Annotated in this window: 103 protein-coding genes, 4 tRNA genes and 1 other RNA gene (2 of these 108 cut by a window edge); 38 read left to right on the forward strand and 70 right to left on the reverse strand. The window is 68.9% G+C overall.

Translation table 11 applies throughout. The features are described from left to right. The 3 genes in view from BKA02_RS13005 to dut are tightly spaced (each overlapping or abutting the next) and all read right to left on the reverse strand, a layout consistent with a single transcriptional unit that may run on beyond the window. Window positions 1–708 carry the 5' portion of a DUF3159 domain-containing protein gene (locus BKA02_RS13005; protein ID WP_370467882.1) on the reverse strand. It extends 48 nt beyond the left edge of the window, so the window shows 708 of its 756 coding nt (coding positions 1–708); its start codon is at window positions 706–708; the stop codon falls past the left edge of the window. After that, on the reverse strand, window positions 705–1,331 hold the full coding sequence (locus BKA02_RS13010) for a DUF3710 domain-containing protein (protein ID WP_179434643.1): 627 nt from the start codon (window positions 1,329–1,331) through the stop codon (window positions 705–707). Before BKA02_RS13010 ends, BKA02_RS13005 begins: the two co-directional genes overlap by 4 nt. Beyond that, a complete protein-coding gene (gene dut, locus BKA02_RS13015) occupies window positions 1,328–1,822 on the reverse strand; it encodes a dUTP diphosphatase (RefSeq protein ID WP_179434645.1) in 495 nt (164 codons plus the stop codon). Before dut ends, BKA02_RS13010 begins: the two co-directional genes overlap by 4 nt. Window positions 1,823–1,835: 13 nt before the next feature. Here dut and BKA02_RS13020 point away from each other — a divergent pair, with 13 nt between their 5' ends. Then, a complete protein-coding gene (locus BKA02_RS13020) occupies window positions 1,836–2,360 on the forward strand; it encodes a DUF3093 domain-containing protein (RefSeq protein ID WP_179434647.1) in 525 nt (174 codons plus the stop codon). A gap of 51 nt (window positions 2,361–2,411) precedes the next feature. Here BKA02_RS13020 and BKA02_RS13025 read toward each other — a convergent pair whose 3' ends face one another. Further along, a complete protein-coding gene (locus tag BKA02_RS13025) occupies window positions 2,412–2,708 on the reverse strand; it encodes a DUF4193 domain-containing protein (RefSeq protein WP_179434649.1) in 297 nt (98 codons plus the stop codon). Between the two features lie 217 nt (window positions 2,709–2,925). Here BKA02_RS13025 and sepH point away from each other — a divergent pair, with 217 nt between their 5' ends. After that, window positions 2,926–4,035, forward strand: coding sequence for a septation protein SepH (gene sepH, locus BKA02_RS13030; protein WP_179434651.1), 1,110 nt, complete (start codon window positions 2,926–2,928; stop codon window positions 4,033–4,035). A 21-nt stretch (window positions 4,036–4,056) separates the two neighbouring features. Here sepH and BKA02_RS13035 read toward each other — a convergent pair whose 3' ends face one another. Next, window positions 4,057–5,187, reverse strand: a complete 1,131-nt coding sequence (locus BKA02_RS13035; RefSeq protein ID WP_179434653.1) for an alkaline phosphatase family protein — start codon at window positions 5,185–5,187, stop codon at window positions 4,057–4,059. Between the two features lie 96 nt (window positions 5,188–5,283). On the opposite strand from BKA02_RS13035, the gene BKA02_RS13040 reads away from it, so the two are divergent. Further along, window positions 5,284–7,731 (forward strand): DNA gyrase/topoisomerase IV subunit A, encoded by a 2,448-nt coding sequence (locus tag BKA02_RS13040; RefSeq protein ID WP_179434655.1) that lies wholly within the window; start codon window positions 5,284–5,286, stop codon window positions 7,729–7,731. Window positions 7,732–7,760: 29 nt separating this feature from the next. On the opposite strand, the gene BKA02_RS13045 is transcribed toward BKA02_RS13040, so the two are convergent. Then, complete coding sequence (locus BKA02_RS13045) at window positions 7,761–9,869, reverse strand: DNA gyrase subunit B (RefSeq protein WP_179434657.1); 2,109 nt, start codon at window positions 9,867–9,869, stop codon at window positions 7,761–7,763. 180 nt (window positions 9,870–10,049) lie between these two features. Here BKA02_RS13045 and BKA02_RS13050 point away from each other — a divergent pair, with 180 nt between their 5' ends. Next, window positions 10,050–10,268 (forward strand): DUF7455 domain-containing protein, encoded by a 219-nt coding sequence (locus tag BKA02_RS13050; protein WP_179434659.1) that lies wholly within the window; start codon window positions 10,050–10,052, stop codon window positions 10,266–10,268. Window positions 10,269–10,354: 86 nt separating this feature from the next. On the opposite strand, the gene BKA02_RS13055 is transcribed toward BKA02_RS13050, so the two are convergent. Together BKA02_RS13055 and BKA02_RS13060 are read right to left on the reverse strand one after the other, a co-directional pair. Next, the gene (locus tag BKA02_RS13055; protein WP_179434661.1) at window positions 10,355–11,371 is read right to left on the reverse strand and encodes an alanine racemase; all 1,017 of its coding nucleotides are present in this window, start codon (window positions 11,369–11,371) and stop codon (window positions 10,355–10,357) included. After that, on the reverse strand, window positions 11,371–12,075 hold the full coding sequence (locus BKA02_RS13060; RefSeq protein WP_343045419.1) for an alanine racemase: 705 nt from the start codon (window positions 12,073–12,075) through the stop codon (window positions 11,371–11,373). Before BKA02_RS13060 ends, BKA02_RS13055 begins: the two co-directional genes overlap by 1 nt. Before the next feature lie 148 nt (window positions 12,076–12,223). On the opposite strand from BKA02_RS13060, the gene BKA02_RS13065 reads away from it, so the two are divergent. Beyond that, window positions 12,224–13,246, forward strand: coding sequence for a sugar-transfer associated ATP-grasp domain-containing protein (locus BKA02_RS13065; RefSeq protein WP_179434662.1), 1,023 nt, complete (start codon window positions 12,224–12,226; stop codon window positions 13,244–13,246). Between the two features lie 81 nt (window positions 13,247–13,327). Here the strand turns inward: BKA02_RS13065 and BKA02_RS13070 are convergent, their stop codons facing one another. The 3 genes from BKA02_RS13070 to BKA02_RS13080 all read right to left on the reverse strand — a co-directional run bounded on the left by BKA02_RS13070 (window position 13,328) and on the right by BKA02_RS13080 (window position 16,482). After that, window positions 13,328–14,035: a coenzyme F420-0:L-glutamate ligase gene (locus tag BKA02_RS13070; protein ID WP_179434663.1), complete on the reverse strand. Its 708-nt coding sequence runs from the start codon at window positions 14,033–14,035 to the stop codon at window positions 13,328–13,330. Next, window positions 14,035–15,372 carry an RNA polymerase sigma factor gene (locus BKA02_RS13075; protein WP_343045420.1) on the reverse strand — a complete coding sequence of 446 codons (1,338 nt, stop codon included), beginning with the start codon at window positions 15,370–15,372 and terminating at the stop codon, window positions 14,035–14,037. Before BKA02_RS13075 ends, BKA02_RS13070 begins: the two co-directional genes overlap by 1 nt. 180 nt (window positions 15,373–15,552) lie before the next feature. Further along, complete coding sequence (locus tag BKA02_RS13080; protein ID WP_179434664.1) at window positions 15,553–16,482, reverse strand: proteasome assembly chaperone family protein; 930 nt, start codon at window positions 16,480–16,482, stop codon at window positions 15,553–15,555. Window positions 16,483–16,593: 111 nt separating this feature from the next. Between BKA02_RS13080 and BKA02_RS13085 the strand changes: the two genes are divergently transcribed. The 3 genes from BKA02_RS13085 (at window position 16,594) to sucB (ending at window position 21,331) form a co-directional block, all read left to right on the forward strand. After that, complete coding sequence (locus BKA02_RS13085) at window positions 16,594–18,072, forward strand: leucyl aminopeptidase (RefSeq protein WP_179434665.1); 1,479 nt, start codon at window positions 16,594–16,596, stop codon at window positions 18,070–18,072. After that, window positions 18,069–19,442, forward strand: a complete 1,374-nt coding sequence (gene lpdA, locus BKA02_RS13090) for a dihydrolipoyl dehydrogenase (RefSeq protein ID WP_179434666.1) — start codon at window positions 18,069–18,071, stop codon at window positions 19,440–19,442. Before BKA02_RS13085 ends, lpdA begins: the two co-directional genes overlap by 4 nt. A 71-nt stretch (window positions 19,443–19,513) precedes the next feature. Beyond that, a complete protein-coding gene (gene sucB / locus BKA02_RS13095) occupies window positions 19,514–21,331 on the forward strand; it encodes a 2-oxoglutarate dehydrogenase, E2 component, dihydrolipoamide succinyltransferase (RefSeq protein ID WP_179434668.1) in 1,818 nt (605 codons plus the stop codon). On the opposite strand, the gene BKA02_RS13100 is transcribed toward sucB, so the two are convergent. Beyond that, window positions 21,316–22,803, reverse strand: coding sequence for a hypothetical protein (locus BKA02_RS13100; protein ID WP_179434670.1), 1,488 nt, complete (start codon window positions 22,801–22,803; stop codon window positions 21,316–21,318). The genes sucB and BKA02_RS13100 overlap by 16 nt on opposite strands. Before the next feature lie 131 nt (window positions 22,804–22,934). Between BKA02_RS13100 and BKA02_RS13105 the strand changes: the two genes are divergently transcribed. Beyond that, window positions 22,935–23,645, forward strand: coding sequence for a DUF4191 family protein (locus BKA02_RS13105; RefSeq protein ID WP_179434672.1), 711 nt, complete (start codon window positions 22,935–22,937; stop codon window positions 23,643–23,645). A 5-nt stretch (window positions 23,646–23,650) separates the two neighbouring features. On the opposite strand, the gene BKA02_RS13110 is transcribed toward BKA02_RS13105, so the two are convergent. Continuing rightward, window positions 23,651–24,853 (reverse strand): RimK family alpha-L-glutamate ligase, encoded by a 1,203-nt coding sequence (locus BKA02_RS13110; protein ID WP_179434674.1) that lies wholly within the window; start codon window positions 24,851–24,853, stop codon window positions 23,651–23,653. Between the two features lie 17 nt (window positions 24,854–24,870). On the opposite strand from BKA02_RS13110, the gene BKA02_RS13115 reads away from it, so the two are divergent. After that, complete coding sequence (locus tag BKA02_RS13115) at window positions 24,871–25,359, forward strand: ATP-dependent zinc protease family protein (RefSeq protein ID WP_179434676.1); 489 nt, start codon at window positions 24,871–24,873, stop codon at window positions 25,357–25,359. 17 nt (window positions 25,360–25,376) lie between these two features. On the opposite strand, the gene BKA02_RS13120 is transcribed toward BKA02_RS13115, so the two are convergent. Continuing rightward, window positions 25,377–25,805 (reverse strand): RDD family protein, encoded by a 429-nt coding sequence (locus BKA02_RS13120; RefSeq protein WP_179434678.1) that lies wholly within the window; start codon window positions 25,803–25,805, stop codon window positions 25,377–25,379. A gap of 176 nt (window positions 25,806–25,981) precedes the next feature. Here BKA02_RS13120 and glnA point away from each other — a divergent pair, with 176 nt between their 5' ends. Both glnA and BKA02_RS13130 read left to right on the forward strand, forming a co-directional pair. After that, window positions 25,982–27,406 carry a type I glutamate--ammonia ligase gene (gene glnA, locus BKA02_RS13125; RefSeq protein ID WP_179434680.1) on the forward strand — a complete coding sequence of 475 codons (1,425 nt, stop codon included), beginning with the start codon at window positions 25,982–25,984 and terminating at the stop codon, window positions 27,404–27,406. Window positions 27,407–27,557: 151 nt separating this feature from the next. Beyond that, window positions 27,558–27,968 carry a hypothetical protein gene (locus BKA02_RS13130; RefSeq protein WP_179434682.1) on the forward strand — a complete coding sequence of 137 codons (411 nt, stop codon included), beginning with the start codon at window positions 27,558–27,560 and terminating at the stop codon, window positions 27,966–27,968. Window positions 27,969–27,991: 23 nt separating this feature from the next. Here BKA02_RS13130 and BKA02_RS13135 read toward each other — a convergent pair whose 3' ends face one another. Genes BKA02_RS13135 through BKA02_RS14445 form a run of 3 tightly spaced genes read right to left on the reverse strand, consistent with a single transcriptional unit; the run spans window position 27,992 to window position 32,607 of the window. Further along, window positions 27,992–30,973, reverse strand: a complete 2,982-nt coding sequence (locus BKA02_RS13135) for a bifunctional [glutamine synthetase] adenylyltransferase/[glutamine synthetase]-adenylyl-L-tyrosine phosphorylase (protein WP_179434684.1) — start codon at window positions 30,971–30,973, stop codon at window positions 27,992–27,994. Between the two features lie 10 nt (window positions 30,974–30,983). Beyond that, the gene (locus BKA02_RS13140; protein ID WP_179434686.1) at window positions 30,984–32,321 is read right to left on the reverse strand and encodes a glutamine synthetase family protein; all 1,338 of its coding nucleotides are present in this window, start codon (window positions 32,319–32,321) and stop codon (window positions 30,984–30,986) included. Window positions 32,322–32,325: 4 nt separating this feature from the next. Further along, window positions 32,326–32,607 (reverse strand): SPOR domain-containing protein, encoded by a 282-nt coding sequence (locus tag BKA02_RS14445; RefSeq protein WP_246286031.1) that lies wholly within the window; start codon window positions 32,605–32,607, stop codon window positions 32,326–32,328. 40 nt (window positions 32,608–32,647) lie between these two features. Here BKA02_RS14445 and ppgK point away from each other — a divergent pair, with 40 nt between their 5' ends. Then, window positions 32,648–33,391 (forward strand): polyphosphate--glucose phosphotransferase, encoded by a 744-nt coding sequence (gene ppgK / locus BKA02_RS13150; protein WP_179434688.1) that lies wholly within the window; start codon window positions 32,648–32,650, stop codon window positions 33,389–33,391. 36 nt (window positions 33,392–33,427) lie between these two features. Here ppgK and rnpB read toward each other — a convergent pair. Both rnpB and BKA02_RS13160 read right to left on the reverse strand, forming a co-directional pair. Continuing rightward, window positions 33,428–33,798: RNase P RNA component class A (gene rnpB / locus BKA02_RS13155), an RNA gene on the reverse strand. 38 nt (window positions 33,799–33,836) lie between these two features. Then, window positions 33,837–35,537, reverse strand: a complete 1,701-nt coding sequence (locus BKA02_RS13160) for a bifunctional 3'-5' exonuclease/DNA polymerase (protein ID WP_343045421.1) — start codon at window positions 35,535–35,537, stop codon at window positions 33,837–33,839. Between the two features lie 122 nt (window positions 35,538–35,659). Between BKA02_RS13160 and BKA02_RS13165 the strand changes: the two genes are divergently transcribed. Then, on the forward strand, window positions 35,660–36,499 hold the full coding sequence (locus BKA02_RS13165; protein ID WP_179434690.1) for an aldo/keto reductase: 840 nt from the start codon (window positions 35,660–35,662) through the stop codon (window positions 36,497–36,499). A 22-nt stretch (window positions 36,500–36,521) separates the two neighbouring features. Here the strand turns inward: BKA02_RS13165 and BKA02_RS13170 are convergent, their stop codons facing one another. From BKA02_RS13170 to BKA02_RS13195, 6 genes are all read right to left on the reverse strand, one after another. Further along, window positions 36,522–37,253, reverse strand: coding sequence for a CT398-like coiled coil hairpin domain-containing protein (locus BKA02_RS13170; RefSeq protein WP_179434692.1), 732 nt, complete (start codon window positions 37,251–37,253; stop codon window positions 36,522–36,524). A gap of 65 nt (window positions 37,254–37,318) precedes the next feature. Continuing rightward, entirely contained in the window at window positions 37,319–38,449 is a 1,131-nt protein-coding gene (locus tag BKA02_RS13175) for a pyridoxal-phosphate-dependent aminotransferase family protein (protein ID WP_179434694.1), read from the reverse strand. Window positions 38,450–38,517: 68 nt separating this feature from the next. Further along, window positions 38,518–39,273, reverse strand: a complete 756-nt coding sequence (locus tag BKA02_RS13180; RefSeq protein ID WP_179434696.1) for an SDR family oxidoreductase — start codon at window positions 39,271–39,273, stop codon at window positions 38,518–38,520. A 15-nt stretch (window positions 39,274–39,288) separates the two neighbouring features. Further along, window positions 39,289–39,732, reverse strand: a complete 444-nt coding sequence (locus BKA02_RS13185; RefSeq protein WP_179434698.1) for a hypothetical protein — start codon at window positions 39,730–39,732, stop codon at window positions 39,289–39,291. A 116-nt stretch (window positions 39,733–39,848) separates the two neighbouring features. Beyond that, entirely contained in the window at window positions 39,849–40,673 is an 825-nt protein-coding gene (locus BKA02_RS13190; protein ID WP_179434700.1) for an NAD-dependent epimerase/dehydratase family protein, read from the reverse strand. A gap of 58 nt (window positions 40,674–40,731) precedes the next feature. After that, on the reverse strand, window positions 40,732–41,478 hold the full coding sequence (locus tag BKA02_RS13195; protein WP_179434702.1) for an SDR family oxidoreductase: 747 nt from the start codon (window positions 41,476–41,478) through the stop codon (window positions 40,732–40,734). A gap of 159 nt (window positions 41,479–41,637) precedes the next feature. Between BKA02_RS13195 and sigJ the strand changes: the two genes are divergently transcribed. Then, complete coding sequence (gene sigJ, locus BKA02_RS13200) at window positions 41,638–42,540, forward strand: RNA polymerase sigma factor SigJ (protein WP_179434704.1); 903 nt, start codon at window positions 41,638–41,640, stop codon at window positions 42,538–42,540. An 18-nt stretch (window positions 42,541–42,558) separates the two neighbouring features. Here the strand turns inward: sigJ and BKA02_RS13205 are convergent. After that, a tRNA-Val gene (locus tag BKA02_RS13205) sits at window positions 42,559–42,631 on the reverse strand. 190 nt (window positions 42,632–42,821) lie between these two features. On the opposite strand from BKA02_RS13205, the gene aceE reads away from it, so the two are divergent. The 6 genes from aceE to BKA02_RS13235 all read left to right on the forward strand — a co-directional run bounded on the left by aceE (window position 42,822) and on the right by BKA02_RS13235 (window position 50,481). After that, the gene (aceE, locus tag BKA02_RS13210) at window positions 42,822–45,548 is read left to right on the forward strand and encodes a pyruvate dehydrogenase (acetyl-transferring), homodimeric type (RefSeq protein ID WP_179434706.1); all 2,727 of its coding nucleotides are present in this window, start codon (window positions 42,822–42,824) and stop codon (window positions 45,546–45,548) included. Window positions 45,549–45,575: 27 nt separating this feature from the next. Beyond that, window positions 45,576–46,796: a PucR family transcriptional regulator gene (locus BKA02_RS13215; protein WP_179434708.1), complete on the forward strand. Its 1,221-nt coding sequence runs from the start codon at window positions 45,576–45,578 to the stop codon at window positions 46,794–46,796. 109 nt (window positions 46,797–46,905) lie between these two features. Further along, entirely contained in the window at window positions 46,906–47,826 is a 921-nt protein-coding gene (locus BKA02_RS13220; protein WP_343045422.1) for an ACP S-malonyltransferase, read from the forward strand. Next, window positions 47,823–48,824, forward strand: a complete 1,002-nt coding sequence (locus tag BKA02_RS13225) for a beta-ketoacyl-ACP synthase 3 (protein ID WP_179434712.1) — start codon at window positions 47,823–47,825, stop codon at window positions 48,822–48,824. The genes BKA02_RS13220 and BKA02_RS13225 overlap by 4 nt, the downstream gene beginning before the upstream one ends. 58 nt (window positions 48,825–48,882) lie before the next feature. After that, window positions 48,883–49,131, forward strand: coding sequence for an acyl carrier protein (locus tag BKA02_RS13230; RefSeq protein WP_179434714.1), 249 nt, complete (start codon window positions 48,883–48,885; stop codon window positions 49,129–49,131). A gap of 111 nt (window positions 49,132–49,242) precedes the next feature. Continuing rightward, window positions 49,243–50,481: a beta-ketoacyl-[acyl-carrier-protein] synthase family protein gene (locus tag BKA02_RS13235; protein ID WP_179434716.1), complete on the forward strand. Its 1,239-nt coding sequence runs from the start codon at window positions 49,243–49,245 to the stop codon at window positions 50,479–50,481. Between the two features lie 171 nt (window positions 50,482–50,652). Here BKA02_RS13235 and BKA02_RS13240 read toward each other — a convergent pair whose 3' ends face one another. Together BKA02_RS13240 and BKA02_RS13245 are read right to left on the reverse strand one after the other, a co-directional pair. After that, window positions 50,653–51,156, reverse strand: a complete 504-nt coding sequence (locus BKA02_RS13240; protein WP_179434718.1) for a DUF3145 domain-containing protein — start codon at window positions 51,154–51,156, stop codon at window positions 50,653–50,655. Between the two features lie 196 nt (window positions 51,157–51,352). After that, window positions 51,353–52,126: a hypothetical protein gene (locus BKA02_RS13245; RefSeq protein ID WP_179435504.1), complete on the reverse strand. Its 774-nt coding sequence runs from the start codon at window positions 52,124–52,126 to the stop codon at window positions 51,353–51,355. Between the two features lie 190 nt (window positions 52,127–52,316). Here BKA02_RS13245 and BKA02_RS13250 point away from each other — a divergent pair, with 190 nt between their 5' ends. Next, on the forward strand, window positions 52,317–54,314 hold the full coding sequence (locus BKA02_RS13250) for a DUF262 domain-containing protein (RefSeq protein WP_179434720.1): 1,998 nt from the start codon (window positions 52,317–52,319) through the stop codon (window positions 54,312–54,314). Window positions 54,315–54,316: 2 nt separating this feature from the next. Continuing rightward, on the forward strand, window positions 54,317–55,576 hold the full coding sequence (locus tag BKA02_RS13255) for an alpha/beta fold hydrolase (protein ID WP_179434722.1): 1,260 nt from the start codon (window positions 54,317–54,319) through the stop codon (window positions 55,574–55,576). A 7-nt stretch (window positions 55,577–55,583) separates the two neighbouring features. On the opposite strand, the gene BKA02_RS13260 is transcribed toward BKA02_RS13255, so the two are convergent. From BKA02_RS13260 to BKA02_RS13270, 3 genes are all read right to left on the reverse strand, one after another. After that, window positions 55,584–55,660: transfer RNA gene (locus tag BKA02_RS13260), tRNA-Ile, on the reverse strand. A gap of 30 nt (window positions 55,661–55,690) precedes the next feature. After that, window positions 55,691–56,221 carry a gamma carbonic anhydrase family protein gene (locus BKA02_RS13265; protein WP_179434724.1) on the reverse strand — a complete coding sequence of 177 codons (531 nt, stop codon included), beginning with the start codon at window positions 56,219–56,221 and terminating at the stop codon, window positions 55,691–55,693. 40 nt (window positions 56,222–56,261) lie between these two features. Beyond that, the gene (locus BKA02_RS13270; protein ID WP_343045423.1) at window positions 56,262–58,373 is read right to left on the reverse strand and encodes an acyltransferase family protein; all 2,112 of its coding nucleotides are present in this window, start codon (window positions 58,371–58,373) and stop codon (window positions 56,262–56,264) included. A 195-nt stretch (window positions 58,374–58,568) separates the two neighbouring features. Between BKA02_RS13270 and BKA02_RS13275 the strand changes: the two genes are divergently transcribed. Beyond that, entirely contained in the window at window positions 58,569–59,054 is a 486-nt protein-coding gene (locus tag BKA02_RS13275; RefSeq protein ID WP_179434726.1) for a Dps family protein, read from the forward strand. Window positions 59,055–59,198: 144 nt separating this feature from the next. Here the strand turns inward: BKA02_RS13275 and BKA02_RS13280 are convergent, their stop codons facing one another. The 5 genes from BKA02_RS13280 to BKA02_RS13300 form a co-directional block, all read right to left on the reverse strand. After that, on the reverse strand, window positions 59,199–60,689 hold the full coding sequence (locus tag BKA02_RS13280) for an amidohydrolase (RefSeq protein WP_179434728.1): 1,491 nt from the start codon (window positions 60,687–60,689) through the stop codon (window positions 59,199–59,201). Then, on the reverse strand, window positions 60,686–61,339 hold the full coding sequence (locus BKA02_RS13285; protein ID WP_179434730.1) for an FMN-binding negative transcriptional regulator: 654 nt from the start codon (window positions 61,337–61,339) through the stop codon (window positions 60,686–60,688). The genes BKA02_RS13280 and BKA02_RS13285 overlap by 4 nt, the downstream gene beginning before the upstream one ends. A gap of 62 nt (window positions 61,340–61,401) precedes the next feature. Beyond that, the gene (locus BKA02_RS13290) at window positions 61,402–62,412 is read right to left on the reverse strand and encodes an Fpg/Nei family DNA glycosylase (protein ID WP_179434732.1); all 1,011 of its coding nucleotides are present in this window, start codon (window positions 62,410–62,412) and stop codon (window positions 61,402–61,404) included. A 1-nt stretch (window position 62,413) separates the two neighbouring features. After that, entirely contained in the window at window positions 62,414–62,899 is a 486-nt protein-coding gene (locus BKA02_RS13295; protein WP_179434734.1) for a ribose-5-phosphate isomerase, read from the reverse strand. A 31-nt stretch (window positions 62,900–62,930) separates the two neighbouring features. Then, a complete protein-coding gene (locus BKA02_RS13300; protein ID WP_370467885.1) occupies window positions 62,931–64,145 on the reverse strand; it encodes a ferrochelatase in 1,215 nt (404 codons plus the stop codon). Between the two features lie 156 nt (window positions 64,146–64,301). On the opposite strand from BKA02_RS13300, the gene pepN reads away from it, so the two are divergent. The 4 genes from pepN (at window position 64,302) to BKA02_RS13320 (ending at window position 70,196) form a co-directional block, all read left to right on the forward strand. Next, window positions 64,302–66,875: an aminopeptidase N gene (gene pepN / locus BKA02_RS13305; protein ID WP_179434736.1), complete on the forward strand. Its 2,574-nt coding sequence runs from the start codon at window positions 64,302–64,304 to the stop codon at window positions 66,873–66,875. Window positions 66,876–66,967: 92 nt separating this feature from the next. Further along, window positions 66,968–68,080 carry a mechanosensitive ion channel family protein gene (locus tag BKA02_RS13310; protein WP_179434738.1) on the forward strand — a complete coding sequence of 371 codons (1,113 nt, stop codon included), beginning with the start codon at window positions 66,968–66,970 and terminating at the stop codon, window positions 68,078–68,080. Beyond that, window positions 68,077–68,535 carry a globin gene (locus BKA02_RS13315; RefSeq protein ID WP_179434740.1) on the forward strand — a complete coding sequence of 153 codons (459 nt, stop codon included), beginning with the start codon at window positions 68,077–68,079 and terminating at the stop codon, window positions 68,533–68,535. The genes BKA02_RS13310 and BKA02_RS13315 overlap by 4 nt, the downstream gene beginning before the upstream one ends. After that, window positions 68,532–70,196, forward strand: coding sequence for an FAD-binding dehydrogenase (locus BKA02_RS13320; protein ID WP_179434742.1), 1,665 nt, complete (start codon window positions 68,532–68,534; stop codon window positions 70,194–70,196). Before BKA02_RS13315 ends, BKA02_RS13320 begins: the two co-directional genes overlap by 4 nt. An 18-nt stretch (window positions 70,197–70,214) precedes the next feature. Here BKA02_RS13320 and BKA02_RS13325 read toward each other — a convergent pair whose 3' ends face one another. Next, window positions 70,215–70,874: a DUF8185 domain-containing protein gene (locus tag BKA02_RS13325; protein WP_179434744.1), complete on the reverse strand. Its 660-nt coding sequence runs from the start codon at window positions 70,872–70,874 to the stop codon at window positions 70,215–70,217. Between the two features lie 83 nt (window positions 70,875–70,957). On the opposite strand from BKA02_RS13325, the gene BKA02_RS13330 reads away from it, so the two are divergent. Next, window positions 70,958–71,848, forward strand: a complete 891-nt coding sequence (locus BKA02_RS13330; protein ID WP_179434746.1) for an acyl-CoA thioesterase — start codon at window positions 70,958–70,960, stop codon at window positions 71,846–71,848. A 77-nt stretch (window positions 71,849–71,925) separates the two neighbouring features. On the opposite strand, the gene BKA02_RS13335 is transcribed toward BKA02_RS13330, so the two are convergent. The 4 genes from BKA02_RS13335 to msrA form a co-directional block, all read right to left on the reverse strand. Further along, window positions 71,926–72,426 (reverse strand): thioesterase family protein, encoded by a 501-nt coding sequence (locus BKA02_RS13335; protein ID WP_179434748.1) that lies wholly within the window; start codon window positions 72,424–72,426, stop codon window positions 71,926–71,928. Then, entirely contained in the window at window positions 72,419–74,098 is a 1,680-nt protein-coding gene (gene ettA / locus BKA02_RS13340) for an energy-dependent translational throttle protein EttA (RefSeq protein ID WP_179434751.1), read from the reverse strand. The genes BKA02_RS13335 and ettA overlap by 8 nt, the downstream gene beginning before the upstream one ends. A 151-nt stretch (window positions 74,099–74,249) precedes the next feature. Further along, entirely contained in the window at window positions 74,250–74,744 is a 495-nt protein-coding gene (locus tag BKA02_RS14450) for a DUF6993 domain-containing protein (RefSeq protein WP_343045424.1), read from the reverse strand. A 37-nt stretch (window positions 74,745–74,781) separates the two neighbouring features. Next, window positions 74,782–75,306 carry a peptide-methionine (S)-S-oxide reductase MsrA gene (gene msrA / locus BKA02_RS13350; protein ID WP_179434753.1) on the reverse strand — a complete coding sequence of 175 codons (525 nt, stop codon included), beginning with the start codon at window positions 75,304–75,306 and terminating at the stop codon, window positions 74,782–74,784. A gap of 141 nt (window positions 75,307–75,447) precedes the next feature. Here msrA and BKA02_RS13355 point away from each other — a divergent pair, with 141 nt between their 5' ends. Beyond that, a complete protein-coding gene (locus tag BKA02_RS13355; protein ID WP_179434755.1) occupies window positions 75,448–75,726 on the forward strand; it encodes a hypothetical protein in 279 nt (92 codons plus the stop codon). An 18-nt stretch (window positions 75,727–75,744) separates the two neighbouring features. Here the strand turns inward: BKA02_RS13355 and proB are convergent, their stop codons facing one another. From proB to rplU, 4 genes are all read right to left on the reverse strand, one after another. Next, entirely contained in the window at window positions 75,745–76,548 is an 804-nt protein-coding gene (gene proB, locus BKA02_RS13360; RefSeq protein ID WP_179434757.1) for a glutamate 5-kinase, read from the reverse strand. Further along, entirely contained in the window at window positions 76,545–78,050 is a 1,506-nt protein-coding gene (obgE, locus tag BKA02_RS13365) for a GTPase ObgE (protein WP_179434759.1), read from the reverse strand. The genes proB and obgE overlap by 4 nt, the downstream gene beginning before the upstream one ends. 81 nt (window positions 78,051–78,131) lie before the next feature. Beyond that, window positions 78,132–78,389 (reverse strand): 50S ribosomal protein L27, encoded by a 258-nt coding sequence (gene rpmA / locus BKA02_RS13370; RefSeq protein WP_179434761.1) that lies wholly within the window; start codon window positions 78,387–78,389, stop codon window positions 78,132–78,134. Window positions 78,390–78,408: 19 nt separating this feature from the next. Continuing rightward, window positions 78,409–78,717: a 50S ribosomal protein L21 gene (gene rplU, locus BKA02_RS13375; protein WP_179434763.1), complete on the reverse strand. Its 309-nt coding sequence runs from the start codon at window positions 78,715–78,717 to the stop codon at window positions 78,409–78,411. Window positions 78,718–78,940: 223 nt separating this feature from the next. On the opposite strand from rplU, the gene BKA02_RS13380 reads away from it, so the two are divergent. After that, window positions 78,941–79,213: a DUF4031 domain-containing protein gene (locus BKA02_RS13380; protein WP_179434765.1), complete on the forward strand. Its 273-nt coding sequence runs from the start codon at window positions 78,941–78,943 to the stop codon at window positions 79,211–79,213. Here the strand turns inward: BKA02_RS13380 and BKA02_RS13385 are convergent. Further along, a complete protein-coding gene (locus BKA02_RS13385; protein ID WP_179434767.1) occupies window positions 79,172–81,604 on the reverse strand; it encodes an Rne/Rng family ribonuclease in 2,433 nt (810 codons plus the stop codon). The two genes, BKA02_RS13380 and BKA02_RS13385, sit on opposite strands and share 42 nt — an antisense overlap. A 274-nt stretch (window positions 81,605–81,878) precedes the next feature. On the opposite strand from BKA02_RS13385, the gene BKA02_RS13390 reads away from it, so the two are divergent. Further along, on the forward strand, window positions 81,879–82,490 hold the full coding sequence (locus BKA02_RS13390; RefSeq protein WP_179434769.1) for a vitamin K epoxide reductase family protein: 612 nt from the start codon (window positions 81,879–81,881) through the stop codon (window positions 82,488–82,490). Between the two features lie 41 nt (window positions 82,491–82,531). Here BKA02_RS13390 and ndk read toward each other — a convergent pair whose 3' ends face one another. The 6 genes from ndk to BKA02_RS13420 form a co-directional block, all read right to left on the reverse strand. Continuing rightward, a complete protein-coding gene (ndk, locus tag BKA02_RS13395; RefSeq protein ID WP_179434771.1) occupies window positions 82,532–82,948 on the reverse strand; it encodes a nucleoside-diphosphate kinase in 417 nt (138 codons plus the stop codon). A 5-nt stretch (window positions 82,949–82,953) separates the two neighbouring features. Next, entirely contained in the window at window positions 82,954–83,370 is a 417-nt protein-coding gene (locus BKA02_RS13400) for a DUF4233 domain-containing protein (protein ID WP_179434773.1), read from the reverse strand. Next, window positions 83,367–84,719 (reverse strand): bifunctional folylpolyglutamate synthase/dihydrofolate synthase, encoded by a 1,353-nt coding sequence (locus tag BKA02_RS13405; RefSeq protein WP_179434775.1) that lies wholly within the window; start codon window positions 84,717–84,719, stop codon window positions 83,367–83,369. The genes BKA02_RS13400 and BKA02_RS13405 overlap by 4 nt, the downstream gene beginning before the upstream one ends. Continuing rightward, entirely contained in the window at window positions 84,712–88,056 is a 3,345-nt protein-coding gene (ileS, locus tag BKA02_RS13410) for an isoleucine--tRNA ligase (RefSeq protein WP_179434777.1), read from the reverse strand. Before ileS ends, BKA02_RS13405 begins: the two co-directional genes overlap by 8 nt. Before the next feature lie 241 nt (window positions 88,057–88,297). Continuing rightward, window positions 88,298–88,990, reverse strand: coding sequence for a hypothetical protein (locus BKA02_RS13415; protein ID WP_179434779.1), 693 nt, complete (start codon window positions 88,988–88,990; stop codon window positions 88,298–88,300). Then, window positions 88,987–89,142, reverse strand: a complete 156-nt coding sequence (locus BKA02_RS13420) for a ribbon-helix-helix domain-containing protein (protein WP_179434781.1) — start codon at window positions 89,140–89,142, stop codon at window positions 88,987–88,989. Before BKA02_RS13420 ends, BKA02_RS13415 begins: the two co-directional genes overlap by 4 nt. Before the next feature lie 127 nt (window positions 89,143–89,269). Here BKA02_RS13420 and valS point away from each other — a divergent pair, with 127 nt between their 5' ends. Genes valS through BKA02_RS13440 form a run of 4 tightly spaced genes read left to right on the forward strand, consistent with a single transcriptional unit; the run spans window position 89,270 to window position 94,757 of the window. After that, on the forward strand, window positions 89,270–91,849 hold the full coding sequence (gene valS, locus BKA02_RS13425) for a valine--tRNA ligase (RefSeq protein ID WP_179434783.1): 2,580 nt from the start codon (window positions 89,270–89,272) through the stop codon (window positions 91,847–91,849). Further along, the gene (locus tag BKA02_RS13430) at window positions 91,849–92,064 is read left to right on the forward strand and encodes a hypothetical protein (RefSeq protein WP_179434785.1); all 216 of its coding nucleotides are present in this window, start codon (window positions 91,849–91,851) and stop codon (window positions 92,062–92,064) included. The genes valS and BKA02_RS13430 overlap by 1 nt, the downstream gene beginning before the upstream one ends. A gap of 32 nt (window positions 92,065–92,096) precedes the next feature. Beyond that, window positions 92,097–94,148 (forward strand): M3 family metallopeptidase, encoded by a 2,052-nt coding sequence (locus tag BKA02_RS13435; RefSeq protein WP_179434787.1) that lies wholly within the window; start codon window positions 92,097–92,099, stop codon window positions 94,146–94,148. A gap of 3 nt (window positions 94,149–94,151) precedes the next feature. Then, window positions 94,152–94,757, forward strand: coding sequence for a class I SAM-dependent methyltransferase (locus BKA02_RS13440; protein WP_179434789.1), 606 nt, complete (start codon window positions 94,152–94,154; stop codon window positions 94,755–94,757). A gap of 13 nt (window positions 94,758–94,770) precedes the next feature. Here the strand turns inward: BKA02_RS13440 and clpX are convergent, their stop codons facing one another. The 9 genes from clpX to BKA02_RS13485 all read right to left on the reverse strand — a co-directional run bounded on the left by clpX (window position 94,771) and on the right by BKA02_RS13485 (window position 103,696). Beyond that, window positions 94,771–96,039, reverse strand: coding sequence for an ATP-dependent Clp protease ATP-binding subunit ClpX (clpX, locus tag BKA02_RS13445; RefSeq protein ID WP_179434790.1), 1,269 nt, complete (start codon window positions 96,037–96,039; stop codon window positions 94,771–94,773). A 134-nt stretch (window positions 96,040–96,173) separates the two neighbouring features. After that, window positions 96,174–97,055 (reverse strand): aldehyde dehydrogenase family protein, encoded by an 882-nt coding sequence (locus tag BKA02_RS13450; RefSeq protein ID WP_179434792.1) that lies wholly within the window; start codon window positions 97,053–97,055, stop codon window positions 96,174–96,176. Continuing rightward, entirely contained in the window at window positions 97,052–98,494 is a 1,443-nt protein-coding gene (locus BKA02_RS13455) for an aldehyde dehydrogenase family protein (RefSeq protein WP_179434794.1), read from the reverse strand. The genes BKA02_RS13450 and BKA02_RS13455 overlap by 4 nt, the downstream gene beginning before the upstream one ends. Before the next feature lie 10 nt (window positions 98,495–98,504). After that, window positions 98,505–99,527 carry a deoxyribose-phosphate aldolase gene (gene deoC, locus BKA02_RS13460; protein WP_425487511.1) on the reverse strand — a complete coding sequence of 341 codons (1,023 nt, stop codon included), beginning with the start codon at window positions 99,525–99,527 and terminating at the stop codon, window positions 98,505–98,507. Beyond that, window positions 99,524–100,474, reverse strand: a complete 951-nt coding sequence (locus tag BKA02_RS13465; RefSeq protein WP_218844562.1) for a sugar-binding transcriptional regulator — start codon at window positions 100,472–100,474, stop codon at window positions 99,524–99,526. Before BKA02_RS13465 ends, deoC begins: the two co-directional genes overlap by 4 nt. A 158-nt stretch (window positions 100,475–100,632) precedes the next feature. Then, complete coding sequence (locus BKA02_RS13470) at window positions 100,633–101,283, reverse strand: ATP-dependent Clp protease proteolytic subunit (protein ID WP_179434796.1); 651 nt, start codon at window positions 101,281–101,283, stop codon at window positions 100,633–100,635. A gap of 17 nt (window positions 101,284–101,300) precedes the next feature. Next, window positions 101,301–101,891 carry an ATP-dependent Clp protease proteolytic subunit gene (locus BKA02_RS13475; RefSeq protein WP_179434798.1) on the reverse strand — a complete coding sequence of 197 codons (591 nt, stop codon included), beginning with the start codon at window positions 101,889–101,891 and terminating at the stop codon, window positions 101,301–101,303. A 165-nt stretch (window positions 101,892–102,056) separates the two neighbouring features. Then, on the reverse strand, window positions 102,057–103,532 hold the full coding sequence (gene tig, locus BKA02_RS13480; RefSeq protein ID WP_179434800.1) for a trigger factor: 1,476 nt from the start codon (window positions 103,530–103,532) through the stop codon (window positions 102,057–102,059). A 90-nt stretch (window positions 103,533–103,622) separates the two neighbouring features. Next, window positions 103,623–103,696, reverse strand: a tRNA-Pro gene (locus BKA02_RS13485). Between the two features lie 113 nt (window positions 103,697–103,809). Here BKA02_RS13485 and BKA02_RS13490 point away from each other — a divergent pair. Together BKA02_RS13490 and BKA02_RS13495 are read left to right on the forward strand one after the other, a co-directional pair. Beyond that, window positions 103,810–103,883: transfer RNA gene (locus tag BKA02_RS13490), tRNA-Gly, on the forward strand. A gap of 41 nt (window positions 103,884–103,924) precedes the next feature. Further along, the gene (locus tag BKA02_RS13495; protein WP_179434802.1) at window positions 103,925–105,157 is read left to right on the forward strand and encodes a hypothetical protein; all 1,233 of its coding nucleotides are present in this window, start codon (window positions 103,925–103,927) and stop codon (window positions 105,155–105,157) included. Between the two features lie 90 nt (window positions 105,158–105,247). Here the strand turns inward: BKA02_RS13495 and BKA02_RS13500 are convergent, their stop codons facing one another. From BKA02_RS13500 to uvrC, 9 genes are all read right to left on the reverse strand, one after another. Beyond that, complete coding sequence (locus BKA02_RS13500) at window positions 105,248–105,601, reverse strand: RNA polymerase-binding protein RbpA (RefSeq protein WP_179434804.1); 354 nt, start codon at window positions 105,599–105,601, stop codon at window positions 105,248–105,250. Beyond that, complete coding sequence (gene secG / locus BKA02_RS13505; protein WP_179434806.1) at window positions 105,601–105,849, reverse strand: preprotein translocase subunit SecG; 249 nt, start codon at window positions 105,847–105,849, stop codon at window positions 105,601–105,603. The genes BKA02_RS13500 and secG overlap by 1 nt, the downstream gene beginning before the upstream one ends. An 84-nt stretch (window positions 105,850–105,933) precedes the next feature. After that, window positions 105,934–106,728 (reverse strand): triose-phosphate isomerase, encoded by a 795-nt coding sequence (gene tpiA, locus BKA02_RS13510; RefSeq protein WP_179434808.1) that lies wholly within the window; start codon window positions 106,726–106,728, stop codon window positions 105,934–105,936. Next, the gene (locus BKA02_RS13515) at window positions 106,719–107,945 is read right to left on the reverse strand and encodes a phosphoglycerate kinase (protein WP_179434810.1); all 1,227 of its coding nucleotides are present in this window, start codon (window positions 107,943–107,945) and stop codon (window positions 106,719–106,721) included. Before BKA02_RS13515 ends, tpiA begins: the two co-directional genes overlap by 10 nt. A 9-nt stretch (window positions 107,946–107,954) precedes the next feature. After that, window positions 107,955–108,965, reverse strand: coding sequence for a type I glyceraldehyde-3-phosphate dehydrogenase (gene gap / locus BKA02_RS13520; protein ID WP_179434812.1), 1,011 nt, complete (start codon window positions 108,963–108,965; stop codon window positions 107,955–107,957). Window positions 108,966–109,069: 104 nt separating this feature from the next. Then, on the reverse strand, window positions 109,070–109,696 hold the full coding sequence (locus BKA02_RS13525; RefSeq protein ID WP_179434814.1) for a superoxide dismutase: 627 nt from the start codon (window positions 109,694–109,696) through the stop codon (window positions 109,070–109,072). A gap of 174 nt (window positions 109,697–109,870) precedes the next feature. Continuing rightward, window positions 109,871–110,848, reverse strand: a complete 978-nt coding sequence (gene whiA, locus BKA02_RS13530) for a DNA-binding protein WhiA (protein WP_179434816.1) — start codon at window positions 110,846–110,848, stop codon at window positions 109,871–109,873. A gap of 87 nt (window positions 110,849–110,935) precedes the next feature. Next, the gene (rapZ, locus tag BKA02_RS13535; protein WP_179434818.1) at window positions 110,936–111,808 is read right to left on the reverse strand and encodes an RNase adapter RapZ; all 873 of its coding nucleotides are present in this window, start codon (window positions 111,806–111,808) and stop codon (window positions 110,936–110,938) included. Between the two features lie 33 nt (window positions 111,809–111,841). Further along, window positions 111,842–113,649, reverse strand: partial view of an excinuclease ABC subunit UvrC gene (gene uvrC / locus BKA02_RS13540; RefSeq protein WP_179434820.1) — the 3' portion only. It continues 70 nt past the right edge of the window; only the last 1,808 of its 1,878 coding nucleotides appear in the window; its start codon lies off the right edge, out of view — the gene reads right to left on this strand; its stop codon occupies window positions 111,842–111,844.

Here is a 113,649-nt window from a genome sequence, read left to right on the forward strand (position 1 = left end):
CGTCGTGATCCAGGTGAGCGCGAGCAGCGCGGCGAAGAACGGAAGTCCCATGATGAGCTTCACCGTGCCGAGGGTCGCCACGTCTCCGGCGAAGTAGAACGGCAGCTGCACCGCGAGCCGGGTTAGGAACAGCGCTCCCCACGCGATGGAGAGCCAGAAGAACAGCCGCCGCTTTCGCGGGTCCCGCCTCCATGCGAGCCCTTCGCCCACCAGGAAGCCGACCACGACGCCGATGAGCGGCCAGCGCACGAGCGCCGAGACGACGAAGGCGCCGCCGTAGGCGATGTTGGTGATGAAGCCGACGACGAACTGATCCTCGGCCCGGCCGGTGAACAGCGGAAGGCCCGCCGCGACCACCGCGGCCACCAAGCCGGACAGCGCGGCCACCGGGGGCGACTTCATCACGAGCCGGATGACCGTGAAGATCGCTGCGAGTCCGACCGACAGGGCGAGCGCGGGCAGCAGCTCGCCGGTCACGCTGTAGGTGACGATGAACGCGAGCAGCGGCAGAACGCTCTCGGCGATGCCGCGCCAGCCGCCGATCACCGCCCACACCATCGACCCGGTGGACTTCTCGGCGTCGGGGTCGATACCCGCACGGCGCGCGGCGTCGCTCAGCGCCGATCCGAGGATCTCGGCCGCGCCGGGCTCGCGCTCCTCGTCCGAACCCAGGGGCGACGGCTCGGGAGTCGGGTCGATCCCGCTCACGCCGCGCCGGGGGTGGCGGGCATGCGCAGCGGGATGAGGTCGCGCGGAGGCATCGGTGAGCCGCCGCGCACCACGACGATCGAGCGGAAGAGGTCCTCGACGGCCGCCGCGGCCTCGGGATCCGACGCCCCCGCCCCGCCGATCACTCCGCGCAGGAACCATCGCGGCCCATCCACACCCACGAAGCGGGCCGTGCGGCGGCCGTTGCCCTCGCCCGCGGCGGGGATCTCGGCGAGGAGTTCGGCGCCCAGTGCGCCGTCGCGGTCCTGGACGCTGCCGCCCTGCTGGGTCACCTGATCTCGGATCTGCTCGCGGGTCTCGTCCCACAGACCGGAGGTGCGCGGCGCGGCGAACGGCTGCACCTGCAGCGTGGATCCGGCGTAGTCGAGCCCGACGGCGACGATGCGCTTGGACTGCTCCTCGACCTCCAGCCGCAGGTTCAGACCCTCGCGGGGAAGGATCTTGATGCCGCCCAGGTCGATGTAGGGGCGCACCGGATTCGCCTCGGACTCGTCGAAGGGGCCGTCCACGGCCCGGTCCCCGCTCAGCGCGGTCGAGTCGACGTCGACCTGTTCGAGCTCGACCTCTTCGATCTCGCCGTCGTTCTGATTGTCGTCGGTCATGCTCTCTCCTCCGCGCCGGCCTCGACGGCGGCGCTGTCTGCCTGAACGTCCGTTGCGGACTGGTAGCCGGTCGATCCGAAGCCGCCGTCGCCGCGCTCGCTGGTGTCGAGATCGTCGACGGGCACGAAGTTCGCCCGCACGACCGGCATGACGATCAGCTGGGCGATGCGGTCGCCCGCTGCGATGGCATAGCTCTCTCGCGCATCCGTGTTGAGCAGGGTGACCTTGATCTCCCCCCGATAGCCCGCGTCGACGGTGCCGGGAGAGTTCACCACGGTGATGCCGTGCTTGGCCGCCAGCCCGCTGCGCGGCACGACGAAGGCCGCGTATCCCTCGGGAAGCGCGATGCGCACGCCGGTGCCGAGCATCGCGCGCTCCCCCGCGTCCAGCACCACGGATTCCGTGGACACGAGGTCGGCCCCGGCGTCGCCGACATGGGCGTATGCGGGAACCGCGGGGGCGATAATGGGGATGTCCACGGTTTCGGTCACGAGAAAGAGGCTAATGCAGAACCTCGATGCCGACACTCGGTCTTCGTCCAGCCGAGGCGACGATCCTGCTGCGGCAGTGCTGTACCGGGAGCGCCTCACCCCCGGGTTGTGGCTCTTCCTCGGGGCGGCCGTGATCGGACCGATGATCGCGCTCACCGCGCTCCGGCTCGTCCCCGCGCTCGCTTTGGCCATCGGCGTCGCCTCGACCGCGGTCATCCTCGTGCTCATCGTCGTGCTCTCCCCGCGCCTGAAAGTGCAGGGGACGACGCTGCACGCGGGCCGAGCGCACATCGACGCACGCTGGCTGGGCGCACCGGAGATCCGCACCGGGGAGGCGGCACGAGCCGCCCGGGGGCCGGACCTCCCGGCACGCGGCTGGCACCTCATCCGCGGCGGTATCCCAGGGCTGGTGATCGTGCCGATCACCGACCCGGCCGATCCCGCCCCCCGCTGGACGATCTCCACCCGCACGCCCGATCGGCTCGCCGCCGCGATCGACGCTGCGCGCGCGACGGCCGCACGGGCAGACGCGGACTGACAGCAAGACGCGCCCGGAGCCGATCGGCCCGGGCGCGTGCGGTGCATCGGATCAGCCGGCGCACTCGGTGCAGATCGGCGCGCCCGCGCTGCTCTGCGGCGACAGCTGGGAACGGTGCTTCACGAGGAAGCAGCTCGTGCAGGTGAACTCGTCATCCTGGGGCGGGAGCACGACGACGTCGAGTTCCACGTCGGACAGGTCGGCGCCGGGCAGGTCGAAGCTGCTGGGGTTGTCGGAGTCCTCATCGCCGACCGATCCCGACAGCTTGTCGGGGACGCGCTCCTTGAGAGCCTCGATCGACTCGCTCTCGTCATCGCTCTTGCGGGGGGCGTCGTAGTCGGTTGCCATGCGGAAGATCTCCACTTTCGTCGTACCGGGGGCCGCGTTCGTCGTGGGCGCGGCTGCCTGCCGTCGGGAAGACGGCGGCGCAATTCTGCTAGACCGCGACGCATTTCGCAAATGGTCGCGATCCGCCCTGCCAAACTCGCGGCGCGCCCGCGGTATTCCCGCAGGGTTCCGAGGGTGCGTGACACCATGGGGACACACCCATCGGAGGGGCTCAGCCATGGAAAACGTCACCATCGTCGGCACCGAAGACAACCTCCTGATCCTCGCGACGGAGGCAGGAGCCCGCTTCGGCCTGCCCATCGACGAGGTTCTGCGTGCCGAGGTGCGCCGTTCGCGCGCGAACGGCGACGACAAGGCCGCCCCTCTGGCGGCCAGCCCGAGGGAGATCCAGGCGAAGATCCGCTCCGGCCTCTCGGCCGCCGAGGTCTCCGACCTGCTCGGCGTCGATCGCGAGGTCGTCGAAAGGTTCGAGTCGCCGGTGCTGGCCGAGCGCGAACACCTCGTGTCCCAGGCGCTCGCCGTGCCCGTGCTCATCGGCAGCGAGGTCGAGCCAGACGCCCAGCCCACCTTCGGCGTGGCGATCAGGAACAAGCTCGCCGAGGTCTCCGCCTCGGGCGAGCGCTGGGCCAGTTGGAAGGATGAGTCCGCCGGCTGGATCATCAAGCTCGAGTTCACGGCGAACGAGGTCGATCACGATGCGCGCTGGAGCTTCGATCCCCGCCGCAGCGCCCTCGCACCGCTCAACGCCGATGCGACACAGCTCTCCCGCCAGGGCTCGCTCCCCGAAGGACTCATCCCCCGCTTGCGCGCGCTCGACAAGGAACGCCCGTCGCCGTACAAGGATGACAGCCGGTTCGATTCCGGCGCCTTCGGTCCCCGCGTCCTCCCGCCCGTCGCTGATGCGGAGGAGACCCCCGCGGAGGACGCTGAGCCCGCCGGTCGGGAGCGTTCGGCGCCCTCCGCCCAGGAGGCGGCGACCAAGCGCGCCCCAGAGACGTCGCAGACCCCTTCCGGCACGGCCGACCTCCTCGAGGCGCTGCGGCGTCGTCGTGGGCAGCGCGAGCCGGTGCCCACCGACGACGCCCCCGACCAGGGTCAGGGGCCGATCGCTCTGTTCGACGCCCTCGAGCCGGGGTACGACGGCGGCATCGACGACGACGCGCCGTCTCGCTCATCCGCCGGCGGCGCATCCCCTGTCGCGCCCCCCTCCTCGACCCCGAGCGGTGCATCGACCGGCGGATCGGATGCCGAGGGCGGGCAACGTCGGCGCCGGCGCGAGATGCCGTCGTGGGACGAGATCGTCTTCGGCGCACGGACCGACGAGTGACGATCCGGGCCTCTCGTCCGCTCAGCGGGCAGCGAAAGCCCCCAGGCGCGTGTACGGCACTCGCAGCTCTTCCGGGGTGAGGGAGCCGTGCTGTCCGATCATCCCCTGCGACGTCTGATCCGCGTCCGTACCGTCGTACAGCGCCCAGGTGCCGCGCGCGGCGACGAGCAGATCGCCGATCCGCGATGACGCTTCGGGCGTCACGGACGTCCCGAACATCCCCGTCGCGATCGCCTCGTCGCGCGTGTGCACGTCGGCGGCGGCCCCCGTGCCCGCCCGCCAGACAGCGGTAGCCTCATCGGTGCGCGCGGCGGCGTCGAGATAGACGTGCAGCATGCGCGGCTCTCCCCCGATATGCGTGACGCCCGCCAGCATCGGATCGCCCTCCTCGATGATCAGGTGCCGATGCCGCGGCACATCGATCATGCCGTGATCGGCCGTGACGAGCATTCCGACGTCGGCCGGCAGCGCGACAGACAGCGCAGCATCGATCTCTTCCAGCGCCGCCACCCACTCACCCGAATCCACACCGTGCTTGTGGCCCGCTTTGTCGGCCTCCGGAAGGTAGCAGTACACCAGCGCGCCGTCGTTCTCGTCGGCCAGCTGAATCGCCCGTTCCACGCGCTCGGCGGCGCTTTTCTCCGACTCGAAGCGCGCGCCGCGCAATGTTGCGGAGGAGAATCCGCTGTGCGCGTAGGCGGCGAGTCCCACGGCGAAGGCAGGATGCCCCGCGGCCGTCGCCCGCTCGAAGATCGTGGGCTCGCGCTGCCACTGGGCCGCGTCGATCCGCTCGTGCTCCCAGCCGCTGAGCTGGTTCACCAGCCGCCTGCGCTCACGATCCAGCACCCGGTAGCCGACGAGGCCGTGCGTGCCCGGGGCCACCCCGGTCAGCAGGCTCGTGAGCGCGGCCGCCGTGGTCGACGGGAACACGGAGTACGCCACGTCGCCGCGCGCCGTCGCCGCCGCGAGGCAGCGCGCATGACCCGCGTGCGCCCGCAATTGGGCCATGCCGAGTCCGTCGACGACGACGAGGACGGCCGAACGGACCCGCGGCAGCGAAGAGCCCGTTCCTGTCACGGCACCGAGAAGGTCATCCGCCACCCCGGTGATGCTCCGGGCAGAGGGCGGCACGGCCGGTAGCATGGGCGTCATCCGAGCCAGTCTCCCACAGGGCTGCGCCCGGCAGCGGCGTCGAGGACCGCCTCCGCCGCACGACCGACCGACGCAGGAAGCCGACGCAGGAACCCCATGCCCCGCAGCACCACCCCGCCCGAGCCGATCGACGAGCGCATCCAGGACATCGATCTGTCGAGCGAGATGCAGGGCTCGTTCCTCGAATACGCGTACTCGGTGATCTACTCCCGCGCGCTGCCCGACGCCCGCGACGGCCTCAAGCCCGTGCAGCGACGCATCGTCTACCAGATGGCGGAGATGGGCTTGCGCCCCGACCGCGGCCACGTGAAGAGCGCCCGCGTCGTCGGCGAAGTGATGGGAAAGCTCCATCCGCACGGCGACTCGGCGATCTACGACGCCCTCGTCCGCCTGGCGCAGTCCTTCGCGCTACGCGTGCCGCTGGTGGACGGGCACGGCAACTTCGGCTCCCTGGATGACGGCCCTGCCGCAGCCCGCTACACCGAGGCGCGCCTGGCGGCACCGTCGCTCGCGCTCACCGAGAGCCTCGACGAAGACGCCGTCGACTTCGTCCCGAACTACGACGGCCAGTTCCAGCAGCCCTCCGTGCTGCCCGCAGCCTTCCCCAATCTCCTCGTCAACGGCGCGAGCGGCATCGCGGTCGGCATGGCCACGAACATGGCGCCCCACAACCTCAACGAGGTGGTGGCCGCCGCCGTGCACCTGCTGGAGCATCCGGACGCCACGGTCGAGGAGTTGATGGAGTACGTGCCCGGTCCCGACTTCCCCTCCGGCGGGATCCTCATGGGGCTGGACGGCGTGAAAGACGCCTATACGACGGGCCGCGGCGCCCTCAGGGTGCGCGGAAAGACCTCGATAGAGCCGCTCGGCCCGCGGCGCACCGGCATCATCGTCACCGAGCTGCCCTACATGGTCGGCCCGGAACGCCTCATCGAGAAGATCCGCGACGCCGTGCAGGCCAAGAAGCTGCAGGGCATCAGCGACGTCACAGACCTTTCCGACCGTCGTCACGGCATGCGCATCCAGATCGGCATCAAGACCGGGTTCGACGCGAACGCCGTGCTCGAGCACCTGTATCGGCTCACGCCGCTGGAGGACTCCTTCAGCATCAACAACGTCGCCCTCGTCGACGGCCAGCCCCGCACGCTGGGCCTGAAGGACATGCTGTCGGTCTACGTGCGCCACCGCCTCGAGGTGGTCACCCGCCGCAGCCGTTTCCGGCTCGCGCGCCGCGAGGAGCGCCTGCACCTCATCGAGGGCCTGCTGATCGCCATCCTCGACATCGACGAGGTCATCCAGGTCATCCGCACCTCTGAAGACGCCGAGCAGGCGCGCACCCGACTGCGCGACGTCTTCGACCTCTCCGAACTGCAGGCCGAGTACATCCTCGAACTGCGCCTGCGGCGTCTGACGAAGTTCTCGCGCATCGAGCTCGAGGCCGAGCGCGACAAGCTGCAGCAGGAGATCGCCGAGCTGAAGGAGCTGCTCGACGACGAGGCTCTGCTGCGCCGCCTCGTCGCGCAGGAACTGGATGCGGCCGCCGATGCCTACGGAACGCCGCGCCGCACGATGCTGCTCAACGCCGCGCCGCCCAAACCCCGCAGCACCAAGGGAACCCCCGATCTGCAGATCGCCGATGCGCCCACCGTGGTCGTGCTGTCCACGACCGGCCGCGCGGTGCGGGTGGACCTCGAGGGCGACCAGGAGCTGTCTCTCGCCACGCGCCGCAGCAAGCACGATGCGGTGCTGGCGACGCTGGCCACGTCGACCCGCGCGGAGATCGGTGCCGTCACCTCGGCAGGGCGCGTGCTGCGCTTCTCCCCCGTCGACCTGCCGTCGGTGCCCTCCAGCTCCGTGCACCTCGCCGCCGGTGTCCCGCTGCGCGACTACGTCGGTCTCCTCGATAAGAGCGAACGCGTCGTGGCGCTGCTGCGCTTCGACGACGACGCGCCGTTCGCCCTCGGCACGCGCACGGGCGTCGTCAAGCGCATCGTGCCATCCGGCCTTGCCGTGCGCCCGGAGCTGGAGATCATCGGCCTCAAGCCCGGTGACGCCGTCGTCGGCGCCGCCACCGCCCCCGACGCGACCGAGCTCGTGTTCGTCACCTCGGATGCCCGGCTGCTGCACTTCCCCGCCGCGGGCGTGCGTCCGCAGGGCGCGCCGGCCGGAGGCATGGCCGGCGTGAAGCTCGGCGCCGGCGCAGAAGTCGTCGCGTTCTCCGTCGTCGAGACTCCGGACGACGCCGTGGTCGTCACAGTATCCGGTGCCGATGGGATGCTCGCCGGCACCGACGCGGGACGCGCCAAGGTCTCGTCGTTCGCGGAGTTCCCCGGCAAGGGCCGCGCGACCGGCGGCGTACGTGCGCATGCCTTCCTCAAGGGCGAAGACCGTCTGAGCCTGGCCTGGGTCGGCCCCTCCTCCGCACTCGCCGTGGGCAACGACGGCTCGGCGCGCACACTCCCCGAAGGCGGTGCGAAACGCGACGGCTCCGGTCAACCGCTCGACGCCGTCATCGGCTCCGTCGGGCGCGCACTCGGCTCCTGATCGACCCGCCGCCGATCATCGACGCCTGATCAGGCGTCGATCGACTCGCGCGTGAGGCGATCGGAGGAGTCGATGATGAACTCCCGACGCGGGGCGACCTCGTTGCCCATGAGAAGCTCGAACACACGACCTGCCGCCTCGGCGTCCTGCATGCGCACCCGACGCAGCAGGCGGCCGGAGCGATCCATGGTGGTCGTCGCGAGCTGCTCGGCATCCATCTCGCCGAGTCCCTTGTAGCGCTGCACCGGCTCGTGCCAGCGCTTGTTCTGCTTGCGGAGCTTCGTCAGCAGCGCGTGCAGCTCCTGCTCACTGTAGGTGTAGATCGTCTCGTTCGGCTTCGAGCCCGGGTTCACCACGATCACGCGGTGCAGCGGCGGCACCGCCGCGAACACGCGCCCGTCCTCGATGAGCGGGCGCATGTAGCGGAAGAACAGGGTGAGCAGAAGGGTGCGGATGTGAGCGCCATCGACGTCGGCGTCGCTCATCAGGATGATCTTGCCGTAGCGGGCCGCCGACAGGTCGAAGGTGCGCCCGGACCCGGCGCCGATCACCTGGATGATGGAGGCGCACTCGACGTTGGAGAGCATGTCGCTGATCGAGGCCCGCTGCACGTTGAGGATCTTCCCGCGGATGGGCAACAGCGCCTGGAACTCGCTGTTGCGCGCATCCTTGGCAGTGCCGAGCGCCGAATCGCCCTCCACGATGAACAGCTCGGACTGCTCGACGTCCTTCGTGCGGCAGTCGACGAGCTTGGCGGGCAGGGTCGAGGACTCCAGCGCGTTCTTGCGGCGCTGGGTCTCCTTGTGGGCGCGGGCGGAGATGCGCGCCTTCATCTCGGAGACGACCTTGTCCAGCAGCATCGAGGCCTGGCTCTTGTCGTCGCGCTTGGTCGAGGAGAACCGCTCGCCCAGCGCCTGTCGGAGCACCTTGACGACCACGGTGCGCACGGCGGGGGTGCCGAGCACCTCCTTGGTCTGGCCCTCGAACTGCGGCTCGGGCACTTCGACGGTGAGCACGGCGGTGAGGCCCGCGAGCACATCGTCCTTCTCGAGCTTGTCCTTGCCGACCTTGAGACGGCGCGCGTTCTGCTCCACCTGGGCGCGGAGCACCTTCAGCAGCTCCTGCTCGAAGCCCTGCTGGTGCGTGCCGCCCTTGGGCGTGGCAATGATGTTGACGAACGAGCGGGTCACCGTGTCGTAGCCGGTTCCCCAGCGCATCGCGATGTCGACGCGGCATTCACGCTCGACCTCGGTGGAGGCCATGTGGCCGTCGGGCTGCAGCACCGGGACCGTCTCGGTGAAGCTGCCGGAGCCCTGGACGCGCCAGGTGTCGGTGATCGGCGCATCCATGGCCAGGTAGTCCACGAACTCGGAGATGCCGCCGTCGTAGCGGAACGACGTCTCCTTCGCCTCAGCGTCCTTCGCCTCAGCGTCGCCGTCGGTCTTCTCGCGCTCGTCGCGGATGACCAGTTCGAGACCGGGCACGAGGAAAGCGGTCTGGCGCGCCCGCGTCTCGAGCTCCTCGAGCTGGAAGGCGGCGTCCTTCGTGAAGATCTGCCGGTCAGCCCAGTAGCGCACCCGTGTTCCGGTGACTCCCTTGGGCGCCTTGCCGATGACGCGCAACTCGCTCTTCTGCTCGAAGGGTGAGAACGGTGCATCCGGACGGGGCTCGCCGGAGTCCGCGAAAACGCCCGGCTCGCCGCGGTGGAAGCTCATGGCGTAGGTCTTGCCGCCTCGGTCGACCTCGACGTCGAGGCGTTCGGAGAGCGCGTTGACGACCGACGCGCCCACGCCGTGCAGACCGCCGGATGCCGCGTACGAGCCGCCGCCGAACTTCCCGCCCGCGTGCAGCTTCGTGTAGACGACCTCGACGCCGGTGAGCCCGGTGCGCGGCTCCACATCGACGGGCACGCCGCGACCGCGATCGCGCACCTCGACGCTGCCGTCGTCGTGCAGCACGATATCGATGCGCGTGCCGGTGCCGGCCACCGCCTCGTCGACGGAGTTGTCGATGATCTCCCACAGACAGTGCATGAGGCCCGGAGAGCCGTTGGAGCCGATGTACATGCCCGGGCGCTTGCGGACCGCCTCCAGCCCCTCGAGGACCTGGAGATGATGGGCGGAGTACTCGGCTGTCACAGTGTTCCATCGTATGCGCGCCTGTCCCCCGCATCCGGACGACACTCCCGCTGATACCGTGCCGAGACCCGTCGCGTACGCGGTGAGCGAAACACGCCGTCGCGCGGGCATGACTCCCAGGTCTGCGTGGTTGTATTGAGCACGCTCCACCGCGTAACCCGAACACCGAGGAGGCACGAGATGAACGCGACGACCGAACGAGAAGCACCCACCGTCGAGTACCGTCTCACGGCCGCGGACCGTTGCGATTCCTGCGGCGCCCAGGCGTACATCGCCGCCGAGGTCAACGGCAGCGAACTGCTGTTCTGCGCGCACCACGGCCGCAAGTACGAAGAGAAGCTCCGCTCCGTCGCCACGTCGTGGCACGACGAGACGGCACGACTGGTCGACGCCGTCTGAGCCAGGGCAGTCCGAGCCGAAGCCGGTCCACACGGGGCGTCGGCAATGACGTCACTCAGAGACGCGCGGAGCACACGCTCCGCGCGTCACGTGTATATCCGGGGCACCAGCGGAGAGATGCGGGTGAGGATCTCCTCGCCGACGGTGTCGATGTGCTCGGCCAGGTCCGTGGCGCTCACGCCGCCGGGGCCGAACAGCGTGACGCTGTCGCCCGGCCGGAGCTCTTCGGAGGACGAGACCTCGGTCCAGGTGCGATCGACCCGCACGATCCGCGCTGACCGGTCTCCGATGGCCGCCCCGGCGAGGGTCGAGGGCAGTCCATCCAGGGCGCCGATGTCGATGCGAACGCCATCCGCCCCCGAATCGATGACGTCTGCGCGCAGCGCTGCGGCCGGTGCGACGCCGTCGAGGTCCGGCCCGTCGGCCGAGCGGATGCCGTAGCAGAACGCCCCGATCCGCCCGAGCGATCCCCGCAGCTCCGGTCGCGCCCAGGATGCCGCCGAGGCGGTGAGATGCCGATGCTCCGGCGTCCCCCCCGCAGCCCGAAGCGCGTCTCCTGCCGCGGTGAACACGGATCGGGCATCGTCGTCGTCGGCGTCGCTCGCCTCGCCGAGATGGCTCCATACTCCGGCGATGCGCACGAGGCCGGCATCCTCGGCACGGCGCGCCTCGGCGACGACGTCGTCCCAGTCCTCGGGCCGGATGCCGTTGCGATGCAGGCCGGTATCGATCTTGAGGTGGATCCGCGCAGGGCGGCACGCGCTCCGCGCTTCGGCGACCACGCGCCGCAGGTAGTCGTGCGCGCCGATGCCGAGGTCGACGTCGGCGCGGATGGCCGCCGCGACCTCCTCGCGCGACGATGTCGCCCAGGCGAAGATGCGCGCCTCGGGAGCAGCCGCGCGGATGCGCAGCGCCGCGGGCACCTCGTACGCGCCGAACCAGCGGACGCCGACCGCCAGTCCCTGCGCCGCCGCCCAGTTCAGGCCGTGTCCGTAGGCGTCGTCTTTCATGACGAGCATGAGCTCGCTCGGCGCGATGCGCTCGGCGACGGCCCGCACGTTTCCGCGGAAGGTCGCACTGCTGATCTCGAGCCGGGCGGGCATCAGTCCCCCTCGACTCTCGTCGCGTGAAGGCCTGCGGCGCAGACGAGCTCTTCAGGCGTGAATCCGGTCGCATCCGCCCATTCGCCGAGGAAGGCACGCGCCGGGCCGGATCCGCCGAAGTAGGTCACCTCGTCGCCCTCGTCCGCCACGGCATCGGACGATTGGAGGTCGACGACGCAGACGTCCATCGCCACCCGGCCCACGATCGGATGCACCTGCCCGCGCAGCTCGACGTGCGCACGGTTGCCGAGCGCTCGCACCACCGCCTGCGCGTAGCCGCCGGTGATGAGCGCCACCGTGGTGTCGCGCTCGGCGCGGTGAGTGTAGCCGTACGACACGGCCTCTCCGCGGCGCAGCGGCTTGGTCGACATGACGTGGCCCGTGAGCCGCATCGCCGGGCGTTTGACGCCGTCGGCATCCGGCCGCATCCCGTACAGGGCGACGGGATCGATGTCCGGCACGGCGGTCGCATTCGCCGTCAGCCCCTGGTCGCGCAGCATCGCCACCTGGTCGGGTCCGTCGACACGGATCTCCTCGACGCCCGCGGCCAGGACAGCGCGCGCAGCGACGAGAAGGCCGTGTCCGTAGGCATCACGACGCAGGTCGGCCACCCGGCCGCCGTCGGCTGCGCATGCCCGCGCGTGTGCGGTCAGCGCAGAGCGGGAGATCATGGCGCGGGTCGCCGTGCTGCGAGGAATGCCCACCCGACGAGTCTAGGTCAGGACATCGAGGCGCCCGATCCGCGCCGTCTTCCCGAGTGCCCTGGCCGGGATGCCCGAGGGCCATGCCTGCCAGGGTTCGGCGACCGCTCGCCGCCTAGAATGGTGTGTCCGCGACGAATCTGGAGAACGAATGCCTGCCAACGGCCTGGGCGTCATGCCCCGCCTGCGATACCTCGCCGAACGCGCCAGCCGCATCAACGTCGGATCGGTGTTGGCGCGCGCCCGCGAGGTACGCGATCAGCACGGCAAGGCGGTGCCGCTGGTCGTGGTCGACATGCTGCGCAGCGCGGCGTTCGACAACGTGGGCTTCCAGGACTACGTCGACTACGACTTCGCCATGCTGAGTGCCGCCGAACGCGCGACGTACATGACGCATCCCGTGTCGAATCAGCTCTCCGAGCGCTACGACGCCGAGCCCTACCGGCACCTGTTCCACGACAAGCTCGAGTTCAACCGCACCTTCGACGGGTTCCTCCGTCGCGAGTGGATGCTCGTCGAAGAGGGCAACGCGGCCGAGCTCGAAGACTTCGTGACCCGCCACGGCACGATCATCGCCAAGACCCGCCGCGGGCAGGCCGGCAGCGGCGTCAAGCGCTATCACGCCGCCGACGTCGACGATTGGGCCCGCTTCCACCGCGACCTGCTCACGCGCGACGAGGTGCTGATCGAGCAGCTCATCGTGCAGCACCAAGACCTGGCCGCCGTATGCCCCGGCACCGTCAACACCACGCGCGTGACGGCGTTCTTCGACGGTGAGACGACGCACATCCTCGCCGTCGCGCAGAAGTTCGGGCGCGGCGAGGTGAGCGATCAGATGTCGTTCGGCGGCTTCTACACGATGCTCGATGAGACCGGTCACGCACGCTCGGCGGGGTACGACTCGCACGGTCACGTGCATGTCGACCACCCGGACTCGGGTGTGCGCATTGCAGACTTCCAGTTGCCGCTGTACGAAGAGGTGGTCGCGTTCATCGACACCGTCGCCCGCGTGGTGCCGCAGATCCAGTACGTGGGATGGGACGTCGTGGTCGGCCCCGACGGGCCCGTGCTCGTCGAGGGCAACTGGGGCGCCGGCGTCTACGAGAACAAGCCGTCGGTCTCAGGCATCCGCACCGGCAACAAGCCGCGCTACCGCGCCGCGATCGGCTTCTGAGCAGCACAGCCGACCAGCAGAACGAGGAGGGCCTGCCACGGGTGTCGCCGGGCAGGCCCTCCTCGATGCGTCGGTGTCGCGTCAGACGGCGCGGATGATGCCCATCGGCGTCGACTGCGTGCCCTGGCCGAGCGGGTTGTCCTTGAGGATGCGCACCAGGCGCTCCTCGCCCGCACGATCCAGTGTGGAGCCGAGGATGTTGCCGCCGAGGTCGTTGATGTCGACCACGGCCACGTCGGCCGCGCCGCCGATCAGCGTCTGCAGGTGTGCGGCAACGGCTTTGGGCCTGTCGGGCCCGAGCACGACCGCCTGGTCGTACGGCGGGATCGTTCCCTCGGTCGGTCCGTCGATGGCGCGCGCCTTGTCGCCGGCGATGCGGTAGAAGTCGCCCTTGCGGCCGAATGCCTTGGTCACCGCTGCGACCGCGGCGGCGAACAGGATGCGCGGCGCACCGCACTCCCGCAGCGCCATCTCCATCGTCTCGGGCATCCCGAGGCCAATGCCGTACGGCGTGCGCGTGACGTACTTCGACAGGAACAGCGCGAGCTTTCGCGGCCGGATCTCATCGAGCCGGTAGGAGCGGCCTTGCGTGATCGCGACGATCTTCTCCGTCACGAACAGCACATCGCCCGGCTGCACGGCGTCGGCCGCGTATTCGGTGATCACGGCATCCAGATCGTCATCGGGCATGACGACCTTGGTCTTCAGCGGGATGCGCGCGTAGCTGGTTCCGTCGACGCTCGCCTCGAGCGCCTTGCCCTCGTTGGGCAGGCCGCTGTTCTCCGCCATCACTCGAGGTAATCCCGCAGCGACTGCGAACGGCTCGGGTGGCGCAGCTTGGCCATCGTCTTCGACTCGATCTGACGGATGCGCTCACGCGTGACGCCGAACGTGTCGCCGATCTGGTCGAGCGTCTTGGGCTGGCCGTCGCCGAGGCCGAAGCGCATGCGGATCACACCCGCCTCCCGCTCGGAGAGCGAGTCGAGCAGCTGCTCGAGCTGGCGCTGCAGCATCGTGAAGCCCACCGCGTCGGCCGGCACGACCGCCTCGGTGTCTTCGATGAGGTCGCCGAACTCGCTGTCGCCGTCTTCGCCCAGAGGCGTGTGCAGCGAGATGGGCTCACGCCCGTACTTCTGCACCTCGACGACCTTCTCGGGGGTCATGTCGAGCTCGCGGCTGAGCTCCTCAGGGGTGGGTTCGCGTCCGAGGTCCTGCAGCATCTGCCGCTGCACGCGGGCGAGCTTGTTGATGACCTCGACCATGTGCACGGGGATGCGGATCGTGCGGGCTTGGTCTGCCATAGCGCGCGTGATGGCCTGACGGATCCACCACGTGGCGTAGGTCGAGAACTTGAACCCCTTGGTGTAGTCGAACTTCTCCACCGCGCGGATGAGCCCCAGGTTGCCCTCCTGGATCAGATCCAGGAACTGCATGCCGCGACCCGTGTAGCGCTTGGCGAGCGAGACCACGAGGCGTAGGTTCGCGCCGAGCAGGTGGCTTTTCGCACGCTGACCGTCGCGCGCGACCCACTGCAGGTCCAGGCCCAGCTGCTTGCTCTTCTCGGCCGCCGACATGTTCGACAGCTTCTCCTCGGCGAACAGACCCGCCTCGATGCGCATCGCGAGCTCGACCTCTTCGGCCGCGTTCAGCAGCGCGACCTTTCCGATCTGCTTGAGGTAGTCCTTGACCGGGTCGGCGGTGGCGCCGGTGATCTGCGTCGAGTAGACGGGGACGTCGTCCTCATCCTTCGAGGTCAGGACGATGGCGCCGGTCGGCAGCGGCTCCGTGTAGGCGGGCTTCTTGTCCTCGTCGCCCTCGACGTCGGCGTTGTCGTCGCTGGTGTCGGCCACGGCCTCGGCGACCGGGTCGTCCTTCTTCTTGCGCGGGCTCTTCTCGGCCGCGGGTTTGGCCGCGGCCTTCTTGGCCGCCTCCGTCTTCGCCTCATCCTTCTTGGCGGGCGCCTTCTTCGCCGGGGCCTTCTTCGCCGCCGCCTTCTTCGCGGGAGTCTTCTCCGCAGCGGGCTCCGTCGCCGTCTGCGCAGCGGTCGCCTCGGCGGGCTTGTCCGCCTCGGGTGCGGTCTTCTTCTTGGGCGTCGTCCGGGTCTTCTTCGTCGTGGCAGTCGTCACGTTTCGCCTTTCACGGGGCGTGCGGGCGCCCCGGGCCATTTCGGACACTAGTAAGACCCTTGTCAAGTCCTGCATCGCGAACGATGACCGGTTGACAACGGGTCGATGCTCCAGTATCTCACATCCCGAGCGCGCCGGCGTCCGAAACGCGCAGGCCGCGCTCGTCACGCGCGCACGGGGTCAGGAGCGCCCGGGCTTGTCGTCGTCGCCCGAGGGGCGCGAGGCGAGAAAACGCTCGAGCTCCGCCGCGAGCTCATCGGCACTGGGCAGCGCACCCTCGTCGAAATCGGCGGGATCGGACTGCTCCATGCCCGACATGTAGGCGTCGTGCCGCTGCTCCAGCGTGACGAGCATCTGCGTGAGCTCGTCGTTGCCGCGCACCTGCTCCTCCACACGGGAGAGGTACTCGGCCTGCTCAGCGCGCAGTCCGTCGGTGTCGAGCACGAGCCCCGTTGCGGCCATGAGGCGATCGGCGAGCGTGAGCGCCGCACCCGGATGCTCGGTGTCGGCCAGGTAGTGCGGCACGAGCAGCACGAAGCCGACCGTGCGCGCGCCCTGCTGCGCGAAGCGGTACTCCAGCATGTGGCCGGCCGTCGCGGGCACCTGGGTGCGCGGCTTCCAGACCGAGTGCGCGGCGATGAGGTCGGCACGGTTCCCGCTCACCGTCGTCCCGAAGGGTCGCGTGTGCGGAACCGGCATCGCGATGGCGTGCGCCCAGCTCACCGACGACGTGCCGTACTCCTCGGCGAGTTCGATCACCGTGTCGCCGAAGGCGTTCCAGGCGAAGTCGGGCTCGTAGCCGGCAAGCAGGAGGAACGACTGCCCGAGCGCATCCTTGGCCAGCGAGAGCTCGAGCCGCGAGGGCCGGTACTCCGCGATGTGATCCTGATCGAAGTAGGCGATGGGGCGGCGGGCGCGGTAATCGAGCAGGGCGTCGTTGTCGAAGACTGCCAGCGGCTGCGGAGACGCGCTCTCACGCAGGTGGTCGATGAGACCCGACACTGCCGACCCGGCGTCCGTGAACCCGGTGAGCAGGATGAGGAGCGGGAGGCCGTCGGGGACGATCGGCGCGCCCACGACGCGGTCGAACAGTTCTCCGGAGTAGGGCATGACTCCATGCTACGAGTCGGCGGCGACGTCCGGCCCCGATGCGCGCTGAGAGCGAACACGCCTCCCTCGGCACCCGCCTGCGCGCAGCACCCCGAACCTAAGATGGAGATCATGACCACTCCTGCGCTCGAGCTCTCACAAGGAGCTCCGGCGGATGCGAATGCGGACGCGGTCGTCCTGCTCGTATCCGGCGATTCCGACTCCGCTTCGTCTCTCTCCCCCTTCGAGGCGGTCGCCGCCCCGCTCGGATCGATCGGCTTCACCTACACCGCCGGTTCGACGGCGCGCGTTCCCGCGCCCGAGGTGACCGACCTCCCAGTGCTGGTGGCCAGCACCGGCCCGGATCCCGACGCCTCGCTCGTGCGCGGAGCCGCCGGAGCCGCGCTGCGCACGCTGACCGGGTTCGACCGCGTCAGCGTGCTGCTGGCCGATGACATCCGTCCGTTCGCGGTCGCCGCGGCGGAGGGCGCGCTGCTGGGCGGCTACCGGTTCGACGACTACCGCTCCGGCGACGAGCCGGGGCGCGCGAAGACCGTCGTCCTGCACGCCGACCTGTCGGATGCGGCCGTCGCACGCGCCGTCATCCTCGCCGACGCCGTCGCCCTGACCAAGGACCTCGTCACCACCCCCGCCGAATGGCTCGGCCCCGATGACCTCGCCGAACGCGCCGTCGCAGCCGTCGATGGGCTCCCCATCGCAGTGGACGTGTGGGATGAGAGCCGGCTCGCCGACGAGGGATTCGGCGGAATCCTCGGCGTAGGACAAGGCTCGGAACGCCCACCCCGCCTGGTGAAGCTGGACTACTCCCCTGAGAACGCCGTCTCGCACATCGCGCTCGTCGGCAAGGGGATCACCTTCGACACCGGCGGCCTGTCGCTCAAGCCACCGGCCGGCATGGTCGGGATGAAGACCGACATGACCGGCGCCGCCAGCGTTCTCGCCGCGGTGCGCGCCGTCGCCGCGCTCGGACTGCTGGTGCGCATCACCTCCTGGCTGTGCATCGCCGACAACATGCCCTCCGGCCGCGCCATCCGCCCCGGCGACGTGCTGCGGATGCTCGGCGGGACCACGGTCGAGGTGCTGAACACCGACGCCGAGGGCCGGCTCGTGCTCGGCGACGGACTCGTCGCTGCGAGCCGTGAGCACCCCGATCTCATCGTCGACGTCGCCACCCTCACCGGTGCGATCGTCGTCTCGCTCGGCATGCGCCACACAGGCGTCTTCGGCGACGACGACAGCGTGCAGGAGGTGCTCGCCGCCGCCACCGTGGAAGGCGAGCTCGCCTGGCCGATGCCTCTGCCGGACTACATGGAAGACGACCTGAAGTCACCCATCGCCGACATGGTCAACGCCAAGATCGGCGACCGTGCGGGCGGTTCGCTGTTCGCCGGGCTGTTCCTGCGTCGTTTCGTCGGACGCACCTCCGACGACGCGGACGCCCCGCGCATCCCGTGGGCCCACCTCGACATCGCCGGCTCGTCCGAGCACAGCGGCTCGCCCTACGGCTTCACCGGCAAGGGCGCGACGGGCGCGATGGTCCGCACGCTCGTCGCCCTCGCCGAGACCCGAGCATCCGGAGCCGAGGCATGACCGGGGGCACCGCCGACGTCGTCGTGCTCGGCGGCGGCAGCGGCGGGTACGCCGCAGCACTGCGCGCCGCAGAATTGGGCAAGAGCGTCGTGCTCATCGAGAAGGACAAGGTCGGCGGCACCTGCCTGCATCGCGGCTGCATCCCCACGAAGGCCCTGCTGCACACGGCCGAGATCGCGCAGAACGTGCGCGACGCGGCATCCGTCGGCGTGAACGCCACCCTCGACGGCGTCGACCCCGCGGGCGCACGTGCCTTCCGCGAAGGGATCGTCGCCAAGAAGTACAAGGGGTTGCAGGGCCTCATCGCCGCCCGAAAGATCACCGTCGTGGAGGGTGAGGGGGTGCTGCAGCCCGATCGCTCGATCCGTGTCGGCGACGACTCCTGGACCGGCACCGACGTCGTGCTCGCCACCGGCTCGTACACCCGCACGCTGCCCGGGCTCGAGCTCGGCGGGCGCATCATCGCCAGCGAGCAGGCCCTCGCCCTGGACGAGCTGCCCTCCAAGGCGATCATCCTCGGCGGCGGCGTGATCGGCGTCGAGTTCGCCAGCGCGTGGCGCGCGCTGGGCGTCGAGGTGACCATCGTCGAAGCGCTGCCGCACCTCGTGCCCAACGAAGACATCACGCTGAGCAAGGGGCTGGAGCGGGCGTTCCGCCGTCGCGGCATCGCCTCGTCTCTCGGCGTGCGCTTCGAGAAGGCGGAGCAGAGCGACGACGCCGTCACCGTCACGCTCGAGGACGGCACAGTCCTCGAGGCCGATCTCCTGCTCGTGGCCGTCGGGCGCGGCCCCGCCACGGCCGGCCTCGGCTTCGAAGAGGCGGGCGTCACCATGGAGCGCGGCTTCGTGCAGACCGATGCCGACCTGCGCACCTCGGTCGAACGGGTCTGGGCCGTCGGCGACATCGTCCCCGGACTCCAGCTCGCGCATCGCGGGTTCCTGCAGGGGATCGCGGTCGCCGAGCGGATCGCGGGCCTCTCGCCCGCTCCTGTGCCCGAACAGCAGATCCCTCGGATCACGTACTCGCATCCCGAGGTCGCCTCGGTGGGCGTCACCGAGGAGGCCGCCATCGCCGAGCACGGCGCCGACGGGATCGTCGCGTACGAGTACAACCTCGCGGGCAACGGGCGCAGCGAGATCCTCGGCACGTCCGGCGTGGTCAAGGTCGTGCGCCGCAAGGACGGGCCCGTGATCGGTGTGCACCTGCTGGGCGATCGCGTCGGCGAGCTCATCACCGAAGGGCAACTCGCCGTGAGCTGGGAGGCGCACCCCGACGACCTCGCTCCCCTCATCCACGCGCATCCGACCCAGAGCGAAGCTCTCGGCGAGGCGTTCCTGGCCCTCGCGGGCAAGCCTCTCCACGGGTTGTAGGCAACGTGCGCGACAAGTCGCACAGGTCACTAAGCTTGAAAAGTCACGAACATCCTTAAGGAGACTCCGTCATGAGCACATCCGTGGTCCTCCCCGCTCTCGGAGAGAGCGTCACCGAGGGAACGGTCACCCGTTGGCTCAAGCAGGTCGGTGAGACCGTGCAGGCCGATGAGGGCCTTCTCGAGATCTCGACCGACAAGGTCGACACCGAGATCCCCTCGCCCGTCGCGGGCGTGCTGGAAGAGATCCTCGTCAACGAGGACGACACGGTAGAGATCGGCGCCGTCCTGGCGAAGATCGGCGACGGCAGCGGTGCGAGCTCATCTGACGACGCGCCCGCGGCCGAGCAGCCGTCGACCGAGCAGCCTGCTGAGGCGGAGCAGCCTGCTGAGGCGGAGCAGCCTGCTGAGGCGGAGCAGCCTGAGTCCGCGCCGGCTGCCGAGGCACCCACGACGGAGGCACCCGCCGCCGACGCTCCGGCACAGAGCTCCGATGCGAATGCCCCGTCGGGAGACGCGACCGATGTGCGCCTTCCTGAGCTGGGCGAGAGCGTGACCGAGGGCACAGTTACCCGCTGGCTCAAGGAGGTCGGCGATTCCGTCGAGGTCGACGAGCCGCTGCTGGAGATCTCCACCGACAAGGTCGACACCGAGATCCCCTCACCCGTCGCGGGCATCGTCCAGGAGATCGTGGCTGCAGAGGACGAGACCGTGGAGATCGGCGCCGTGCTGGCGCGGATCGGCAGCGGAGCCGCGCCGACTCCCACTGCGGAGCCCGCCCCTTCTCAGGACTCGGCTCCCGCCGAGCCCTCTGCGCAGAAGGAAGAGGCGCCCGCGGAGGAAGAAGAGGCCCCTGCTGCCGCTGCACCATCGGCTCCCGCCGAGGCTCCGGCTCCCGCCGCGGCGGCACCGTCGGCTCCCGCGGCGGCACCGTCGGCTCCCGCTGCTGCGCCGGCCGCTCCGGCGACGTCGGATGACTCCGGCGACAAGCTGTACGTCACCCCGCTCGTGCGTCGTCTGGCCGCCCAGCAGGGCATCGACCTCGCGACGGTCACCGGAACCGGTGTGGGCGGCCGCATCCGCAAGGAAGACGTGCTCAACGCCGCCAAGGATGCTCCGGCCGCTGCTGGCGCCGCCGCAGCCTCGGCAGCACCGGCCGAGCGCGAGATCTCCGAGCTTCGCGGCACGACGCAGAAGATGTCGCGCCTGCGGAAGATGGTCTCCGAGCGTGCCGTGGCGTCGCTGCAGCAGACCGCGCAGCTGACCACGGTGGTCGAGGTCGATGTCACGGCCCTCGCCGCGTACCGCGACAGCGTGAAGGCATCGTTCCAGGAGAAGACCGGCGACAAGCTGTCGTTCCTGCCGTTCTTCACGCTGGCCGCCGCCGAGGCGCTCCAGTCGTTCCCGATCATCAACGCGACGGTCGACGGTGACAGCATCGTCTACCCGCCGTCGGAGAACATCTCGATCGCCGTCGACACCGAGCGCGGACTGCTCACACCGGTCGTGCGCGACGCCGCGACGAAGAACCTCGCCGAGCTCGCGCACGAGATCGCCGATCTCGCGGCGCGTACGCGCGACAACAAGCTGAAGCCCGACGAGCTCTCCGGCGGCACCTTCACCGTGACCAACACGGGTTCGCGCGGGGCGCTGTTCGACACGCCGCTCGTGTTCCTGCCGCAGTCCGCGATCCTCGGCACCGGCGTCGTGTTCAAGCGCCCGGGTGTCGTGAAGGTCGACGGCGCGGAGGCGATCGCCGTGCGGTCGTACGTGTACCTCGCGATCTCGTACGACCACCGAATCATCGACGGGGCCGATGCCGCGCGCTTCCTCGGTGCGATCAAGCAGCGCCTCGAGGCGGCCGACTTCGCCGCTCAGCTCGGAGCCTGATCGCCGGCTGACTCTTCGGATGGCGGATCTGCGACCTCGTACACGTCGCGGATCCGCCATCCGTCGTCGGTGCGCAGGAGCACGACGATCTGGTGCGCATCGCCGCCGGCGATGCGCAGAGCGGCGAGATCTCCGTAGTCCTCGATCACGGTCGGCGCGGAGTCGGTTCCGACGGTGATCGGCCTCGGGCCCGTCGACTCGAGACGCTCCGACGCCCAGGCCCGCGCACAGGCGTCGTCGTCTCCGTCGGCGCACAGCTCCGCCTGGGACAACAGCGCGGGCAGCGCAGCGAGCGGGGTGTCACCGGAGTCCGGGCGCGCCGACGTCGTGTCGGCAGGGGCTCGCACGAGGGCCTCCCCCGCTGTCCGCGGCACGACGACCTCATCCGGTGCCTCCGTCTGTGGAGGATCGGAAGCTGCTGCCGCCGCCGGCACCGGCGGCGACGCCGGCACGGAGGCGTCGGCTGGCGGAGACGACGGCCACAGCGCACCGCCGACGGCGAGCACCGCGGCGATTCCCGCACCGACCAGCATCGGCTTCGTCCACCGACGGGGCGTGGACTCCTCTTCGACCGACTCGCCATACGGATCGCCCATAGCCCGGTCGGGGACACCATTCGTACGGCGCGCTTCCCGCGCACGACGCACGAACTCGGCGGCGCCCTCGATGCGTGCGCCGACCGCCGCGCGCCACGACTCGTCGCGCGGCTCCGTTCGGCGTCGCCGCGATCGCGGGGCATCCGCACGCAGGGGTCGGCGAGCGGGCACTGCCCTCATCGCGGCAGGTTCGACGAGAACGCTGCTGCGCGTGTCGAGTCGGCCGTCCTCCGTGTCCGCCGCTTCCCCGGTGCGCAGTGGCTTCGGGGCGGCGAGCTCGAACAGCTCGGTCTCCCAGTGATCTGCTTCGTGCGCCACGCGACGTGGTTCGGCCAGCGCCTCGACGATCCGGGCGAACAGGCGCTTGGTTGCCCGGTCAGCAGTACGAGGGGCGAGTAGGTCGAGCACCGCCGCCACGCTGCGCGGCAACGGCTCGCCGGAGCCGATCACGAAGACCGGTCGCCCGCTGCCCGTGAGCCACCAATCGCCCACGGGCTCCGCGGACGCCGTACCGCATCCCTCGATGACGCCGCGGAGCAGACTCGCCACGAGCGTGCTCCGTTCGCCTCCCGACAGCGGCTCGCCTCGCGCATCCCGGCGCGCCAAAAAGGTGAGCAGACGTTCCGGACACCACGGCAGCAGCGCGCGATGACCGTCGCGCACACGACACAGACTCGCGGGTGCGGCGATGTGCTGCGCACCGGCGTGCGCCCAGCCGCTCCATCCGGCCAGGGCGTCGGTGTCGACCGCGACGAAGGTCTCGTCCGCACCGGAGACCAGGGTGCCCTCGAACGGCCCTTCGCCGGCGCCGATGCGACGGATCGGCCGGTGGGCGTTCAACGGAAGCGTCTCCATCGCGGTGCTGTGCTCGCTCATCGCTCCATCACACCCGCTGCACGGGTGCACCGAAGCCGCGTCACCGGTATCCGTGCATAACCCGTGCAGACGAGGCCGCTGGGGAGGAGGAGCCGCGCAATGGCCCGCGTGCGGACGGTAGGCTGGTATCCATGGCACAACGTGGTTCGGCGCCCGAGAAGCGACCCGGATTCTTCTCGCAGATCAAGTCGCTCTTCAAGTTCACGCGCGAGGTGTACCCGTGGCTGCCGTGGCTGCAGATCGCGATCCTTGTCGCCGGCGTGCTCGTCGGAGTCATCCTCGGCTACCTCATCCCGCCGCTGCAGGTCTGGTCCATCATCCTGTGGGGCATCACCGGACTGATGCTCGGCGTGCTCGCCGCCATGATCCTCATGACGCAGCTGTCGACCAAGGCGATGTACAAGAAGATCGATGGGATGCCCGGTGCGGTCGGCCATGTGCTCAGCACGAGCCTCGGGCGCAGCTGGCAAGCCTCGGACACCCCGGTGGGCGTCAACCCGAAGTCGCAGGATGCCGTCTATCGGGCCGTCGGGCGCGGCGGCATCGTGGTGGTCGGCGAAGGCTCGCGCGGGCGCCTCACACGCCTGATCAAAGACGAGAAGACGCGCTCGCTGCGCGTGGCCCAGGGCGTTCCCGTAACTGTGCTGCACGTGGGGCATGGCGACGATGACACACCGATCGATCAGCTCGCCAAGACCATCAAGAAGCTGCCGAAGGCGATCGACAAGACCACGATGGCGGCGGTCATCAAGCGCATCGACTCCGTGTCGCAGTCGCTGTCGTCGCTGCCGATCCCCAAGGGCATCGACCCGCTGAAGGCTCGCGCCCCGCGCCCGCGCTGATCGGATCAGGCTCCAGCCGCGCGCTCGGGAAGCGGCTCCTTCGGGAGCTTGCGCACCTTCGCACGGCGCCGGGGCCGCTCGGGGATCATCGAGCGCATCTCCTCGAGTTTGCCGAAGCACAGCAACCGGTCCCCCGCCTCGAGCACGACGTGCTTGCGCGGATTCGGGATGACCGTGGCCCCTCGGTGCAGGGTGAGCACGGTGATGTCGCGATCCCACAGGCCCAGCTCGCCGAGCTTCTTGCCCACCTGCTCGGCGCCGGCGTGCATGTACAGCTCGGCCACCCCGTATCCGGTCGACACGCTCAGCCGCTGGCGCACGTCGATCTCGGGGAAGGCGACCTGGGCACCGATGTAGTCGATGATGGCGCCCGCGACATCCAGTCCGGTCGCCGTCTCCACGCCCTGCAGGCCCGGCGAAGAGTTGACCTCCATGACGAGCGGGCCGTCATCGCCCTCGAGCATGTCGACGCCGGCGACGCGAAGGCCCATGATCTGCGCGGCCCGCACCGCGGTCTGCTCGTACAGCGGATCCAGCGAAACGGCTTCGACAGTGCCGCCACGGTGCACATTGGAGCGGAACTCGTCTCCGTGGGCGACGCGCCGCATCGCCGCGACCACGCGATCGCCCACCACGAGCGCGCGGATGTCGCGCCCGCGGCTCTCGGCGATGAACTTCTGGATGAGCACGTTCTGCTTCGTGGAGTGCAGCGTCTCGATGATGGCCTCGGCGACCTTGACCTGAGGGGCGAGGATCACGCCAATCCCCTGCGTCCCCTCCAGGAGTTTGATGACCACGGGGGCGCCGCCCACGCGCTCGATGGCGGGGCGCACGTCGGCGCGGTTGCGCACGAACGCCGTCGGGGGCATAGCGATCCCGTGGCGGGACAGGATCTGGTTGGCGCGCAGCTTGTCGCGGGCGCTCGTGATGCCGTTGGCGGTGTTGGGTGTGTAGACATCCATCTGCTCGAACTGGCGCACCACAGCCGTGCCGAAGTAGGTGATCGAGTTGCCGATGCGCGGCAGGATCGCGTCGTAGTCGCTGAGGCGCTTGCCGCGGAAGTGCAGATCGGGCTCATCGCCGGTGAGGTCGATCGCGAACCTGAGTGTGTTCAGCACCTTGACGGTGTGGCCGCGCTGTTCGGCGGCGGCGCGGAGGCGCTGCGTCGAATACGACTGGGGTGCGCGCGAGAGTACGGCGAGCTTCACGGTGGGTTCCTGCCAAGATGGACGATGTGCAACAGCCCTCTCATTCAAGCACCCTCACGGGGTGGCGGGAGTGGGTCGCGCTCTCCGAGGTCGGCATTCCCTGGATCAAGGCGAAGATCGACACGGGGGCGCGCAGCTCGTCGCTGCACGCGACGAACGCGGAGGAGTTCGACCGCGGCGGCGCCCCCTGGGTGCGCTTCGACGTGCAACCCTGGCAGCGGTCCGAAGCGCTCGTGACCGTGGAGGCCCCGGTTCTCGATCGCCGCGAGGTGCGCAGTTCGTCGGGGCACGCGCAGAGCCGGCTCGTGGTGCTCCTCGAGGTCACACTCGTCGGTCGCGCGATCGAGGCGGAGGTCACGCTCAGCGACCGCACCGAGATGGGGTTCCGGATGCTCATCGGCCGCGAGGCGCTCCGTCGCGGCTTCCTCGTGGATCCTGCCCGGTCGTTCCTCGGCGGCAAGCCGCCCAAGTCCGCTCGGCGCGCGCCCCGCGCCCCGCAGACGTAAAAGCACCCGACGGGGCCTCAGCTGCGGACGAGAACCGTTCCGACGGCCTTGTCGTGCAGTCCGCGCTGATCGGCGTCCCAGATCACCGCGGGGATCACGACGACGATGAGGAGCGTGCGCACGATGGGGCGCCACAGCCCCACCCAACCGCCGTGCAGCATGATCACGCGCAGCCCCACGATGCGGTGTCCGGGGCTGCCGCCGATGGTGGGGATGAAGAGGATCTGCAGAACGGCGAAGATCATCAGCGGCATGAACTGCGTGATGCCCGCCTCCTGCGGCAGATCGAACTGACGGAAGCCGAAGAACGCGGTGGCGATGATGGTCGCCGCGGCGTAGTCGATGACGAGCGCGGCGATGCGCCGCCCGATGCGGCCGACGCTGCCGGAGCCCGTCTCGGGGAATCCGAGGCGCTCACCGGGATACTTCTGGACGACATCGGACATTGCTCCAGCCTATTCTCTGGATGTCACGGTGGCGGACGCCGCGCACGCATCGGCTCGGCCACACGCCGGGCCCGGATGTAACATGCCGGAAACATTGCAGACACCATGGAGTAATGGCCCGCCCATAATCTTCTGGCAGGTCGCACGACCCATCCCGTTCTCTCAGGAGTTGATGCATGTTCACCGATCCCGCCGACGTCATCGCGTACATCCGCGACAACGACGTCAAGTTCCTCGACATCCGCTTCACGGATCTGCCCGGTGTGCAGCAGCACTTCAACATCCCCGCATCGACGGTCGACGAGGAGTTCTTCGTCGACGGCCAGCTTTTCGACGGATCCTCCATCCGCGGGTTCGCGAGCATCCACGAGTCGGACATGCAGCTCATCCCCGACGTCACCACCGCGTACCTCGACCCGTATCGCGAGGAGAAGACCCTCATCATGGTCTTCGACATCTTCAACCCGCGCACCGGCGACGTCTACGCCAAGGATCCGCGCCAGGTCGCGAAGAAGGCCGAGAAATACCTCGCTTCCACCGGTATCGCCGACACCGCGTTCTTCGCCCCCGAGGCCGAGTTCTACATCTTCGACGACGTGCGCTACGAGGTCACGGCCGGGACGAGCTTCTACAAGGTCGACTCCAGCGAGGCCGCGTGGAACTCCGGCCGCAAGGAGGAGGGCGGCAACCTCGGCAACAAGACGCCGTTCAAGGGCGGATACTTCCCCGTCGCCCCCGTCGACAAGCACGCCGACATGCGCGACGACATCGTGCTGCAGCTCATGGCCGCCGGGCTCAAGGTCGAGCGCTCGCACCACGAGGTCGGCACCGCGGGCCAGGGCGAGATCAACTACAAGTTCGACACGATGGTGCGCGCCGCCGACGACATCCTCAAGTTCAAGTACATCGTCAAGAACACCGCCGAGCAGTGGGGCCGCACGGCCACGTTCATGCCGAAGCCCCTGTTCGGCGACAACGGTTCGGGAATGCACACGCACCAGTCGCTGTGGAGCGACGGCAAGCCGCTGTTCTACGACGAGAACGGCTACGCGCAGCTCAGCGACATCGCCCGCTGGTACATCGGCGGCCTGCTCAAGCACGCGGATGCCGTACTCGCCTTCACGAACCCGACGCTCAACAGCTACCACCGCCTGGTCAAGCACTTCGAGGCGCCGGTGAACCTCGCCTACTCGGCCGGCAACCGCTCGGCCGCCGTGCGCATCCCGCTGACCGGATCGAACCCGAAGGCCAAGCGCATCGAGTTCCGAGTGCCCGACGCCTCGGGCAACCCGTACCTGGCGTTCGCCGCCCAGCTCATGGCGGGTCTGGACGGGATCCGCAACCGCATCGAGCCGATGGAGCCCATCGACAAGGATCTCTACGAGCTTCCGCCCGAGGAGGCCAAGAACATCCCCCAGGTGCCCAACTCGCTGTTGGACTCGCTGGAGGCACTGCGCAAGGACCACGACTTCCTCCTCGAGGGCGGCGTGTTCACCGAAGATCTCATCGAGACGTGGATCGACTACAAGTACAACAACGAGATCCTGCCGATGGCACAGCGTCCTCACCCGTACGAGTACGAGCTGTACTTCGGCGTCTGAGACCGCGTCGTCCCGAGAGCCCGCTCCGCACATCGTGCGGGCGGGCTCTCCGCGTTCTCGCGCCCGGCGTGTCGTTCCCTCGTGGCAGGGGACAGTGCCACTCTGATCACTAGACGGGCTCACTCAGAGCCCCCGCGAAGGGGAGAAACCCATGCCCACTCCGACCACAGTGAAGGTCGCCTTCTGGATCCTGCTGCTCGGCCTGATCCTCGACGCCATCGCGGCGATCGTCACCCTCGTCGCGGCGATCGCGATGATGAACTCAGGCCAGTCGATCGACGTCGGCGGCACTCAGGCGAACGGTGGCGTCCTGCTCGCCACCGCGATCGGTCTGATCGTGCTCGTCGTGATCGAACTGTTCATCTTGTGGAAGATGAAGGCGGGGCGCAACTGGGCCCGCATCGTCATCACGATCCTCGAGATCCTTTCGCTCGGCAGCGCGTTCGCCGGCGTCAGCACGATCGGCATCATCGCGATCATCCTCTCGATCGTCGCCGTGGTGCTCATGTGGCTTCCCGCCTCGAACGAGTACTTCCGCTCCTCGCGCAACGCCCTCGCCTGAACGGAGACCGGCTCGAGCCGACCTCAGCCGTAGAAGAGGCGCTCGAACACGCGCCGTGCTCGGCGGGTGACGGCGAGATAATTCTCGTCGACGTCGCCCGCCGAGCGATCGGCGTATCCCAGGATCCGGCCCACACCATCCAGTTCTTGCAGATCCGACGTGAGCACATCTTTCGTCTGCCCGGTCAGCAGCGTCATCGCCGAGCGCAGTCTGCTCGACAGGATCCATGCTTCGCGCAGCAGCCGCGCATCCTCCGCGGCGATGAGCCCGGCATCCTCCGCCGCACGCATCGCCTGCAGCGTCGATGTCGTCCGCAACGCCGGCACGGCATGCGCGTGCTCGAGCTGGATGATCTGCACGAGCCATTCCACATCGCTGATGGTGCCGGGGCCCAGCTTGAGATGCCGCCGCGGCTCGGCGCCCTGCGGCAGGCGCTCCCCCTCCACACGCGCCTTGATCCGCTTGATCTCGCGCAGTGCGTCGCGGTCGATCTCGGCGGGATAGCGCAGGCCGTCAGTCAACTCGTCGAAGCGCGCGATGAGCTTCGCGCTGCCCGCCACGCCCCGCGCACGCAGCAAGGCCTGCGATTCCCACGACAACGACCACCGGCGATAGTACTCGGCGTAGGAGGTGATCGATCGCGCCAACGGCCCCTTCCGCCCCTCGGGGCGAAGATCCGCATCGAGTTCGAGCGGCACACGCGCGTCGGTGAGGTGCTCCCGCAGACCCGCGACGATCTTCAGCGCCAGTTGCTGGGCACGCTGCGGCTCGACGCCGTTCGCGTCGTACACGTAGAGCACGTCGGCATCAGAGCCGAACCCGAGCTCCGCACCCCCGAAGCGGCCCATGCCGATGACGGCGAAATCGAGCGCGTCGTCTTCAGGCGGAACCACTTCCCGGCGCACGGCACGGAGCCCCGCCTGAATGGTGAGGTCGGTGATGTCGGTGAGGGCTTCGGCGACCTCGTCGAGACCGAGAACATCGAGCACGGCGCCCATCGCGGTGCGCAGCAGCTCGCGACGGCGCAGGGCGCGCACGGCGCGGAGCGCATCAGCCGTGCGCTCATGGCGAGTCTGGATCGCCCGCGCCTCCTCGTTCAACGATGCGCGGGACCGCGGGCGCAGCAGGTCGGCGCCGTCGAGCCAGGCCACGGATTCGGGGATCCACTCCATGAGCTCGCCCACGTACCGCGACGACGACAGCAGAGTGGTGAGATTCTCTGCCGCACCCGTGGAATCACGCAGCACGCGCAGGAACCACGGGGTGTCCCCCAGCCGTTCGCTGATGCGACGGAACGCGAGCAGGCCGTAGTCGGGGTCGGCGCCGTCGGCGAACCAGCGCACCATGATCGGCATGAGATGGCGCTGGATCGTGGCCTTGCGGCTGATGCCGGAGGTGAGCGCCCCGATGTGCCGCAGCGCACCGGCAGGGTCGCGGAAGCCGATCGCCGCCAGCCGATCGCGCGCCTGCGCGGTCGACAGGGTGCGTTCGTCTTCCGGAAGCTCAGCCACCGCGCTGAGGAGCGGTCGGTAGAAGAGCCGGGTGTGCAGGTCGCGCACTTCTCTGCGCACCTCTTCCCAGCGCTTCCAGATGCCGCGGGCGGTGTCGGCCAGGCCCGTGCCGCGCGCGAGCACCCGCAGCCCGGCATCCGTGCGCGGCATGAGGTGCGTGCGCTGCAGGTCGCGCAGCTGCAACCGGTGCTCGAGCAGGCGCAGCACCCGGTAGTCGTCGGCGAAGGTCGCCGCCTCGGCGCGCCCGATGTATCCGCGCTCGACGAGCGCGTCGAGCGACTCGAGCGTGCCCCGCGTGCGGAGGGATTCGTCGGTCAGACCGTGCACGAGCTGCAGCAGCTGCACGGTGAACTCGATATCGCGCAGCCCGCCGGGGCCGAGCTTGATCTGGTAGGCGACGTCGTCAGCCGGGATGTGCGCGGTCACGCGCTCGCGCATCCGCTGCACGCTGCTCACGAAATCCTCACGGGCGGCGCTGGAGAACACCCGCGGCTGGAGGGCGTCGATGTAGTTCTGCCCGAGCTCGAGGTCTCCCGCCAGGGCCCGCGACTTCAGCTGCGCCTGGAACTCCCAGCTCTTGGCCCACCGGTCGTAATAGTTCAGGTGCGACGACAGCGATCGCACGAGCGCCCCGTGCTTGCCCTCGGGCCGCAGATTCGCATCCACCTCCCACAGGGGCGGCTCGGCCTCGATCCCCGAGATCACCCGCATCAGCTCACGCGCCAGGCGGGTGGCGAGGTCGATCGCCCGCGATTCGGGCAGTTCGTCGTCATCAGCCGTCCCACCGACGAAGATCACATCGACGTCGCTGATGTAGTTGAGCTCGCGCGCTCCCGTCTTTCCCATGCCGATCACGGCGAGACGGGTGAGCGCCAGCTCTCGAGACGCATCCTCGGACCCTTCGCCCACTGCTGCCCGCGCGACGGCGAGGGCGGCGTCGAGCGCGGCGGCGGCGGCATCGGCCAGCGCCGCCGACACCGGGCCGATGAGCGCGACCGGATCGTCCGCGCGCAGATCGACGGCGGCGATCTGCGCGACGCAGCGCCGGTAAGCCACGCGCAGAGCCACCCGGGCGTCTTCGTCACCGGATGTCGCGACACCGTCGACCGCATCCACGGCGTCGAACAGGCGCGCGCGGAGCTGCTCGGGTGTGGGCAGCACGTCGTGCGCTCCGGCCAGCGCCTCGAGCTCATCCGGTCTGCGTTCGAAGAATCCGGCGAGCCCGGGTGACGAGCCGAACACGCGCCACACCGTGCCCCGATCCGCCCGATCGCGCAGCACCGCGCGCACCTGATCGGGCGCGCGTCGAGCGACACGGAGCAGGCCCGCCAGCGCCTCATCCGGATCAGCCGCGATGAGTCCGTCGACGAGCTCACCGCGATCCAGACCCGTCGTCTCGGCGAGCTCGGTCAGCGACTGCGCCGCGACGGCGAGCTCGATGAACCCGAGCCGAGCCAGCGCGGACAGGGAGACGGAGGCATCAGGTCGAGGCATCCGAGCCCGATCAGAGCAGTTCGAGGTTGCTCTTGAGCTCGAACGGGGTCACCTGCCCGCGGTAGGCCTCCCATTCGCGCCGCTTGTTGCGCAGCACGTGGTTGAACACCTGCTCCCCCAGCGTCTCGGCGACCAGCTCGGACTCCTCCATGTACTCCAGTGCATGCTCCAGGCTCGACGGCAGCGACTTGTAGCCGAGCGCACGGCGTTCGGCCGCGGTGAGCGACCACACGTTGTCCTCCGCCTCGGCGGGCAGCTCGTAGCCCTCTTCGATGCCCTTCAGGCCCGCCGCCAGCAGCAGCGCGTACGCCAGGTAGGGGTTGGCCGCCGAATCGAGCGCCCGATACTCGACCCGCGAGGACTGGCCCTTGTTCGGCTTGTACCGCGGCACGCGCACGAGGGCAGAACGGTTCTGATGGCCCCAGGTGATGTAGCTGGGTGCTTCGTCGCCGCCCCAGAGACGCTTGTAGGAGTTGACGAACTGGTTGGTCACGGCCGAGATCTCGTTGGCGTGCTTGAGCAGCCCCGCGATGAACTGTCGGCCGGTGCGGGACAGCTGGTACTCGCCGCTCTCGTCGTAGAACGCGTTCACATCGCCCTCGAACAGCGACATGTGCGTGTGCATGCCGCTTCCGGGCTGATCGCTCATCGGCTTGGGCATGAACGTCGCGTACACGCCCTGCTCGATCGCGACCTCCTTGACCACGGTGCGGAAGGTCATGATGTTGTCGGCGGTCGTCAGCGCATCCGCGTAGCGCAGATCGATCTCGTTCTGACCGGGACCGCCCTCGTGGTGGCTGTACTCCACCGAGATGCCGAGGTCCTCCAGCATCCGCACGGCGCTGCGCCGGAAGTCGTGGGCCGTGCCGCCGGGCACGTTGTCGAAGTAGCCGGCCGAGTCGACAGGAACCGGCCCGTCCGGCCCCAGCTGTTTGGACTTGAGAAGATAGAACTCGATCTCGGGATGCGTGTAGAACGTGAAGCCGGCATCGGCCGCCTTCTCCAGCGTGCGCTTGAGCACGTGCCGAGGGTCTGCCACGGCAGGTCGCCCGCCCGGCACCACGAGGTCGCAGAACATCCGAGCCGTCGGGTCGATCTCGCCGCGCCACGGCAGAATCTGGAACGTCGACGGATCGGGCTGGGCGAGCAGGTCTGATTCGAAACTGCGTGTCATCCCCTCGATCGCCGAGCCGTCGAAGCCCAGCCCCTCGGCGAACGCCCCCTCGACCTCGGCCGGTGCGATCGCGACGGATTTGAGCGTGCCGGTGACGTCGGTGAACCACAGCCGCACGAACTTGACGCCGCGCTCCTCGATCGTGCGCAGCACGAAGTCGCGTTGCTTGTCCATCGGGTCAGGCCCCGTCCCGGCCCTCGGTGCCGCGCGCCGAGGTACCGGGCGCTGCACCCCAGTCGTCCTCCAACGCCTCTTCCGTCGCCCATGCCCTGGCGCGCTCGTCGATCTTCTGCGGCGCACGCGCGGCCTCTTCCGCCGTGTCGAACGGGCCGAGCCTGTCCGGAGCCGGCGCGATCATCCCGTACTCCACCTCATCGGTGCGGGTGTTGTACCAGTACTTGTGGTCGAGGTCTTCCACGGCGGCTCCTTCGTGTGCGGCGGTGTCGTGATCGACTGTCACGATCCTACTGGCGCGGCGCGTGATCGCTAGGCTGTGAGGCATGGCACAGGCGATCGGCGTAGACATCGGCGGAACCGGCATCAAGGCGGGCATCGTCGATCTCGATCTCGGCACACTGACCTCCGACCGCGTGCGTGTGCCCACTCCCCAGGGCGCCTCGCCCGCGGATGTGCTCTCCGCGGTCACGCAAGTGCTCGACACGCTCGGCGTGGCCGAATCGCGCCTCCCCCTCGGTGTCGCCTTCCCGGCGATCGTCAAGCACGGCCGCACGCTGTCGGCGGCAAACGTCTCCGACGAATGGATCGACTTCGGGGCCGAGAGGTTCTTCGAGAACGGACTCGGCCGGCAGATCGCCTTCGCCAACGACGCGGATGCGGCGGGGGTCGCCGAAGTGCGCCACGGTGCCGCCCGCGACGCCCGCGGCCTCACGATCGTCACGACGCTGGGCACGGGAATCGGCTCGGCGTTCCTCTACGACGGCGTTCTGCTTCCGAATACCGAGCTCGGGCACATGGATCGCAACGGCGAGTCGATCGAGCGCTGGTGCGCCTCGTCGGCGATGGAGCGCGAGAACCTGTCCTGGGAGGAGTGGGCGTCGCGCCTGCAGGAGTTCTACTCGCAGGTCGAGTTCCTGTTCAGCCCCGACCTGTTCGTCGTCGGCGGCGGCGTCTCGAAGAATCCGGAGAAGTTCCTGCCGCTGCTCGAACTGAACACGCCGATCGTCACCGCGGTGCACCGCAACAACGCGGGCATCATCGGCGCCGCCTCACTCGCCACGGACTGAGCACCGGACCGCCTGGCGGGCGGCCCCCGAGGTATGCGAACGGGCCGGCCTGTACGCCGGGTTCTGTTCCGGGGCTCGCGCCCCCTCGACGGTCATCTCTCTCGGCGACACGTTGCCGTGCCGCTCCAGCGGTCTACCCGGGGACTCGGCGAGCCGCGTCGTCATCCCCTGTCTGACCTTGCTCCGGGCGAGGTTTACCTGGCGGGCCGCGTCACCACGGCCCCCGGTGGTCTCTTACACCACCCTTTCACCCTTACCGATGCCCAGCCGGGCTGAGCATCGGCGGTCTGCTCTCTGTGGCACTGTCTCGCGGATTGCTCCGGGTGGGTGTTACCCACCGCCCTGCCCTGTGGAGCCCGGACGTTCCTCGGTGCGGTCTCCCGCCACGCGACCGTCCGGCCGACCCGTTCGCCTTCTCATCCTACCGCCGCAGGCGTTCGCGTGATCATCTCTTCGACGGGTCTTCGGACACCGTCAGATCGAGGGGGATCTCGATCTGAAACGACGGGAAGAGCCGCGTCGTCGCCGCTTCCGCCGCCTCGCGGACGATGCGCGCGGCGTCATCGGCGAGCTCTCGCGGACAGTGCACGATCACCTCGTCGTGCAGGAAGAACGCCAGATGCGCCCGGCTCTGGAACGCCGGTCCCGATCGTGTCGCCGCGGTCTGGGCCTCCGGCAGTGCCGCGAGGCGATGCCGGATCTCGGCGAGCCAGAGCAGCGACCATTCCGCCGCCGTGCCCTGCACCACGAAGTTCCGAGTGAACCTGCCCCTGTCGCGGGCACGACGACGGGCGCGCTGCTCCTCTGCAGGGCCCGCCGTGGGCACGCTCGCACCGGACTGCGCATCGCGCCATTCGGCATCAGGTGCGGGCGATCCCCGGCCGAGCAGGGTGGCCACGCGTCCGCCCTCCTCCCCCGTGCGCGCCGCGGCGTCCACGAGTGCCATCGCCGCGGGAAAGACCTTGCGCAGCTGCGGAACAAGCCGGCCGCTGTCTCCCGTCGTCGCTCCGTACATCGCTCCGAGCACGGCGTACTTCGCCTCTTCCCGCGTCGCCACCGCCCCTGAGCGCACCACGCCTGCGTACAGATCGGCACCGGCGGCGGCGTGCGCCATCGCACGATCCTGCGACATCGCGGCCAGCACGCGAGGCTCGAGCTGGGCGACGTCGGCGCAGATCAGGATCCAGCCCGGGTCGGAGCGCACCGCGGGCCGCAGGCTGCGAGGCAGTTGCAGCGCTCCCCCGCCGGCCGACGCCCACCGCCCGGTCACCACACCACCGGGGATGTAGACCGGGCGGAACCGCCCATCGCGCACCCACTCCTCCAGCCACGCCCAGCCGTTCGCCGCGAACAGCCGCGCGAGCTTCTTGTACTCCAGCAGCGGTGCGATCACGGGATGCGCGATCTCGGCCAGCTCCCACCGCGACGTGGACTCCACGACGATCCCCGCCCGTCGCAGAGCGCGCAGGAGCCGGGCCGCGCTGTCGGGGTTGAGCCCGGGCTCGTCCAGGTGCTCGGCCACGTCGCGCGCGAGCTGCGCCATCCTCGCCGGACGCAACCCCTGCGATGCCCGCGCCCCCAGCGTCGCGGTGAGGATCGCATCGTGCACCGCCGCATCCCACGGAACACCGCCCGACGCCATCTCTTCGGCGATGAGCGCTCCCGTCGATTCGGCCGCGCACAGCAGCGCGAGCCGAGCATCGGGGGCGCGGGCAAGCGCCGCCTCCTGGCGCGCGAGCTCGGCGAGCACGTCGTCGATCCCGTCGGCGCTCCGTCGCTCGGGAGTCAGCGAGAACAGTCCCTGATCCTCGACCTCGGCGACCGGCGCCGACCGCATCCATTCCGGCGAGGGATCGAGCGGAGCCGTCAGCAGCGTGGTGTCGCGCAGGATCGCGTGGCACAGCAGCAGGTCGTTCGCCCTGCGCAATCGCACGCCGGCCCGCAGCAGTCGCGGGTACACGTCGTGCACGCTGCGCACGATCCATCGCGGAGATCCCGCCGCTTCGAGACGCGCGACCTCGTCGGCGAAGCGTTCGTCGTCGAATCGCGCCCTCGCAACCTCGCGCTCATCGACACCCCTGAGCACAGCGCACCATCCGTCGCGCTCGCGACCGAGCACGATCGACGCGATGGGTTCGTCCGGCACACCTCGAATCTACGGCGCGCCACCGACGTCGCCCCGCGCCGTGTTGCACCCCGTGTCGAGCGCCGCGCCCTGCGCGGGTCACAGGCGTTAGCGTGAGGGGACGCCACCAGAGAGGAGCCGCCATGAGCGCTCGCGATCCCTTCATCGCCCACAACGGTTTCACCCTGCCCGCACAGGGCCTGGGCACATACCGGTTCTGGGGCGAGTCCGGCGCGGATGCCGTGCGCGCCGGAATCGAGTCCGGCTACCGTCTCGTCGATTCCGCCTTCAACTACGAGAACGAGGGCGCCGTCGGCTGGGGCGTCTCCGGTGCGGCCGTCGACCGCAGCGAGATCATCGTCACGACCAAGCTCGCCGGCCGCCACCACGGTGCCGAGCGGGCGCGCACCGCCATCGAGGAGAGCCGGTTCCGGCTCGGGGTCGACGCGATCGACCTCGTTCTCATCCACTGGCCCAACCCGGGCGTCGACAAGTACGTCGAGGCGTGGGAGGCGCTCATCGCGGCGCGCGAGAACGGCACCGTGCGGCAGATCGGCGTATCGAACTTCCTTCCCGAGCACCTCGAGCGCATCGAGTCGGTCACCGGGGTGCGCCCCGTCGTGAACCAGATCGAGCTGCACCCGTACTTCCCGCAGGAGGATCAGCTGGCGTACGACCTGGAGCACGGCATCGTCACCGAGGCATGGAGCCCGCTCGGGCGTGCCGGCGATGTGCTGAATGAGCCGGCGGTCACCGCGATCGCCGACGCTCGCGGCATCACACCCGCCCAGGCCGTGCTCGCGTGGCACGCCACGCGCGGCAGCGTCGCCATTCCCAAAGCCGCCGATCCCGCGCACCAGGCGGCGAACCTCGCGGCGGCGGAGATCCGGCTCACGGATGACGAGGTCGCCTCGATCACGGCTCTCGGACGCCCCGACGGCCGCCTGTTCGACGCGGACCCGCGCACGCACGAAGAGCAGTGACTCCGCGGCAGGTTCGGCGCTTCTACAGTCCGGACTCCTCCGTGCGCACCAGGATGCAGCCGCATTCGGGGCACGAGACGACCTCGTCCGGCTCTGCCTGACGGATCCGGTTCATATCGGTGCCCGAGAGCACCATACGGCACCCTTCGCACGTGCCGCGGCGCAGCAGGGCCGCACCGATGCCGCGCACCGCGCGCCGGTCGTACTCGGTCATCAGTGACGGGGCGACGGAGTCGCTGAAGGCCGACCTGTCGCGGGCGAGCTGCTCGCCGGCGGTCGTCGCCGAGGCCACCTGCGCCTTCGCCTCCGCGGTCAATGTCTGGCCCTCCTGCGTCGTCGACTCGATCAGCGCCTGCTGGGCGGCGACGGCGGATTCGGCCTGCTCCAACCGCTCCATCACTTCGAGCTCGAGGTCCTCCAGGTCGCTCAGGCGCCGGGCCAACGAGGCGAGCTCCTGCTCCAGCGCCACGGCATCCTTCGGATTCGCCGTGGCGGAGAGCCGCTCGGCGTCGCGGTCGCGGCGTTGCTCGGCGAGCGACACATCGGATTCGACACGGGTGAGTTCGGCCTTGATATCGTCGCGTGCCCCGGAGAAGGCCGTCAGCTCGCGCAGCTGCTCGGCCCGTGCGGCGACGAGCTCGGAGATGCGCGCGGCCTGCGGCGGATGCGTGCGCTCGTGCTCCGCGCGCGCGATGCGCTGATCGACGTCGGCGATGTCGAGGAGGACGCGCTGGTGCGCGGGGTTCGCTTTCACGTGTCAAACCTACGTCAGAGCGGCCGGACCCGGGGCACCGAGCACCGACGAGGCTGCGTGCGGCCTCAGACGCCGATCCTGTCGAGCGCGGTGCGCAGCCGCTGCACGGCGGCATCGACGTCAGCCAGCTTGTCGAGGCCGAACAGGCCGATCCGGAACGTGGAGAACGATTCCGGCTCGCCGCACTGCAGCGGCACCCCCGCCGCGGTCTGCAGCCCCGCCTCCCGGAATGCTGCACCGCTGTGCAGCGCGGGGTCGTCGGTGTGCACGACGACGACGCTCGCGGCGGCGAACTCGTCGGCGGCGACGGATGCCAGCCCGTGTTCGGCGAGAAGCGCACGCACCCTCGCGCCGAGTTCGAGCTGTGCGGTCCGCAGAGCCTCGAATCCGCGATCCTGCGTCTCGACCATCACCGCTGCGTTGTGCGCAAGGGTGTCGGTCGGCATGGTGGCGTGGTACGGCGTGCGGCCGGCGCGGTACTCGTCCGCGATCCAGAGCCACCGGTTCAGGTCCATAGCGAAACTCGAGGACTCGGTCGCGGCCACCGCCGCGGCCCCGCCCTCGCCGAGCATCACGTATCCGACGCCGGGCGATCCGCTCCATCCCTTCTGCGGTGCGCTGATGAGCACATCCACCCCGACGGCGGTCATGTCGACCCACAGAGCGCCCGAGGCCACGCAGTCGAGCACGAACAGGCCGCCGTTCTCGTGCACCGCGTCTGCGACGGCCCGCAGGTAGTCGTCCGGCAGGATCATTCCCGCCGCGGTCTCGACGTGCGGGGCGAATACGACCTCGGGGCGCTGTGCGCGAATCGTGTCGACGACCTCATCGATGGGCGCGGGGCGCCACGTCGCCTGCGCGGAGTCGTCATCGGGCCGTGCCATGAGCACGGTGACGTCGTCGGTGATGCGCCCGGTCTCGAGGATCTGGGACCAACGGTAGGAGAAGAGTCCGTTGCGCAGCACGAGAGCACGGCGGTCGGTCGCCAGTTGGCGGGCCACCGACTCCATCGCATAGGTGCCGCCGCCGGGAACGATCGCGGCGCTCTGCGCGCCGTACGCGGATCGCAGGATTCCGAGCACCTCTTGCATCACGCCGGAGAACCGGGAGGACATGTGGTTGAGCGATCGATCGGTGAACACCACCGAATACTCGAGCAGGCCGCCGGGGTCGATGTCGTCGTGCGGAAGGGACATGCCCTCAGGTTGGCATACTTCTGCGGATCCGACAGTTGACGCCTCCTCCCGTCATCGCCTTCTGGCGGTCACGCGCCACTGCTGAGCCAGTCCGCGAGCCGTGTGGGCGCGAGCCGAGCGTCCGCGCCCGGAAGCAGCGCATCGCGATCGAGCAATCCGCCGAAATAGCGTCCGTCGGGGTCACGTACGATCTCGTGCCGCCGTCCGCCTCGATCCAGCACGATACGGACGAAGTCGTCGAGTTCGAACTTCTCGGGGCCGGCGAGTTCGCTCTCTCCCATCCTCGGCGGTGCGCTCGCGAGCACTGCGAGGGCCGCCGCGACATCAGCACCGGCGATCGGCTGCACCAGCACGGGCGGAAGTCGAACGGTGTCGGTATGAGGGTCGAACCCCGACAGAGCGATACCGTCGGCGAACTCGAAGAACTGCGTCGCCTGGAGGATCGTGTACGGAACTCCGCTCATCGTGACCGCGCGCTCCAGCCCTGCTTTCGCGGCATAGAACGGAACCGCCGTGGCACGGCTCGTGCCGACGATCGACAGCATGATGTGATGCCCTACTCCCGCGGCGCGCTCAGCGGAAGCGAGGTTCTCCCCGGCCCGTGAGAAGAACTCGCTGACCTCGTGCGGATCGGTCGAGTCCGTCTTGGACACGTCGATGACGACATCCGCGCCGCTGATCACGTCTCGCAGCCCGTCTCCTCTCACGAGATCGACACCGGTCGCACGGGAGGCGACCGCGACCGTCTTTCCTTCGGCACGAAGCAGGTCGACCACCCGGGTTCCGATCCTTCCGGTGCCTCCGACCACGACGATCCTGGTCATGCTCTACTCCTCTCCTCACTGCTGCCGGGGCCGCGACGCCAGAGCGCCCGTCTCCGACGGGGCAGAGCGCCGGTCGCGCACGATCGCGACGACGATGACCGCGACACCCAGCAGGGCGACCGATGCGTTCGCCGCGGAGAGCGCGATGGCCACCCCGACAGTAGCGCCGTCGAGATGTGCGAGGTGGTAGAAGAAGTGCGGCACGGCGAAGATCGAGAAGGCCGAGGCCGCGGGAACGACGAAGTGGGATCTCGTCGAGAAGAGGGCGATGCCGAGCAGGAGCGCGATACCGAGGGTCGCGCCGCCGAAGTCTCGGGCATAGTGTTCGCTGAACGGCGGGGTCAGGTCGACGGTCGGGAAGTGCTGGAAGAAGGTCTCGGGAGAGAACGCGTTCCACGCTCCCACGACGAGCTCGTCGAGGAACAGAACGGCGAGCGAGATTCGGATGAAGACGGCCATGGATTCTCCTTTGAGCGTGCGCGGTCGTTCACTGGCTATGACCGGGCAGGGCGTCTGTTCGTGACGTTGCCTCCCAGAACCTCACGTGCTCCCGCCGCGAGACGCCATCCGCCGCATCAGGCACGAGGGAAGCCGTCGCGCCAGGTCGGGTGCAGCGGAGTCCATCCGGCCGCCCGAGCCTTCGCGTTGGATGCGCCGCGCCCCCGCGGAGCATCCGACGGCGCGTCCGCGACGGCTGGCGCAGGGGCACCGAGTCCGGCGGCGTACACGGGAAGCCATTCCGTCGCGGGTGCCGGATCATCGTCGACGATGTTGTATGCCCCATCCACCCAGTCGATGGCCTGAACGGTCGCGGCGACGACATCGTCGATGTGAACGAATGAGGTGATCGAGGGTGTGGCAGGGATGAGCCCCGCTGTCACCGCGTTCGACATCCGCGCTCCAGGGGCGTACCACGTGCCCGGCCCGTAGAGCATGCCGTAGCGGAGCACCGTCGCACGCGGCAGGCGCCGCACGACGCTCTCCATCTCCTCGACCGCCGATCCGGCCTGGATCGGGTCATCCTCCACGGCAAGGGTGTCGCCGTCGGCATAGGCCCACGCGATGCTCTGAACCATCATGCGCTCTACGCCCGCGGCCTGAGCGGCAGCGACCAGATTCCCGGTGCCCACTCGTCGGAGCCGTGCATTGGCGTCGGTGTCGTAGTCGCCGAGGTCGGTCAGCTCGTGGAGGATGAGCTCGGGCGCCGCCTCCGCCACGACGAGCCCCAGCCGCGGCTCGTCGTAGACGTCGACGACCACCGGGCGAGCGCCCCGCGATTGGATGAAGCCTGCGTTCTCCGAGCCACGCGTCGTCGCGGTGATGTCATGCCCGTTCTCGACGAGCGCCGGGATCAGTCGGCTTCCGATGACGCCGGAGCCACCGGCGAGGAAGATGCGCATGGGTCGTCCCTTTCGTTCTCGGTTCTGCTGTCGGCAGTTCTGCTCCCGCGAGATGGCGTCAGTGGCTCTGCACGGCGAGCCATTCATCGAACGTCTGTCGACCGAGACGCGCCCCCGCGCCTGGCAGCAGTGAGCCGTCCCGCATTCCGCGACCCCAGGGCCCCGGGATCGGGACCTCGATGACGGGGCGGCGCTGACCTGTGGCAGCAAGATAGCGCCGTACGAGGTCGGCCATCCGCTCCTCCTTCGGTCCGGCGAGCTCGGGCTCGATTCCGCGAGGGTCACCGGTCGCGATGGCGACGAGTTCGGCGGCGACCTCCGCCGCCGCGATCGGTTGAGACCGCATCGTCGGCACTGCCTGGAGCGGGCCGAGCCTGCCGTGCGCGACCAGCTGCCGGGCGAACTCGTGGAACTGCGTCGTGCGCAAGAGCGACCAGCCGCCCGGCTCCGCTTCCAGAAGACGCTCCTGCGCCGCTTTTCCCGCGTAGTAGTTGGCATCGACACCGGCCGCGCCGATGATGGAGATCGCGACGTGGTGAGGCACGCCCGCCTCGCGCTCAGCCGTGAGCAGATTCCGACTGACGGTCGTGAAGAACGCGATGGACTCCTTGGCCGAGGTACTGCTCGTGGCCGAGGCATCGATCACCGCCGACGCATCCTGCATCACCCCGGTCAGCCCCGCCCCGCTGAGAAGATCGACGCCGGAGCGTCGGCTGATCGCGACCGGTTCATGACCGCCCGAGCGCACGGCATCGACGACCTGGGCGCCGAGCGATCCGGTCGCACCGGCGACGACGATCTTCATCGTTGCGCCTCCGCGACGTCGCCGTGGGTCATGAAGGGGAGATGATGAGCGTGCGGTTTTGCATTCATACCCTCTACGACAGGGCAGACGGCTCGAATGTGAGGTCTCGTCCTCACAAACCGGGCGGCCGCCCGGTCAGATCCTCGAAAGGAGGATGCGATGTCCCAGGAAGAACGCGATGCGATGCAGGCGGAGGTGCTGGGCGAGCGGCGGCATCTGGTCTCCCTGGCGTTCCGGATGCTGGGCACGGTCGCCGAGGCCGAGGATGCGGTGCAGGAGACGTATATCCGGTGGTATCGGCTCAGCCCGCATGAGCGTGATGCCATCGAGGTGCCTCGCGCGTGGCTGACCCGAGTCGCCAGTCGTGTCTGCCTGAACGTGCTGGATTCCGCGCGGCGCAGGCGCGAGCGATACGTCGGTCCGTGGTTGCCGGAGCCGGTCCCCGCATATGCCTTTCCTGCGACGTCGTCGACGGCGGAGGATCCGCTCGAACGCGTCACGCTCGACGAGTCCATCAGCATGGCGCTGCTCGTCGTGCTCGAAGCGATGACCCCGGCCGAGCGTGTCTCATTCGTGCTGCACGATGTCTTCGCAATGCCTTTCGACGAGATCGCCGGCATCGTCGGACGCACTCCTGCCGCATGCCGCCAGCTTGCCACCTCGGCGCGACGGCGTGTGCAGCAGAGCCGCACGCACCGCGTATCGCGCGCCGAGCACGACGAGGTCGTCGGCGCCTTCGCCACTGCGGCTCGGACAGGCGATCTCGCCGGTCTCGTCGCCGTGCTCGATCCGGATGTGGTGCTGCGCTCGGACGGCGGCGGCATCGTCACGGCCGCCCGCAAGCCTGTCCTCGGCGCGGACAGGGTGGCCCGATTCCTCCTCGGCGCGCTGCAGAAGAATCCCACAGCTGCGGTCCTCGATCAGGAGACGCCCGACGGGCTCGGTTTCGCGCTCTGGGATGAAGGTCGAATCATCGGGGTCGTCACCCTCGAGGTCGCCGCCGGCCTCGTGACGGATGTGCGTCTGATGATGAACCCCGACAAGCTCACGCTCTGGAACTGAGACCCGACGCACTCGCGGTGGGCCCTGCCGGGATCGAACCGACGACATCCACGGTGTAAACGTGGCGCTCTACCAGCTGAGCTAAAGGCCCTTCGATAACCAGTCTAGCGAGCGCCGGTTATCACGAATCGAGCGGGCGAGAACCGTCATCCACAGGTGAGGTCCGCACTCGTGGAACAGGGCTAGGCTGAACCCAGCACGCGTTGTGCAGAGTCGACAAGGCTCCCCGCGTCGCTTCCCGTTTCCTTGGCAAGACCTGCCAGACAGACGAAAGGCTGCACGTGACCGTTCACGATCAGGATCCGTACTCGCAGGGCCCTCAGGACAGCGACCCGGAAGAGACCGGCGAGTGGCAGCAGTCGCTCGACGAGCTCGTCGACGCCAAGGGCCACAGCCGCGGCCGCGAGATCATGCTCAGCCTGCTCAAGCGCTCCAAGGAGCTGCACCTGGGCGTGCCGATGGTTCCGACGACGGACTACATCAACACGATCGCCGCCGACAGCGACGCATCCTTCCCCGGGGACGAAGAGCTCGAGCGCCGGTACCGCCACTGGATCCGCTGGAACGCGGCGATCACCGTGCACCGTGCGCAGCGCCCCGGCATCGGCGTCGGCGGGCACATCTCGACCTATGCCTCCGCGGCCTCGCTGTACGAGGTCGGTCACAACCACTTCTTCCGCGGCCAGGACCACCCGTCCGGCGGCGACCAGATCTTCTACCAGGGCCACGCCTCCCCCGGCATGTACGCCCGCGCCTTCCTCGAGGGCCGTCTCACCGAGGCGCAGCTGGATGCTTTCCGCCAGGAGAAGTCGGGTGCCCCCAACGGCATCCCCTCCTACCCGCACCCGCGCATGATGTCGGACTTCTGGCAGTTCCCGACCGTGTCGATGGGCTTGGGTCCGATCAACGCGATCTACCAGGCGATGACGAACAAGTACCTCGCCAACCGCGGCATCAAGGATGTCGCCGACTCGCACGTGTGGGCCTTCCTCGGCGACGGCGAGATGGACGAGGTCGAGTCCCGCGGCCAGCTCCAGGTCGCGGCTAACGAAGGTCTGGACAACCTCACCTTCGTCATCAACTGCAACCTGCAGCGCCTCGACGGACCGGTGCGCGGCAACGGCAAGATCATCCAGGAGCTGGAGAGCTTCTTCCGCGGTGCCGGCTGGAACGTCATCAAGGTCATCTGGGGCCGCGAGTGGGACGACCTGCTCGCCCGCGACGACGAGGGCGCGCTGCTGAACCTCATGAACGTCACCCCCGATGGCGACTACCAGACCTACAAGGCCGAGTCCGGCGCCTACGTGCGCGAGAACTTCTTCGGCCGCGACGAGCGCGCACTCGCCCTGGTCAAGGACTACAGCGACGACCAGATCTGGAAGCTGCGCCGCGGCGGACACGACTACCGCAAGGTCTACTCCGCATACAAGGCGGCGACCGAGCACAAGGGCCAGCCCACCGTCATCCTCGCCAAGACCGTCAAGGGCTATGGCCTCGGTCCGCACTTCGAGGGCCGCAACGCGACCCACCAGATGAAGAAGATGACGCTGAACGACCTCAAGCTGTTCCGCGACACCATGCAGATCCCGATCACGGATGCGCAGCTCGAGGAGAATCCGTACCAGCCGCCGTACTTCAACCCCGGCCCTCAGGACGAGACCATCCAGTACATGCTCGAGCGCCGCCGCGACCTCGGCGGATTCCTGCCCGAGCGCCGTACGAAGCACGTCGACCTCGCCCTCCCCGAGGACAAGGACTACGCGCTGCCGAAGAAGGGTTCGGGAACGCAGGAGGTCGCCACCACCATGGCGTTCGTCCGCATGCTCAAGGACCTCATGCGGACCAAGGGCTTCGGCAACCGGATCGTACCGATCATCCCCGACGAGGCGCGCACGTTCGGCATGGACGCCTACTTCCCGACCGCGAAGATCTACAACCCGAACGGGCAGAACTACACCTCGGTCGACCGTGAACTCCTCCTCGCCTACAAGGAGAGCCCGCAGGGCCAGCTGATGCACGTCGGCATCAACGAAGCCGGCGCCACCGCGGCGTTCACCGCGGTCGGCACCTCATACTCCACGCACGGCGAGCCGCTGATCCCGATCTACATCTTCTACTCGATGTTCGGGTATCAGCGCACGGGCGACGCCTTCTGGGCCGCCGGCGACCAGATGACCCGCGGATTCGTGATCGGCGCCACTGCCGGTCGCACCACCCTGACCGGTGAGGGCACCCAGCACGCCGACGGACACTCGCCGTTGCTGGCCTCGACCAACCCGGCCACGGTGTCGTACGACCCCGCCTTCGGCTACGAGGTCTCGCACATCGTGCAGTCCGGCATCGAGCGGATGTACGGCGGATCGCACCCGGACCCCGACGTGATGTACTACATCACCGTCTACAACGAGCCGATGCGCCAGCCCGCCGAACCCGAGGGCGTGGACGTCGACGGGATCATCCGCGGCATCCACCGCATCTCGGAGGGCCAGGGCGACGGGCCGCGCGTGCAGCTGCTGGCCTCCGGCGTCGGCGTGCCGTGGGCCCTCGAGGCCCAGGAGCTGCTGGCGAAGGACTGGGGCGTCGTCGCCGATGTCTGGTCGGTCACGAGCTGGTCCGAGCTGCGCCGCGACGGCCTGGCCGCCGACGAGCACAACTTCCTGCACCCTGAGGAGGAGCCGAAGGTCGCCTACCTCACGCAGAAGCTGCAGCACGCCGAAGGTCCGTTCATCGCGACGAGCGACTTCATGCACGCCGTGCAGGATCAGATCCGCGAGTGGGTTCCGGGCGACTACCTGTCGCTGGGCGCCGACGGCTTCGGCTTCGCCGACACCCGTGCCGCAGCCCGCCGCTTCTTCAAGATCGACGGACCGTCGATGGTGGTGCGCGCCCTGCAGGGCCTCGCCAACAAGGGAGCCGTGGACCGCTCGGTCATCGCCCAGGCGATCGCGAAGTACGACCTGCACAACGTCAATGCGGGTACGAGCGGGAACGCCGGCGGCGAGAGCTGAACCGTCGTGCCCGCCTCGACCCCCTCGATGAGCAAGGCCGAGACGCTCACGTGGTTGCGCCGCATCTCCGGCGATCTGGCGACGGCGACGCTTCAGCGACTCGATGACTCGCTGAGCTGGTACTCCGACATGCCGCCGGCCCGACGCTCCGCCGTCGGGCTGGTGGCGCAGGCGGGGATCACCTCTTTCATCCAGTGGTACGACGACCCCACCTCGACCCCCTGGATCGCCGCGGACATCTTCGCGGCCGCCCCACGCGAGCTGCTCCGCAGCGTGAGCCTGCAGCAGACACTGCAGCTCATCCGGGTCACGGTGGAGGTCACCGAGGAACGCGTCGCCGGCAAGGGCGAGCATCTTCGCGAGGCGATCCTGCTGTACTCCCGCGAGGTCGCGTTCGCCGCGGCCGACGTGTACGCCCGCGCGGCAGAGGCACGCGGACTCTGGGATGCGCGGCTCGAGGCTCTCGTCGTCGACTCGATCCTCACGGGCGAGACCGACGAGGAGCTGCCCAGCCGCATCGCGGCCCTCGGCTGGCACGGCCACGGCGAGGTGTGCGTGATCGTCGGCACGACGCCGCCGCAGTTCGACATCGATCAGGTGCGCCGCACCGCGCGCAAGCTGTCGGTCGACGTGCTCGTGGGTGTGCAGGGTTCCCGCCTCGTGCTCGTCATCGGCCGCGCACGTGCGAGCGCTCCGGATGCCGACTCGGCCGACTCCGACGCCTCGCCGTCCAGCGATGAGCGGAGCTTCGCCGACATCGCTCAGGCTCTCGAGCCGTCGTTCGGCCCGGGACACATGGTGATCGGTCCTCCCGTCGCAGCACTCGTGGACGCCAGCCAGAGCGCGCGCGCGGCCCTCGCCGGCTTCGCGGTGGCCAACGCATGGCGCGGCACGCCGCGCCCGGTCGAGGCGGATGACCTGTTGCCTGAGCGCGCCATCGCCGGTGACGTGCTGGCCAAGCAGACCCTCATCGACCGCATCTTCCGTCCCCTGCAGGCCCACTCCACCGACCTCATCACCACTCTGTGGAGCTACCTCGACAACGGGCGCTCGCTCGAAGCCACCGCGCGCGAGCTGTTCGTGCATCCGAACACCGTGCGTTATCGCCTCAAGCGCGTGAGCGAGGTCATCGGTTGGGATGCGACCGGTCCTCGTGAAGCCTTCATCCTGCAGACCGCGCTCGTGCTCGGCTCGATCGGCACGATCGAGCCTCAACGCCGCCGCCCCTCGCCCAGACGCAGTCGCTGACCGCGCCGACCGCGCATCACGTCCGAGCTGTCAGACACACACAACAGATCGTCGGAATCTTGTGAGGGTTGAGCCACCGGATCCGACGGATCGTTGGCAGACTGGACGAGTGATCGTCTTCGCGTGCCCGGGACAGGGCTCCCAGACCCCCGGCTTCCTGAGTCCCTGGCTCGAAATCGACGGTGCGGCCGATGCTCTTGCCGAATACTCCGATGCGGCCAAGGTGGATCTGATCCGACACGGCACGGAGTCCGACGCCGACACGATCCGCGATACGCGCATCGCCCAACCGCTCATCGTCGCAGCATCCCTCATCGCGGCCGACGCGCTCGTCGCACACGCGGGCCGCACGCCTGATGGCGTCGCCGGCCACTCGGTCGGCGAGCTGGCGGCGCTGGTCGGTACGGGGGTCATCTCCGGCGCAGAAACCATGCGTCTGGTGGGTATCCGGGGGCGGGCCATGGCGGATGCCGCGGCGCAGACGCCCACCGGTATGAGCGCCGTGGTCGGCGGTGATGAGCAGGCCGTGCTCGACCGCCTGACAGAGCTCGAGCTCACCCCCGCGAACTACAACGGCGGAGGGCAGATCGTCGCCGCCGGGGCTCTGCCCGCCCTCGCCGCTCTCGCGGCGGCGCCGGTGAGGGGAACCCGCGTCATCCCGCTGCAGGTCGCAGGTGCCTTCCACACCGCGTACATGGCGTCGGCCGTGGATGCACTCCGGAGCGCTGCCGCCGAGCTGAGCCCACAGGATCCCACCGTGACGCTCTGGACGAACCGCGACGGATCGACGATCACCACGGGCACTCAGGCGCTGGACAACATCGTCGATCAGGTGTCGTCCCCGGTGCGCTGGGATCTGTGCATGTCTTCGTTCGCGGATGCCGGAATCACCGGCATGATCGAACTCACCCCGGCCGGCGCGCTTGCCGGGCTCGCCAAGCGCGGACTCCGCGGCACGCCCGTCGTCGCGGTCAAGACACCCGACGACCTCGATGCAGCCGCGGAGCTGCTGAACGGAGCAGCAGCGTGACCCCCACCCTGAAGCAGGCCACCGGCCCGCAGTACACCCGCATCCTCTCGTACGGGGCCGCGCGCGGCGAGAATGCGGTTCCGAACGACGACCTGGTCGGTCCCATCGATTCCAGCGACGAGTGGATCCGCCAGCGCACCGGCATCGTCACGCGCGTGCGTGCGGTTCCGGAGACCACAGCGATCGAACTGTCGACAGAGGCCGCGAAGGATGCCCTGGCGACCTCAGGGGTCGCCGCCGAAGACGTCGATCTGGTGATCGTCGCCACCATCAGCAATCCGCGCCAGACTCCCTCTGTCTCGGCGATCGTCGCCGACCGCATCGGGGCGAACCCCGCGGCTGCCTACGACTCCAACGCCGCCTGCGCCGGCTTCGCCTACGCGGTCAGCCAGGCCGATGCGCTCATCCGCTCCGGTGCGGCGCACTACGCCGTCGTCGTCGGCGTGGAGAAACTCTCCGACATCGTCGACCCCACCGATCGCAGCATCTCCTTCCTCCTGGGAGACGGCGCGGGCGCCGTCGTCATCGGCCCCAGCGACACCCCGGGCATCGGCCCGGTCGTGTGGGGTTCGGACGGCTCGAGATCCGAAGCCGTGGCGATGAACGGCACGCTCACGCAGTTCCGTGACGGCGAGGTGCCGTGGCCGACGCTCCGCCAGGACGGCCCCGCCGTCTTCCGCTGGGCGGTGTGGGAGATGGCCAAGGTGGCCAAGGCAGCGCTCGAGAAAGCGGGGGTCGATGCGCAGGATCTCGCCGCATTCATCCCGCACCAGGCGAATATGCGCATCATCGACGAGTTCGCCAAGCAGTTGAAGCTCCCCGAGACGACCGTGATCGCCCGCGATATCGAGACCACCGGGAACACCTCGGCTGCGTCCATCCCGCTGGCCACGCATCGGCTGCTCCAGGAGCATCCCGAGCTGAGCGGCGGCCTCGCGCTGCAGATCGGCTTCGGCGCGGGTCTCGTGTACGCCGCCCAGGTCGTCGTGCTCCCCTGAACGCGACCCAAGACTCTCTAGACTGAACCCCGGAAACCACCCAAGAAAGAGGAGAACCATGGCCCTCACCAACGACGAGGTCCTCGCGGGCCTCGCTGAGCTCATCACCGACGAGACCGGCATCGACGCCTCGGAGGTGGCGATGGACAAGTCGTTCACCGACGACCTCGACATCGACTCGATCTCGATGATGACCATCGTCGTCAACGCCGAGGAGAAGTTCGGCGTGACGATCCCCGACGACGAGGTGAAGAACCTCAAGACGGTGTCCGACGCGGTCACCTTCATCGTCGCCGGCCAGGAGTGAGGCTGCGGATGCCACCCCCGTTCGCGGGGCGTGGCATCCTCCGCCTCCGGCAGTGTTCCCCGGCTCGATCCGAGCCGACCGAGACCCTCCGCCCCCTCGAGAAGGATCCCCATGACCTCACGCATCGCCGTGACCGGAATCGGCGCGACCTCCGCCCTCGGCGGCACCGCCCCGGAGAACTGGAGCAACCTGCTTGCCGGAGTCTCCGGCACGCACACGCTCGAGCACGAGTGGGTGCAGACGTACCAGCTCCCCGTGACGTTCGCCGCCGAGGCCTCGGTGCGTCCGGAAGAAGTGCTCCCCCGCCATGAGGCCAAGCGGCTCGACCCGTCTACGCAGTTCGCGCTGATCGCGGCCCGCGAAGCGTGGGCCGATGCCGGTGAGCCCGAGGTCGAGCCGGAACGGCTCGGTATCGACTGGGCGACCGGGATCGGCGGGGTATGGACTCTGCTCGATGCCTGGGACACCCTGCGCGAGAAGGGCCCACGGCGCGTGATGCCGCTCACCGTCCCCATGCTCATGCCGAACGCCGGCGCAGGCAACCTCTCCCTGCAGTTCGGCGCGAAGGCGTTCGCGCGCACCGTGGTGAGCGCCTGCGCCTCCAGCACCGAGTCGCTCGTGAACGCCTGCGAGCATCTGCGCGACGGTCTCGCCGATGTGGTGATCGCCGGAGGCGCCGAGTCGGCGATCCACCCGATCACGGTGGCCTCCTTCGCGTCGGCGCAGGCGCTCTCTCGGCGCAACGACGACCCGGAGCACGCCTCGCGCCCCGGCAGCGTCGATCGCGACGGCTTCGTCATGGGCGAAGGCGGTGCGGCCCTCGTGCTCGAGACCGAGGAGCATGCCAAGGCCCGCGGCGCCAAGATCTACGCGTACGTCGTCGGCGGCGGCGTCACCGCCGACTCGCACCACATCACTGGCAACGACCCGGAGGGCCTCGGAGCTGCTCGGGCGGTGGAGCTCGCCCTCGCCTCTGCGGGGATCTCCGCCGACCAGGTGACGCACATCAACGCGCACGCCACGTCGACTCCCGTGGGCGATCCCAACGAGTACGTCGCGCTCAAACGGGTGTTCGGAGAGCGGATCGACGAGATCCCCGTCTCGGCGACCAAGGCGTCCACGGGGCACCTTCTCGGCGGTACCGGTGCGCTGGAGGCCGTGTACACAGTGCTCGCCCTGCGCGACCGTGTCGCCCCGCCGACCATCAACATGACCGAACAGGATCCCGAGGTGCCGTTCAAGCTCTCCGGCGAACCTCAGCCGCTGGGCGACGGCCCGCTGCATGCGATCAGCAACTCCTTCGGCTTCGGCGGCCACAACGCCGTCGTCGCCTTCGCCTCCGCGGACTGAACTCGAGCGCACACACCCTGAGACCCCCGGATCGATCCGGGGGTCTCGTGCTTTCGTGGAGGGGGCGATACCTTTTCCCACCCGCCGGGATCACTCACCGGTGCTCGGTATTCGGGCCTCGCTCCCCTCCGACGTGTTCAACCGACCGCGCGCTGTCAACCCACCCTGTCGTCAACCGACCTTGTGCAACCAGACAACGCTCGCGTCATCGCTCGCGTGGCGGAACGGCTCGAGCTCCTCATCCCAGGCAGCACCCAGTGCCACGTCGAGCTCGCGCTGGAGTTCGTGCACGTCGCCCGCCGCGATCTCCATGGCGTAGCGGATGCGGTCTTCGCCGATCACGATGTTGCCGGCGGCGTCGGTCTGCGCGTAGTGGACGCCGAGGCTCGGCGTGTGAAGCCAACGGCCGCCGTCGTTGCCGAGCGTGGCGTCTTCGGTCACCTCGAAGCGCAGATGCTCCCACCCGCGGATGGCGGTGGCCAGCGCCGCCCCCGTGCCGGCGGGGCCGTCCCAGTAGAACTCTGCACGGCGTGCTCCGTCGAGCACGGGCTGGGCCGTCCACTCGAAGCTGACGGCGCGCCCGATAGCGCGACCGACCGCCCACTCGAGGTGGGGGCAGAGCGCGCGAGGTGCGGAGTGGATGAACACCACCCCGCGTGCGTGTGCAGTCGCCATGTCGTCTCCGTTTCCTCAGGTGCGTCTTCCCCTACGACCTGTGTCACGAAGCGTGGCGTCTATGCGGTTATGCGCCTATTCTCACCGATGCGGGCTCAAATCACAAGCGTGTAACTCCTGCCACTTCGGCGTGTCGTGAACATGCAAAGGGCTCCGGCGCATCGGCGCCGGAGCCCTTCATCGGAACGCGTGCCGCTCAGGCCTCGCTCATGGCCTGCTTGGCCTGCTGGCCCTTGGCCGCGTAGTACGCGGCGCGCGCCGCGTCCTTGCGCGCCTGCTCGGCGTAGCCGTGCTCGAGGACGTCCTGCGCGACCTCGACCTGCTCGTGCTGGTCGGTGCCGTGGTACTTCTCGATGTAGGCGTCGAGCTCGGGGCCCGACTCCCACGAGGTGATGAGGCAGTAGCGCGGGTCGGTGCCGTTGTGCGTCGTGGCGTGCCACAGGCGCTGCGTGTCGACGATGAGCTGCGCGCCCGCCGGAAGAGCGATGCGGTACTCGATGCTCGGGTCGGTGCGGTTCTCACGCAGGACGAAGTAGCTGTCCTTGTCATCGGTGAGGTTGAAGAAACCACGCACGACCCAGCCGGTGCCGTCGGGGTTCAGACGGTTGTTGTCGTCCTGGTGAAGGTTGTAGAGGCACTCGCCGTACGGGGTGGGCTGCAGCTCGATGATGCGGCAGCGGCCGACGTTGGCGCCGGGCTCCTGAGCCCGCTCGGTGAGAGTCGGAGCGATCGCCGTCTGCGAGTCGATCCACACGCCGTCCTTGTCGGTGCGCGGCGGCTTGTGGTTCCAGAAGCCGTTGCACTCGATCTCGCCCTTGGCGCTGGCGAGCGGAGCGAAACGGGTATCACCCGAAGACTTCCAGTCGACGTACTCGATGTCGAGCCATTCCTTCGGGTCGACCTCCTTGTCGTACGCGTCGAGGATGACGAAGCCCTTGTCTTCGAGGGCGGCTGACTTGATGTATCCCATGAGTGAGCTCATGTCCTTTCATCGGGGGCGAGCACGTTTTAACACGCCCTGATAAGGCAAGCCTAACAGCGCGATCCGACACTCCTCGAGCGCCTGTGAGCACGGCGTGTGCAGACCCCCGCGATTAGACTCGTTCACGGCAGGACCCTGCCCAGCGAGCACGCCAGAGGCGAGGAGCACGAGCGAGGATATGGCAACGGGCACGAATGTCGAAGCGATCGCCGTCAACACGATCGACTGGCTGTCCGCCCCGGACACCGCAATCGTCGTCCCCGTCTATCAGCGCCAGTACCGGTGGGATATCGGGGGCTGCGAGCGTCTCCTCGCCGACGTCCGTGCCGTGGCCGCACAGAACGACACGCACCGGCATTTCATCGGCTCGATCCTCTCCGCGCAAGATTCCTCCGAAACCGACCTGATCCTCATCGACGGACAGCAGCGCATCACGACGCTCATGCTCCTCGTCGCCGCCCTGCACCATGCCGTGCGCGACTCGGATCCGGCGATGGCCGCCGAGCTGGAGCGCGTGCTCGTGCGGTCGGACGATCCGACCCGCACCAGGCTGCGCCCGCACGACGCGTGGGCCGAGCTGTACGAGACCGTCGTGCTCGATCGCCGCGACGACGCCGAGCGCGAATCCCGCTTCGATGACAACTACGCCTTCTTCCGCAGCCAGGTGCAGGCCGACGAGGCACCCAGCATCTGGCAGGGCCTGCGCCGGCTCGAGCACGTGTCGATCACGCTAGGCGCCGAGGCCAACGCGCAGCAGATCTTCGAGAGCCTGAACTCCACGGGCGAGCCGCTGCGCGATCACGAGCTCATCCACAACTACATCCTCATGGGACTCACCCATTCCGAGCAGCTCGACGTCGAAGAGCGCTTCTGGCTGCCGATCGAACAGCACACGGGCGAGACGATCGGTGCGTTCTGGCGGCAGTTCCTCGTCATGGTCACCGGCCGCGAGGTGGCTGCGGCCGGTGAGCACGGCGTGTACAGCGCCTTCCGGCAGTCCTTCCCGCGCGTGGATGCGGAGCATCTGCAGCAGCACGCCGAGATCTGGCGGCACTACGCGCAGATCTACGGCATCCTGCTCGATCCCTCGCTCGAGCCCGACGACGAGCTACGCCGCCAGCTCGAGCATCTCAGCACCTTCGGCAAGGCTGCCTTCCCGCTGGCGATGAGCGTGTACAGCGAGCACGCACGCGGCCTGATCCCCCGCGACGAGCTCATCGAGACGCTCGAGTGGCTGCAGGCGCTGTATCTGCGGCGCGCTCTCGTGGGCCTGCCCACCGAGCGGTTGATCGCGCGGCTGTGCCGGGCCAGAGCCGAGGGGCGCGAGGCCTTGATGCGCGCCTTCGCCCGCGTGACGCCGTCGGACGAGCGCGTGAGCGCCGTGCTGAAATACGTCGAACTCCCCCATGCCGCGTACGTCCTGGGTCGCCTCGAGGGCGTCGACGACCCCTCCGAGTACGACGTCGAGCACATCGTGCCGCAGATCCCCGGCGACGCGTGGTCGGGCGACGGATCGCGCCGTTGGAGCGAGCACACGGAAGACGAGCAGAACAGCCACCGCGCGCTGGCCCCGACCCTCGGCAACCTCACGCTGCTCGAGCCCGCGCTCGCCGAGCGCGCCTTCGGCTCGTCGTTCCCCAACAAGGTCGCCGACGCGTACTCGCGCAGCGCTGTCCCCGCGACGCGCGCGCTCGCCGATGCACGATCCTGGGGAACCGCGGCGATCTCGCAGCGCACGGTGCGGCTCACGGCCGACCTGCTGCACATCTGGGCCCGTCCGCCGATGCCCGAGATCGACGATGACGGACTGACCCCCGTACTCGACGCCGTACGCCGGCGGGGGTGGCCGGCCGGCTGGGACCGCGAGTTCGACTACGTCGAGTACCGGGGCGAGCACTGGGAGGTCAAAGACGTCCGCGCCCTGTTCAACCGCGTCTTCCGCCGGGCCTGGACCGACGACCGCCGGGCCGCGCTGGCCTACAGCGCCGCCCACAACGGACCGCTCTACGACCGGATGTCGTGGAAAGGGCAGTGGGATGCGCTCGCCGATGACGCCTTCCTCTACATGGGCTGGGACTCGAACTACATGATGAACGCCCTGCAGGGCGTTCTGGAGGAGTCGGGGATCGCCGCCGAGGTGTTCGTGAAGTATTCCTACATCGGGAACGTGATGTGACCATGAGCGATGCGACGACCCGCGTGCGCCGGATGCTGGACCTGACGCTCGAGGAGCACGCGCTCACCGTTCCCCTCGTCTGGGGCGACGACGCCGACACCCGCACCATCGACGTCTTCGCCGCCGTGGTCTACCGCGAGGGCGGCGAGGATCTCCCCTACCTCGTCTATCTCCAGGGCGGACCGGGCAACGAGGCCCCGCGCCCGTTCCACTCCCCCACGGCGCCGTCCTGGCTCGACACCGCGCTTGCACATCACCGCGTGGTCATGCTCGATCAGCGCGGTACCGGACGGTCGACACCGGTCGGCGATCTCGACCTCGCCGAGCGCGGCGCCGAGGCGACGGCCGAGCATCTGACCCACCTGCGGGCCGACGCGATCGTGCGCGATGCCGAGGCACTGCGCGAGCATCTGGGTGCCGCGCAGTGGAACCTGCTCGGGCAGTCGTTCGGCGGCTTCACGTCGCTCGCGTACCTCACCGCGTTCCCCGACTCCCTCGACCGTGTGTTCATCACCGGCGGGCTCAGCACCGTCACCCGCACGCCCGACGAGGTGTACGCGCTCTGCTACGACAAGATGCGCGATGCCTCCGAGCGCTACTACCGGCGCTTCCCCGAGCACCGGGAGCGGATGCGGCGCCTCGTCGAGCTCGCCGCCGCCGGCGATCTGGTGCTCCCCCGAGGCGAAGTCGTCTCGGTCTCGCGTCTGCGGTCGGCGGGATCAGCCCTGGGCATGAACGACGGCTGGCAGACCGTGTGGTCGCTCATGGAGCAGGATCCGCGGTCGAATGCGTTCCGGCACGACCTCGCCGCCGCGATGCCCTTCGGCGGCCGCAATCCGCTGTACTTCGCCTTCCACGAGTCCAGCTACGCCAACGGGCACGCCACACGGTGGTCGGCCGAGCGCGTGGAGCCCCAGGATTTCCGCGACGATCCGACCCTGTTCACCGGCGAGCACATCCGTCGCGAATGGACGCAGACGGTGCCCGCCCTGCAGCCGTGGGGCGAGGTCGCCCTGCGGCTCGCCGAGCACGAATGGCCGCGTCTGTACGACGCCGACGCACTTTCTTCCTCCGGGGCGCGCGGTGCCGCGGCCGTGTACGTCAACGACGTATACGTGCCGCTGGAGTACTCGTTGGAGACGGCGGCGCTCCTACCCGACGTACGGCTCTGGGTGACCAGTGAGCACGAGCACAACGGGCTGCGGGCCGGACAGGTGCTCGGGCACCTGCTCGACCTCGCCGCCGACCGCCGCATACGCTGAGAACGATTGGTGGGGCGGGCGGGACTTGAACCCGCGATCGTTGAGTTATGAGCTCACTGCCTTGACCAGCTTGGCCACCGCCCCGGACTTTCGAGCCTACCGGGCGCCGCGGGCTCAGCCCGCCGTCGCCTCGCGATGGGTCCGGGTGTGACGGCGGTAGACCTGCGCATTCTCGCGGAGCCCCGCGCGCTCGGAGTCGCTGAGCTCGCGCCGCACCTTCGCCGGCACCCCGGCCACGAGCGATCCGTCGGGGATCTCCGCGCCCGACATCACGACCGCACCGCCGGCGATGAGGCATTCGGCGCCGATGACGGCACCCGAGAGCACGACCGCTCCCATGCCGATGAGCGATCCATCGCCGATCGTGCAGCCGTGCACCACCGCATTGTGCCCGATCGACACATCCTTGCCGATGCGCACCGGGTGTCCGCGGTCAACGTGCACCGACACGTTGTCCTGCACATTGCTGCCCGAGCCGATCGTGATCGCATCCGAGTCGGCGCGCAGCACCGCGTTGTACCAGACGCTGCTGCCCTCGCCGAGGGTCACCGCCCCCACGACGCGGGCACCTGCGGCGAGGAAGGCCGACTCGTGAAGGCGCGGCTCAAGGCCGGGCAGGGAGAGGACGGATGCGTCATTGCTCATGTCTCGACAATAATGCGCGGCGCCACCCGCGCTCCTCCCCTCAACCCGCCAGGCCCATCGCCTCCTTGAGCGCCCGGGTGTACTGCGGGGCGAGGGTGTCGGTGAACGTCACCGTCAGGTGGTCCTGGTCGCGGTAGAGGTTCGCCCCGCCGACCACCGGTGAGCACGTGGTCTCATCGCAGTAGACGTCGGTGAAATCTAGCAGCGTCACCCCGTCCATCTTGGCTGCGTCACGCAGCGGGTCGTCCTCGACGAGCACGTCATCCCTGGCGCCGGTGCACGTGCCGGCATCGCGAGTGCGCAGGCATTTGTTCGGATCGGTCTCCCACACCGGATTGTCGATGACCGTCACAACGGGGGTGCCGCGGTCGATCATCGTGCCCCACGCCTCCTGATAGCCGGCGACGGCCGCCGCGTGCTCGGAGTCGAAGCCACTCGCGTCGTACCCGGTCGTGGCCAGCGCCGAGGTGAAGACGACGTCGAAGTCGCGCTTGTCGAGCTCCACGGCCACCGCCGTGCGCCACTGCTCGCACGCGGCGCCGAACGCACCGCCCGTCGACAGCGCCGTCGTGCTCCACGGGCAGGCGCCCTTGAAGAACGTCGTCAGGTGCCAACCCTCGCGCTCGGCGATCGCCTGGAACGTCGTCAGCAGCTGGAACCCGTGGCTGTCGCCGATGAGCGCGACCTGCCTCGCATCCGCCGTCTTCGAGCCGAACTCGCACGAGACCGGACGCGCGTCGTTCAGCTGCACGAAGCACTCGGTGTCTTCCGGACTGTCGACGCCGGCGAAGCCCGGGGCGGGCAGAATCGTACCGTCGTTCTCCGTGCCCGTGCATGCGTCGTCGAGCACGGATGCCGCGCCGAAGCACTCGGGAGGATCGGCACGCAGCTGCTGGATGGCCTGCACGCCCTGCTGATACGACGAGGCGTTCGCGAGCCAGCCTCCGCCGGCGACGGCGGCCACGACCACCATTGCCGCCAGCGACGACCAGAGCGTGACTCTCGGCGGGCGCGAGGTGAGCACGCTCCAGTGCCGCGACGGGTCTTCCACGAATCGCTTGGTGAGCCAGGCCAGCACGAAGCACAGCACGAGCAGGGAGATGCGGTGATAGATCGTCAGGCCCCAGAACGGCACCGAGGGCGCGATGATGATCAGCGGCCAGTGCCAGAGATACAGGCTGTAGGAGATGTCGCCCGTGAAGCGCATCGGCCGGAGGGCGAGCAACCGCGTGGGGTACCACCAGCGATCGGTGTTCGATGCGGCGATGACGGCGGCCGCTCCCAGCGTCGGCAGCGCGGCGGCGAAGCCCGGGAACGGCGTCTGCCCGTCGAAGGTGACCGCGGTGTACAGGAGGGCGAGGATGCCCGCCCAGCCCAGCACGAAGCTCGCGAGCGCGTTCGTGATCCGCAAGCGCGGAACCAGAGCGATGAGTGCACCCACGCCGAACTGCCACATCCGCCCGAAGGTGACGAAGTAGGCCGGTGCCGGATTGGTCAGGGTGAAGACCACGCAGAAGATGAAGGAGGCGACCGAGACGACGCCGATGGCGATGGCCGCGGCCCGCAGCCGGCTGCCCCGGAACCACTTCACCGCGATCCATGCCGCCAGCAGCATGATGAGCGGCCAGAGCACGTAGAACTGCTCCTCCAGCGACAGCGACCAGTAATGCTGCACCGTCGTGGGGTCGCCCGAGTGCGCGAGATAGTCGGCGGAGTCGATCGCCAGGTACCAGTTCTCGACGTAGAACGTCGAGGCGACGATCTCCTTCAACTCGCCGGGAAGAGCCGAGGTGGGCATGAGGTACGGCGTCGAGACGACGATCGCGCAGAACAGCAGCACGAGCAGCGAGGCCGGCAGCAGTCGCCGGGCCCGGCGTGCCCAGAACTGCCCCAGCTGCACCCGTCCGGTCGAGGAGAGCTCGCGCGCGAGGTGGCCCGTGATGAGGAAGCCGGAGATGACGAAGAAGATGTCCACGCCCACGTAGCCCCCGGTGAGGCGCCCCGGCCAGAAGTGGTACAGCACCACGAAGAGCACGGCGATCGCCCGCAGCCCCTGCACATGCGGGATGAAGCGCGACGCGGCGGCGTGCTCTGGAGAACGGGTGCGGTTCCGGCGGAGGTCGGAACGGGATCTCGATCCTGCTGTGGTCACCAGAAGACCGTAACGCGGATCGCTCCCGGACCTCGGATCGGCACGGACACCGCTCCGCGCTTCGCAGTGAGGGCCGCCTTGCCGAACTTGCCCCTGACCTGCGACTTAGCCATGCCTCAGCTTGCTTGCGGAACAATCTGGCAGGAGTAGCGTTGACTTTGACAGCGAGCCAGAAAACCACCGGAGGAGATTCTCATGAGCAAGGCTGAAACCATCCCCACGACCGCCAGCGACCCGACCGTCGCCGCCGGCGCCGCCCAGTTCCTCACCCCGGTCGTCCACGGATTGCAGGCCCTCACCATCAATGGCAAGCAGGCGCACTGGCACGTCCGCGGCGCGAACTTCGTCGGCGTCCACGAGCTGCTCGACACAATCGTCGCACACGCCGGCGACTTCGCCGACACCGCCGCCGAGCGGATCGTCGCTCTCGGACTGCCGATCGACGCGCGTCTGGAGACCGTCGCGAAGAAGGCCTCGGCCACCGCGGTTCCCGCAGGCTTCACGAAGTCGGACGACCTCGTGCGCGCGGTGATCGCCGACATCGACGCGATCCTCGTCGACATCAAGGCCGCGATCGACGGCCTCGACGAGATCGACCTCACCAGCCAGGACGTCGCGATCGAGATCATGCGCGGCCTCGAGAAGGACCGCTGGTTCCTCGTCTCGCACGTTGCTGCCTGACACCTCGCGTCGTATCAGCGGAGGGCATCGCCCCGGCACACGCCGGGCGGTGCCCTTCATCATGGAAGCGCTGAGTCATGCAAGCGCTGAGTCGTGCAAGAGCTGAGTCGTGGAAGCGTCGAGCCGCACAGGCGCTGAGTCGCGTCAGGCGCGATGAGTGATGCGCCCGGCGACGAGGGTGGCGTGCACCGGCATGGTCCGCAGCCCCTCGGCATCCGTCTGTCGCGGATCCCTGCCGATCAGGGCGAGGTCGGCGACGGCGCCGGGCGCGATGATCGTGTCGCCTCCCGTGCCGTTTCGCGTGCTGGCCGCCATCGCCACATCCAGATCGACGGCTTCTTCGGCATGCCAGGCGGCGCGCGTGTCATCGGTGCGGTGCACGGCGGCCGCGATCGTGCGCCACGGATCCAGGGGCGCGACCGGCGCGTCCGATCCGAACCGCAGGACCGCTCCGGCGCGGTGCAGCGTGGCCAGCGGGTAGATCATCGACGTCTGCGAGGCCCATAGTTCGTCGGCCGCATCCCTGTCGTCGATCGCGTGCCGAGGTTGCACGCTCACCGCGACGCCGAGCCGGGACAGGCGCGCCACATCGGCGTGGCGGATGAGCTGTGCGTGCTCGATCGTGCCCCACGCGCCCGTGGCGGCGAACATGTCGAGCGCGGCCGACAGCGCCACGTCTCCGATCGCGTGCACGGCGGAGGCGAACCCGGCCCCCGTCGCCCGTGTCAGCAGTTCTCGCAGCTCGTCGGGCGGCACCGACAGCACGCCTCGATTGCGCTCATCGTCGGCGTAGGCGTGCGAGCAGGCCGCGGTTCGCGTGCCGAGCGACCCATCGCTGATGACCTTGAGCGCCCCCGTGCGGACGAGCCCGTGCGGGTCGTCGCCGACCGGCTCCCCCGTCGCGAGCCCCTCGGCGATCGCACGCTCGAGGTCGTCGGGATACACGCCGAACTTCACCCGGTGCGCGTCGAAGCCGACGGCGAGTCGGCGCCGCCATGCCTCGGCGTTCCACGCCATGTCGAAGTCGACGACCCCGACGACGCCGCGGGCGGCGGCCCGCCGCCCCGCCTGGATGACGGCGAGGTCGGCTGCCTGCGGATCCACCGCGTTGAGGCGCCGCGAGATCTCGAACGCGTCTTCTTCGCGCAGCAGGCCGTCGTGCTGCGGGGCGAACCCTTCCCGTCGGAAGGCGGCGGAGTTCAACCACACGCTGTGCACATCGGCGTTGATGAGATACGTCGGCGTCTCGCCGGTGAAGCGATCGAGCAGGGCGAGATCGGGAGCGTCCGCCCAGCGCACCGCGCGGAACCCCGTGCCTACCCGTCGCCCGTCGTCGAGCACGGGTGCCGTCGCCATCCGATGAGCGGACTCTGCGGCCGAACCGGAGTCGCCGAGGGGTATGCGATCGGCGGCGAGCGCCCACTGCACCGCATGCACGTGGTGATCCCACAGCCCCGGGATGAGCCAGGCTCCGTCGCCGTCCAGAACCTCTCCGCGCAGCCGCAGCGCGCCCGCCGGCGCGACGTCGACGATATGACCCTTGTCGATCAGGACATCGACGGGACCGTCGACGGGGAGCAGCCGACGATCGTCGGTGGCGATCCGCACGGCGCGGATCGCGGAGACCGTCGTCACGCGTCGGCGTCCTGACGCGCGGCGAGTCGGGCGTCGTGGGCGCGGCGCATCTCCGCCGCGAGGTCCGGTTGGGCGTACACCCCGTCGCCCCGCAGTTCGGCGATCACGTTCTCGATGACGTCGTCGGGCTTGTTCTGGCTGAGCTTGCGCTTGGCCACGATGCGGGTTGGCGTGAGTCGGAAGCCCACCGTCCCCGCCTCGAGCCGGCGCACGAAGGCCTCATCGTTCGGCGGAGTCCACATGCCGCGCGGGTCGTCGCGCACGCTCTCGAAGTGGGCGACGAGGTCGTCGAGCACGCGCAGGTTCTCTTCCGTGTCGAGGATCTCGGGTGTTCCGGAGAGGTGCACGGCGACGTAGTTCCAGGTCGGTACGGCCGCGACATCGCCGTACCAGCCGGGCGAGATGTACCCGTGCGGCCCCTGGAAAATCACCAGCAGCTCGCCCTGACCAAGGCCCAGCACGAGGTCGTCGGGCCGACCGACGTGGGCCACGATCGTGAGGTCGTCGCGGTCGGGATCGAGCATCACGGCGTAATGCGACGCGGTGGGCCCCTCGGCATCGCGGCCGACGAGCGTCGCCCAGGGATGCGCGGCGATCAGTCGACGGAGTTCTGTGACGTCGGTCATCGCGAAACTGGGATTCTGACGCATGGCCTCAGCCTATGGCTCCGCGTGCGAGCCGGCCCCCGCCGAAGTGCTCCCCCGCACGCGATTCAGGCTTGGCAGCGCGGGCACCAGTAGAGCTTGCGCGCACCGAGCTCCTCGAGCACGATGTCGGTGCCGCACACCCGGCATGGCAGGCCCGCGCGGTGGTACACCCAGTGCCGGTCGTCGCGATGGGCCATGGCCGCACGGTACTGCTCGGGCGAGAGATCGTCCATGGTCATCATCTGACCGGTCTCCACGCCGATCGCCAGCAAGCGCACCCAGTCCTGCCAGAGGCTGCGCACGACGTCTTCGGGTACGGCCTTGCCGGGGGTGTGCGGGTTGAGCCGGGCGCGGAAGAGCATCTCGGCGCGGTAGACGTTGCCGATGCCGCTCACAACCGACTGATCCATGAGCAGCAGAGCGATCGCCACACCCCGGCGGCGCACGGCAGCGACAAAGCGCTCCTCGCCCTCGTCCGGGTCGCCGACGAGCGGATCGGGCCCGAGCTTGGCGACGGTGGCGAGCATCTCATCCGGCGTCTGCAGCTCGCAGGCGGTGGGCCCGCGCAGGTCGGCACAGGTCGCGTCCGTGAGCAGACGCAGCCGCACCTGCCCGACCACGGGCGGCGGCCACTCCTCGGACCCGGGTTCGCCCTCATCGGCGAGCCCTTTCGTCTGCTCAGACATCCGCACGTGCACGCGGGTCTTGCGCGGTGCGCCGATAGAGGCCAGGGAGTTCTCGCCCGCGACGTCGAGGATCGGGTCGCCGAGATCGGTGCCGCGCTGATTCGTCTGACCCATGCGTCCGTTCGCCGAGGCGATCGTGGGATCGACGAGGATCTCGCCCGAGAAGTCCCACGCGCCGTACAGGCCGAGGTGCACACGCAGCCAGAGGTCGCCTTCGGCCTCGAGGAACATCTGCTTTCCCACCGCCTGCACGCTGTCGACCGTGCGGCCGTTCAGCAGCGCCGCGCCCTCGGCGAAGCGCCCCTGCGGGCTCGAGGAGGCGACGGGCTTGCCGACGAAGTTGCGCGCGAACTGGCGCGCGATGCGGTGGACGGAGTGACCCTCGGGCATGTCAGGCGCGCGGGTCGGGCAACAGCGAGCCGTCGCGTTCGAAGTCGGCGATCTGCCCGATGCGTCTCACGTGGCGCTCGTCTCCGCTGAACGGCGTGGCGATGAACGTGTCGATGAACGAGGTCACCTCGTCGAACGTGTGCTGGCGCGCACCGATCGCGATGACGTTCGCATCATTGTGCTCCCGGGCAAGCTCCGCAGTCGCGATGCTCCAGACCAGGGCGGCGCGGATGCCCTCCACCTTGTTCGCCGCGATCTGCTCGCCGTTGCCTGAACCGCCGAACACGATGCCCAGCGCCGTGACGCCCGCGCGCTGGTCGGCGGTCACGGCCTGCGCGGCGCGGATGCAGAACGAGGGGTAATCGTCGACGGCGTCGTACTCGAGCGGACCGTGGTCGATCACCTCGTGCCCTGCGGCGGACAGATGCGTCTGCAGCTGCGTGGAGAACTCGAGTCCGGCGTGATCCGTGGCCAGGTGAATGCGCATGTCGTCCATCCTAGGGAGCGCCGCAGACGCGCTACGGCAGGATGCCCGCGGCGGCCGGTCGGAAGCCGAGACGGGCGTTCTCGCAGTCCCCCGGGCGCGCGACGTCGTACCAGGGCCCCAGATCGGTCAGGTGCGGGCGCTCCGCGGCCGGGGTGCCGTGCAGACGCTCCTCGACGAGGTCGACGAGCCCCGAGACGAAGGCGGGGTGCGTGCCGGGCGTGGGCGTGCGGATCATCCGCAGCCCCGCCTCCTCGGCCGTCTCCTGCGCCTCGGTGTCGAGGTCCCACAGCACCTCCATGTGGTCGCTCACGAAGCCCAGGGGCACCACGACGACCGCGCGCACGCCTCGGCCGGGAAGCTCGCGGATGACGTCGTTCACGTCGGGCTCGAGCCAGGGCTGGGTGGGCGGCCCGGAGCGCGACTGGAACACAAGCTCCCACGGCACGCCTGCCGCCGCCGGCACCGCATCGCCCAGCGCGGTCATGACGTGCGCCGCGACCGCCTCATGCTGAGCCTGGTACGCGCCGCCGGGACCCCAGTCGACATCGCGCGGACCGGAGCGCTCCGCGTCGCCGGTGGGGATGCTGTGCGTGGCGAAGAGCACCGCGATCTCGGCGGCGGCGAGCCCATCGTCGAGGAGCGTGCGCACCGCGATATCGACCCCCTCCTGGAAGGGCGCGACGAATCCGGGGTGATCGAAGAAGAGCCGGACCTTGTCGGCCGTGACCTGCTCCTGCAGCCCCGCCTGCTCGATCGCGTTCACGATGTCTTCGCGGTACTGCCGGTCGCTGGAGTACGAGCTGTACGCACTCGTGGCCAGCACCAGCAGGGTGCGGTGCCCGTCGGCGACCGCCTGGGCGAAGGCCTCGTGCAGATACGGCCCCCAGTTGCGGTTGCCCCAGTAGAGCGGCAGACCGAGCCCCCGCTGCGCGATCTCGGCCTCCAGCGCCCCCTTGAGCGCACGGTTCTGCTCGTTGATCGGGCTGATCCCGCCGAAGTGCCGGTAGTGATGGGCGACCTCCTCGAGGCGTTCATCCGGGATCCCGCGGCCGCGCGTCACGTTGCGCAGGAACGGGATGACGTCGTCCTGCCCCTCGGGGCCGCCGAAGCTCGCGAGCACCACGGCGTCGTAGGCGACGGGCACCTCGACATGCTCGGGGCCGGACCGCGCAGGGGCGGACGCGTACGGAACCGTCACGGCGACGGCGGAGTCATCGGCGGAAGAAGGGCGAGCGTTCTCGGTCACCCGACCATCGTCGCATTGCTCTCCTATCCGTCAGCCGAAGGGGCGGCGTCCTCCGAGGGTGGCGCAGGGGCTCGGCTGGCGTAGGCTGTCAGGGTTGCCGTCGGCGCCAGCAGCCCCGAGATCGGCATGCCCCCTCACCCCATGGGAGAATCCGCAGTGCCTGGAGAGAACCTCACCCGCAGCGAAGCGCAGGAGCGCCGCGCGATCGTCGACACGCAGTCGTACGAGATCTCGCTCGATCTCACGAAGGGCACCGACGTGTTCGGCTCCCGCAGCGTCGTGCGCTTCACCGCCGATGCCGGCTCGTCGACCTTCATCGACCTGATCGCGCGCGACGTGCGCGAGATCACGCTCAACGGTGAAGCCCTCGATCCGGCGCACGTGTTCGCCGAGTCGCGCATCGCGCTGGACGGCCTCGCCGCCGAGAACACCCTCGTCGTCGACGCCGACTGCCTCTACACGAACACGGGCGAGGGACTGCACCGTTTCGTCGATCCGGTCGACGGCGAGGTGTACCTGTACTCCCAATTCGAGGTGCCCGACTCGCGCCGCGTGTTCGCGGTGTTCGAGCAGCCCGACCTGAAGGCGACGTTCCAGTTCACGATCACCGCACCGGCAGCGTGGAAGGTCGTGTCCAACTCCCCCACACCCGAGCCGATCGTGCACGACGCGTCCTCCGGCAGCGCGACCGGTGCCGTGGCCACGTGGGGCTTCGAGCCGACCCCGCGCATCTCCTCGTACATCACCGCGATCATCGCCGGTCCGTACGAATCGACGTTCTCCGAGCTGACGAGCGCATCCGGGCGCGTGATCCCGCTCGGCGTGTACGGCCGCAAGAGCCTGTGGGAGCACCTCGACGCCGACTACATCTTCGACAAGACGCGCGAGGGCTTCGCGTACTACGAGGAGAAGTTCGGCGTACCGTACCCGTTCGCCAAGTACGACCAGCTCTTCGTGCCGGAGTTCAACGCCGGCGCCATGGAGAACGCAGGAGCGGTGACCTTCACCGAGACGTACGTGTTCCGCAGCAAGGTGACCGACGCCGTCAAGGAGCGCCGCGTCGTGACGATCCTGCACGAGCTCGCGCACATGTGGTTCGGCGACCTTGTCACCATGAAGTGGTGGAACGACCTGTGGCTGAACGAGTCATTCGCCGAGTGGGCCTCCACGATCGCCACCGCGGAGGCCACCGAGTGGACTCAGGCATGGACGACCTTCAACGCGATGGAGAAGACCTGGGCGTACAAGCAGGACCAGCTCCCCTCCACGCACCCCATCGTCGCCGAGATCAACGACCTCGAGGATGTGCAGGTCAACTTCGACGGCATCACCTACGCGAAGGGCGGATCCGTCCTCAAGCAGCTCGCCGCGTGGGTGGGCATCGAGGCCTTCTTCGCCGGCGTCTCCGAGTACTTCCAGAAGCACTCGTGGGGCAACACCGAGCTGTCCGACCTACTCTCCGAGTTGGAGCGCACCAGCGGACGCGACCTGTCGACCTGGTCGAAGAAGTGGCTGGAGACCGCAGGCGTGAACACGCTCGCCCCCGTCATCGACGAATCGGCAGACGGCACGATCTCGCGCTTCGCCGTGACCCAGACCGCGCCCGCCGACTACCCGACGATCCGCCCCCACCGCCTGGGGATCGGGTTCTACTCGCTCCAGGACGGTGCGCTCGTGCGCACGCACGGCATCGAGATCGACGTCGACGGCGACCGCACCGAGGTGCCCGAGCTGCACGGACGGCGCCGACCCGACCTCGTGCTGCTCAACGATCAAGACCTCGCCTACGCGAAGATCCGTCTCGACGAGCGCTCGCTCGAGACGGCGATCGCTCATCTGGCCGATATCAGCGACCCGCTCGCCCGCTCTCTCGTGTGGGGCGCGGCATGGGATCAGACCCGCGACGCGGAGAGCTCCGCGTCCGACTACCTCTCGCTCGTGCTGGGCAACATCGGTCGTGAGACCGAGTCGACCACCGTGCGCACCACGCTCGCGCAGCTGCACACCGCGGCGTCGCAGTACGTCGACCCGCAGACGCGCACGGAGGCGCGTACCCGCGTCGCCGACGGTCTGTGGCAGCTCGCCCGCGACGCCGAGGCCGGCAGCGACAACCAGTTGCAGTTCGTCACCTCGTTGGCGGCCGGGATCGTCACGCCCGAGCAGGCGGATGTCGTCCGCCGTCTCCGCGACGGCGAGCTCGTCCTCGACGGTCTGACGATCGACACCGACCTCTCCTGGCAGCTGCTGGCAGGGCTCGCCGCCGCCGGCGCCGTCGACTCCGCCGCGATCGACGCCGCCCTGGAGGCGGACAACACCGCCAAGGGCGCAGAGTTCGCCGCCCAGGCGCGCGCATCGATCCCCACGGCAGAGGCCAAGCACACCGCGTGGAGCTCGCTCGTCGACGACGATGCGCTATCGAACACGGTGCTGCGCTCGGCGGCGCTCGGCTTCGGCCAGGCCGGCGGCGTGGAAGTGCTGCCGGAGTTCATCCCGCGCTATTTCGACGCGATCGTGCCGATCTGGGAGTCGCGCACGTATCAGATGGCCAACTATCTGATCGTGGGCCTGTATCCGCGTGCGCTCGCCAGCACGGAGTTGCGCGATGCGACCCGCGCATGGCTCTCCGAGAACGCCGCTGCCGCCCCGGCGCTCCGCCGCCTCGTGCACGAGAACCTCGCCGACGTGGAGCGGGCGCTCACGGCGCAGGCGCGCGACGCAGACAAGGACTGAGCGGCGCCCAGAGCCTCAGCGCGCTCGCGCCCGCAACGGCCGTGTCACGCACTCAGCATTCGACGTGCGTCGCGGTTCTAGGATCGACAGCGATGAACTTCCTGCCCTTCGAAGTCGACCCCGCCGCACCCGAAGCGGCCTGGTCCGAGCTTCTCGACGGTCTCGTCGACATCGGCTGGAACCTGCTGTGGTCGGCCGTCGCCATCGCCGCATGCGTGCTCGTCGCCTACCTGCTGCGCATCGTCATCCGCCGTGTCGTGCGACGGATCGTGGCGGGCGCGAAGTCGAAGGCGCGCGTCGACGACACGCAGGCGCTGGAGCGCTCCCCGCTGGCCGACATGCGCCTCGTGCAACGCACGCGCACACTAGGCACCATCCTGCAGAACATCGTGAACGTCATCCTCGGTGTGGTCGCGATCATCGCCGTCATCCAGATCAACGTTCCCGAGCTGCTCGGCTCGCTCACCCTGCTTACCGCGGCGATCGGCGCCGGGCTCGGCTTCGGGGCTCAGAACATCGTGAAAGACGTGCTCAACGGCATGTTCCTCGTGGCCGAAGACCAGATCGGCATCGGCGACGTCGTCGATCTGGGACTCGCCTCGGGCGTGGTGGAATACGTGAGCGTGCGCATCACGCAGGTGCGCGACGTCAACGGCACCCTCTGGCATGTGCGCAACGGAGAGGTCACCCGCATCGGCAACATGTCGCAGGGCTGGGCGCGCGCGATCATCGACCTCGGCGTGCCGCCGGATGCCGACGTCCCCACCGTCGAGGAGACGCTGCTCACCGCCGCGCAGACGCTCGCGAAGGATCCGAAGTGGCGCACGCGCATCGTCGAGGGCCCGGAGGTGTGGGGCCTGGAGTCGATCGACGGCGATGCCCTCGTCATCCGTGTCGTGATGAAGACGCGCGCGAACGCCATGGACGATGTCGCGCAGGAGCTGCGCCTGCGCCTGCGCGACGCGGTAGCGGCCCTCGGCATCCCGCTGCCGAGCCTGACATCGGTGACGCTGAGCGGACCCGCTGGCGCGCGGCGCGTCCGGGGCGCCAACCCGCCGTCGACGAAGCCGACCGCGGTCACCGCCATCCCCACCGTGCCCGACCGCGGCATCTGGCGCCGCCGCAAGCCCGAGCAGGGCACGGCCGGCGACGAGACGGACTTCACCCGTGAGTCCGCGCGAGATCAGGACGAGGAGACGCCATGACGTTCTACGACGAGGTCGGCGGTCACGAGACGTTCCAGCGCCTCGTGGACGTGTTCTACCGCGAGGTCGCCGACGACCCCGTGCTCAAGCCGATGTACCCCGAGGAAGACCTGGGCCCTGCCGCCGACCGGCTGCGGATGTTCCTCGAGCAGTACTGGGGTGGGCCGAGCACATACAGCGAGCAACGCGGACACCCGCGTCTACGGATGCGCCACGTGCCCTTCCGCGTCGACCCCGACGCCCGCGACCGCTGGCTGCGCTGCATGCGCGCGGCGCTCGACGAAGTGCAGCTGTCGCCGTTGCACGAGGCCACGCTATGGGACTACCTCGAGCGCGCCGCCTATGCCATGGTGAACACCATGGATTCCGCGGAAGCAGGCGGGCGCCCCACCCTGGCCACGCGTCCGGCGGCATCTTCCCCCGCATCGGCAGAAGGAACGACGGAGACGCCATGACCACCTCCCCCGGCACCCGCACCGCAGACATCCTCGTCATCGGATGGGGGCTGGCGGGTCTGGTTGCCGCCGCGGAGGCGGCCAATGCGGGCCGCCGCGTGATCATCGTCGACCAGGAGCCGCGCACGAACCTGGGCGGGCAAGCCTGGTGGTCGTTCGGGGGACTGTTCCTCATCGACTCCCCCGAACAGCGGCGAATGGGCATCCGCGACGGCATCGAGCTCGCCCGCCAGGACTGGTTCGGCACCGCAGGCTTCGACCGCGAAGAAGACGCCTGGCCCCGCCGCTGGGCCGAGGCGTACCTGCAGTTCGCCGCGGGTGAGAAGCGCGCGTGGCTGCGTGAGCGCGGCGTCGGCTTCTTCCCCGTGGTGGGATGGGCCGAGCGCGGCGGCTACGGCGCCCTCGGCCCGGGAAACTCGGTGCCGCGGTTCCACATCACCTGGGGCACCGGCCCCGGTGTCGTCGCGCCGTTCCGCGCCGCCGTCGAGCAGGCCGAGAAGGAGGGGCGTCTCACGATCCTGCCCCGCCACCGCGTGACCGAGCTCGTCACGCGCGACGGCGCGGTCGTCGGTGCGCGCGGCGAGGTGCTGGAGACCAGCGCCGCCGAACGCGGCGTGGCGTCGTCGCGAACGGTTATCGGCGACTTCGAGATCACCGCGGGCGCGACGATCGTGTCCTCCGGCGGGATCGGCGGCAACCACACCCTGGTGCGCAAGGCGTGGCCCCGACGTCTGGGCAAGGCTCCGCGAAACATGCTCACGGGGGTTCCCGCCTATGTCGACGGGTCGATGCAGAGCGTGGCCGAAGACGCCGGCGCGAAACTCATCAACGGCGACCGGATGTGGCACTACGTCGAAGGCATCCGCAACTGGGATCCGGTGTGGCCCGGGCACGGCATCCGCATCCTCCCCGGCCCCTCCTCGCTCTGGCTCGATGCGACCGGGCAGCGCCTCCCCGTGCCGCTGTATCCCGGCTTCGACACCCTCGGTACGCTCGAGCACCTGCGCAAAACCGGGCACGACCACTCCTGGTTCGTCACGACCCGGCAGATCGTCGAGAAGGAGTTCGCCCTTTCCGGCAGCGAGCAGAACCCCGATCTGACCGGCAAGGACATCCCACTGCTCGTCCGGTCCCGTCTCGCGAAGGGTCCGACGGATCCGGTTCAGGCCTTCCTCGACCACGGTGAGGACTTCCTCGTCGACGAAGATCTGGACCGGCTGATCTCCCGGATGCGCGAGCTGCCGGGCGGCGACGCGCTCGACGCGGATCGCGTGCGCCAGGAGGTCGTGGCGCGCGACCGCGAGATCGAGAACGACTTCACGAAGGACGCCCAGATCGCCATGCTGCGATCGATGCGGGCGTATCGAGGCGACAAGCTCATCCGGACCGCGTCGCCGCACCGGTTGCAGGACCGGTCCGCGGGGCCGCTCGTCGCGGTCAAGCTCCACGTCATCACGCGCAAGTCACTGGGCGGCATCGAGACCGACCTGGATGCGCGCGTGCTCGATGCCGACGGCAACGCCGTGCCGGGGCTCTTCGCCGCGGGCGAGGCGAGCGGCTTCGGCGGCGGCGGCGTGCACGGCTACCGGGCTCTGGAGGGCACCTTCCTCGGCGGGTGCCTGTTCTCGGGCCGCCAAGCCGGTCGCGCCGCGGCGCGCTGATCGAGGAGCGGCGGCGGGTCAGCGCCCGGTCGCGCGCACCGCGGTGAGACCGGTCGCAACGGGCCCACGGCTGAGCACGTGGCCACGGGTGAAGGCGAGGCGCGTCCAGCGCCCCGACGAGGTCACCGGCACCTGCTCGGCCCCCGAGATGAAGCCGAAGGCGTACGCGGCGAAGGCCATGCCGCGCGGCGCCTCCTGCAGGTCGGCATCGGGCTCTCCCCAGATCTTTGCGCGGAGCGCACGCACGGCCTCCTCTCCCGCGCCCTCGGGCGATCCGTGCGCCACGGCGGAGATGCCCCACTGGGCGCGCTGCGCGACGACCTCTGCGGCGAGCTCCCCACGGCGTTCCCACCCCCCGCGCGGCGGCGCGACGCCCGCCCACGACGGGCTGAGGCCCGACTCCGGCAGAGAGAGCGCACGCGCATCATCGGTCTCGGCGAGCGCGTCGACGACGATGTCGCACTGCAGCTCGGGGTCTGCGCGCACGATCCGCATCGCCAGGATCGTGGGCGTGCCATCGAACAGCGACTGCGGGGCGAGTGCCGCCGCCGTCAGCGCCAGCACGCCTGCGGAGGCCTGCAGTCGCACCCCGCCATCGGAGGCGCGTGCGGCGCGCGACACGAAGGTCAGGACGTCGCGTGCGGTCTCGGGGTCGGCGAGGATGAGTCGGGCGGTCACCGCTCCAAACTAGCCGCTCTACACTGGCACTGACCGCACACATCGGGCCCCGCACCGAACCTGTCGGACGTCGAGAGGAATCCATGCCATCCGAAGCATCGCATCGCCGATCCGTCGACAGCCTGCTCGCCGTGCTCGATCTGAGCGCCTCCGGCGCACGGACGACGGAAGACATCTTCACCGGTACATCTCAGCCGATGCCGTCGGGCCGCGTCTACGGCGGCCAGGTGGCGGCGCAGGCGCTCGTTGCGGCGCAGCGCACCCTTCCGGAAGGGCGCGCTGCGCACTCCATGCACGGATACTTCCTGCGTCCGGGCGACGCCGACCACGACATCACGTTCTCGGTGGATCGCATCCATGACGGGCGGTCCTTCTCCACGCGCCGGACACAGGCGTTTCAGAACGGCGTGCCCATCTTCTCGATGATCTCCTCGTTCCAGGACGACGGGCCCGGTGTCGAACATGCCGCTCCCATACCCGAGGGCGTGCCGGATCCCGAGGAGCTCGCCCCCGACCACACGCTCTCCGACGGGACCGAGATCACCGCCCTGCGCGCTCTCGGCGAACGCCCCGCCGACATCCGCCATGTGCAGACTCCGTTGTACCTCGACGCGCCGGCCGACGCTGAGCGCGTGCCGCACCAGGCGGTGTGGATGCGGATGCGCGCCCCGCTGCCCGACGGCGACGGCCTTCATCGCGCAGCCCTCGCCTACCTCAGTGACATGACCATCCAGGAGTCGGTCCTGCGCGCGCACGGCGTCTCGTGGAGCACTCCGGGCCTCAAGGTCGCCAGCCTCGACCACGCCATGTGGTGGCATCGCCCGGCGCGCGTCGACGACTGGCTGCTCTACGTCCAGGAGTCGCCGAACGCGCGCGGCGGTCGCGGCCTCGCCCACGGCCGCATCTATACCCGAGCGGGCATATTCGTCGCGAGTGTGGCTCAGGAGATCATGATCCGCGTGCCCGAGGCCTAACGAAGAGCGCGCTCAGCAGCTTCCCGTACTCGTCGGTGCGGATCCGTCAGAAGCCGTTCGAGAACCGTCCCACCGCGTCAGCGGTGCGTGTAGACGATCGGCTCGCCGAGGTAGGGCTCCCACGCGGCGCGCATCGCCGGCTCGATGCGGACGGGGCGCCCTGTCGTCGCCGAGACGAGCACGATCACCGCAGTCGAGCGGGCGTAGAGCACGCGCTCGGCGTTCGCCGGGTCGTTGAACACCTCGTAGCAGACCTCGACGCTCGATCCGCCGAGCTTGCCGAACCACATCTGCACCTCGAGCGGGCGCCGCTGATACGGCACCGGCGCGAAGTACTCGATCTCCTGGCGGGCGATGAGCGTGAGCACTCCCTGGGCGACACCGGATTCGAGCACGGCCGTCTCTGGCGCATCCTCCCCCGGCTCGGGCGCCCAGAATGCGCGCACACGCGCCTCCTCGAGCAGCTTCAGCATGGAGGTGTTGTTGACGTGGTTGAACGCGTCGAGGTCGCCCCAGCGCAGCTGGATCGGGATGTGCAGGCGGCGGGCCGGATCCGCCGGTGCCGGCGACTCAGTCACGGGTCAGGCGACGGTGCGTGGAACGGTGCGGCGTGGCGGCATCGGGCCCCAGTCGCTCGATCTTGTTCGCCTCGTACGCCTCGAAGTTGCCCTCGAACCAGTACCACTGGTCTGGCTTCTCGTCGGTGCCCTCGTAGGCGAGGATGTGCGTGGCGATGCGGTCGAGGAACCACCGGTCGTGGGTGATGACCACGGCGCAGCCGGGGAACTCCAGCAGCGCGTTCTCCAGCGACTGCAGGGTCTCCACATCCAGATCGTTGGTCGGCTCGTCGAGCAGCAGCAGGTTGCCGCCCTCTTTGAGCGTGAGGGCGAGGTTCAGACGATTGCGCTCGCCACCGGAGAGCACGCCGGCCTTCTTCTGCTGGTCCGGCCCCTTGAAGCCGAACTTGGAGACGTAGGCGCGCGAAGGGATCTCGGTCTTGCCGACGGTGATGAAGTCCAGCCCGTCCGAGACGACCTCCCACAGCGTCTTGTCGGGATCGATGTTCGCGCGAGACTGGTCGACGTAGCTGATCTTGACGGTCTCGCCGACTTTCAGCTCTCCTCCGTCGAGTGGTTCGAGGCCCACGATCGTCTTGAACAGCGTGGTCTTTCCGACGCCGTTGGGCCCGATCACGCCGACGATGCCGTTCGGCGGGAGGCTGAAGCTCAGGCCGTCGATGAGAGAGCGACCCTCGAAGCCCTTCTTGAGCTTCTTCGCCTCGATGACGACGTTGCCCAGGCGCGGACCCGCCGGGATCTGGATCTCCTCGAAGTCGAGCTTGCGCGTCCGTTCCGCCTCGGCCGCCATCTCCTCGTACCGCTGCAGACGCGCCTTCGACTTCGTCTGGCGTCCCTTGGCGCTGGAGCGCACCCAGTCGAGCTCGTCCTTGAGCCGCTTGGCGAGCTTGGCGTCCTTCTTGCCCTGCACCTCCAGGCGCTCGGCCTTCTTCTCCAGGTACGTGGAGTAGTTGCCCTCGTAGCCGATGAGACGACCGCGATCGACCTCGGCGATCCATTCCGCGACGTTGTCGAGGAAGTACCGGTCGTGGGTGATCGCGATGACGGCGCCATTGTACGTCTTCAAGTGCTGCTCGAGCCAGAGCACGCTCTCGGCGTCGAGGTGGTTGGTGGGCTCGTCGAGCAGCAGCAGGTCGGGCTTCTGCAGCAGCAGCTTGGCGAGGGCGACTCGGCGCTTCTCGCCACCGGAGAGCTGGCTGATCGACGCATCGCCCGGAGGCGTGCGCAGCGCATCCATGGCCTGCTCGAGCTGGGAGTCGAGGTCCCAGGCGTCGGCCGCGTCGATCTCTTCCTGCAGCTGCCCCATCTCCGCTAGCAGCGTGTCGAAGTCGGCGTCGGGGTCGCTCATGAGCGCGGAGATCTCGTTGAAGCGATCGAGCTTGGCCTTGACCGCCACGCCGTCCTGCACGTTCTCCAGCACGGTCTTGGACTCGTCGAGCTCGGGCTCCTGCATGAGGATGCCGACGCTGAAGCCCGGGGTGAGCGTCGCCTCGCCGTTGCTGGGCTGGTCGAGCCCGGCCATGATCTTGAGAATCGTCGACTTGCCGGCGCCATTGGGGCCGACCATGCCGATCTTCGCCCCGGGCAGGAACGCCATGGTGACGTCGTCGAGGATCAGCTTCTCGCCCACCGCCTTGCGGGCGCGGACCATGGAATAGATGTACTCGGCCACGAAGATGCTCCTTCTGTCGACGGGCGGTTCCGCGTCTCCGGCGCCTCGGGCGACGGATTGGCGCGCGGAGGCGCACACAGGGCGGACGACTCTCCAGCCTACCCGGCCGGAGCCGACGGCGTTCGCCCGCGAGAGCCCGCGTGCGCGACGGTCACCAATCGATCGGCATGGTGTTGCCGACCAGGCATCGTCCTTCGGCGAGCTGCGGCATGACCGCCGTCACGGGTTGGTCTCCCGTCGACGGCCCGACCTGCCCGATGAGGCACTCGGCCTCGCCCCAGCGCACGGAGAACTGGATGCTCTCCGCGGGGTTGTCGACCGTCGAGACGTCGTAGGTCGCTTGCATCGCGGCGCGGTCGAAACCGGCCGCGGTGAGCGCGTCCACGTACGCCCGGCTCGACACCCGCTGATCGGAGGCCCACACCTGGGCGACGATCTGCTGGAAGTACGGCAGGTTGTCATCGGCCGAGCCGTCGGGAACCAGCGCAGGGGCCGCCGGCTCGGACGCCGTCGGCGACGGCGGTGGCGCGCTCGACGGGGTGATGTCGGGCTCGCCCGTGCATCCTGCCAGCAGAGCAGCGGTCACCGCGAGCACCGCGATCGAGACCGTCCGTCGACGGGGATGGCGAGGAGTCGGCGTCAGCACTCCTCGAGTCTATGCGGCCCGACGGCGTGCAACCTGATCAGGCGGCGAGGTACTCCGCGAAGCGTGCACGCACCTTGTTGACCTTGGGCACGGCGACGGCGAGGCAGTATCCCTGGGTGGGGTTCTTCGCGAAGAAGTCCTGATGCTCGTCCTCGGCGGGGTAGAACGTGCCGAGCGGTTCGATCGTGGTCACCGGCTCGCCGTCCCAGAAATCGGCGGCGCGCTGCCTGGCGCTCTCGAACTCGGCGCGCTGTGCGCCGTCGGCAGGGAACATGGCGCTGCGGTACTGGGTGCCCACATCGTTGCCCTGACGATTGAGCTGACGCGGGTCGTGCATGGTGAAGAACGCATCGAGGATCACCTCGGACGGGATGGCCTCGGGATCGAACGTCACCTGCACCGCCTCGGCGTGCCCCGTCGTCCCCGTGCACACCATCGGGTACGTCGGATCGGGCACTGTGCCTCCCACGTATCCCGACACCACCGACTGCACGCCCCTGAGCGGTCGGTAGGCGGCATCCAGGCACCAGAAGCAACCGCCGGCCAGTACGAACGTCTCCATGTGTCTCCTCGTCCCGCGCGCCTCTGGCGCGCGCTGTCTTCCTCCACGCTACGCCGCTGCGGGGGCTCGCGGCGCTCCGGCGTGTCGCGGCGGGGCGCAATGTCGGTGGTCGTCTCTATGTTCGAAGAGAAGGGAGAAGACATGACGACGAACATCGACCACGGCGCTGCGGAGCTGCTCCCCGCCATTCACTGGGCGACCCCGACGCTGCAGCGCGCCACAGAGCACCTGCAACCGGCGGGAGAGGCGCTGTGGCGCGTCGTCGACGCCCGCAACGTGATCCGTGGGCACCTGCGCATCGTTCCCGATCCGCTCGGCGTCCGCTACCGCGCGGAGCGCCTGCATCTCGCCACCGGCGCATTCCGCACGTTCGGAGAGTTCTGGAGCCCCGACGATGCCGTGGCGGCTCTCCGCGGCTGACCGTCCGCGAGCCGAGGCTCAGGCGTTCGCGGGGGGAGCCGTCGACGCGGGCTCGAACCAGGTGCCGATCTCCTCGCCCGCGAGAGCCCGCGAGACCAGTTCGGCCTTCGTGACGAGCGCGCCGATGCCCGATGCGGCGGCCAGGCGCGCAGCCGATGCCTTGGTGGCGGCGCCGCCGGTGCCGACGCCGTTGACCACGCTCGCCCCGAACTCCACGCCCGAGGTGTCGTCGCCGATCCGGATGACGTCGATCGGCTGCGCGGACGGATCGCTCGGAGGCTTGGTGTAGAGGCAGTCCACGTCGCTGAGCAGCACGAGCGCGTCGGCGCCGATCAACTGCGCGACCAGGGCGGCGAGGCGGTCGTTGTCGCCGAAGCGGATCTCCTGGGTCGCCACGGTGTCGTTCTCGTTGACGATCGGCAGCACTCGAAGGCCCAGCAGACGGTCGAGCGCTCGGCGGGCGTTGCTGCGCGACGTCTGGCCTTCCAGGTCGCCCGTGGTGAGCAGCACCTGCCCGGCGACGATCCCGTGAGGCTGCAACGCCTGCTGGTAGCGGTAGACGAGCACGTTCTGCCCGACCGCGGCGGCGGCCTGCTGCGTCGCCAGGTCGGTGGGCCGCGCATCCAGATCGAGGAACGGGATCCCGCTGGCGATCGCCCCCGACGACACCAGCACCACCTCGGCGCCGCGGGCGTGCGCCTCGGCGAGACCGCCGACGATCACCGGGATGCGCCAGGCGGCTTCTCCACTGATCGACGACGAGCCGACCTTCACGACGATGCGCTCGGCAGCGGCGAGGTCCGCGCGTGTCCGCGCGGTCATGCCTCGCCCTCATCCTGGCGCCGCTCGGCGAGGCGTTCGGACTCCAGCTCCGCACGCGCGGCGGCCTTGGCATCCATCCGCTCGTGGTAGGTCTCACGGCGTTGACTCGTCGTGCGGCGCGTGTTCGGATCGAACCGCCCGTCGAGACCGCGCGGCGAGGTGATCAGCTCCGCGGCGGAGGTCATCTGCGGCTGCCAGTCGAACACGATGCTCTCGCCGGGGCCGATCACAACCGTCGAGCCCGCAACGGCGCCCAGCCGGAACAACTCGTCCTCGATCCCGAGGCGCTCGAGGCGATCGGCCAGATAGCCCACGGCTTCCTCGTTCTGGAAGTCGGTCTGCTGCACCCAGCGCACGGGCTTGGCCCCGAGGATGCGGTAGACGTTGCCGTACGTGCCGCCCTCGACCTTGATCTCGAAGTCCTTCTCCGCTCCCTTGGGCCGGATGACGACGCGCTCGGGCGGAGCCGTCACGACCTGCTGGGCGCGGTGCTCGGCCACGATCTGCCCCAGGGCGAAGGTGAGCGGGCGCAGGCCCTCGTGCGCCACCGTGGAGATCTCGAAGACGCGGAACCCACGAGCCTCGATCTCGGGCCGCACGAACTCGGCGAGCTCACGCGCGTCCGGGACATCGATCTTGTTCAGTGCGACGATCTGCGGGCGCTCCAGGAGCGGCACTTGCCCTTCGGGCACCTCGTACGCCGCCAGCTCGGCGAGGATGACGTCGAGATCCGTGAGCGGATCGCGGCCGGGCTCGAGCGTGGCGCAGTCGAGCACGTGCAGCAGTGCCGTGCAGCGCTCCACGTGCCGCAGGAAGTCCAGTCCGAGCCCGCGCCCCTCGCTGGCGCCCTCGATGAGCCCGGGGACATCGGCGACCGTGTAGCGGTGGTCTCCGGCCTGCACCACGCCCAGATTCGGATGCAGAGTCGTGAACGGGTAGTCGGCGATCTTGGGCCGTGCCGCCGAGATCGCGGCGATGAGGCTGGACTTGCCCGCCGACGGGTAGCCCACGAGTGCCACGTCGGCGACCGTCTTCAGCTCGAGGACGACATCGCCCTCGTCGCCCGGTGTGCCCAGCAGGGCGAATCCGGGCGCCTTGCGCTTGGTCGTGGCCAGCGCCGCGTTGCCGAGGCCGCCGCGGCCTCCGGCTGCCGCGACGAAACGCTCGCCGGGGACGACCATGTCGATGAGCACGTCGCCCTCAGGGGACTTCACCACCGTGCCCACGGGCACCGGCAGCACGAGGTCCTCCCCCAGGGCTCCCGCCCGATGATCGCCCATCCCGAAGCCGCCGTTGCCCGCGACGCGGTGGGGCGAGTGGTGGTACGAGAGGAGGGTCGTCACCTGCGGATCGGCGAGCAGTACGATGTCGCCCCCGTTGGCGCCATTGCCGCCATCGGGGCCGCCGAGGGGCTTGAACTTCTCGCGGTGGACCGACACGCAGCCATTGCCGCCCTTGCCCGCACGGAGGTGCAGCGTCACCGTGTCGACGAACGTGACCATGTCGGGAACTCCTCTGGGGGCGGATACGCGGACGGGGCGAGCCGAAGCCCGCCCCGAACCGAAAAGAATCGCTGCGTCGTGTTACTCGGCGCCGGCGACGATGTTGACGACCTTGCGGCCGCCCTTCGTGCCGAACTCGACCGCACCCGCCGACAGGGCGAACAGGGTGTCGTCGCCGCCGCGGCCGACGTTGACGCCGGGGTGGAAGTGCGTGCCGCGCTGACGGACGAGAATCTCGCCGGCGCTGACGGTCTGACCGCCGAAGCGCTTCACACCGAGTCGCTGTGCGTTGGAGTCACGACCGTTGCGGGTCGAGCTCGCGCCCTTTTTGTGTGCCATTACTCAGCCTCTTCCGTGCTTACTTGATGCCGGTGACCTTGACGCGGGTCAGGTCCTGACGGTGACCCTGGCGCTTCTTGTAGCCGGTCTTGTTCTTGAACTTCTGGATGACGATCTTCGGGCCGCGGAGGTTTCCGAGAACCTCGGCCGTGACCTTCACCTTCGCGAGCTTGTCGGCGTCGGTGGTGATCTTCTCGCCGTCGACGAGGAGCACGGCGGGGAGCTCGATCTTCTCGCCCTGCGCCGCCTGAACACGGTCGAGCTGAACGATCGTGCCGACCTCGACCTTCTCCTGCCGGCCACCGGCGCGCACTACTGCGTAAACCACTTCACACCTGTTTTTCATTGGGGAGCCTCATGGCTCCGTACTCTCACGGAAGACTGTGCTTGCTTCGCGCCACAGCAGAGGGAACCGCAGTGGCGGGCGCGATTGGCATATCCGGCACCTCCGAGTGGAACAGAGGCACGGTGCACCAAGGAGCTACTTTACCGGAAAGTGCCACCGCGCCGCAAAGCGAGCTCCACCGTGTCCCACCGCATAGGATCGCGGCATGGCCGTGCTCGTCGATGACCCGATCTGGCCCGCGCACGGACGCCTCTGGGCGCACATGGTCAGCGATGAGAGCCTGGACGAGCTGCACGTGTTCGCGCAGGCGCACGGCATCCCCCGCCGCGCGTTCGACCTCGATCACTACGACGTGCCCGCCGACAGTCTGCGGGCGCTGATCGCAGACGGCGCGCAGCACGTCGGCGGCAAGCAGCTCGTACGAGCGCTCATCGCCTCAGGACTGCGAATCCCCGCCCGCGACCGGAAGCGCCTCTGAGCCGCTGATCTCGACGCCGACCGGCGTATGCACCACTGCGGTACCCGCAGACAGCGCCGCCGTCGTCACTCGCCGACGTCCACGACCCTGACCGGGCGCCTTGGGTTCGGGAAGCGCATCGAGCACCGAGTCGAGCAGCTGCTCCTTCTCGGTCTTGGGCGCGTTGCGCTCGCCGCCGCGCTTCTTGCGCCCCTTCTTCGGGCGCTCACCGTTCTCGACGGGCGCGGGCGCCTCCGGCGTCTCGGTCTCGACCCCGACGGTTTCGCCGTCCGCGGTCGGCACGAGCGTCGACGCCGCGATCTGCGCCATCGCCGACTTCGCTCCCTCGGGGATGCCGTGCGTTGCGGTGCTCGCGGGAGCCGCGGACGCGTTCTGCGCGCCGTTTCCGCGCCCCCCGCCCCGACGGCCCGATCCGTTCGAGGACTGGCGGTGCTTGACGACCGGATCGTGATGCACGATCACACCGCGCCCGGCACAGACCTCGCACGCCTCGCTGAAGGTCTCGAGCAGTCCGAGCCCCAGCTTCTTGCGCGTCATCTGCACGAGACCGAGCGAGGTGACCTCGGCGACCTGGTGCTTCGTGCGGTCGCGGCTGAGGCACTCGATGAGTCGGCGCAGCACGAGGTCGCGGTTGGACTCGAGCACCATGTCGATGAAGTCGACGACGATGATCCCGCCGATGTCACGCAGCCGCAGTTGGCGCACGATCTCCTCGGCGGCCTCGAGGTTGTTCTTCGTGACGGTCTCTTCGAGGTTGCCGCCCGAGCCGACGAACTTGCCCGTGTTCACGTCGACCACGGTCATCGCCTCGGTGCGGTCGATGACGAGCGATCCCCCCGAGGGCAGCCACACCTTGCGGTCCAGCGCCTTCTCGATCTGCTCGGTCACGCGGAACGCGTCGAACGGATCGACCTCGTCCTCGTACGTCTCGACCCGCTCGAGCAGGTCCGGGGCGACGCTCTCGAGGTACGAACGGATCGTGCGACCGGCATCCGCGCCCTGGATGAGCATCTTCGTGAAGTCCTCGTTGAAGACGTCGCGCACGATCTTGACCAGCAGGTCGGGTTCCGCGTGCAGCAGCGCAGGCGCCTGCTGCGTGGTGACCTGCTTCTGGATGTGCTCCCACTGCGCGGTGAGGCGCTGCACGTCGTGCGTGAGCTGCTCCTCCGTCGCGCCTTCGGCGGCGGTGCGCACGATGACGCCCGAGGACTCGGGCAGCACCTCTTTGAGGATGCGCTTGAGGCGGGCGCGCTCGGTGTCCGGGAGCTTTCGCGAGATCCCGTTCATCGAGCCGTTGGGCACGTACACGAGGTAACGGCCCGGCAGCGAGACCTGGCTGGTCAAACGCGCACCCTTGTGGCCGACCGGATCCTTGGTGACCTGGACGAGCACCTTGTCACCCGGCTTGAGCGCCAGCTCGATGCGGCGGGGCTGGTTGCCGGTCTCCACGCCGTCCCAGTCGACCTCGCCGGAGTAGAGCACGGCGTTGCGCCCGCGACCGATGTCGACGAAGGCGGCCTCCATGCTGGGCAGCACGTTCTGCACGCGGCCGAGGTACACGTTGCCGATGAGCGAGGCGTCCTGGTTGCGGGCCACGTAGTGCTCGACGAGAACGTCGTCTTCGAGCACGGCGATCTGGGTGCGGCCGTTCTTGGCGCGCACGACCATGACGCGGTCGACGGCCTCGCGCCGCGCGAGGAACTCGGCCTCGGTGACCACGGCGCGCCGACGACCGGCGTCGCGCCCGTCGCGGCGGCGCTGCTTCTTGGCCTCGAGGCGTGTGGACCCCTTGATGCGCTGCGGCTCGGTGATGTACTCGACCTGGCGACCGCGCTGCCGCGGCTGCTCGTCGCGATCGTCGGAGTCGCCTCCGCCGCCGCGCCGGCGCCGACGGCGACCGGACGGCGAGCCGTCGTCGGAGTCGTCTGCACCGGACGGCAGTGCCGGAAGCGGAACGATCTCGGGCGCGTAGAAGTGCAGCTGGGTGGACACCCGCGACACGAACACCTCGGGAAGCAGGCCGAGCGACACGGCCGTGACCGGCTCGGGCTTCGCCGGTTCCGGCTTCGGCGTTTCGGGTGCTGCGCTCTCGACGTCGGTGGTCGTTTCCGCCTCGGGCTCTGCGGCGTCGGGCTTCTCGGCGTCGGGCTTCTCAGCGCCGGCGTCGTCCGTCGTGGCCTCGGATGCAGGCGACTCCGGCTCGGGGGCCGGTTCGGCATCCGCGACAGCGGGCTCCGCCGAGTCCGACTCGGCGGTCTCGGCGTCGTCCAGCCCGGATGCTACCGGCTCCGCGTCTGCGACGGCCTCTTCTGCGGACGCGTCCTGCGCTACCGTCGGCAGCGCTTCGACGTCGTGGGCGGGGGTACTGGTGTCATCGTTCTCGTCGGCCATCTCTGGCTTGCTCCCTGCGCGGCGAATCTCCGCCGCGAATTCTCGTGCGACACTGCGGTCGCGAACTCACTCGGTCTGCGATCGGCGAAGGCTCTGATCGCGTGGGGGCGACGCCCCCGAAGTCTGCATGCGATGTCGTGACGTATGCATGACACGCCGTTCATCCCTGTCATTATCGCACTTTCGGCGCGCGAGGCGTGCGCGACGCGTCGGATCGCCGCTTACCGCCGTCGATCCATAGGTCGTCCATAGCCACAGCTGGAATACTCGAGGCATGACTGCGACGCGCTCACGCCCCGTCGGTTACGCGATCTGGCTCATCATCGCGAGCATCGCCGGCTGGTGGGCGGCCTTCCAGCTCACGATCGAGAAGTTCGCGCTCCTGGAGAATCCCGACGCGCAGCTCAGCTGCAACTTCAGCGTCGTGCTGCAGTGCGGCGAGAACCTCAGCTCCTGGCAGGGTTCCGTGTTCGGCTTCCCCAACCCGATCATCGGGCTCACCGCCTGGGTGGCCCCGATCGTCGTCGGCGTCGCGCTTCTCGCGGGCGCCCGCTTCTCCACCTGGTTCTGGTCGCTGTTCGGCCTCGGGATCACCGGCGCGTTCGTCTTCGTCTGCTGGCTGATCTCGCAGAGCATCTATCAGCTCGCCACGCTCTGCCCGTGGTGCATGGTCACCTGGGCGGTCACGATCCCGACGTTCTTCGCGACGGTCGTGCACCTCCTGCGTTCAGGCGCGCTTCCCGTGTCGTCGCGCGTGCGCACCGCCGCAGGACGCCTCATGCCCTGGGTGCCGCTGGCTTCGATCCTCGCCTACGCCGCGATCGTCGTCATGGCGCAGCTGGCGGGTCTCGACCTGCTCAGCGAGGTCGCCAGAGCGATCTTCTGATCGCCCGGGCGACTTCGCCCGCTCCGTCGTTCAGAGAGTATTCAGCCGAACCAGATGCCGAGCTCGCGCGCCGCGGATTCAGAGCTGTCGGAGCCGTGCACGAGGTTCTGCTGCACGGCCAGGCCCCAGTCGCGGCCGTAGTCGCCACGGATCGTGCCGGGTGCGGCCGTCGTCGGATCGGTCGTTCCTGCCAGGGAGCGGAAGCCCTCGATCACCCGGTTGCCGGCAAGGCGGATCGCCACTGCGGGGCCCGACATCATGAACTCGAGCAGCGGCTCGTAGAACGGCTTGCCCTCGTGCTCGGCGTAGTGGGCGGCGAGGCGGTCGCGGTCCGGCTCGACGAGGCGGATGTCGACGAGCGCGTATCCCTTCGCCTCGATGCGAGCCAGGATCGCACCGGTGAGGCCGCGCGCGACGCCGTCGGGCTTGACCAGGACGAGTGTCTCTTCGGTGGGCATGTGTCTCAACTCTCTGTCGGCCGCACAGCGTGCGCGGCAGGGTCATCGGAATTCGCTGCGGCCGCGCGATCCACGCGTCCGCCGGCGACCATGGCGTAGGTCCACATGCCGCCGAAGATCAGGGCGATGACGAGCATCGCGGGAACCAGGAACGCGGAGGCGACCACGACCCCCTGCAGGATCCATCCCAGCACGATCCCGCTCCGCTTCGCCAGCAGACCCGCCGTGACGAGCATCGCAACCGCCACGACGCCGCCTCCGACGATCGCCCACCACGCCGGGATCTGCTCCGGGAGCGCCCGGAGGCCGAACACGGTGAGCCCGCCGAGGCCGACGACGATCGCCTCGAAGCCGAGCACGATGGATCCGAGCTTCTCGCGCAGACCGCGCGGGCGCCGCGTGCGCCGTTCTCGAGGGCTCATGACCGCCACCCGCTCTTCCAGTCCTCGTCCTCGGCGAGCGCGATCGCCTCGCCTGCCAGCACGACGGATCCTGCGATCACGACCGCGCGCCGGTCGGCCGATGCCGCCCACTCCCTCGCGGCATCGGCGGCATCGGAGAGTGCGGGATGCACGGTGGCCCGACCGCCCGCACGCTCCACGAGGTCGGCGAGGTCATCGGGATCGCCGTCGCGCTCGGAGTCGACCGCCGTCGCGAACACGTGCGCGGCGGCCGGGACGAGGGCTTCGACGATGCCTGCGGCATCCTTGTCTGCGAGCACGCCCAGCACGAGACCCCACTCGTCGAAGTCGAAGCTGTCATCGAGCGACTGCGCCAGCGCCTGGGCGCCGTGCGGGTTGTGGGCCGCGTCGACGACCACGGTCGGCGCGACGCCGAGCAGCTGCAGTCGACCCGGCGAGGTCGCCCCCTGCAGACCGTCGGAGACGATGCCGTCGGCGATGTGCTGACCTCCGGCGCCGATGAGCGATTCCACGGCGGCCAGGGCGAGGGCGGCGTTGTGTCCCTGGTGCGCGCCGTGCAGCGGCAGGTACTCCTCGACGTACTGGCCGGCGATGCCCTTGATGGTCAGCAACTGACCGCCGACGGCGAGCTTCTGCTCGGCCAGGCCGAACTCCTCGCCCTCGAAAGCGATCGTCGCGTTCTTCTCAGCGGCGACCCGGCGCAACACCTCAGTCGCCTCGGCGGGCTGCTGTGCGGAGACGACGGCGGCGCCCTCCTTGATGATGCCGGCCTTGACTTCTGCGATCTTCTCGATCGTGTCGCCGAGGCGGTCGGCGTGGTCGATCGCGATCGGCGTGAACACGGCGACGTCGCCATCGGCGGTGTTGGTGGAGTCCCATGCTCCGCCCATGCCCACCTCGAGCACGAGCACGTCGACCGGGGCGTCGGAGGCCGCCACGAACGCGAGCACCGTGAGGAGCTCGAAGAACGTCAGCGGAGCATCGCCTGCGGCTTCCAGCTCGGCATCCACGATCCCGATGAAGGGCTCGATCTCGCCCCAGGCCTCGGCGATCGCCTCATCCGCGATGGGCTCGCCGTCGATCATGATGCGCTCGGTGAACCGCTCCAGGTGCGGACTGCTGAATAGGCCGGTGCGCAGCCCGTGCGCACGCAGCAGGCTCTCGATGATGCGCGCCGTCGAGGTCTTGCCGTTGGTGCCGGTGATGTGCACGACCCGGTAGGTCTTCTGCGGGTCGTCGAGGAGCTCGAGGATGCGGGCTGTCCGCTCCTTGCGGGGCTGCACCCAGCGCTCTCCCGCCCGCTCGAGCAGGGCGGCGTAGACGGCGTCGGCGCGGTCGCGGTCAGACATTCTCCTGCCCCCTGCGCGTGAAGGTGACGACGATGGGAGCCTTGTCAGAACCGAGCGCTCGCGCCCCGCTCCGGAAGAAGCCGCCGCCGCTCACGGCCTCATCCACGTGCGCGTCAATGTCGTCGTCCGCGCTGACGGCCCAGCTGCTGGCGAGCGTTTCCGCCGCGATGAATTCCCCGTGCGCGAGAAGCGCTTCGGCGTTCTCCGCGGAGACATCGAGAGTGAGCACGATGCGATCGCTGACATCGAGGCCCGCCTGCTTGCGCGCCTCCTGCACGACGCGGATGGCGTCGCGCGCCATCCCTTCCGCTTCCAGCTCGGGAGTGGTCGTCGTGTCGAGCAGCACGAAGCCACCGCCGGGGACGACGGCGAGAGCTTCACCCTCAGGACGTCCGGCGGTCTCGAGCACCAGGTCGTACTCCTGCGGCTCCAGAGCGATGCCGTCGACGACGACGACCCCGTCGCGCTCCTCCCAGATGCCGGCGCGCGCACCGGCGATCACGTGCTGCACCTGCTTGCCCAGCCGCGGTCCCGCGGCTCGGGCGTTGACGCTGAGGCGATGACTGATGCCGTACGCCGCCGCCGTGGTCTCGGCGAGCGGCACCAGTTCGACGGCCTTGACGTTCAGTTCCTCGCGGAGGATCCCCTCGAACTGGCCGAGCTGATCCGCCACCGGCGACACGACGGTGAGGCGCGCGAGCGGAAGGCGCACGCGCAGCTTCTGCTTCTTCCGCAGTGCGTTGCCGACGCTGGAGAGTTCGCGCACGGCATCCATCGCATCCCGGATGTCGTCGGCCGGCGGGAAGGCATCGGCATCCGGCCAGTCCGTCAAGTGCACGCTGCGTCCGCCGGTGAGTCCCTGCCAGACGCGCTCGCTGATGAGCGGCACGAGGGGAGCTGCCACGCGGGCGAGCGTCTCGAGCACCGTGTAGAGCGTGTCGAACGCGTCTTCACCGCCGTCGGCGCCGACCCAGAACCGATCCCGCGACCGTCGGATGTACCAGTTCGTCAGCACTTCGGCGAAGTCGCGCAGTCGTGCGGCCGCCGTGGTCGAGTCGAGCCCGTCGAGGTCGGATGCCACGTCCCGCACGAGCTCGCCCAGGCGCGAGAGGATGTACCGGTCGAGCACATCCGTGGAGTCGGTGCGCCATTTCGCCTCGTATCCCCCGTCGCCCGAAGCGTTCGCATACGTGGCGAAGAAGTACCACGAGCTCCACAGCGGCAGCAGGAACTCCCGCACCCCCGCGCGGATGCCCTCCTCCGTCACGGCGAGGTTGCCGCCGCGCAGCACCGCGCTCGACATGAGGAACCAGCGCATGGCATCCGACCCGTCGCGGTCGAAGACCTCGGACACGTCGGGGTAGTTGCGCAACGACTTCGACATCTTGTAGCCGTCGTTGCCGAGCACGATGCCGTGGCAGCTGACGCCGGTGAACGCCGGGCGGTCGAACAGCGCAGTCGACAGCACGTGCATGACGTAGAACCAGCCGCGGGTCTGCCCGATGTACTCGACGATGAAGTCGGCCGGCGAGTGCGAGTCGAACCACTCCTGGTTCTCGAACGGGTAGTGCACCTGCGCGTACGGCATCGAGCCCGAGTCGAACCAGACATCGAAGACGTCCTCGATCCGCCGCATGGTGCTCTTGCCCGTCGGGTCGTCGGGGTTCGGGCGCGTCAGATCGTCGATGTACGGCCGGTGCAGGTCGATCTCGCCCTCGGCGTTCCGGGGCAGCGCGCCGAAGTCGCGCTCGAGCTCCTCGAGCGATCCGTAGGCGTCGACGCGGGGGTAGGTGGGGTCGTCGCTCTTCCAGATCGGTATGGGCGAGCCCCAGTAGCGGTTGCGGCTGATCGACCAGTCGCGCGCGCCCTCGAGCCACTTGCCGAACTGCCCCTCCTTGACGTTCTCGGGCACCCAGGTGATCTGCTCGTTGTTCGCGAGCATCCTGTCTTTGACATCGGTCACGCGGATGAACCAGCTCGAGACCGCCTTGTAGATCAGCGGGTTCCGGCAGCGCCAGCAGTGCGGGTAGGAGTGCAGGTAGCTCTGCTCGCGCAGCATCCGGCCTGCTGCGCGCAGCAGGCGGATCAGCGGCGTGTTCGCATCCATCCAGAGCATCCCCGCGACGTCGGTGACGTTCGGGAGGAAAGCGCCGCCGTCGTCGAGCGAGAGGATCGTCGGGATGCCGGCGGCGTTGGTGACGCGCTGGTCGTCTTCGCCGTAGGCCGGGGCCTGATGCACGACGCCCGTGCCGTCGGTCGTCGTGACGTAGTCGTCGACGAGGATGCGCCACGCGTTCTCGGTGCCCCACGACTCGGCATCCGCGTAGTAGTCGAAGAGCCGGTCGTAGTGCACGTCTTCGAGGTCGGCCCCGCGATGGGACGCCTCGACCGCGGCGAGCGCGCCGTCGGCCGACTCGTACCCGAGGTCCTTGGCGTAGCCGCCGACGAGGTCGCGGGCGAGCAGGTAGCGGTGCGCGGCGCTCTCGACGATGTCGTCGCCGGGGCGGATGTCGGCGGCGCCGTTCGGCCCTGCCGGAAGCACGATGTACTCGATGTCGGGGCCGACGACGAGGGCCAGGTTCGTGGGAAGCGTCCACGGCGTGGTCGTCCAGGCAAGAGCGCGCACGCCGGTGAGACCGAGGGACTCTGCCTTGGCGCCTGTGAGCGGGAAGGTGACGGTCACCGAGGGATCCTGACGCTCCTTGTACACGTCGTCGTCCATGCGCAGCTCGTGCGCGGAGAGCGGGGTCTCATCGCGCCAGCAGTACGGGAGCACACGGTAGCCCTCGTAGGCGAGGCCCTTGTCGTAGAGCTGCTTGAACGCCCACAGGACGCTCTCCATGTAGCCGAGGTCGAGCGTCTTGTACCCGCGGTCGAAGTCGACCCAGCGCGCCTGGCGGGTGACGTAGTCCTTCCACTCCTCGGTGTAGGCGAGCACCGAATCGCGGGCCTTGCCGTTGAAGACATCGATGCCCATGTCTTCGATCTCGCTCTTCTCCGTGAGGCCGAGCTGCTTCATCGCTTCGAGCTCGGCCGGCAGGCCGTGGGTATCCCAACCGAAGACGCGGTCGACCTTCTTGCCGCGCATGGTCTGGAAGCGCGGGAAGAGGTCCTTCGCGTAGCCGGTGAGCAGATGCCCGTAGTGCGGCAGGCCGTTGGCGAAGGGCGGGCCGTCGTAGAAGACCCACTCGTCCGCGCCGTCGCGCTGCGCGATGGATGCCCGGAAGGTGTCGTCCTGCTTCCAGAACTCCAGAACGTCGTTCTCGATCTCGGGAAAGCGCGGAGATGCTGCGACGTCGGCGGCCGGGCCGAAGGCGGAGGTGCGGGGGTATGTCATCGGTTGCTCGCAGTGTCGTGGGCGGATGCTGCTTGCGAGGACGACCCTGCATCGTGCTCCAGGACCGCGGTACCACCTCGCGTGCGGCGCCTCACGGCGCTGCCCCTCTCACTGCGGCGATGACGGGCCTGCCCCGCCCGGTTCTACTCGGCCTCGCGGCCTTTCTTCCGGGAGCTCCCCGGTGATGTCCGGATCGATGCTGCTGCCCTGAGTCTACGCGCTCCGGCGCCGTGCATCCGCATCAGGATTCGCGGTGATAGCCGTGCAGGTCGTCCTGGACGCCGTTGATCCAGACCTCCGCTCCGCGATCGGGGTCGGGGATGCGGATGGTGCGGGCGAACGCCTCGTCGACGACGGATGCATCGAACCCGGCGTCGCGCAGGCGCGCGGCGAGCGCGTCGAGGTCGCCGCGCGCCTCGAACGACAGCCCGAGTCGCGGCTCACCCTGGTGCAGACCGACGGAGCCGCCGTCGGCAGTCAGCTCCACCCAGCCGCCACGATCCGCGGCCACGCCCGGTGCAAGTCCCAGCGCCTCGAGCAGGGCACGCGGCTCACCGAGATCGGGTTGGAACCAGATCGGCTGCACCGCGATGGAGCCCGATGCCGGCGGCACCGCACCTGCGGAGACCGTGATCGACAGCCCGGAACCGACGCGCACCTGGAGCATCTCCCCCACGCCGTCCATCGTGATCCGCTCAGGATGGAACGAGGCGATGCGGGCCTGCGCTGTATCCAGGTCGTCGACGAGGAGGTGGATGTCGATCATTCCGGCACGATGCTCATCCGTTGCTCGATGCACCGCGAGCACCCCGCCGCCGTGAAACTCCGCCCACGCGGGATCGGGCGTGAACGGCGCGCTGAAGCCCATCGCCTCGGCCAGCGTCCACCAGCGCTCGAGGGCATTCGTGTACACGATCTGCTGAACGGTCGTCATCGCCGCTCCTCCAGGTACTCTCGCAGCGCGGTCTCGACGAGGGCGGACAGACTCGCGCCCTCATCGATCGCCCGATGCTTGACGTCGCGGATCAGGTGCCGAGGAAGATACACGTTGAACTGCGCCTTCCCCCCTTGCTTGCTTTCTTGCATGCTAACATGCTAGCACTATAGCGCCTACTCGGTGGAGCTCTGCACCGCGGACCGCCCGGTAGACTGACCGGAAACCCACACTCAGGCACGCACACACCGTGCCGCATACATCGCTCAGGAGGCCTCCATGTCCGTGATCCCCGACAAGCCCGCACTCGAAGGTCTCGAAGCGAAGTGGGACGGCGTCTGGGCCGAGCAGGGCACCTACCTGTTCGATCGCCTGCGCGCCGCCGAGCTCGGCCGTGAGGGCGTGTACTCGATCGACACCCCTCCGCCCACGGCATCCGGGTCGCTGCACATCGGCCACGTGTTCTCGTACACGCACACCGACGTCAAGGCGCGCTACGAGCGCATGCGCGGCAAGAGCGTGTTCTACCCGATCGGCTGGGACGACAACGGCCTGCCGACCGAGCGCCGCGTGCAGAACTACTACGGCGTGCGCGTCGACGTGACCCTCCCCTATGACCCGGACTTCACGCCGCCGTTCGAGGGCAATGCGAAGAGTCTGAAGGCCGCCGACCAGCAGCCGGTGAGCCGCCGCAACTTCATCGAACTGTGCGAGAAGCTCACGGTCGAGGACGAGAAGCAGTTCGAGGACGTGTTCCGTCAGCTCGGACTCAGCGTCGACTGGACGCAGACCTACCGCACGATCTCGGATGAGACGATCCGGCAGAGCCAGCTCGGGTTCCTCCGCAATCACGAGCGCGGCGAGGCCTACCAGGCGCTCGCGCCGACCCTGTGGGACGTCGACTTCCGCTCGGCGATCGCGCAGGCCGAGCTCGAAGATCGCGAGCAGCAGGCGGCATACCACCGCATCGCGTTCCACAAGAGCGACGGTTCGGGCGACATCCACATCGAGACCACCCGCCCCGAACTGCTCGCCGCCTGCGTCGCGCTGGTGGCGCACCCCGACGACGAGCGCTATCAGCCGTACTTCGGATCCACCGTGCGCACGCCGCTGTTCGACGTCGAGGTTCCCGTGCGCGCACACCACCTCGCGCAGCAGGACAAGGGCTCCGGCATCGCCATGGTCTGCACCTTCGGCGACGTGACCGACATGGTGTGGTGGCGCGAACTCGACCTGCCGATCCGCACAATCCTCGGTCTCGACGGTCGGGTGATCTCAGAGGCACCCGAGGCGATCGAGTCGGATGCCGGAAAGGCCGCCTACGCGGAGCTCGCCGGCAAGACCGTCTTCAGCGCCAAGAAGCGCATCGCCGAGCTCCTCGAGGAGTCGGGCGAGCTGCTCGAGGTCTCCAAGCCCTTCAATCACGCCGTGAAGTTCTTCGAGAAGGGCGACCGCCCCCTCGAGATTGTCTCGACCCGCCAGTGGTACATCCGCAACGGTGCCCGCGACTCCGAGTTGCAAGAACAACTGATTGCCCACGGCACGCAGTTGCAGTGGCACCCCGACTTCATGCGCGTGCGGTACGAGAACTGGGTCGGCGGCCTCACCGGCGACTGGCTCGTGTCGCGCCAGCGCTTCTTCGGGGTGCCGCTCCCGGTCTGGTACGGGCTCGACGAGAACGGCGAGCGCGACTACGACCGCGTGATCGTGGCCTCTGCCGAACAGCTTCCGGTCGACCCGACCGTCGACGTGCCCACCGGGTACACCGAGGACCAGCGCGGCGTGCCGGGCGGCTTCCAGGCAGAAGTGGACATCCTCGACACCTGGGCGACATCGTCGCTGACCCCGCAGCTCGCCGGTGGCTGGCAGCGCGACGAGGAGCTGTGGAACCTCGTCTCCCCGTTCGACGTGCGCCCGCAGGGTCAGGACATCATCCGCACCTGGCTGTTCTCCACGATGCTCCGCTCGACGCTCGAAGACGGACGTTCTCCATGGAAGCACGCGTCGATCTCGGGCTTCATCGTCGACCCCGACCGCAAGAAGATGTCGAAGTCCAAGGGCAACGTGGTCACCCCCGCCGACATCCTCGACAAGCACGGGTCGGATGCCGTCCGCTACTGGGCCGCCTCAAGTCGCCTGGGCGTGGATGCAGCATTCGACCCGCAGAACCCGACCCAGATGAAGATCGGCCGTCGCCTGGCGATCAAGATACTCAATGCGGCGAAGTTCGTGCTGTCGTTCCCCGTGCCCGAAGGCGCGCAAGTCACCCACGCTCTGGATGCCTCCATGCTCGCCGCCCTCGACGAGGTGGTCGCCGACGCCACCAAGGCGTATGACGGTTTCGATCATGCCCGGGCGCTCGAAGTGACCGAGTCGTTCTTCTGGACGTTCTGCGATGACTATCTCGAGCTCGTCAAGGAGCGCGCCTACGACCAGACCGATGTCGGGCAGCCCTCTGCCGCGCTCGCCCTGCGCATCGCGCTGTCGACACTGCTGCGACTGCTGGCACCCGTTGTGTCGTTCGCGACCGAAGAGGCCTGGAGCTGGTTCGAGGAGGGCTCGGTGCACACAACGGCGTGGCCGACCGCGGGCGAGCTCGCCGGTGGCGACCCCTCGGTGTTGTCGGCCGCCAGCGCGGCGCTGATCGGCATTCGACGAGCCAAGACCGAGGCCAAGGTGTCGCAGAAGACGCCGGTGTCGAGCCTGACGATTCGTGCGGACGACCACACGATCGAACGGTTGACGCTCGCTGAAGGCGACCTTCGTGCCGTCGGGCGCATCGAGAAGCTCGAACTGCTCGGTGGGTGGAACGAGCTGGTCGTCGAGAACGTCGTGCTCGCCGAGCAGGAGGAGAACTGATGCAGCTGGGGACGCGCTGGGCGGCGGGAACCGATGCGCCGGCATCCGTCCCCGCCGCGCTGCTGCCCGCGATCGCCGAGGTCGAGCAGAAGGGCCTTTCGGGGCATTGGACGCTGACCTGGCTGGAGGGTCGCCCGATCGCCGAGCTCGACGCCGGCTGGGAGGTCGTGCAGACCGCCTCGGGCGAGGTCGTCGCACGCGAACTCGAGGACTGACACGTGCGCGTCGTGGGCCGTAGGCTCGTCTGATGACCGACGCCGCGAACCCGCTTCTCTCGCCCTCGCCTCTCCCCTACGCACTGCCGGACTACGCGGCGATCCGCCCGGAGCACTACCTGCCGGCCTTCCGCGTCGCATTCGAGGAGCATCGCACCGAGATCGCCGCGATCACCCGAGTGCGCTCGATGCCCACGTTCGAGAACACGATGGTGCCTCTGGAGCGCGCCGGCGCCACCCTCGACCGCGTCGCCCACGCGTTCTACACCGTGAGCTCGGCGGATGCCACGCCCGAGATCCAGGAGATCGACGAGGAGCTCGCTCCCCTCATGGCCGCCCACGAAGACGCCATCCGTCTCGACGCGCAGCTGTACTGGCGGGTGAAGACCCTGCACGAGCAGCTCGACGCGCAGGACCTCGACCTCGAGAGCCGATACCTCGTCGAGCGGCACTTCCGCGAGATGACCCACGCCGGCGCCGCGCTCGACGACGAGGCGAAGAGCGCCCTCACCGCCCTGAACCAGAGGCTTTCCGCCCTCACGACCACGTTCGAGAAGAACCTGCTCGCCGACACGAACGACCTCGCCGTGCTGTTCGAGAGCGCAGCGGAACTCGACGGACTCGCGGCGGGCGAGTTGTCCGCGGCGGCGCGCGCCGCGACCGACCGCGGGCACGAGGGCGGCTACCTGATCACGCTGCCCCTGTTCACCGGGCATCCGTATCTGGCCTCGCTGACGAACCGCGAAAGTCGCCGACGCATCATGGAGGCGTCGCGCTCGCGCGGCACGCGAGGAGGCGCGAACGACAATCGCGCCGTCCTCACCGAGATCGTCTCGCTGCGCGCCGAGCGCGCTGTGCTCCTCGGCTACGACTCGCACGCCGCGTACGTGACGGCCGATGAGACTGCCGGGACTCCGGATGCCGTCGCCGACCTGCTTCGGCGCCTCGCTCCGGCTGCGGCAGCCAACGCCCGCGCCGAGCAGGCCGCGCTGCAGGCGATCATCGACGAGACCGAGGACGAGCCGTTCGCTCTCGAGGCGCACGACTGGGCGTTCTACACCGAGAAGGTGCGCGCAGCGCGGTACGACGTCGACACCGCGGCCCTCCGCCCCTGGTTCGAGGCGGAGCGGGTGCTGCACGACGGCGTGTTCTACGCGGCGACGCAGCTGTACGGCGTGACGTTCGCCGAGCGCGACGACCTGGTCGCCTATCATCCCGGCGCCCGCGTCTTCGAGGTCTTCAACCCCGACGGCTCGGCGCTGGGCCTGTACGTGCTCGACCTGTACACGCGGGACTCGAAGCGCGGCGGCGCGTGGATGAATCCGATCGTCAGTCAGTCGGCGTTGCGCGGCACGGCTCCGGTGGTGGTCAATAATCTCAACGTCGCCCAGCCCGGCGATGGCCAGCCGACGCTGCTCACCCTCGACGAGGTCACGACCCTGTTCCACGAGTTCGGACACGCTCTGCACGGCTTGTTCGCGACCGTGACCTACCCGCACTTCGCCGGGACGAACGTGTTCCGCGACTTCGTGGAGTTCCCCAGCCAGGTCAACGAGATGTGGATCCTGTGGGCCGATGTGCTGGACAACTACGCCCGTCACCACGAGACCGGTGAGCCCCTGGACACCGCGATCGTCGAACGCCTGCGCGCGACGGAGACGTTCAACCAGGGCCACGACACGACCGAGTACCTCGCCGCCGCCTGGCTCGACCAGGCATGGCACCGCCTCGCGTCCGGCGATGCCGTGACCGACGTCGCGGCATTCGAAGCGCAGGCGCTCGCGGAGATCGGGCTCGACCTCGCCACCGTGCCGACCCGCTACTCGTCGACCTACTTCGCGCACGTGTTCTCGGGCGGATACAGCGCCGGGTACTACTCGTACATCTGGAGCGAGGTGCTCGACGCCGACACCGTGGAGTGGTTCCGCGACAACGGCGGGCTCACCCGCGAGAACGGTGACCGGTTCCGCAAGAGGCTGCTCGGCGTCGGAGGATCGAAGGATCCGCTCGAGGCGTACCGCGACTTCCGTGGAAGGAATGCCGAGATCGCACCGCTGCTCGCACGCCGGGGGCTGGAGGGGTGACGCATGGATGACGTCGAGAAGGTCATCGCGGGCGTGTTCGACGAACGCGCCGACTCGTACGACGACAAGCCGTTCCACCATGATCTGACCACCGCAATCGCCGAATTCATCGATCTCTCCGCCGTATCGCGGGTCGTCGATCTCGCCACTGGCACGGGCCTCATGCTCCGCGCGCTCGATGCACGAACCCCTGGTCTCGCGCTGACGGGCGTCGACATCTCCGAGCGGATGCTGGCCATCGCCGCGCATGCGCTGCCCCACGCCTCGTGGGTCCTGGCATCGGCGGCGTCGACGGGACTGCCCGATGCCTCCACCGATCTGGTCACCTGCGTGACGGCTCTGCACCTCATGCCTGACAAGGATGGGGTGCTCGGCGAATGCCGGCGCCTCCTCGCCCCGAACGGGAGACTGGTCACGGCGACGTTCTCGGAGGGCGGTCGCCGCCCGTCGCCGTCGCGCTATCTCGGAAGCGCCGTCGACCACGACTCGTTCAGCACGCAAGAGGCGCTGCGGCAGACCATGGGCGCTTCCGGCTTCGCCCTGGCGAGGCATCAACGCTGGGAAGACGCCACGCACATCATGGGACTCGCGGAGTTCCTGCCGCACTGAGCGGTCGGGGTGGTCAGGCGCTCTTGCGCTTGCGGCTCATCGCGACGGTAGGCGGGGCGCCCTCTTCGACCGAGGCCCTGGTCACGACGACCTTCGTGACGTCCTCGCTCGACGGGATCTCGAACATGATCGGTCCGAGCACGTCTTCGAGGATCGCCCGCAGGCCGCGTGCACCGGTCTTGCGATCGACGGCGAGGTCGGCGATCGAGCGCAGGGCGTCTTCCTCGAAGTCGAGCTCGACTCCGTCGAGCTCGAACATGCGCCGGTACTGCTTGACCAGGGCGTTGCGTGGGCCGGTGAGGATGTCGATCAGCGCATCCTGATCGAGCGGCGACACCGAGGCGACGACGGGAAGCCGGCCGATGAACTCGGGGATCAGGCCGAACTTGTGCAGGTCTTCCGGCAGCACCTCGCTGAACAGGTCGAGGTCCTTGGCCTTGTCGTGCAGCGGAGCGCCGAAGCCGACACCGTGCTTGCCGACGCGGGACGACACGATGTCTTCGAGACCCGCGAAGGCGCCTGCGACGATGAACAGCACGTTCGACGTGTCGATCTGCAGGAACTCCTGATGCGGATGCTTGCGTCCGCCCTGCGGCGGCACCGAGGCGACCGTGCCCTCGATGATCTTCAGCAGCGCCTGCTGCACGCCCTCGCCCGACACATCGCGTGTGATCGATGGGTTCTCGGACTTGCGGGCGATCTTGTCGATCTCGTCGATGTAGATGATGCCCTGCTCGGCGCGCTTGACGTCGTAGTCGGCGGCCTGGATGAGCTTGAGGAGGATGTTCTCGACGTCTTCGCCGACGTACCCCGCCTCGGTGAGCGCCGTGGCGTCGGCGACGGCGAAGGGCACGTTGAGGCGCTTGGCCAGAGTCTGCGCGAGGTAGGTCTTGCCGCACCCGGTCGGACCGATCATCAGGATGTTGCTCTTGGCGATCTCGACCTCTTCGGCCTTCTGCTCGGCCGGCTGGAGGGTTCCGTGCGCCCGCACCCGCTTGTAGTGGTTGTACACGGCGACCGCGAGCGCCCTCTTCGCCGGCTCCTGACCGACGACGTACTCCTCGAGGAAGGCGAAGATCTCGCGAGGCTTGGGGAGCTCGAAGTCGGCGACCTCGCCGCTGGCGGACTCCGCCATACGCTCTTCGATGATCTCGTTGCACAGCTCGACGCACTCGTCGCAGATGTACACGCCGGGGCCCGCGATGAGCTGCTGGACCTGCTTCTGGCTCTTTCCGCAGAACGAGCACTTGAACAGGTCGGCGCTCTCACCGATACGAGCCATGCGCATCCTCCTTCGTGGTGCTCCGGCGGATCAAGCCTTCCGTGACCCGCCGTTCGAGCCTAACCTCTGGGACCGACACCGCGGCGCATCGCCACGGTTCCCGTGGATACCCGTCTCACGTGCCGCTCAGCGGCTCAGAGCATGCTCTTCGGATGCCACACGGTCTTCGTCTCGACGAACGCCGTGATCCGCTCCACGGACGCCCCTGCCGCAGCGGTCGACGGAACGGGAGCGAGCACGCGCGTGAGCGTGTCGGCGGCGGCGATCTGCAGATCCACCCACTCCAGCTCTCCGGCACCCGTGAGATCCAGCGCGTTCACGTCGGCGTGCGAGGCCAGCCAGGGAGCGATCTCGGCCGGCGAGCCGGTGAGCACGTTCACCACTCCCCCCGGCACATCGCTCGTCGCGAGCACCTCGGCGAGGCTGATCGCCGACAGCGGATGCCGCTCGCTCGCCACGACGACGACGGCATTGCCCGACACGAGGGCGGGAGCCACGACCGAGACGACGCCGAGCAGCGCGGTGTCCTGCGGGGCGATGATCGCCACGACGCCGGTCGGCTCTGGTACCGAGATGTTGAAGTAGGGGCCGGCGACGGGGTTGGCGTTACCGGCGACCTGGGCGTACTTGTCGCACCAGCCCGCGTACCAGACCCAGAGGTCGATCGCCGCATCGACCTGCGCACCGGCGACCGCGGCCGTCACGCCCTCCTGCGCGACGATCTCGTCGACGAACTGCGCACGGCGACCTTCGAGCACCTCGGCCACCCGGTAGAGCACCTGACCGCGGTTGTAGGCGGTCGCACCCGACCAGCCCTTGACCGCCGCGCGGGCGGCGACCACGGCGTCTCTGGCATCCTTGCGCGAGGCCTTGGCGGCATTGGCGAGGAACATGCCCTTGGCGGAGAGCACCTCGTAGGTGCGCCCCGACTCGCTGCGCGGGAACGCGCCGCCGATCGCGAGCTTGTACGTCTTCGGAACGGTGAGCCGATGAGAGGTCGTAGGTCGCTTGCTCATGCTGCGGCTCCCTTGAGATAAGCGGTCAGTCCGTGGCGACCGCCCTCACGGCCGTATCCGGACTCCTTGTAGCCGCCGAACGGACTGGCCGGATCGAAGCGGTTGAACGTGTTCGCCCACACGACGCCGGCGCGCAGCCGGTCGGCGACGGCGAGGATGCGCGAGCCCTTGTCGGTCCAGATGCCGGCCGACAGGCCGTACGGGGTGTTGTTGGCCTTGGCGATCGCCTCGTCCGGGGTGCGGAAGGTCAGCACCGACAGCACCGGCCCGAAGACCTCTTCACGGGCGATGCGATGCGAGGCCTCGACCCCCGTGAAGATCGTCGGGGCGAACCAGAAGCCCTTCTCGGGGATCACGCAGTCAGCGCTCCAGCGCTCCGCCCCCTCGACCTCGCCGATGTCGCTGAGTTCACGGATGCGCGCCAGCTGCGCGGCGGAGTTGATCGCGCCGATATCGGTGTTCTTATCGAGCGGGTCTCCCATGCGCAGCGTCGACAGACGGGTCTTCAGGCGATCGATCACCTCGTCGTGGATCGACTCCTGCACGAGCAGGCGGCTGCCCGCGCAGCACACATGGCCCTGGTTGAAGAAGATGCCGTTGACGACCCCCTCGACGGCCTGGTCGATCGGCGCATCGTCGAACACGATGTTCGCGGCCTTGCCGCCCAGCTCCAGCGTGACTTTCTTGCCCGTGCCGGCGACGGCCTTGGCGATATCACGGCCGACACCGGTCGACCCGGTGAAGGCGACCTTGTCGACATCGGGGTGACGCACGAGTGCCGCCCCGGTCGCACCGGCCCCGGTGACGATGTTCACGACCCCGGCAGGAAGATCGGCCTGCTGCAGGATCTCCGCAAAGATCAGCGCACTCAACGGGGTGGTCTCGGCCGGCTTGAGCACGACCGTGTTGCCCGCGGCCAGAGCCGGGGCGATCTTCCACGCGAGCATGAGCAGCGGGAAGTTCCACGGGATGATCTGTCCGGCCACGCCGTGCGCCCGGGGGTTGGCGCCGAGTCCGGCGTAGTCGAGCTTGTCGGCCCATCCGGCGTAGTAGAAGAACCACGAGGCGACGAGCGGAACGTCGACGTCGCGGCTCTCCTTGATCGGCTTGCCGTTGTCCAGGCTCTCGGCGACAGCGAGCTCGCGTGCCCGCTCCTGCACGAGACGGGCGATGCGGAACAGGTACTTGCCGCGGTCCCGTCCGCTCATCTTCGACCACACCTTGTCGTAGGCGCGGCGTGCCGCGGCGACGGCGCGGTCGACATCCTCCTCATCGGCGTACGCGATCGAGGCGATCGGCGCCTCGTCCGCCGGAGAGATGGTCGTGAACGCGTCGCCGCGCCCGTCGACGAACTTGCCGTCGATGAACAGGCCGTAGTTCTCGCGCAGATTCAGGATGCTGCGCGATTCGGGGGCCGCTGCGTATTCCAGGAAGCTCATGGGCGGATCCTCAGTCGATCGTCACGTAATCGGGGCCGGAGTAGCGGCCGGTCATCATCTTCTGCCTCTGCAGCAGCACGTCGTTGAGCAGGCTCGAGGCTCCGAACCGGAACAGGTGCGGCTGCAACCACTCCTCGCCCACCGTCTCTGCGACGTGCACGAGGTACTTGATGGCGTCCTTCGAGGAGCGGATGCCGCCGGCGGGCTTCACGCCGATGCGCTGCCCCGTCATCCGATGCCAGTCGCGCACCACTTCGAGCATGAGCAGAGTCACGGGAAGCGTGGCGGCGGGCTGTACCTTGCCCGTGGACGTCTTGATGAAGTCGCCGCCGGCGAGGATCGCCAGCCACGAGGCGCGCTTGACGTTGTCGTACGTCGTCAGCTCGCCCGTCTCCAGGATCACCTTCAGCGCGGCCGAAGTGCCGTCGTCGCGCCGACAAGCATCCTTCACCTGCACGATCTGGTCGAACACCTGCCCGTAGCGGCCCGCCAGAAACGCGCCGCGATCGATGACCATGTCGATCTCGTCGGCGCCGGCGTCGACGGCGTCGCGCGTGTCGGCGAGCTTGACCTCCAGCGACGCCCGCCCCGACGGGAACGCGGTGGCGACGGCGGCGACCGAGATGGCGCCGTCGTCGGGATCGCCGTGCCGCGCGCCCAGCGCCTCGATCGCAGCGGGAACCATGTCGCCGTACACGCACACCGCAGCGACCGGCGGACACGACGGATCCGCCGCATCCGGCAGCTTCGCCTTCGACACGAGCGAGCGCACCTTGCCGGGCGTGTCTGCGCCCTCGAGAGTGGTGAGATCGGTCAGACGCACGATGGTGTCCAGTGCCCACGCCTTCGATGCGGTCTTGATGGATCGGGTGCCCAGGCCCGCGGAGCGCTGCTCCAGGCCCACGGCATCCACCCCGGGAAGGCCGTGCAGGAAACGGCGCAGCGTCGTGTCGTCGGGCTCCCCGCCGAGCACGTCCACCGCGCTGTTCCCGACACCTGCGGAGGGCGCGGGTCTGGTGAGTTCGGTCGTCACTTCTCCTCCAGGAGGGTCAGAGCGGTCTCCTCGTCGGTGACCGCCATCGTGCACAATCCACTCGTGATCACCGTGCGGGCGACGTCGTGCTTGGCCCGGCCCGCCGTCACGAAGACCGTCCGGTCCGCGGCGCGCAGCCGATCGAGCGGAAGTCCCACGGTGCGGGAGTCCAATTCGGCGTCGACGATGTTACCGTCGGCGTCGATGTAGCGGCCGAGCACATCGCCGACGGCTCCCCGCTGCGAGAGCTCGTCGATGTCGGCGGCGTCGAGGTAGCCGTTCTCGACGTGCGCCGAACGCGCATCGCACACGCCGGCGGTGAACAGGAAGACATCGGCCGCGGTGGCTTCGGCGAGAACCCCGGCCACGGTGCGATCGCGTTCGATGGCCTGCTTCGTCTCGAGCCGCTCGAGGATCGCGGGGCTCGGCAGCAGCGACACCTCTCCCGATGCGCGCTGCGCGATGGTGACGGCGAGGGTCGCCGCACCGCCAGGGCGGCGGTTGACGCTCACACCGCCGTTCATCTGCACGACGTGCACGCCGCGGGCCCAGCCGTCAGGCAGGCGCTCCGAGACCGCCGTGAGCGTGCGCCCCCAGCTGACCGCGAGCGTGCGGGGAGCAGGGCGCAGGGCGGTGAGGTGGTCGGCGGCGGCCTGAGCGACCCGCGCCATCGTCTCGTCGTCGTCGGAGGCGACGGGCACCACGACGGCGTCGGCGAGAGTGAACCGCTCGCGCAGCGCGCGCTCCAGGCCCAGACGCCGCGCGCGCGGGTGGACGATCTCGATCCGCACGATCCCGTCGGTGCGGGCCTGCGCGAGCAGACGCCCCACCTTCCACCGCGAGACGTTGAGCAGTGCGCCGATCTCGTCCTGCGTGCGCTCCTCGTCGTAGTACAGCTCCGCGACGCGCACCGAGAGCAGCTCGTCATCGATCGCGGGGGTGGTCATGCCGTCAGGATACGCCGTTACCTGCGCATGCGCATCTGTTTGCTCATATGCGCACACCTTCACCCGCACATGCGCATGAGTGCCGCGCTCGCGACGCCTGTGCATGCCGAAGAGGGCGACCCGGAATCCCGGATCGCCCCCTTTGATGCGCGGAACGGTCAGGCCGTCGCGACGCGCTTGCGACTGGAGAGCACCTGGTCGACGATGCCGTAGTCCTTGGCCTCCTCGGCGGAGAGGATCTTGTCGCGGTCGATGTCGCGGTTGATCTGCTCCACCGGCTTGCCCGTGTGCCTGGCCATGGTCTCTTCCAGCCAAGTCCGCATGCGGAGGATCTCCGCCGCCTGGATCTCGATGTCGGACGCCTGCCCCTGACCGGCCTCACCCATGGCGGGCTGGTGGATGAGCACGCGAGCGTTGGGCAGCGCGAGACGCATGCCCGGCGTCCCCGCAGCCAGCAGCACCGACGCGGCCGAGGCGGCCTGGCCCAGCACGACGGTCTGGATCTGCGGTGCAACGTACTGCATCGTGTCGTAGATCGCGGTCATGGCGGTGAACGAGCCGCCGGGCGAGTTGATGTACATCGTGATGGCGCGCTCCGAGTCCTGGCTCTCCAGTACGAGCAGCTGGGCCATCACGTCATCGGCCGAGGCGTCGTCGACCTGCACGCCGAGGAAGATCACGCGGTCTTCGAACAGCTTGTTGTAGGGGTCCTGGCGCTTGAAGCCGTAGGCGGTGCGCTCTTCGAACTGCGGCAGCACGTAACGGCTCGAGGGCAGGTTTCCGGCGGAGCGGAACGTGGGTGTGTACATGGGGTTCTCTCCAGCCTTTACTTCTCGACGCCGGTTCCGCCGCCGCCGTGCACGTCGGAGGCGTGCTCGCGGATGTGGTCGACGAATCCGTACTCCAGTGCCTCGTCGGCGGTGAACCAGCGGTCGCGGTCGCCGTCGGCGTTGATCTGGTCGACGCTCTTGCCCGTCTGCGCCGCCGTGATCTCGGCAAGGCGCCTCTTCATCGACAGGATCAGCTGCGCCTGGGTCTGGATGTCGCTCGCCGTGCCGCCGAATCCGCCGTGCGGCTGGTGCAGCAGCACGCGCGCGTTCGGGGTGATGTAGCGCTTGCCCTTGGTGCCGCTGGTCAGCAGGAGCTGCCCCATGGATGCGGCCATGCCGATCCCGACGGTGACGATGTCGTTCGGCACGAACTGCATCGTGTCGTAGATCGCCATTCCCGCGGTGATCGAGCCACCAGGAGAGTTGATGTAGAGGTAGATGTCCTTCTCGGCATCCTCGGCGGCGAGAAGGAGAATCTTCGCGCAGATCTCGTTCGCGTTCTCGTCGCGCACCTCGGATCCGAGCCAGATGATGCGATCCTTCAGCAGCCTGTCGAAGACACTCGTCGCGACCAGGGGTTCAGCCATTTCTGCTCCTGTTTCCGTGTTCGGTGATTCGAATCTACCGGCGGCGACGCAAGCGCCCGGCCGTTGTTCGCCGTCGGCATATCAGGCGTCGCCCCGGCATGTCGCCGACGACGACGAAGGGGCGGATGCCCGTGCATCCGCCCCTTCCTCGATGATCGCGTGCGATTACTCGGCCTTGTCGGCCGCCTTCTTCACCGGCGCCTTCTTGGCGGCCGGCTTCTTGGCAGCGGGCTTCTTCTCCGCCTTCTCGTCGGCAGCGGCATCCTTCTTCGCCGCCGGCTTCTTGGCGGGGGCCTTCTTCGCCGCGGGCTTCTTCGCGGCGGGCTTCTCGGAACCCTCGGCCTCGGCATCCGACTCGTCGGAGTCGTCGGCGATGAACCCGGTCAGGTCGACGGCCTTGCCCTTGCTGTCCTTCACGGTCACCTTACCGAGCGCGATCGCGAGAGCCTTGTTGCGGGCGACCTCGCCGACCAGGGCCGGAATCTGGTTCGACGACTGCAGCGCTTCGACGAACTCCTGCGGCTGCATGCCGTACTGGGCCGCGGACTGGATGAGGTACTGGCTCAGCTCCTCTTGCGAGACCTGCACGTCCGCCTCCTCGGCGATCGTGTCGAGCAGAACCTGCGTGCGGAACTGCTTCTCGCTGGCCTCGGTGACCTCCGCGCGGTGCTCGTCGTCGTCCAGACGTCCCTCGCCCTCGAGGTGGTTGTGCACCTCGTCCTCGACGAGCTGCGCTGGCACGGGGATGTCGATCTTGTCGAGCAGCACCTCGATGAGCTTGTCGCGGGCGGCGGAGGCCTGCGTGAACACGCCCTGCTGGTCGACCCGCTCGCGCAGGCTCTCGCGCAGCTCGGCGATGGTGTCGAACTCGCTCGCGATCTGCGCGAAGTCGTCGTCGGCCTCGGGCAGCTCGCGCTCCTTGACCGACGTGACGGTCACGGAGACCTCGGCATCCTCGCCGGCGTGGTCGCCACCGACAAGCGACGAGCGGAACGTGGTGCCCTCGCCTGCGGTGAGCGACTCGATCGCGTCGTCGATCCCCTCGAGCAGCTCGCCCGAGCCGACCTCGTACGAGACGCCCTCGGCCCGGTCGATCTCGTTGCCGTCGATCGTGGCCACGAGGTCGAGCTCGACGAAGTCGCCCTTGGCGACCGGGCGGTCGACGGGGATCAGCGTGCCGAAGCGCGCGCGCAGGCTCTCCAGCTCGGCATCGAGAGCGGCGTCATCCGCCTCGACGGCGTCGACGGTGAGCGTGATGCCATCGAGCGCCGGAACCTCGATCTCCGGGCGCACGTCGACCTCGATGTCGACCTTCAGGTCGCCCGAGAAGTCCTTGTCGCTCGGCCAGTCGGTCACATCGGCCGACGGCCGGCCCACGATGCGCAGCTTGTGCTCGGCGACCGCCTCCTGGAAGAAGCGGTCCAGCCCCTCATTGACGGCGTGCTCGATGACGGCGCCGCGGCCGATGCGCTGGTCGATGATGGGCGCGGGCACCTTGCCCTTGCGGAAGCCGGGGATCTGCACGTCTTGCGCGATGTGCTCGTACGCGTGATCGATGCTGGGCTTGAGGTCTTCGGGGGTGACCGTGATGTTGAGCTTGACCCGGGTGGGGGCCAGCTTCTCGACGGTGCTGTTCGCCATGCTGGTGTGTCTCCTTGTGAATGTTCCGCGCGATCCGGCGCGGCTGCGACTCGTAGCGGACCGAGCTCTGGGTCGGTTCTTCTCACTACGTCGGGGCGACAGGATTTGAACCTGCGACCTCCCGCTCCCAAAGCGGGCGCTCTACCAAGCTGAGCTACGCCCCGGATGAGGAACCCGCGCGCGCGGGAACGGCCCAGACGAGTCTAACGGAACAGCGGCGTCAGAACCGTCCGCTATGATCGAGACGTCGGCGCCCACGCGGATGCGGGGCGCCTTCGGGGATGTAGCTCAATGGTAGAGCCTCAGTCTTCCAAACTGATGGTGCGGGTTCGATTCCCGTCATCCCCTCCACCTCCGCCCACGCGGCGGGCCCCTGACGTCGGGAGCTCACCATGACGGATCCTTTCCTCCCGGCCCCGGGCGCACCCGCCGCGGCGCAGGGCGGGCACGACTTCCCGCAGCGTCTCGTAGCGCCCGCACCGACCCTGTTCGTCGCAGCAGCAGCGAAGCGCCGCCGCTTGGCCCCCTGGCTGATCGGCACCGGGGTCGTCGCGCTCATCGCGGCGATCAGCGGCGGCACGCAGCTGGCCACCAACCTCGGCTACGACGATGCGGAGGAGCACCTCGTCAGCGCCGCCGAGTATCAGAACGACGCGGCGATGACCCTGGGGGCGGTCGTGGACGACGCGACGGAGGTCACGGGAGCGGCCGGCGGCATCCTTGACTACGGCACGGGGGCGGTGCTGTCCGCCGACGAGCTCGCGCCCCTGCGTACCGATCTCGAAGAGACGACCGCCGTGCTCGACGACGCTCAACGGCTTGCGGGCACCGAGACGCCGACGGCATCCGGCAAACCCTTCTGGGCGTGGGAGCTGTCCGCCGCCGCCGCCGAGTTGCGCGACGACGCGGACGACGCCGACGCCATCGCCGAGGAGATGGCGACGATGCGGGAGGATCTGCAGGGCGAGGTCGACGGGCTGGGCACCCTCGGCAGCGACCTGCTCACCCAAGCCGCCGGCCGTGCGGCAGACATCGAGCAGGAGCTCCCGTCGGCCGAGAACGAATCGATCCTCCAGCTGCGGAGCACGGCGGATGCGCTTGCCGACGCCTCGTCATCATTGGACGACGATGCGCAGGCGGCCTTCAAGGCGTTCGACGATGCGGTCGTCGCCGCCCGGAGCTCGTATCAGGCCGAGCTCGATTCGAAAGCCGGCCCGTTGCTGGAGACGCGCCTCGAGGTCGAGGACTATGCGCGCACGCTCGCACCCGGGGTCCTCATGGACTTCGACTGGTCGGTGCTCGTGAACGGACTCGGGGTCGGCGGCTGGCTGTCCGGCCAGACCTGGTGGCACTACGACCGCGGCGGCTACGCCACGATCGAGCTGTCGGACTCGGTCGCCGAGCAGTGGCCCTCGGCGGCGACGCAGGCGCTCGTCGCGCACGAGGTCGGCCATGCCATCACCGTGAAGTGCCGAGACCTCTACGACGACTCGGATCAGGGGACGATCGAGGCTTGGGCGACGGCGTGGGCCATCAGCATGGGCTTCACCGATCCGGGAAACGGCACCTCGGCTTACGGCGCGCCGTCTCAGGAGATGATCGACCTCGCAGCGACGTGCCGCTGACCACATCCTGCGAGTGCATGACATACACGCGAATGCGCGGCCTGTTTCAGTGAACAGACCGCGCATTCGGCGATAAGCCGTGCACTCGCGTTACTGGCCGCGACGGTCCCGCAGCTGCTTGAGCGCGTCGCCGAGAAGCTGCTCGGCCTCTTCGTCCGACCGGCGCTCCTTCACGTAGGCGAGGTGCGTCTTGTAAGGCTCGTTCTTGGCGATCTCCGGCGGGTTGTTCTGGTCCCGGCCCGCAGGCAACCCGCTGTGCGGATGATCGATGACGTCGGGGATCTCCTCTTCGGGAAGACCAGCGGCGAAGTAGCGCACGGTCTCGTTGCCCAGACCGTCCCAGTACGACACGGCGATGCGGTCGGCGTGGTAACCGTGATCCTGCTCCCCCATCGGCCCCGAGCCGACGCGGGTGCCGCGGATCGCGCTGCCACCGGTGGCCATCAGATGACCTCGAACTTCGTGATGAGGCCGAGTCCGACGATCGCCACGAACCAGACGAGCGCGAGCACCACCGTGAACCGGTTGAGGTTGCGTTCGGCCAGGCCGGATGAGCCGACCGCCGACGTCATGCCACCGCCGAACATGTCGGACAGGCCGCCACCGCGCCCCTTGTGCAAGAGGATCAGCAGGGTGAGCAGCACGCTGCTGATGCCGAGCAGCACCTGCAGGATGAACTGGAGAATATCCACGGATAAGCCTTTCGAGCGGGCCGTTCAGTCGTTCGAGCCCGCGTGACGCTCAAGTATACGTCGATGGTGCGGCACGCCTCGGGGTCACACCCCGACGTGCTTCTGGAATCGGATGATGGCGGCGAAGTCGTCGACCACGAGGCTGGCACCGCCGACGAGCGCGCCGTCGACGTCGGGCTCGCGCATGAAGCCGGCGATGTTCGCCGCCTTGACGGAGCCGCCGTACAGGATGCGCGTGCGTGCCGCGGCATCGGCACCGAGCGCCTTGGCCACGACCTCGCGGAGCACCGCGCACACATCCTGCGCCTGCTGCGGAGTGGCAGCCTGGCCCGAGCCGATCGCCCAGACGGGCTCATAGGCGACGACGATGTCGGCATCCGCCGACACACCGTCGAGGGCCGCTTCGAGCTGGCCCGCGGGAACAGCGCTGGCGCCATGCTTCTCGAGGTCTTCCGCCGTCTCTCCGACGCAGATCACGGGGACGATGCCGTGCTTCAGCGCCGCGGACACCTTCGAGGCCACGACCTCATCGGTCTCTGCGTGGTACTCGCGGCGCTCGGAGTGACCGATGATGACGTAGCCCACGTCGAGCTTCGACAGGAATGCCCCCGACACCTCGCCCGTGTAGGCACCCGAGTCATGCGCGGAGAGATCCTGCGCGCCGAGTGCGAACGGGATCTTGTCGGCGTCGATCAGCGTCTGCACGCTGCGGATGTCGGTGAACGGCGGGAAGACCGCCACCTCCACAGATCCCTCCTCGTGCTTGGCATCCTTGAGCGTCCAGTGCAGCTTCTGCACGAACGCAACCGCCTGCAGGTGGTCGAGATTCATCTTCCAGTTGCCCGCGATCAGCGGGATGCGGGTCGTCTTCACGCCCATCCGAGGACCTCCAGTCCGGGAAGCTTCTTTCCTTCGAGGAACTCGAGGCTCGCGCCTCCGCCCGTCGAGATGTGTCCGAAACGATCGTCGGCGAAACCGAGCTGACGCACCGCGGCCGCCGAGTCTCCGCCGCCGACGACGCTGAGGCCGTCGACGTCGGTGAGCGCCTGAGCGACGGTCTTGGTGCCCGCGGCGAAGGCGGGGAACTCGAACACGCCCATCGGGCCGTTCCAGAACACGGTCTTTGAACCACGGATCGCCTCGGCGAACGCCGCGGCCGTGTCCGGTCCGATGTCGAGTCCGACGCCTGCGGCGCCGAACGAGGTCTGCTCGATGGCGTCGGACGGTGCGATCTCGTGATCAGCCTCCGCGGCGAACGAGGAGGCCACCACGACGTCCGTGGGCAGGACGAGTTCCACACCGCGCTCGTCCGCCTCGGCGATGTACTCGCGCACGGTGTCTAGCTGGTCCTTCTCAAGCAGGCTCGCCGCGACGGGATGCCCCTGCGCCGCGAGGAAGGTGAACAGCATGCCGCCGCCGACGAGCAGTCGATCCACGCGGGGCAGCAGATGCGAGATCACGCCGAGTTTGTCGGAGACCTTGGATCCGCCGAGCACGACCGTGTACGGACGCTCCGGGTTCTCGGTGAGCCGATCGAGCACGTCGAGCTCCGTGGCGATCAGGAGACCGGCCGCCGACGGGAGCAGCGTGGCAAGTTCGTAGACGCTCGCCTGCTTGCGGTGCACGACCCCGAAGCCGTCGGAGACGAAGGCGTCGCCGAGTGCGGCGAGCTGCTCGGCGAAGGCCGTGCGCTCCTGCTCGTCCTTCGAGGTCTCGCCGGGGTTGAAGCGGAGGTTCTCGAGCACGACGACCCCGCCGTCCTCGACGGCGTCCACGGCCTCGCGGGCCGACTCGCCGATCGTGTCGCGTGCGAAGGCCACGGGGGCGCCGAGCAGCTCGGACAGCCGCTGAGCGACCGGTTCGAGACTGTACTGCGGGTCCGGAGCTCCCTCGGGGCGTCCGAGGTGCGAGCACACGATCACGCGAGCCCCGGCGTTGATGAGGGCGTTGAGGGTCGGCAGCGACGCGCGCACGCGGCCATCATCCGTGATCGCCCCGTCCCGGAGGGGGACGTTGAGGTCACAACGGACGATGACGCGTGTGCCGTCGAGCGAACCGACCGATTCCCGAAGGGTTTCGAGGGTGCGCAGAGTCATGATGCGGGATCAGATCCGCTCGGCGACGTACTCGGTGAGGTCGACGAGACGGTTCGAGTAACCCCACTCGTTGTCGTACCAGCTGGAGACCTTGACCAGGTTTCCGCTGACGTTGGTCAGCGTGGAGTCGAAGATCGACGAGTGCGGGTTGTGCACGATGTCGCTGGAGACGATCGGATCTTCGTTGTACTGCAGGAACCCCTTGAGCCGGCCGTCGGCCGCAGCCTTCTTGTACGCGGCGTTGACGTCGTCGACGGTGAGGTCTTCGCGCTCGGTGATCAGCGTGAGGTCGACGATCGAGCCGGTCGGAACCGGGACGCGGTACGACGAGCCGCTGAGCTTGCCGTTGAGCTCGGGCAGCACCTCGCCGATGGCCTTGGCGGCGCCGGTCGAGGCGGGCGTGATGTTGATCGCGGCGGCGCGAGCGCGACGCAGATCGCCGTGCGGGCCGTCCTGCAGGTTCTGATCGGCCGTGTAGGCGTGCGCGGTCATCATGAAGCCGCGGACGATGCCGAACTCGTTGTCGAACACCTGCGCGAGCGGTGCGAGGCAGTTCGTGGTGCACGAGGCGTTGGAGATGATGTGCTGCGTGGCGGGGTTGTAGGAGTCCTCGTTCACACCCATCACGAAGGTTCCGTCGACGCCGGTGCCCGGTGCCGAGATGAGGACCTTCTTGGCGCCCGCGTCGATGTGCTTCTTGGCGAGTTCCGCCTTGGTGAAGAATCCGGTGGACTCGATGACGATGTCCACGCCCAGCTCTCCCCAGGGGAGGTTCGCGGGATCGCGGTCGGCGAAGGCCTTGATCTTCTTCCCGTCGACGGTGATGCTGTCGTCGTCGTAGCTGATCTCCGCGTCGAGCACCCCGCCGACCGAATCGTACTTGAGCAGATGCGCGAGCGTCTTGTTGTCGGTGAGGTCGTTCACGGCGACGATCTCGAGGTCAGCCCCCTGCGCGAGCGCCGCGCGGAAGTAGTTGCGTCCGATGCGGCCGAAGCCGTTGATACCGATCTTGACAGACACTCAGGTCTCCTGGTTGTCGAGCGCAGGCTGCGCGATGTGTTCGGGAAAAGGTGTGGACAACGGCGTCCCGACGGGCGCTACGCCCGTCGGGACGCGCGCCGTGATTACGACAGTACCAGCAGGCCGTCCGTCTTCTCGCGGGCGATCTGGAACCGCTGGGCCACGTTCTCCCAGTTGGCGATGTTCCATGCCGCCTTGATGTAGTCGGCCTTCACGTTGAGGTAGTCGAGGTAGAAGGCGTGCTCCCACATGTCGAGCTGGAACAGCGGCACGGTGCCCTGCGCCGTGTTCGCCTGCTGGTCGAAGAGCTGCTGGATGATCAGCTGCGCGCCGATCGGATCCCAGCTCAGCACGGCCCAGCCCGAGCCCTGGATGCCGGCCGCCGCCGCGGTGAAGTGCGCCTGGAACTTCTCGAACGAGCCGAAGAACTCCTCGATCGCGGCCTTGAGCTCGCCCTCGGGCTGACCGCCGCCGTTCGGCGACAGGTTGGTCCAGAAGATCGAGTGGTTCACGTGCCCGCCGAGGTTGAAGGCGAGGTCCTTCTCGAGTTTGTTCACGCCTCCGAGGTCGCCGCTCTCGCGCGCCTCGGCAAGCTTCTCCAGAGCGGTGTTCGCGCCGGCGACGTAGGCCGCGTGGTGCTTGTCGTGGTGGAGTTCCATGATCTTCCCGCTGATGTGCGGCTCGAGAGCCGAGAAGTCGTAGGGAAGGTCGGGGAGCGTGTACTGCGCCATGTCGAATTCATCCAATCCGCGCCGCGCACGCGGCGCTTGCCGGTCCCTCACGACGCCGATCTGCATCGTGTGGCGGACGTTCCCATCCTAGTGATCGGCAACGCCTCGGACACCCGGATGCTTCCCCGGATGACACGTCCCGGCGTGTCGCCGAAAGCTGGCATCGGCAAAGGGTCAGATCTCGATTCCCGCGGGCACGGCCGATTCGGTGCCGGGGATGCCCTCCGCCTGCGCCCGCTTGTCGGCCATTGCCAGCAGGCGGCGGATCCGGCCGGCCACGGCATCCTTGGTCAGCGGTGGATCGGCGTGATGGCCGAGCTCGTCCAGGCTCGCATCGCGATGCGCGAGACGCAGCTCGCCCGCGGTGCGCAGGTGCTCGGGAACCCCGTCGCCGAGGATCTCCAGCGCACGCTCCACACGGGCGCACGCCGCCACGGCGGCCTGCGCCGAGCGACGGAGGTTCGCATCGTCGAAGTTCACCAGCCGGTTGACCCCGGCGCGCACCTCCCGGCGCTGACGCATCTCCTCCCACGCCGCGGCGGTCCGCTCGGCGCCCATCAGGCTCAGCAACGTGCGGATCGCATCGCCCTCGCGCACGACGACGCGCGGCATTCCGCGCACCTCGCGCGCCTTCGCCGCGATTCCGAGACGGTGCGCCGCGCCCACGAGCGCCATCGCGGCCTCGGACGAGGGGCAGTTCACCTCGAGCACCGCGGAACGTCCGGGCTCACTGAGGGAGCCGGCCGCGAGGAAGGCGCCGCGCCACAGGCCGGCGAGCTCCTGACGCGACCCCGTGGTGAGTCGGTTCGGCAGTCCGCGCACCGGGCGTCGACGCTGATCGAGCAGGCCGGTCTGACGCGCCAAGGTCTCCCCCGCGCCGATCACGCGCACGGCGTACCGTGCGCCGTCATGACCGGAAGCGCCCTGGACCTGGGCGATCTCGGGGCGCACGCCGAACAACTCGGCGAGGTCGCGGGCGACGCGGCGGGCGAGCAGATCGGCATCCACCTCGGCCTCGACGGCGACCCGGTTCGCGATGGAGTGCAGTCCACCCGCGAACCTCAGCACCGCGGTCACCTCCGCGACGCGCACCGTGGGCGGCGCGTTGCGGATGCTGACGAGTTCGGCCTTGACATCGGTGGTGAGTGCCACGACTCTCCTTCACATTCCCCTGCGTCCGAGTGCGACGCGACGTTCCAGCCTACTCGGCTCCGGCCCCGCGCACAGACCGCGCCGACCTCATTCCCGGCCGAGATCGCGGTGCTGCACAGTCACGGCCACACCCGGCACCGCAGACAACCTCCTGGCCAGTTCTTCGGCCACCGCCACGGAGCGGTGGCGCCCGCCCGTGCAGCCGATCGCCACCGTCGAGTGGCTCTTGTTCTCGCGCTGATACCCCGCGAGAACCGGCCCCAGCGCGGCCGTGTACGCGGTCAGGAACTCCTGCGCCCCTTCGCGGGACAGCACGTAATCGGCAACGGGCGCCTCCCGGCCGGAGTATGCACGCAGCTCGTCGTTCCAGTACGGGTTCGGCAGAAAGCGCATGTCGGCGACGAGGTCGGCATCCGCAGGCAGCCCGTACTTGAACCCGAAGCTCATGATCGTGAGACGGTGCCTGGCATCGCCCTCTTCGGTGAAGAGCTCGGTGACCCTGGTCGCGAGCTGGTGGATGTTGAAACCCGAGGTGTCGATGACGATGTCGGCCGCCTCGCGCAGCGGCGCCACGCGCGCACGCTCGATACGGATGCCGTCGAGGATCGTGCCGTTGCCCTGCAGCGGATGCGGTCGCCGCACCGACTCGAAGCGGCGCACGAGCACATCATCGGCGGCGTCGAGGAAGAGCACGCGCACGGTGCCGTGTTGGCGCAGGGCACGGGCAGCACCAGGGAAGTCGTCGAAAAGATTGCGTCCGCGCACGTCCACCACGGCGGCGACCTTCGGCAGGGCGGCTCCGCCGAGGTTCGACAGGTCGAGCAGCGGTCGCAGCATCTGCGGTGGCAGGTTGTCAACGACGTACCAGCCCAGGTCTTCGAGCGCGTTCGCCACCGTCGACCGCCCCGCGCCCGACATTCCGGTGACGATCATGAACTCGCCCGTGTCACCCGCGCCCATCGATGCTCCCTCTCTTCCGACCAGCCTATCGAGCTAACGGGCGGCGAGGTGGGCGCTGATGCTCTCGGCGAGAGTCGGGCCGATCCCGGAGACCTCCTGGATCTGCTCCGGCGTCGCAGACCGCAGCGCGGCCACCGATCCGAAGTGGCGGAGCAGGGTCTTGATCCGCGCCGAGCCGAGACCCGGCACTTCGGCCAGCACCGACGAGATGTCGCGCTTGCGCCGCTTGCGCTGATGCGTGATCGCGAACCGATGCGCCTCGTCGCGCAAGCGCTGGATGAGGTACAGCGCCTCGCTCGTGCGCGGCAGGATGACGGGGAAGTCATCGCCGGGCATCCACACCTCCTCAAGCCGCTTCGCGATGCCCGCGAGGGCGATCTCGGGGTGTCCGGCGTCGCGCAGTGCGCGGGCCGCAGCCTCGACCTGCGGCTTGCCGCCATCGACGAGCAGCAGCTGCGGCGGATACGCGAACCGGCGCTTCTTCGGGGAGGCACCGTCACCGTTCTCGCTCTCCCCGTCCTCGGGCGCATCGAGATGGGCCAGACGCCTGCGCAGCACCTGGTACATCGAGTCGGTGTCGTCGGTCGTCTCGGCGATGTTGAAGGAGCGATACTGATCCTTGCGCGCGAGGCCGTCTTCGAACACGACCATCGAGCCGACGACGTTCGTACCGCTCAGGTGCGAGATGTCGTAGCACTCGATCCGCAGCGGCGCCTCGTCCAGCCCCAGCGCGTCTTGCAGGTCGGTGAGCGCCTGGGTGCGCGCCACGTAGTCGCTGGAGCGCCGCATCTTGTGACGGATGAGCGCCTGCTGCGCGTTCACCGTGGCGGTGCGCATGAGTTCCGCGCGCTGCCCGCGGTGCGCCACGGCGAGCTCCACCCGGCGTCCGCGCCGCTCGCGCAGCCACTGCGCGAGCTCATCCGCGTCGTCGGGGAGCACCGGGACGAGAACGCGGCGCGGCACGTCGGCACCCTCGGCATCGCCATAGGTGCGCTGCAGGATCTGATCGACGAGCTCGGCGCCCGCGATGTCGATCTCCTTCTCCAGGGTCGACGCGCGCACACCACGCACGCGCCCACCGCGGATGACGAAGTGCTGCACGGCCGCGGAGAGCTCGTCCTCGGCGATGCCGAAGAGATCGGCGTCTTCGTCCTGCGGCAACACGAGCGCGCTCTTGCCGAGCACGGCCTCGATCGAAGCGAGCTTGTCGCGGTACTTCGCGGCGCTCTCGTAGTCCATGGCAGCTGAGGCCTCGCGCATGCGGGCCGTCAGATCGCGGGTGAATCGCTCGTCTCCCCCGGCCATGAAAGCGACGAAGTCATCGACGATCGCCCTGTGCTCCTCGATCGTCACGGTCATCGAGCAGGGCCCGCCGCACTTGCCGATCTGGCCGGGAAAGCACGGGCGCCCCGTCTGCATGGCCCGCCGGTAGCTGGCGTCACTGCAGGTGCGGATGGGAAAGACCTTGATCATCAGGTCGATCGTGTCGTGCACCGCCCATACCTTCGGGTACGGGCCGAAGTATGCGGCCGCCGGAATGCGCCGGTTGCGGGTGACCATGACCCGTGGAGCCTCGTCGCCGAGGGTGACCGCCATGAACGGGTAGGACTTGTCATCCTTGTAGCGGACGTTGAACGGCGGATCGAACTCCTTGATCCACATGTACTCGAGCTGCAACGAGTCGACATCGGTCGCCACGACCGTCCACTCCACAGAGGACGCCGTCGTGACCATGCGCCTCGTGCGCTCGTGCAGGGTCCGCAGGGGGGCGAAGTAGTTCGACAGCCGCTGGCGCAGATTCTTGGCCTTGCCGACATACAGCACCCGACCCTGCTCGTCGC

Source organism: Microbacterium pseudoresistens (assembly GCF_013409745.1).
GTDB classification, from domain to species: Bacteria; Actinomycetota; Actinomycetes; order Actinomycetales; family Microbacteriaceae; genus Microbacterium; species Microbacterium pseudoresistens.

Coding starts and splice junctions, on each gene's coding strand:
- BKA02_RS13440 (WP_179434789.1), top strand. CDS start 94,152: ATGGATGACGTCGAGAAGGTCATCGCGGGCGTGTTCGACGAACGCGCC.
- BKA02_RS13070 (WP_179434663.1), bottom strand. CDS start 14,035: ATGGCGGAGAACAGCGGCCTGCCCAACGAGGGCAAGGCGCTCGAGGCG.
- BKA02_RS13245 (WP_179435504.1), bottom strand. CDS start 52,126: ATGGGATACATCAAGTCAGCCGCCCTCGAAGACAAGGGCTTCGTCATC.
- BKA02_RS13235 (WP_179434716.1), top strand. CDS start 49,243: ATGACCTCACGCATCGCCGTGACCGGAATCGGCGCGACCTCCGCCCTC.
- rpmA (WP_179434761.1), bottom strand. CDS start 78,389: ATGGCACACAAAAAGGGCGCGAGCTCGACCCGCAACGGTCGTGACTCC.
- BKA02_RS13020 (WP_179434647.1), top strand. CDS start 1,836: ATGCAGAACCTCGATGCCGACACTCGGTCTTCGTCCAGCCGAGGCGAC.
- BKA02_RS13140 (WP_179434686.1), bottom strand. CDS start 32,321: ATGGACAAGCAACGCGACTTCGTGCTGCGCACGATCGAGGAGCGCGGC.
- BKA02_RS13455 (WP_179434794.1), bottom strand. CDS start 98,494: ATGAGCTTCCTGGAATACGCAGCGGCCCCCGAATCGCGCAGCATCCTG.
- BKA02_RS13215 (WP_179434708.1), top strand. CDS start 45,576: ATGAGCAAGGCCGAGACGCTCACGTGGTTGCGCCGCATCTCCGGCGAT.
- BKA02_RS13175 (WP_179434694.1), bottom strand. CDS start 38,449: ATGTCCCTTCCGCACGACGACATCGACCCCGGCGGCCTGCTCGAGTAT.
- BKA02_RS13435 (WP_179434787.1), top strand. CDS start 92,097: ATGACCGACGCCGCGAACCCGCTTCTCTCGCCCTCGCCTCTCCCCTAC.
- BKA02_RS13055 (WP_179434661.1), bottom strand. CDS start 11,371: ATGCCCGCCCGGCTCGAGATCAGCAGTGCGACCTTCCGCGGAAACGTG.
- BKA02_RS13390 (WP_179434769.1), top strand. CDS start 81,879: ATGACTGCGACGCGCTCACGCCCCGTCGGTTACGCGATCTGGCTCATC.
- proB (WP_179434757.1), bottom strand. CDS start 76,548: ATGACCGCGCGGACACGCGCGGACCTCGCCGCTGCCGAGCGCATCGTC.
- lpdA (WP_179434666.1), top strand. CDS start 18,069: ATGACCGGGGGCACCGCCGACGTCGTCGTGCTCGGCGGCGGCAGCGGC.
- BKA02_RS13450 (WP_179434792.1), bottom strand. CDS start 97,055: ATGAGCAAGCGACCTACGACCTCTCATCGGCTCACCGTTCCGAAGACG.
- BKA02_RS13065 (WP_179434662.1), top strand. CDS start 12,224: ATGCCTGCCAACGGCCTGGGCGTCATGCCCCGCCTGCGATACCTCGCC.
- BKA02_RS13495 (WP_179434802.1), top strand. CDS start 103,925: ATGACGGATCCTTTCCTCCCGGCCCCGGGCGCACCCGCCGCGGCGCAG.
- BKA02_RS13385 (WP_179434767.1), bottom strand. CDS start 81,604: ATGGCCGACGAGAACGATGACACCAGTACCCCCGCCCACGACGTCGAA.
- tig (WP_179434800.1), bottom strand. CDS start 103,532: ATGGCGAACAGCACCGTCGAGAAGCTGGCCCCCACCCGGGTCAAGCTC.
- BKA02_RS13315 (WP_179434740.1), top strand. CDS start 68,077: ATGACGTTCTACGACGAGGTCGGCGGTCACGAGACGTTCCAGCGCCTC.
- BKA02_RS13085 (WP_179434665.1), top strand. CDS start 16,594: ATGACCACTCCTGCGCTCGAGCTCTCACAAGGAGCTCCGGCGGATGCG.
- BKA02_RS13010 (WP_179434643.1), bottom strand. CDS start 1,331: ATGACCGACGACAATCAGAACGACGGCGAGATCGAAGAGGTCGAGCTC.
- BKA02_RS13275 (WP_179434726.1), top strand. CDS start 58,569: ATGAGCAAGGCTGAAACCATCCCCACGACCGCCAGCGACCCGACCGTC.
- BKA02_RS13120 (WP_179434678.1), bottom strand. CDS start 25,805: ATGTCCGATGTCGTCCAGAAGTATCCCGGTGAGCGCCTCGGATTCCCC.
- msrA (WP_179434753.1), bottom strand. CDS start 75,306: ATGGAGACGTTCGTACTGGCCGGCGGTTGCTTCTGGTGCCTGGATGCC.
- BKA02_RS13290 (WP_179434732.1), bottom strand. CDS start 62,412: ATGCCCGAGGGTCACTCCGTCCACCGCATCGCGCGCCAGTTCGCGCGC.
- BKA02_RS13400 (WP_179434773.1), bottom strand. CDS start 83,370: ATGAGCCCTCGAGAACGGCGCACGCGGCGCCCGCGCGGTCTGCGCGAG.
- BKA02_RS13050 (WP_179434659.1), top strand. CDS start 10,050: ATGAACGCGACGACCGAACGAGAAGCACCCACCGTCGAGTACCGTCTC.
- rapZ (WP_179434818.1), bottom strand. CDS start 111,808: ATGGGCGCGGGTGACACGGGCGAGTTCATGATCGTCACCGGAATGTCG.
- BKA02_RS13355 (WP_179434755.1), top strand. CDS start 75,448: ATGACGACGAACATCGACCACGGCGCTGCGGAGCTGCTCCCCGCCATT.
- BKA02_RS13165 (WP_179434690.1), top strand. CDS start 35,660: ATGAGCGCTCGCGATCCCTTCATCGCCCACAACGGTTTCACCCTGCCC.
- BKA02_RS13470 (WP_179434796.1), bottom strand. CDS start 101,283: ATGTACACACCCACGTTCCGCTCCGCCGGAAACCTGCCCTCGAGCCGT.
- BKA02_RS13525 (WP_179434814.1), bottom strand. CDS start 109,696: ATGGCGCAGTACACGCTCCCCGACCTTCCCTACGACTTCTCGGCTCTC.
- BKA02_RS13250 (WP_179434720.1), top strand. CDS start 52,317: ATGGCAACGGGCACGAATGTCGAAGCGATCGCCGTCAACACGATCGAC.
- sucB (WP_179434668.1), top strand. CDS start 19,514: ATGAGCACATCCGTGGTCCTCCCCGCTCTCGGAGAGAGCGTCACCGAG.
- BKA02_RS13195 (WP_179434702.1), bottom strand. CDS start 41,478: ATGAAGATCGTCGTCGCCGGTGCGACCGGATCGCTCGGCGCCCAGGTC.
- BKA02_RS13100 (WP_179434670.1), bottom strand. CDS start 22,803: ATGAGCGAGCACAGCACCGCGATGGAGACGCTTCCGTTGAACGCCCAC.
- BKA02_RS13475 (WP_179434798.1), bottom strand. CDS start 101,891: ATGGCTGAACCCCTGGTCGCGACGAGTGTCTTCGACAGGCTGCTGAAG.
- BKA02_RS13320 (WP_179434742.1), top strand. CDS start 68,532: ATGACCACCTCCCCCGGCACCCGCACCGCAGACATCCTCGTCATCGGA.
- ndk (WP_179434771.1), bottom strand. CDS start 82,948: ATGCCCACCGAAGAGACACTCGTCCTGGTCAAGCCCGACGGCGTCGCG.
- BKA02_RS13465 (WP_218844562.1), bottom strand. CDS start 100,474: ATGACCACCCCCGCGATCGATGACGAGCTGCTCTCGGTGCGCGTCGCG.
- BKA02_RS13240 (WP_179434718.1), bottom strand. CDS start 51,156: ATGGCGACTGCACACGCACGCGGGGTGGTGTTCATCCACTCCGCACCT.
- tpiA (WP_179434808.1), bottom strand. CDS start 106,728: ATGGGCGTGAAGACGACCCGCATCCCGCTGATCGCGGGCAACTGGAAG.
- BKA02_RS13255 (WP_179434722.1), top strand. CDS start 54,317: ATGAGCGATGCGACGACCCGCGTGCGCCGGATGCTGGACCTGACGCTC.
- BKA02_RS13025 (WP_179434649.1), bottom strand. CDS start 2,708: ATGGCAACCGACTACGACGCCCCCCGCAAGAGCGATGACGAGAGCGAG.
- BKA02_RS13105 (WP_179434672.1), top strand. CDS start 22,935: ATGGCACAACGTGGTTCGGCGCCCGAGAAGCGACCCGGATTCTTCTCG.
- BKA02_RS13135 (WP_179434684.1), bottom strand. CDS start 30,973: ATGCCTCGACCTGATGCCTCCGTCTCCCTGTCCGCGCTGGCTCGGCTC.
- valS (WP_179434783.1), top strand. CDS start 89,270: ATGTCCGTGATCCCCGACAAGCCCGCACTCGAAGGTCTCGAAGCGAAG.
- obgE (WP_179434759.1), bottom strand. CDS start 78,050: ATGGTCACGTTCGTCGACACGGTGACGCTGCACCTCCGTGCGGGCAAG.
- BKA02_RS13035 (WP_179434653.1), bottom strand. CDS start 5,187: ATGACGCCCATGCTACCGGCCGTGCCGCCCTCTGCCCGGAGCATCACC.
- BKA02_RS13180 (WP_179434696.1), bottom strand. CDS start 39,273: ATGACCAGGATCGTCGTGGTCGGAGGCACCGGAAGGATCGGAACCCGG.
- ppgK (WP_179434688.1), top strand. CDS start 32,648: ATGGCACAGGCGATCGGCGTAGACATCGGCGGAACCGGCATCAAGGCG.
- BKA02_RS13415 (WP_179434779.1), bottom strand. CDS start 88,990: ATGACGACCGTTCAGCAGATCGTGTACACGAATGCCCTCGAGCGCTGG.
- glnA (WP_179434680.1), top strand. CDS start 25,982: ATGTTCACCGATCCCGCCGACGTCATCGCGTACATCCGCGACAACGAC.
- BKA02_RS13265 (WP_179434724.1), bottom strand. CDS start 56,221: ATGAGCAATGACGCATCCGTCCTCTCCCTGCCCGGCCTTGAGCCGCGC.
- BKA02_RS13080 (WP_179434664.1), bottom strand. CDS start 16,482: ATGCCCTACTCCGGAGAACTGTTCGACCGCGTCGTGGGCGCGCCGATC.
- BKA02_RS13190 (WP_179434700.1), bottom strand. CDS start 40,673: ATGCGCATCTTCCTCGCCGGTGGCTCCGGCGTCATCGGAAGCCGACTG.
- BKA02_RS13310 (WP_179434738.1), top strand. CDS start 66,968: ATGAACTTCCTGCCCTTCGAAGTCGACCCCGCCGCACCCGAAGCGGCC.
- BKA02_RS13330 (WP_179434746.1), top strand. CDS start 70,958: ATGCCATCCGAAGCATCGCATCGCCGATCCGTCGACAGCCTGCTCGCC.
- ileS (WP_179434777.1), bottom strand. CDS start 88,056: ATGACATACCCCCGCACCTCCGCCTTCGGCCCGGCCGCCGACGTCGCA.
- BKA02_RS13380 (WP_179434765.1), top strand. CDS start 78,941: ATGGCCGTGCTCGTCGATGACCCGATCTGGCCCGCGCACGGACGCCTC.
- BKA02_RS13130 (WP_179434682.1), top strand. CDS start 27,558: ATGCCCACTCCGACCACAGTGAAGGTCGCCTTCTGGATCCTGCTGCTC.
- BKA02_RS13430 (WP_179434785.1), top strand. CDS start 91,849: ATGCAGCTGGGGACGCGCTGGGCGGCGGGAACCGATGCGCCGGCATCC.
- BKA02_RS13420 (WP_179434781.1), bottom strand. CDS start 89,142: ATGCAAGAAAGCAAGCAAGGGGGGAAGGCGCAGTTCAACGTGTATCTT.
- sigJ (WP_179434704.1), top strand. CDS start 41,638: ATGTCCCAGGAAGAACGCGATGCGATGCAGGCGGAGGTGCTGGGCGAG.
- BKA02_RS13405 (WP_179434775.1), bottom strand. CDS start 84,719: ATGTCTGACCGCGACCGCGCCGACGCCGTCTACGCCGCCCTGCTCGAG.
- clpX (WP_179434790.1), bottom strand. CDS start 96,039: ATGGCTCGTATCGGTGAGAGCGCCGACCTGTTCAAGTGCTCGTTCTGC.
- BKA02_RS13040 (WP_179434655.1), top strand. CDS start 5,284: ATGCCCCGCAGCACCACCCCGCCCGAGCCGATCGACGAGCGCATCCAG.
- BKA02_RS13185 (WP_179434698.1), bottom strand. CDS start 39,732: ATGGCCGTCTTCATCCGAATCTCGCTCGCCGTTCTGTTCCTCGACGAG.
- BKA02_RS13230 (WP_179434714.1), top strand. CDS start 48,883: ATGGCCCTCACCAACGACGAGGTCCTCGCGGGCCTCGCTGAGCTCATC.
- BKA02_RS13515 (WP_179434810.1), bottom strand. CDS start 107,945: ATGACTCTGCGCACCCTCGAAACCCTTCGGGAATCGGTCGGTTCGCTC.
- BKA02_RS13295 (WP_179434734.1), bottom strand. CDS start 62,899: ATGCGCATTCACCTGGCCACGGATCACGCCGGACTCGAGTTCTCCACG.
- sepH (WP_179434651.1), top strand. CDS start 2,926: ATGGAAAACGTCACCATCGTCGGCACCGAAGACAACCTCCTGATCCTC.
- BKA02_RS13115 (WP_179434676.1), top strand. CDS start 24,871: ATGGACGATGTGCAACAGCCCTCTCATTCAAGCACCCTCACGGGGTGG.
- BKA02_RS13500 (WP_179434804.1), bottom strand. CDS start 105,601: ATGGCCACCGGTGGCAGCGCGATCCGCGGCACCCGCGTCGGCTCGGGG.
- BKA02_RS13285 (WP_179434730.1), bottom strand. CDS start 61,339: ATGCGTCAGAATCCCAGTTTCGCGATGACCGACGTCACAGAACTCCGT.